The organism is Phycisphaerales bacterium (assembly GCA_040221175.1).
GTDB lineage: Bacteria > Planctomycetota > Phycisphaerae > Phycisphaerales > UBA1924 > JAHCJI01.
In genome coordinates, this window is sequence record JAVJVK010000001.1 from 229,815 (window position 1) to 345,157 (window position 115,343).

At 67.6% G+C, this 115,343-nt stretch carries 97 protein-coding genes (2 of these 97 cut by a window edge); 42 read left to right on the forward strand and 55 right to left on the reverse strand.

The genetic code is table 11. The annotated features are described in order from the left end of the window. A protein-coding gene (locus RIE32_00985) for an aminotransferase class I/II-fold pyridoxal phosphate-dependent enzyme (GenBank protein MEQ9094817.1) crosses the window boundary here: on the forward strand, positions 1-740 show its 3' portion. Its footprint begins 523 nt before the window's first position; the window shows 740 of its 1,263 coding nt (coding positions 524-1,263); its start codon lies off the left edge, out of view; it ends in the stop codon at positions 738-740. 1 nt (position 741) lies between these two features. Here RIE32_00985 and RIE32_00990 read toward each other — a convergent pair whose 3' ends face one another. Next, positions 742-1,683 (reverse strand): endonuclease/exonuclease/phosphatase family protein, encoded by a 942-nt coding sequence (locus RIE32_00990; protein MEQ9094818.1) that lies wholly within the window; start codon positions 1,681-1,683, stop codon positions 742-744. An 85-nt stretch (positions 1,684-1,768) separates the two neighbouring features. Here RIE32_00990 and RIE32_00995 point away from each other — a divergent pair, with 85 nt between their 5' ends. Beyond that, positions 1,769-4,207, forward strand: coding sequence for a GC-type dockerin domain-anchored protein (locus tag RIE32_00995; GenBank protein ID MEQ9094819.1), 2,439 nt, complete (start codon positions 1,769-1,771; stop codon positions 4,205-4,207). 8 nt (positions 4,208-4,215) lie between these two features. On the opposite strand, the gene RIE32_01000 is transcribed toward RIE32_00995, so the two are convergent. The 7 genes from RIE32_01000 to RIE32_01030 form a co-directional block, all read right to left on the reverse strand. Continuing rightward, positions 4,216-4,977, reverse strand: coding sequence for a hypothetical protein (locus RIE32_01000; GenBank protein ID MEQ9094820.1), 762 nt, complete (start codon positions 4,975-4,977; stop codon positions 4,216-4,218). A gap of 345 nt (positions 4,978-5,322) precedes the next feature. Then, a complete protein-coding gene (locus RIE32_01005) occupies positions 5,323-5,712 on the reverse strand; it encodes a hypothetical protein (protein MEQ9094821.1) in 390 nt (129 codons plus the stop codon). 15 nt (positions 5,713-5,727) lie between these two features. Further along, the gene (locus tag RIE32_01010; protein ID MEQ9094822.1) at positions 5,728-7,038 is read right to left on the reverse strand and encodes an FG-GAP-like repeat-containing protein; all 1,311 of its coding nucleotides are present in this window, start codon (positions 7,036-7,038) and stop codon (positions 5,728-5,730) included. A gap of 281 nt (positions 7,039-7,319) precedes the next feature. Next, on the reverse strand, positions 7,320-8,696 hold the full coding sequence (locus RIE32_01015) for a GC-type dockerin domain-anchored protein (GenBank protein ID MEQ9094823.1): 1,377 nt from the start codon (positions 8,694-8,696) through the stop codon (positions 7,320-7,322). A 77-nt stretch (positions 8,697-8,773) separates the two neighbouring features. Next, positions 8,774-10,084, reverse strand: coding sequence for an FG-GAP-like repeat-containing protein (locus tag RIE32_01020; protein MEQ9094824.1), 1,311 nt, complete (start codon positions 10,082-10,084; stop codon positions 8,774-8,776). Positions 10,085-10,129: 45 nt separating this feature from the next. Continuing rightward, entirely contained in the window at positions 10,130-11,434 is a 1,305-nt protein-coding gene (locus tag RIE32_01025) for a VCBS repeat-containing protein (protein ID MEQ9094825.1), read from the reverse strand. Positions 11,435-11,581: 147 nt separating this feature from the next. After that, positions 11,582-13,300, reverse strand: coding sequence for a GC-type dockerin domain-anchored protein (locus tag RIE32_01030; GenBank protein ID MEQ9094826.1), 1,719 nt, complete (start codon positions 13,298-13,300; stop codon positions 11,582-11,584). 20 nt (positions 13,301-13,320) lie between these two features. Here RIE32_01030 and RIE32_01035 point away from each other — a divergent pair, with 20 nt between their 5' ends. Both RIE32_01035 and RIE32_01040 read left to right on the forward strand, forming a co-directional pair. After that, positions 13,321-14,034: an ECF-type sigma factor gene (locus RIE32_01035; protein ID MEQ9094827.1), complete on the forward strand. Its 714-nt coding sequence runs from the start codon at positions 13,321-13,323 to the stop codon at positions 14,032-14,034. Continuing rightward, complete coding sequence (locus RIE32_01040; protein MEQ9094828.1) at positions 14,021-16,567, forward strand: serine/threonine-protein kinase; 2,547 nt, start codon at positions 14,021-14,023, stop codon at positions 16,565-16,567. Before RIE32_01035 ends, RIE32_01040 begins: the two co-directional genes overlap by 14 nt. 31 nt (positions 16,568-16,598) lie before the next feature. On the opposite strand, the gene RIE32_01045 is transcribed toward RIE32_01040, so the two are convergent. After that, positions 16,599-16,739 carry a hypothetical protein gene (locus RIE32_01045; protein ID MEQ9094829.1) on the reverse strand — a complete coding sequence of 47 codons (141 nt, stop codon included), beginning with the start codon at positions 16,737-16,739 and terminating at the stop codon, positions 16,599-16,601. Positions 16,740-17,157: 418 nt separating this feature from the next. Between RIE32_01045 and RIE32_01050 the strand changes: the two genes are divergently transcribed. From RIE32_01050 to RIE32_01070, 5 genes are read left to right on the forward strand one after another with little or no spacing between them, the layout of a single operon-like run. Then, the gene (locus tag RIE32_01050; protein MEQ9094830.1) at positions 17,158-17,568 is read left to right on the forward strand and encodes a hypothetical protein; all 411 of its coding nucleotides are present in this window, start codon (positions 17,158-17,160) and stop codon (positions 17,566-17,568) included. Positions 17,569-17,595: 27 nt separating this feature from the next. Then, positions 17,596-18,444 (forward strand): hypothetical protein, encoded by an 849-nt coding sequence (locus tag RIE32_01055; protein ID MEQ9094831.1) that lies wholly within the window; start codon positions 17,596-17,598, stop codon positions 18,442-18,444. 2 nt (positions 18,445-18,446) lie between these two features. Continuing rightward, a complete protein-coding gene (locus RIE32_01060; protein MEQ9094832.1) occupies positions 18,447-19,154 on the forward strand; it encodes a methyltransferase domain-containing protein in 708 nt (235 codons plus the stop codon). Next, positions 19,121-20,191, forward strand: a complete 1,071-nt coding sequence (locus RIE32_01065) for an FAD-dependent monooxygenase (GenBank protein MEQ9094833.1) — start codon at positions 19,121-19,123, stop codon at positions 20,189-20,191. Before RIE32_01060 ends, RIE32_01065 begins: the two co-directional genes overlap by 34 nt. Beyond that, on the forward strand, positions 20,188-21,240 hold the full coding sequence (locus RIE32_01070; protein MEQ9094834.1) for a type III polyketide synthase: 1,053 nt from the start codon (positions 20,188-20,190) through the stop codon (positions 21,238-21,240). The genes RIE32_01065 and RIE32_01070 overlap by 4 nt, the downstream gene beginning before the upstream one ends. On the opposite strand, the gene RIE32_01075 is transcribed toward RIE32_01070, so the two are convergent. From RIE32_01075 to RIE32_01145, 15 genes are all read right to left on the reverse strand, one after another. Further along, positions 21,241-22,527 (reverse strand): hypothetical protein, encoded by a 1,287-nt coding sequence (locus RIE32_01075; protein ID MEQ9094835.1) that lies wholly within the window; start codon positions 22,525-22,527, stop codon positions 21,241-21,243. It lies immediately after the preceding gene. Then, positions 22,508-25,018 carry a secretin N-terminal domain-containing protein gene (locus tag RIE32_01080; protein MEQ9094836.1) on the reverse strand — a complete coding sequence of 837 codons (2,511 nt, stop codon included), beginning with the start codon at positions 25,016-25,018 and terminating at the stop codon, positions 22,508-22,510. Before RIE32_01080 ends, RIE32_01075 begins: the two co-directional genes overlap by 20 nt. Positions 25,019-25,032: 14 nt before the next feature. Next, positions 25,033-25,563 (reverse strand): hypothetical protein, encoded by a 531-nt coding sequence (locus tag RIE32_01085; protein MEQ9094837.1) that lies wholly within the window; start codon positions 25,561-25,563, stop codon positions 25,033-25,035. After that, positions 25,560-26,195: a hypothetical protein gene (locus RIE32_01090; protein ID MEQ9094838.1), complete on the reverse strand. Its 636-nt coding sequence runs from the start codon at positions 26,193-26,195 to the stop codon at positions 25,560-25,562. Before RIE32_01090 ends, RIE32_01085 begins: the two co-directional genes overlap by 4 nt. Further along, the gene (locus tag RIE32_01095) at positions 26,192-27,964 is read right to left on the reverse strand and encodes a hypothetical protein (GenBank protein ID MEQ9094839.1); all 1,773 of its coding nucleotides are present in this window, start codon (positions 27,962-27,964) and stop codon (positions 26,192-26,194) included. Before RIE32_01095 ends, RIE32_01090 begins: the two co-directional genes overlap by 4 nt. A 22-nt stretch (positions 27,965-27,986) precedes the next feature. Beyond that, positions 27,987-29,312, reverse strand: a complete 1,326-nt coding sequence (locus RIE32_01100) for a type II secretion system protein GspK (GenBank protein ID MEQ9094840.1) — start codon at positions 29,310-29,312, stop codon at positions 27,987-27,989. After that, on the reverse strand, positions 29,309-30,004 hold the full coding sequence (locus RIE32_01105; GenBank protein ID MEQ9094841.1) for a type II secretion system protein: 696 nt from the start codon (positions 30,002-30,004) through the stop codon (positions 29,309-29,311). The genes RIE32_01100 and RIE32_01105 overlap by 4 nt, the downstream gene beginning before the upstream one ends. Beyond that, positions 30,001-30,438 carry a hypothetical protein gene (locus tag RIE32_01110; protein ID MEQ9094842.1) on the reverse strand — a complete coding sequence of 146 codons (438 nt, stop codon included), beginning with the start codon at positions 30,436-30,438 and terminating at the stop codon, positions 30,001-30,003. Before RIE32_01110 ends, RIE32_01105 begins: the two co-directional genes overlap by 4 nt. Further along, positions 30,432-30,968: a type II secretion system protein gene (locus tag RIE32_01115; GenBank protein ID MEQ9094843.1), complete on the reverse strand. Its 537-nt coding sequence runs from the start codon at positions 30,966-30,968 to the stop codon at positions 30,432-30,434. The genes RIE32_01110 and RIE32_01115 overlap by 7 nt, the downstream gene beginning before the upstream one ends. 35 nt (positions 30,969-31,003) lie before the next feature. Then, on the reverse strand, positions 31,004-31,435 hold the full coding sequence (gspG, locus tag RIE32_01120) for a type II secretion system major pseudopilin GspG (GenBank protein MEQ9094844.1): 432 nt from the start codon (positions 31,433-31,435) through the stop codon (positions 31,004-31,006). 36 nt (positions 31,436-31,471) lie between these two features. Continuing rightward, entirely contained in the window at positions 31,472-32,725 is a 1,254-nt protein-coding gene (locus RIE32_01125; protein ID MEQ9094845.1) for a type II secretion system F family protein, read from the reverse strand. Next, entirely contained in the window at positions 32,725-34,371 is a 1,647-nt protein-coding gene (locus RIE32_01130) for a GspE/PulE family protein (GenBank protein MEQ9094846.1), read from the reverse strand. The genes RIE32_01125 and RIE32_01130 overlap by 1 nt, the downstream gene beginning before the upstream one ends. 6 nt (positions 34,372-34,377) lie before the next feature. Beyond that, positions 34,378-35,547, reverse strand: coding sequence for a hypothetical protein (locus tag RIE32_01135; protein MEQ9094847.1), 1,170 nt, complete (start codon positions 35,545-35,547; stop codon positions 34,378-34,380). A gap of 213 nt (positions 35,548-35,760) precedes the next feature. Next, complete coding sequence (locus tag RIE32_01140; GenBank protein ID MEQ9094848.1) at positions 35,761-36,969, reverse strand: hypothetical protein; 1,209 nt, start codon at positions 36,967-36,969, stop codon at positions 35,761-35,763. 113 nt (positions 36,970-37,082) lie between these two features. Next, positions 37,083-38,306 carry a hypothetical protein gene (locus RIE32_01145; protein MEQ9094849.1) on the reverse strand — a complete coding sequence of 408 codons (1,224 nt, stop codon included), beginning with the start codon at positions 38,304-38,306 and terminating at the stop codon, positions 37,083-37,085. A gap of 130 nt (positions 38,307-38,436) precedes the next feature. Here RIE32_01145 and RIE32_01150 point away from each other — a divergent pair, with 130 nt between their 5' ends. Next, positions 38,437-38,805, forward strand: a complete 369-nt coding sequence (locus tag RIE32_01150; protein MEQ9094850.1) for an aspartate 1-decarboxylase — start codon at positions 38,437-38,439, stop codon at positions 38,803-38,805. Here RIE32_01150 and RIE32_01155 read toward each other — a convergent pair. The 4 genes from RIE32_01155 to RIE32_01170 all read right to left on the reverse strand — a co-directional run bounded on the left by RIE32_01155 (position 38,802) and on the right by RIE32_01170 (position 43,080). Continuing rightward, the gene (locus RIE32_01155; protein ID MEQ9094851.1) at positions 38,802-39,968 is read right to left on the reverse strand and encodes a glycosyltransferase family 1 protein; all 1,167 of its coding nucleotides are present in this window, start codon (positions 39,966-39,968) and stop codon (positions 38,802-38,804) included. The genes RIE32_01150 and RIE32_01155 overlap by 4 nt on opposite strands. Positions 39,969-40,002: 34 nt before the next feature. Next, complete coding sequence (gene icd, locus RIE32_01160; GenBank protein MEQ9094852.1) at positions 40,003-41,241, reverse strand: NADP-dependent isocitrate dehydrogenase; 1,239 nt, start codon at positions 41,239-41,241, stop codon at positions 40,003-40,005. 73 nt (positions 41,242-41,314) lie between these two features. After that, positions 41,315-42,757 (reverse strand): 3-phosphoshikimate 1-carboxyvinyltransferase, encoded by a 1,443-nt coding sequence (gene aroA / locus RIE32_01165; protein ID MEQ9094853.1) that lies wholly within the window; start codon positions 42,755-42,757, stop codon positions 41,315-41,317. A gap of 14 nt (positions 42,758-42,771) precedes the next feature. Then, complete coding sequence (locus tag RIE32_01170) at positions 42,772-43,080, reverse strand: co-chaperone GroES (protein ID MEQ9094854.1); 309 nt, start codon at positions 43,078-43,080, stop codon at positions 42,772-42,774. Between the two features lie 138 nt (positions 43,081-43,218). Between RIE32_01170 and RIE32_01175 the strand changes: the two genes are divergently transcribed. Beyond that, entirely contained in the window at positions 43,219-43,740 is a 522-nt protein-coding gene (locus RIE32_01175) for an adenine phosphoribosyltransferase (protein ID MEQ9094855.1), read from the forward strand. 110 nt (positions 43,741-43,850) lie between these two features. On the opposite strand, the gene RIE32_01180 is transcribed toward RIE32_01175, so the two are convergent. From RIE32_01180 to RIE32_01195, 4 genes are all read right to left on the reverse strand, one after another. Beyond that, a complete protein-coding gene (locus RIE32_01180; protein MEQ9094856.1) occupies positions 43,851-44,426 on the reverse strand; it encodes a PEP-CTERM sorting domain-containing protein in 576 nt (191 codons plus the stop codon). Positions 44,427-44,805: 379 nt separating this feature from the next. Beyond that, the gene (locus RIE32_01185; GenBank protein ID MEQ9094857.1) at positions 44,806-45,384 is read right to left on the reverse strand and encodes a PEP-CTERM sorting domain-containing protein; all 579 of its coding nucleotides are present in this window, start codon (positions 45,382-45,384) and stop codon (positions 44,806-44,808) included. Positions 45,385-45,612: 228 nt separating this feature from the next. Further along, the gene (locus RIE32_01190; GenBank protein ID MEQ9094858.1) at positions 45,613-48,690 is read right to left on the reverse strand and encodes a UvrD-helicase domain-containing protein; all 3,078 of its coding nucleotides are present in this window, start codon (positions 48,688-48,690) and stop codon (positions 45,613-45,615) included. After that, positions 48,687-51,407: a PD-(D/E)XK nuclease family protein gene (locus tag RIE32_01195; GenBank protein ID MEQ9094859.1), complete on the reverse strand. Its 2,721-nt coding sequence runs from the start codon at positions 51,405-51,407 to the stop codon at positions 48,687-48,689. The genes RIE32_01190 and RIE32_01195 overlap by 4 nt, the downstream gene beginning before the upstream one ends. Before the next feature lie 67 nt (positions 51,408-51,474). Between RIE32_01195 and RIE32_01200 the strand changes: the two genes are divergently transcribed. Next, positions 51,475-53,952 (forward strand): ligase-associated DNA damage response DEXH box helicase, encoded by a 2,478-nt coding sequence (locus RIE32_01200; GenBank protein MEQ9094860.1) that lies wholly within the window; start codon positions 51,475-51,477, stop codon positions 53,950-53,952. Then, positions 53,949-54,626: a ligase-associated DNA damage response endonuclease PdeM gene (gene pdeM, locus RIE32_01205; GenBank protein ID MEQ9094861.1), complete on the forward strand. Its 678-nt coding sequence runs from the start codon at positions 53,949-53,951 to the stop codon at positions 54,624-54,626. The genes RIE32_01200 and pdeM overlap by 4 nt, the downstream gene beginning before the upstream one ends. Here pdeM and RIE32_01210 read toward each other — a convergent pair. After that, positions 54,565-58,635: an amino acid adenylation domain-containing protein gene (locus tag RIE32_01210; GenBank protein MEQ9094862.1), complete on the reverse strand. Its 4,071-nt coding sequence runs from the start codon at positions 58,633-58,635 to the stop codon at positions 54,565-54,567. The two genes, pdeM and RIE32_01210, sit on opposite strands and share 62 nt — an antisense overlap. A gap of 106 nt (positions 58,636-58,741) precedes the next feature. Then, positions 58,742-59,920: a tRNA 2-thiouridine(34) synthase MnmA gene (gene mnmA, locus RIE32_01215; GenBank protein ID MEQ9094863.1), complete on the reverse strand. Its 1,179-nt coding sequence runs from the start codon at positions 59,918-59,920 to the stop codon at positions 58,742-58,744. 88 nt (positions 59,921-60,008) lie between these two features. Here mnmA and RIE32_01220 point away from each other — a divergent pair, with 88 nt between their 5' ends. Beyond that, on the forward strand, positions 60,009-61,235 hold the full coding sequence (locus RIE32_01220; GenBank protein ID MEQ9094864.1) for a 6-phosphofructokinase: 1,227 nt from the start codon (positions 60,009-60,011) through the stop codon (positions 61,233-61,235). A 196-nt stretch (positions 61,236-61,431) separates the two neighbouring features. Continuing rightward, positions 61,432-63,039 (forward strand): GC-type dockerin domain-anchored protein, encoded by a 1,608-nt coding sequence (locus tag RIE32_01225; protein ID MEQ9094865.1) that lies wholly within the window; start codon positions 61,432-61,434, stop codon positions 63,037-63,039. Between the two features lie 7 nt (positions 63,040-63,046). On the opposite strand, the gene RIE32_01230 is transcribed toward RIE32_01225, so the two are convergent. Genes RIE32_01230 through RIE32_01250 form a run of 5 tightly spaced genes read right to left on the reverse strand, consistent with a single transcriptional unit; the run spans position 63,047 to position 68,657 of the window. Then, positions 63,047-64,309: a PQQ-dependent sugar dehydrogenase gene (locus tag RIE32_01230; protein ID MEQ9094866.1), complete on the reverse strand. Its 1,263-nt coding sequence runs from the start codon at positions 64,307-64,309 to the stop codon at positions 63,047-63,049. A gap of 18 nt (positions 64,310-64,327) precedes the next feature. After that, on the reverse strand, positions 64,328-65,416 hold the full coding sequence (locus RIE32_01235) for a zinc ABC transporter substrate-binding protein (GenBank protein ID MEQ9094867.1): 1,089 nt from the start codon (positions 65,414-65,416) through the stop codon (positions 64,328-64,330). Positions 65,417-65,449: 33 nt separating this feature from the next. After that, complete coding sequence (locus RIE32_01240) at positions 65,450-66,622, reverse strand: hypothetical protein (GenBank protein MEQ9094868.1); 1,173 nt, start codon at positions 66,620-66,622, stop codon at positions 65,450-65,452. Continuing rightward, positions 66,619-67,305, reverse strand: coding sequence for an ABC transporter ATP-binding protein (locus tag RIE32_01245; protein ID MEQ9094869.1), 687 nt, complete (start codon positions 67,303-67,305; stop codon positions 66,619-66,621). Before RIE32_01245 ends, RIE32_01240 begins: the two co-directional genes overlap by 4 nt. A gap of 35 nt (positions 67,306-67,340) precedes the next feature. After that, entirely contained in the window at positions 67,341-68,657 is a 1,317-nt protein-coding gene (locus RIE32_01250) for a hypothetical protein (GenBank protein ID MEQ9094870.1), read from the reverse strand. A gap of 97 nt (positions 68,658-68,754) precedes the next feature. On the opposite strand from RIE32_01250, the gene RIE32_01255 reads away from it, so the two are divergent. From RIE32_01255 to RIE32_01265, 3 genes are all read left to right on the forward strand, one after another. Beyond that, positions 68,755-70,671 carry a M28 family peptidase gene (locus RIE32_01255; protein MEQ9094871.1) on the forward strand — a complete coding sequence of 639 codons (1,917 nt, stop codon included), beginning with the start codon at positions 68,755-68,757 and terminating at the stop codon, positions 70,669-70,671. A 162-nt stretch (positions 70,672-70,833) separates the two neighbouring features. Next, positions 70,834-71,355, forward strand: a complete 522-nt coding sequence (locus RIE32_01260; protein MEQ9094872.1) for a hypothetical protein — start codon at positions 70,834-70,836, stop codon at positions 71,353-71,355. Positions 71,356-71,559: 204 nt separating this feature from the next. Beyond that, positions 71,560-72,192, forward strand: coding sequence for a hypothetical protein (locus RIE32_01265; protein ID MEQ9094873.1), 633 nt, complete (start codon positions 71,560-71,562; stop codon positions 72,190-72,192). A 52-nt stretch (positions 72,193-72,244) separates the two neighbouring features. Here RIE32_01265 and prmC read toward each other — a convergent pair whose 3' ends face one another. From prmC to polA, 3 genes are read right to left on the reverse strand one after another with little or no spacing between them, the layout of a single operon-like run. Beyond that, entirely contained in the window at positions 72,245-73,126 is an 882-nt protein-coding gene (prmC, locus tag RIE32_01270; GenBank protein ID MEQ9094874.1) for a peptide chain release factor N(5)-glutamine methyltransferase, read from the reverse strand. Beyond that, positions 73,123-73,695: a GNAT family protein gene (locus RIE32_01275; protein ID MEQ9094875.1), complete on the reverse strand. Its 573-nt coding sequence runs from the start codon at positions 73,693-73,695 to the stop codon at positions 73,123-73,125. The genes prmC and RIE32_01275 overlap by 4 nt, the downstream gene beginning before the upstream one ends. Positions 73,696-73,736: 41 nt before the next feature. Then, a complete protein-coding gene (gene polA / locus RIE32_01280) occupies positions 73,737-76,691 on the reverse strand; it encodes a DNA polymerase I (protein ID MEQ9094876.1) in 2,955 nt (984 codons plus the stop codon). Positions 76,692-76,995: 304 nt separating this feature from the next. On the opposite strand from polA, the gene RIE32_01285 reads away from it, so the two are divergent. After that, positions 76,996-78,468, forward strand: a complete 1,473-nt coding sequence (locus tag RIE32_01285; GenBank protein MEQ9094877.1) for a DEAD/DEAH box helicase — start codon at positions 76,996-76,998, stop codon at positions 78,466-78,468. Here RIE32_01285 and RIE32_01290 read toward each other — a convergent pair. Beyond that, positions 78,465-79,223 carry a hypothetical protein gene (locus RIE32_01290; protein ID MEQ9094878.1) on the reverse strand — a complete coding sequence of 253 codons (759 nt, stop codon included), beginning with the start codon at positions 79,221-79,223 and terminating at the stop codon, positions 78,465-78,467. The two genes, RIE32_01285 and RIE32_01290, sit on opposite strands and share 4 nt — an antisense overlap. Before the next feature lie 223 nt (positions 79,224-79,446). On the opposite strand from RIE32_01290, the gene RIE32_01295 reads away from it, so the two are divergent. Both RIE32_01295 and RIE32_01300 read left to right on the forward strand, forming a co-directional pair. Then, complete coding sequence (locus RIE32_01295; protein ID MEQ9094879.1) at positions 79,447-80,121, forward strand: hypothetical protein; 675 nt, start codon at positions 79,447-79,449, stop codon at positions 80,119-80,121. A gap of 113 nt (positions 80,122-80,234) precedes the next feature. Beyond that, positions 80,235-80,810, forward strand: coding sequence for a hypothetical protein (locus RIE32_01300; GenBank protein ID MEQ9094880.1), 576 nt, complete (start codon positions 80,235-80,237; stop codon positions 80,808-80,810). Between the two features lie 24 nt (positions 80,811-80,834). On the opposite strand, the gene RIE32_01305 is transcribed toward RIE32_01300, so the two are convergent. Both RIE32_01305 and RIE32_01310 read right to left on the reverse strand, forming a co-directional pair. Then, a complete protein-coding gene (locus tag RIE32_01305; GenBank protein ID MEQ9094881.1) occupies positions 80,835-81,374 on the reverse strand; it encodes a GNAT family N-acetyltransferase in 540 nt (179 codons plus the stop codon). A 39-nt stretch (positions 81,375-81,413) separates the two neighbouring features. Beyond that, positions 81,414-82,310 (reverse strand): hypothetical protein, encoded by an 897-nt coding sequence (locus RIE32_01310; GenBank protein MEQ9094882.1) that lies wholly within the window; start codon positions 82,308-82,310, stop codon positions 81,414-81,416. Between the two features lie 102 nt (positions 82,311-82,412). Here RIE32_01310 and RIE32_01315 point away from each other — a divergent pair, with 102 nt between their 5' ends. Further along, a complete protein-coding gene (locus tag RIE32_01315) occupies positions 82,413-82,868 on the forward strand; it encodes a hypothetical protein (GenBank protein MEQ9094883.1) in 456 nt (151 codons plus the stop codon). Positions 82,869-82,878: 10 nt separating this feature from the next. Here RIE32_01315 and RIE32_01320 read toward each other — a convergent pair whose 3' ends face one another. Then, on the reverse strand, positions 82,879-83,832 hold the full coding sequence (locus tag RIE32_01320) for an NAD(P)-dependent oxidoreductase (protein MEQ9094884.1): 954 nt from the start codon (positions 83,830-83,832) through the stop codon (positions 82,879-82,881). Between the two features lie 196 nt (positions 83,833-84,028). On the opposite strand from RIE32_01320, the gene RIE32_01325 reads away from it, so the two are divergent. Then, on the forward strand, positions 84,029-84,364 hold the full coding sequence (locus RIE32_01325; protein MEQ9094885.1) for an HU family DNA-binding protein: 336 nt from the start codon (positions 84,029-84,031) through the stop codon (positions 84,362-84,364). 12 nt (positions 84,365-84,376) lie between these two features. On the opposite strand, the gene ispF is transcribed toward RIE32_01325, so the two are convergent. After that, a complete protein-coding gene (ispF, locus tag RIE32_01330) occupies positions 84,377-84,925 on the reverse strand; it encodes a 2-C-methyl-D-erythritol 2,4-cyclodiphosphate synthase (GenBank protein MEQ9094886.1) in 549 nt (182 codons plus the stop codon). 182 nt (positions 84,926-85,107) lie between these two features. Here ispF and RIE32_01335 point away from each other — a divergent pair, with 182 nt between their 5' ends. Then, positions 85,108-85,584 carry a hypothetical protein gene (locus RIE32_01335; GenBank protein MEQ9094887.1) on the forward strand — a complete coding sequence of 159 codons (477 nt, stop codon included), beginning with the start codon at positions 85,108-85,110 and terminating at the stop codon, positions 85,582-85,584. 63 nt (positions 85,585-85,647) lie between these two features. Here the strand turns inward: RIE32_01335 and thrS are convergent, their stop codons facing one another. The 3 genes from thrS to RIE32_01350 all read right to left on the reverse strand — a co-directional run bounded on the left by thrS (position 85,648) and on the right by RIE32_01350 (position 90,585). Then, positions 85,648-87,738, reverse strand: coding sequence for a threonine--tRNA ligase (thrS, locus tag RIE32_01340; GenBank protein MEQ9094888.1), 2,091 nt, complete (start codon positions 87,736-87,738; stop codon positions 85,648-85,650). Between the two features lie 286 nt (positions 87,739-88,024). After that, positions 88,025-88,756, reverse strand: coding sequence for a hypothetical protein (locus tag RIE32_01345; GenBank protein MEQ9094889.1), 732 nt, complete (start codon positions 88,754-88,756; stop codon positions 88,025-88,027). Between the two features lie 446 nt (positions 88,757-89,202). Then, a complete protein-coding gene (locus RIE32_01350; protein MEQ9094890.1) occupies positions 89,203-90,585 on the reverse strand; it encodes a GC-type dockerin domain-anchored protein in 1,383 nt (460 codons plus the stop codon). Between the two features lie 177 nt (positions 90,586-90,762). On the opposite strand from RIE32_01350, the gene RIE32_01355 reads away from it, so the two are divergent. Beyond that, positions 90,763-92,559, forward strand: coding sequence for a hypothetical protein (locus tag RIE32_01355; GenBank protein ID MEQ9094891.1), 1,797 nt, complete (start codon positions 90,763-90,765; stop codon positions 92,557-92,559). Positions 92,560-93,157: 598 nt separating this feature from the next. Here the strand turns inward: RIE32_01355 and RIE32_01360 are convergent. Then, complete coding sequence (locus RIE32_01360) at positions 93,158-94,096, reverse strand: MBL fold metallo-hydrolase (protein ID MEQ9094892.1); 939 nt, start codon at positions 94,094-94,096, stop codon at positions 93,158-93,160. Between the two features lie 173 nt (positions 94,097-94,269). On the opposite strand from RIE32_01360, the gene hppD reads away from it, so the two are divergent. From hppD to RIE32_01380, 4 genes are all read left to right on the forward strand, one after another. Then, on the forward strand, positions 94,270-95,466 hold the full coding sequence (gene hppD / locus RIE32_01365; protein MEQ9094893.1) for a 4-hydroxyphenylpyruvate dioxygenase: 1,197 nt from the start codon (positions 94,270-94,272) through the stop codon (positions 95,464-95,466). Positions 95,467-95,571: 105 nt separating this feature from the next. Further along, entirely contained in the window at positions 95,572-96,504 is a 933-nt protein-coding gene (locus RIE32_01370; GenBank protein MEQ9094894.1) for a methyltransferase domain-containing protein, read from the forward strand. 31 nt (positions 96,505-96,535) lie between these two features. Next, positions 96,536-96,733 (forward strand): hypothetical protein, encoded by a 198-nt coding sequence (locus RIE32_01375; GenBank protein MEQ9094895.1) that lies wholly within the window; start codon positions 96,536-96,538, stop codon positions 96,731-96,733. A gap of 36 nt (positions 96,734-96,769) precedes the next feature. After that, the gene (locus RIE32_01380; protein MEQ9094896.1) at positions 96,770-97,747 is read left to right on the forward strand and encodes a hypothetical protein; all 978 of its coding nucleotides are present in this window, start codon (positions 96,770-96,772) and stop codon (positions 97,745-97,747) included. A gap of 46 nt (positions 97,748-97,793) precedes the next feature. Here RIE32_01380 and RIE32_01385 read toward each other — a convergent pair whose 3' ends face one another. Beyond that, positions 97,794-98,552 carry a PhoU domain-containing protein gene (locus tag RIE32_01385; GenBank protein ID MEQ9094897.1) on the reverse strand — a complete coding sequence of 253 codons (759 nt, stop codon included), beginning with the start codon at positions 98,550-98,552 and terminating at the stop codon, positions 97,794-97,796. 142 nt (positions 98,553-98,694) lie between these two features. Between RIE32_01385 and eno the strand changes: the two genes are divergently transcribed. The 11 genes from eno to RIE32_01440 all read left to right on the forward strand — a co-directional run bounded on the left by eno (position 98,695) and on the right by RIE32_01440 (position 111,318). Next, on the forward strand, positions 98,695-99,999 hold the full coding sequence (gene eno / locus RIE32_01390) for a phosphopyruvate hydratase (protein ID MEQ9094898.1): 1,305 nt from the start codon (positions 98,695-98,697) through the stop codon (positions 99,997-99,999). Next, positions 100,000-100,575 (forward strand): NUDIX hydrolase, encoded by a 576-nt coding sequence (locus tag RIE32_01395; protein MEQ9094899.1) that lies wholly within the window; start codon positions 100,000-100,002, stop codon positions 100,573-100,575. Further along, positions 100,572-101,618 (forward strand): hypothetical protein, encoded by a 1,047-nt coding sequence (locus RIE32_01400; GenBank protein ID MEQ9094900.1) that lies wholly within the window; start codon positions 100,572-100,574, stop codon positions 101,616-101,618. Before RIE32_01395 ends, RIE32_01400 begins: the two co-directional genes overlap by 4 nt. A 156-nt stretch (positions 101,619-101,774) precedes the next feature. Continuing rightward, on the forward strand, positions 101,775-102,581 hold the full coding sequence (locus RIE32_01405) for a rhomboid family intramembrane serine protease (protein MEQ9094901.1): 807 nt from the start codon (positions 101,775-101,777) through the stop codon (positions 102,579-102,581). A gap of 3 nt (positions 102,582-102,584) precedes the next feature. Next, positions 102,585-103,850, forward strand: a complete 1,266-nt coding sequence (gene tgt, locus RIE32_01410) for a tRNA guanosine(34) transglycosylase Tgt (protein ID MEQ9094902.1) — start codon at positions 102,585-102,587, stop codon at positions 103,848-103,850. A gap of 79 nt (positions 103,851-103,929) precedes the next feature. Continuing rightward, a complete protein-coding gene (yajC, locus tag RIE32_01415) occupies positions 103,930-104,439 on the forward strand; it encodes a preprotein translocase subunit YajC (protein MEQ9094903.1) in 510 nt (169 codons plus the stop codon). A gap of 70 nt (positions 104,440-104,509) precedes the next feature. Next, positions 104,510-108,076: a protein translocase subunit SecD gene (secD, locus tag RIE32_01420; protein MEQ9094904.1), complete on the forward strand. Its 3,567-nt coding sequence runs from the start codon at positions 104,510-104,512 to the stop codon at positions 108,074-108,076. Positions 108,077-108,080: 4 nt separating this feature from the next. Continuing rightward, a complete protein-coding gene (locus RIE32_01425) occupies positions 108,081-108,821 on the forward strand; it encodes a LysM peptidoglycan-binding domain-containing protein (GenBank protein MEQ9094905.1) in 741 nt (246 codons plus the stop codon). Positions 108,822-108,848: 27 nt separating this feature from the next. Beyond that, positions 108,849-109,880 carry an NAD-dependent epimerase/dehydratase family protein gene (locus RIE32_01430; GenBank protein MEQ9094906.1) on the forward strand — a complete coding sequence of 344 codons (1,032 nt, stop codon included), beginning with the start codon at positions 108,849-108,851 and terminating at the stop codon, positions 109,878-109,880. After that, on the forward strand, positions 109,877-110,848 hold the full coding sequence (locus RIE32_01435; protein ID MEQ9094907.1) for an SDR family oxidoreductase: 972 nt from the start codon (positions 109,877-109,879) through the stop codon (positions 110,846-110,848). Before RIE32_01430 ends, RIE32_01435 begins: the two co-directional genes overlap by 4 nt. 11 nt (positions 110,849-110,859) lie before the next feature. Next, positions 110,860-111,318: a GNAT family N-acetyltransferase gene (locus RIE32_01440; protein MEQ9094908.1), complete on the forward strand. Its 459-nt coding sequence runs from the start codon at positions 110,860-110,862 to the stop codon at positions 111,316-111,318. On the opposite strand, the gene RIE32_01445 is transcribed toward RIE32_01440, so the two are convergent. Next, a complete protein-coding gene (locus RIE32_01445; protein MEQ9094909.1) occupies positions 111,315-112,079 on the reverse strand; it encodes an NAD-dependent deacylase in 765 nt (254 codons plus the stop codon). The genes RIE32_01440 and RIE32_01445 overlap by 4 nt on opposite strands. A 100-nt stretch (positions 112,080-112,179) precedes the next feature. After that, positions 112,180-112,986: a PEP-CTERM sorting domain-containing protein gene (locus tag RIE32_01450; GenBank protein ID MEQ9094910.1), complete on the reverse strand. Its 807-nt coding sequence runs from the start codon at positions 112,984-112,986 to the stop codon at positions 112,180-112,182. 176 nt (positions 112,987-113,162) lie between these two features. On the opposite strand from RIE32_01450, the gene RIE32_01455 reads away from it, so the two are divergent. Both RIE32_01455 and RIE32_01460 read left to right on the forward strand, forming a co-directional pair. Further along, positions 113,163-113,852 (forward strand): hypothetical protein, encoded by a 690-nt coding sequence (locus tag RIE32_01455; GenBank protein MEQ9094911.1) that lies wholly within the window; start codon positions 113,163-113,165, stop codon positions 113,850-113,852. A 36-nt stretch (positions 113,853-113,888) separates the two neighbouring features. Then, positions 113,889-114,851 (forward strand): hypothetical protein, encoded by a 963-nt coding sequence (locus RIE32_01460; GenBank protein MEQ9094912.1) that lies wholly within the window; start codon positions 113,889-113,891, stop codon positions 114,849-114,851. An 18-nt stretch (positions 114,852-114,869) separates the two neighbouring features. Here the strand turns inward: RIE32_01460 and RIE32_01465 are convergent, their stop codons facing one another. Continuing rightward, a protein-coding gene (locus RIE32_01465; protein ID MEQ9094913.1) for a cysteine dioxygenase family protein crosses the window boundary here: on the reverse strand, positions 114,870-115,343 show its 3' portion. It continues 66 nt past the right edge of the window; only the last 474 of its 540 coding nucleotides appear in the window; its start codon lies off the right edge, out of view; the stop codon is at positions 114,870-114,872.

The following is a 115,343-nucleotide window of genomic DNA, read 5'->3' on the forward strand; positions in this document are numbered from 1 at the left end:
ACCTGGACAGCCTGCGCGAGAAGCTCGAAGCGGCGCGGAGCAACCCCGACGTCACCGGCCAGATCTGGGTCGTCACCGACGGCGTGTTCAGCATGGAGGGCGACATCGCTGATCTGCCGGCGCTGCGGAAGCTCTGCGACGAGTTCGACGCGATGCTGGTGGTCGACGACAGCCACGCCCACGGCGTCATGGGCGCGACCGGCCGCGGCACCCACGAGCACTTCAACATGTGCCCCGGCGCGGATGGGCACGATGCGAGCCTGGGCGAGGTCGACTTCTTCACCGGCACGCTGGGCAAGGGCCTGGGCGGCGGCGCGGGCGGCTTCATCGCCGGCAGCAAGCGCGGCACGGAGCTCATCGTCCAGCGCGGCCGGCCGACGCTGTTCAGCAACGCCCTGCCCTGCACGATCGCGTGCAGCGCGAACAAGGCCATCGAGATCGTGCTGCGCGAGCCGGAGAGAGTGCAGGCCCTGCGCGACATCACCGCCTACGCGCGACAGCAGATCGGCGGCGCGGGCTTCGAGGTCATCGACTCGCCCACGGCCATCTGCCCGATCATCGTGGGCGAGACGAGCAAGGCCATCGCCATGAGCAAAAAGCTCCTGGAACTGGGCGTCTTCGTGATCGGCTTTGGCTACCCCGTCGTGCCCGAGGGCGCGGCCCGGCTGCGGCTGCAGTTGTCGGCGGCGCACACGAAGGGGCACGTGGACCAGGTCGTCGACGCGCTCAAGAAGCTCTAGCTCAGTTCTCCGGCCACCGCACCCGCGCCGTCACCGGGAAGTGGTCCGACGGCGCCCGACCGGTCTCCCCCGGCACCGAATCCCGCACGATCGTGGCTTCCAAAACCGTCGTGCCCGGCTCGACGAACACGTGGTCGATCTTCTCGCCGCCGGTCTTCGCCGGGTCGAAGCCGCAGAAGGTGCCCACGTCGGTCGCGTCGGGATTGGCCACGCGAAAGCTGTCGACCAGCGGCGCGGGCGTGCGCTCGCCCTGGACGTCCGCCTCGCCGCGCAGGTACGCGATGGCGGGGTTGCTCTCGCCGGCGTTGAAGTCGCCCATGAGCACGACCGGCTCGCCCGTGTTCGCGCGGCCGTCGATGCGCCGGGCGACCAGGGCCGCGCTGCGCTCGCGCGAGGGCTGGCTGCGGTGGTCGAAGTGCGTGTTGAAGATCCACACGGCCTTCGGCTCGCCGTCGTCCTTCTTCGGGCCGATCCGCTCGAAGCGGGCGTACGTGCAGATGCGGGTGATGCCGTTGCCCCAGTTCTTCGAGGCCACGACCCCGGGCGTGTCGCTCAGCCAGAACGTGCCGGCGTGCTCGGGGTCGGGCGTCCACGCGTTCGTGTCGTACAGGATCGCGCAGAACTCGCCCGCGTCCACCCCGTCATCGCGCCCCACACCCACGAACGCGTACCGCGGCACGCCCGAAACAACCTCGTCGATCTGGAACCGCAGCGCCTCCTGCAGCCCCACGAACTCCTCGCCCCGGCGATCGATCAGGTCGATCACCGCCTCGCGCCGATGGTCCCAGTGGTTGGGCCCGTCGCTGGCGGCGCCGTAGCGGATGTTGAAACTCATGACGCCAATGGCGGTAGGAACATCGGCGGTGCGAGGACTTCCGGGGTCTGCGACGCCATGGGCGTCCAGGGCCAGCAGCAGGGCGGCGAAGAGCGCGAGAAGTTTCATGAATCAGCCTATGCGATCTGCCCGTATCGCGTTATGCTGGGCACCGAGGGGAGGATCAATGTTCACCGAACGTTCACGCCGGGGGATGCCGATCCCATTCGCTCGATGGCTCGTGGTCGCGGCCTGTGCGATCCTGTCCTCGGCGGTCCGCGCGCCGGGCCAGGCGTGCGACCCGCAGTGGGCCGAGGGCGTCTTCGGGCTGCCGGGGGTGAATCGCGACGTCCATGCGGCAACAACGTGGGACGATGGTCGGGGCCAGGCCCTCTACATCTGTGGCAACTTCGATACGGTCGGCTCGATCGAGGCCAACAACATCGCGCGGTGGGACGGCCAGAATTGGGAATCCCTTGGCGCGGGGCCCGACCTTTTTGCCTATGCCATGTGCGCGTTCGATGACGGCACGGGCGAGAAGCTGTACGTTGGAGGCAACTTCTATCGCGCCGGCGGCCGTGACGTCAGGAACATCGCGCGATGGGACGGCGACGCATGGGAGCCGGTGGGTGCGGGCTTCTTCGGGGCGGTGGACTCGCTGGCGGTGTACGACGATGGCTCGGGTCCCGCGCTGTACGCCGGTGGCAACCTCAATCGCTCGACCGGCGGGGCATACTCGCTCAAGGGCGTCGCGAGGTGGGATGGATCCCGGTGGAACCCCGTCGGCGTCGGCCTGGGGCTCTACTTCGTTCAGGTGCACGCCATGGTGGCCTTCGATGATGGCACCGGCCCCGCCCTGTTCGCGGCCGGTGAATTCGGCATCCTGGGCGATGGCCGCGTGGCGAACCACATCGCCAAGTGGAACGGCGTGTCGTGGAAGCCGCTCGAAGGGCCCGGTGGCATCGGGCTTGACGACACCGCCTTCTCCCTGGCGGTGTATGACGACGGTAGCGGCCCGGCGCTGTTCGTGGGTGGGCGATTCCAGAACGCTGGCGGCGTCCCGGCGCGCGGCGTGGCGCGGTGGGATGGCTTCACCTGGTCGGGCCTGGAGGATGGCTTCGACGGCGTCGCCCTCGACATGCGGGTCTACGACGATGGCTCTGGCCCGGCGCTCTTCGTGGGCGGTCGACTGGCGTCCACCGGCGAACCCGTCGAGTCGGCAGCCAAGTGGGACGGCGAGCGCTGGATTACGCTTGACGCAAGGATGGACGAGCGCGTGGACGCCATGGAGGTCTACGACGATGGCTCGGGCGAGAAGCTCTTCGTGGGCGGTCGATTCGAGACCGCCGGCGACGCGTTCGTGGGCGCGCTGGCGACCTGGGACGGCGACGCCTGGGCGCCGGTGGCCGCCCCTGGACGGGGCGCGGGCATGGATAGCGAGGTGCGCGTATTGACCACCCACGACGACGGCGGGGGCCAAGCGCTCTACGCCGGCGGCTTCTTCGAGTTCGCCGGCGGCGTGCGGGCCAACCACGTGGCGCGGTGGGACGGCCTGCGCTGGTCGGCGCTCGGCCAGGGGCTGGACGCGGGCGCCCTCGCCCTGGCCAGCTTCGACGACGGCTCGGGCCCGGCGCTCTACGCGGGCGGCTACTTTGCCACGGCCGGCGGCCAGCCCGCCCGGGGCGTGGCGCGATGGGGCGGCGCGGCGTGGTCGGCGGTGGGCACGGGCGAGGGCTTCGACGGGCTGGTGAACGCCCTGGCGGTCTTCGACGACGGCTCGGGCCCGGCCCTCTACGCCGGCGGCGACTTCCTGCGCGTCGATGGCCGCACCGCCAAGCACGTCGCGCGCTGGGATGGATCAGCGTGGACGCCCGTGGGCAGCGGCGTTCCGGCGGAAGTCTTCTGCCTGCACGTCTTCGACGACGGTAAGGGCCCGGCGTTGTACGCGGGCGGGGACGACTTCACGCCTCCGGGCGTGCCCAACAACTGCGTGCTGAAGTGGGACGGGCGCGCGTGGTCGGACCTCTCGACGCCCTTGAACGGCGAGGCCCTCGACATGGCCACCTACGACGACGGCCGCGGGCCGGCGCTCTTCATCGTCGGCAGGCTGGGCGTGGTTGGCCGGCCAGAGACCAGCGGCGCGGTCCGCTGGGATGGTGCACGCTTCGAGCCGCTCGGCGGGGGACTCTCGAACGTCGCGTACGCCGCCCACGTGTTCGACGCGGGCGGAGGCAACGGCCCGGACCTGGTCGTCGGTGGTGGGTTCTCCAGCAGGTACGGCGGGCCGGGCAATTACGTGGCCCGGTGGGACGGCCGCACGTGGTGGCCGCTGGGCTCGGGCATGGATGGCTCGACGCCACGGGTCTACGCGCTGCACGCCCACGACGACGGCTCGGGCCCGGCCCTCTTTGCTGGTGGTCGCTTCAGCAGCGCCGGCGGCCACGCCTCCAGCCGCATCGCGCGCTACGGGTGCGTCCTCCCGCCGTGCGCCGCCGACCTGGACGGCGACGGCGAGCTGACGGCGATGGACTTCCTGGCGTTCCAGACGCTCTTCGATGCGGGCGATGCGCGGGCCGACTTCGATGGCGATGGGGCGCTGACGCTGTTCGACTTTCTCGTGTACCAGAACGCGTTCCAGGCGGGCTGCGGATAGCCGGGCCCTTACGCGCTTCGCGAAGTTCGTTCGCTGGGCGGCGCGGCCGCGCACCATTGCCCGCCGTGCAGGCGCGCGGTGGCGGCGAAGCCCTGGACCGTCCGGCCGTTCTTGGTCGCGCTGACCAGGTAGGTGACCTCGGCCGTGCCCGGGGGGATGGTCGTGTCGACGAAGCGGCGCTCGCTCACGGCGGCGATGAACGCCCAGCCCCGGTTCGGGCCCGCGCCGTGCGATGCGCCCGCGCCCGCGGCCGCTGGTCCCGCCGGTTCCGCCGCGCTCACCAGCCGGCGCCGGATCGAGTAGACCGTGCCCGGCCGCGTGCGCCCGCCCCAGGTCAGCACCATCTCGCTGGCGTCGACGTTGAAGCGCAGGCGCGGGTCGCGCGGGGCGACGGGCCCGCGCGGCGTGCGCCGCGAGCCGGTCTTGCGGGCGTCCAGCCGGGCCCGCTCGTACACGCCCGGGTCGCCGGTGCTGCTGGCGTAGGCGGTGATGGTGGCGATGTCGGCCCCCAGGGCCTTCTTGAACTCGGCGAAGGCCAGCCGCTTGGCCCGCGTGGCCGAGCGGGCCCGCACCATCGCCTCGCGCTGGCGCAGGTGGGCCTGGTAGGCCGCCTCGAAGAGTTCGGCCGCCCTGCTTGCCTGCTCGTCGCTCAGGCCGATGTCGGGCACGCCGGTCGAGCCGCCGCCGGGCTGCCAGCCGGTCCACACGCGGGTGATGACGCGGGCCCAAGCGAGGAAGCGGCCGTCGGCCTTGGGGTAGCGGGGGGGCATGGCGGGGGTCCTCTCGATGCGCGTGCCCGCGGGCCGGGCCGCTCGGTTCTGGTTGCTTCGTGGCGGTCCCGCCGCTCGCGGGGCGATGCCCCATCCATCGGCCGCCCGGCCCCGCCGCTCGAGCAAAAACCCGTCGCTGCACGCGATGCGCCCCCGGATCCGCGGTTCTTGCGCATCGGACCGCGGCCGCGCCCGGCCCAACCCGGCTCCGAGCGGCTGGGACCCTGGTTCCGGCCGCCCAAACCGCGGATCGAGCGGCCCGAGCGGTGGCCCGGGCCACGCGGTCCGTGGATCGGGCGGCTCGCGCCGTGTGGCGACGCGGGCCCGGCCGGCGGGCGGCCCCGCTCACCGCAGGTGGGGCGGCACGCGCCGCTCGAGCAGCTCGATGAGGGCCGGGTCCATCTCGCGGTAGCGGTCGGGGATGTTCAGGCAGACCACGCGCGTATTTGCGAGGTGGTCGCGGAAGCGCGCGGCGAGTTTGGTCTTGTGCACCGGCTCCATCACGAATATCAGGTCGGCCCACTGGACCAGCTCGACCGAGACGTGCGTGGGCGATTCGGGGCTCAGGCCGGCCGAGAGGCACTCGATGCCCGGGTGGTCGGGGTTGCCGGCGAAGACCTGCTCGGCGGTGGGGCTGCGCCACCTGTTCTTGCCGCACACGAAGAGGACGCGGGTGGTGGGGGTGGTGGGGGTGGTGGACGGGGTGGGCGGTGGCGGGGGGGAAGGAACTTCCATGTGGTGCGCGATGCGTCAGCAGCCCGCGTCGAAGCGGTTCTGGAAGGCCAGCAGGTCGAAGATGGTCAGGATGCTGTCGCCGTCGAAGTCGGCGATCATGTCGCCCGTGTCGAAGGCGTCCTGGAACGCCAGGAAGTCGAAGACGGTCAGCGCGCCGTCGCCGTCGAAGTCGGCCGGGCAGTCGCAGCGGTTGAGCAGCACGCCGACGCTGCGGCTCCGGACATTGGTCACGGCCAGATCGGGGTCGCCGTCGCCGTCCAGATCATCGACCGCGGCGGATCCGGTCCAGCCCCCCGCGTCGTAGGCCACGCCTCGATCGAAGACGCCGCCGCCGTCGTTCAGCAGCGCGGTGACGCCCGGCCCAAGGCTCAGATCGCTGTTCGTCACGAGCAGATCGTTGTCGCCGTCGCGGTCCAGATCGGCGATCGCCACGGACCGCGACTCCATGCGCGGGCCGTACGAGACGGCGGGCGCGAACGTGCCGTCGCCGTTGTTGAGCAGCACCATGGTGCCGTCCCCGGAGGTATTGGCCGCGGCAAGGTCGGCGTCACCGTCGCCATCGAGGTCGCCCATCGCCAGGCCAAGGGGCTCATGGCCCGCAAAATAGTTCACGGGGGACGCGAGGGTGCCGTCCCCCCGGTTCAGCAGCACGCTCACGCTGTCGAAGAGGCGGGTCCGGTTGGCCACCGCCACGTCGGCGTCGCCGTCGCCATCCAGGTCGCCGATGCAGACCGATACGGGGCCCTGTTCCACGATGTACCGCACCTCGGGCGCGAAGGTGGCGTCCCCGTTGTTCATCAGGATGCTGATGTCGTCCCTCCGCGCGTTCGTCACGACCAGGTCGCCGTCGCCATCGCCGTCCAGGTCGCCGATCGCGACGGAATAGGCCCATTCGCCCGCGTCGTAGAGCACGGCGTCCGCGAACGCGCCGTCGCCGTCGTTGAGCAGCACGGCCACGGCGCTCAGCCCCTGGTCGGCCACGGCCAGGTCATTGTCGCCGTCGCCGTCGAGGTCACCGATCGCCACGGACCGGGGCAGCCCGTGCGGGCCGTAGCGCACCTCGGTCGCGAAGCCGCCATCGCCGTCGTTGAGCAGCACGCTGACGTCCTGGCTCACGAAGTTGGCCACGGCCAGGTCGGCGAGGCCGTCGCCGTTGAGGTCGCCCGTCGCCACCGAGACCGGTTCGGATCCCACCCCGTACGCCGCCTGGGGCGTGAAGATCTGCGTGGGACCGCACGCCTGCCCGATCGCGACGGCGGGGACCAGTGTGGTCGCGGCAATGGCGAGCGTGGTGCGTGCGGCGGTGCTTGTGCGAAGCGACTGCATGGCATGGTCCTCCCCGGAATTCGGCGTGGGACACCGCGTCCCCGCATCAGCGTTGTAACGCCTCGGGAGCGGCCGGTTGCGGCAGGGGGCTCTCCTCTGGCTTCGGGCGGCTCTGGGCTTCTGCTGGCCGCCCGGTCTACCAAAAACGCGGGCGGACGGCCAACGCTTTCTTCCAGCGTCACCGGCGGGGCGTCGACCCCTGGCCGGTCCGCCCGCTTGAGATCAGCGTCGCGGCCGGCGGGGGTGCTGGCGCGGCACCCCTCCCCCGAACCGCCAGCGTCCTAGCACCCGGCGTCGAACGCGTTCTGGAAGGCCAGGAAGTCAAACAGGGTCAGGCTGCCGTCGCCGTCGAAGTCGGCGGCCGGGTCGCCCGCGTCGAAGAGGTTCTGGAAGGCAAGGAAATCAAAGATCGTCGGTTCGCCATCGCCGTCCAGGTCGGCGCGGCACGCGGCGGCGTAGAGGTACGCCGAGCCCGCGCGGTCGCCGGCGACCTCGGCCTGGGGGGCGCCGACGGCCAGGTCGCGGCCGGTGAGGTCCAGGCTCGTGCCGAAGCCGGCCGCGAAGCTTGGCGCATCGGCGGCGATGGCGCCCGTGGCCGCGCCCGTGGCGGCGTCGTAGACGTACACGATGCCGGAGTTGGGCGCGCCCCCGTCGTGGTTCGGTGCGCCCACGAGCACGGCGGCGCCATCGGTGGCGACCGACAGCCCGAAGTTGCCCAGCACGCCCGCGTCGGGCTCGCCCAGCACGGCGACCTCCTGCGGGTTGGCGGGATCGCTGATATCGAAGATGTACGCCGCGCCCGCGCCGCTGACCTCCGGCTGGTCGGCGTCGGGCGCGCCCACGACGGCGACCGTGCCGTGCAGCGCCACGGACTTTCCGAAGAAGTCGAACGGCTCGGCGTCGCTGGCGGTGAGCCTGGCGACCTGCGCGGGCCGCAGCGGGTCGGACACGTCGAAGAGGTAGGCCGCGCCGGCCGAGGGCGCCAGGGCGCTCTCGCGGGGGGCGCCCACGAGCGCGTACCCGCCGTGCAACGCGACGGCGAAGCCAAAGCCGGCCCCCTGCGAGCCGTCGACGGCGCCCAGCCGGCCGAGCTGCGCGACGGCCCGGGGCACGCCGACGTCCAGCAGGATGGCCGCCCCGGTCGCCGGGGACACGCCGTCGGCATTGGGTGCGCCTGCGATCGCCAGGTCGCCGTCGGTGTCCAGCGAGAAGCCGAACCGATCGCCGCTGCCCAGACCGACGGGGGCGTAGGCGTCAAGAAGATTGCCGGTGCCCGGGTCGTACAGGTAGATGGCCCCGCCGCCCGAGCCACCGCCCCACGCCGACACGATCGCCGCGGCGGGCCCCATCGCGCAGGCGTCGCCGTAGCGATCGCTGCCCACCAGGCCCGGCTCGCCCAGCGTGCGCACGAGCGTGCCGGTGGCGGCGTCGTAGAGGAACGCCAGCCCTGCCTCGGGCGCAATGTCGTCGTCGGCCGGCGCGGTGACGAGTACACGGTCGCCCCGCACCGCCACGCCCGACCCGAAGCCGTCGAATGGGGCCGGCTGCGGCGGCCTGATGCGCTCGACGGGCGTGAACTGGGCCCGAGCGGTGGTGCTGGCCAGCAGGGCCAGGCCGGCGGCTACGAGCAGCACGCGTGCAGGGGAATTCGGGGTCATCGATCCAGGCCCTCTTGTGTGCTGCGAGTATACATCATGCTCGCGGGCATGCAATACGGTTCCCGGACTCGGCCGCCTCAGCACCCCGCGTCGAAGGCGTTCTGGAAGGCCAGGAAGTCGAAGATCGTCAGCGAGCCGTCGCCGTCGAAGTCGGCGGCCGGGTCGCCGGCGTCGAACAGGTTCTGGAAGCTCAGGAAGTCGAAGATCGTCAGCTCGCCGTCGCCGTCCAGGTCGGCCTGGCAGGGCGGGGCGCACCGGTTCAGCAGCACGTTCACGGACTGATCGAAGCGGCTGGCGACGATCAGGTCGGGCCGGCCGTCGCCGTCCATGTCGCCCATCGCCAAGTCCGAGGGGCCCGCGCCCGCGCCGAAGCCCACGGGCGGCTCGTATACCAGCGGGTCGGCCGTTTGGCGCACGGCCATGCGGACCTCGCCCAGGTCGAAGAGGCCGGTGAAGAGCTCGGCCACGCCATCGCCGTTCGCGTCCGCGGCCAGCACCGATCGCAGGCTCGAGCCGTCGCCGGCGGTCCACCGCTCCCCGAACTGCACCAGCTCGCCCCCCTGCCATGCGAAGGTCCACAGCCGCGAGCGATCGCTGACGTCCGAGTAAGCGCCGATCACCACGTCGTCGCGTCCATCGCTATCGACGTCGGCGATGGTCACCGCGTGGGTCTCGTTCGCGAAGCGGCGCGGCGTGACCAAGTCGAACGTGCCGTCGCCGCGACCGAGGAGCAGCACGTCGTCCTTGCCCACCGGGCGGCGGACTTCCTTGGTCACGTAGACGTCGGTGTGGCCATCGTGGTTGATGTCGCCCACGGCCAGGTCGGTCCACGCGATGTCGGTGAAGCCGTCGAAGGTCTGCGAGGTGACCAGCCCGCCCGCGCCGTCGTTGAGCAGCACGGCGATCGTGTCGTCGCCCCTGCTCGCCGCCACCAGGTCGGGCGACCCATCGTGGTTGAAGTCGGCGATGCCCAGCGGGAGCGGGTCGACGCCGGTGGTGTAGATGACCGCGGGATCGAAGCGCAGCGCGCCGCGGTTGATGAGCACCGCCACGCCGAAGGTCGTGCCCGTCACGATGTCGGCCAGGCCGTCGCCGTTCATGTCGGCGATGGCCATGTCGGCGCCGCGCAGGCCGGGCTCGGGCTCGAAGGCGGGGCCCAGCGTGCCGTCGCCGTTGCCCGGCAGGATGACCAGGTGCGAGAAGTACCCCCCGGCCACGACGTCGAGCGCGCCGTCGCCGTCGAGGTCGCCCACGCTTACGTGCCACGGAATCACCACGGGGTGCTCGATGGGCTCGCCGAAGAGATCTGGCCCCAGGCAGTCCTGGGCGAGGGCGCCGCTCGCCAGCGCGAGCACGATGGATGCGGGGAGCAGTTGCTTGGTGTTCATTGCGGAGTCTCCTTTGGGTCTGGTCCGAAGTTCGTTTTCTTGTGCTTAGCAGCCGGCGTCGAATGCGTTCTGGAACGCCAGGAAGTCGAAGATGGTCAGTGCGCCTTCGCCGTCGAAGTCGGCGGCGGGATCGCCGGCGTCGAACAGGTTCTGGTAGCTCAGGAAGTCGAAGATCGTGAGTTCGCCGTCGCCGTCCAGGTCGGCTTGGCAGGGCGGGGCGCACCGATTCAGCAGCACGCCGACGCCGCCGGGAAACCAGTTGGCAACGACCAGGTCGGGCCGGCCGTCGCCGTTCAGGTCGCCCGAGCCCACGTCCGAGGTGGCCGGGCCTGTGTCCAGCACGATGGGCGCTGCGAACACCAGCGGTGCGGCGCGCAGGCCGGGCAAGACCTGGACCTGGTTCCTGCCCGGCAGGGCGGCGAACACGTCCACGAGCCCATCGCCGTCGAAATCCGCCGCCGAGGGCGAGCGGGCCGACGCGCCCAGGCCGAGGTTCTGCGCGGCGAGCAGGCTGCGGAACGACGTGCCATCCCAGGTGTAGAACGCCATGAGCGCCCGGGTCACCGTCGAGTCCTGGACGCGGACGGCCAGCAGCAGGTCGTTGCGGCCGTCGCCATTCAGGTCGGTGATGCGCACACCATCGGTGAGGCTCCACTCGCCCGGGATGTCCACGGCGTCGAACTGGCCATCGCCCCGGCCGGTGTAGAACACGTCCTCGAAGGCCATCGGGTCGATCTGCGTCGCGTAGATGTCGGCGTTGCCGTCGTGGTCCAGATCGCCGACGGCGACATCCGAGAGGGCGATGTCCGTCTCCAGGACGGTCGCCGTGGCGAGCGCCCCGCCGCCATCGTTCAGGAAGACCGTGATGCGTCCGGAAAAGCCGATGGACACCACGTCGGGCGCGCCGTCGTTGTTGACGTCGGCGATGTCCAGGGCCACTGGGCTGATTCCCGCGTCGTACAGGGCCGCCGGCTCGAATTGCAGGCCGCCGCGGTTGAGCAGCACTGCGACCGCGTCGCGCGTGAGCGAGACGATGTCGGGCATGCCATCGCCGTTCATGTCGAAGATCGTCGCGTCGCCGCCGCCCAGGCGCGGCTGGGGCTCGATGGACGCGCCGAGCGTGCCGTCGCCGTTGCCGGGCAGGATCCACAGGCCCGTGCCGCTGCTGCCCACAACAGCATCGAGCGCGCCGTCACCGTCGAGGTCGCCCAGATCCAACTCGCGGGCGCCGCCGCCGGCGGCGTAGGCCTCCGGGGCGGCGAACAGGTCGGGGCCGGTGCAGTCTTGCGCTGCGCCAGCGCAGGCCAGGATCAAGATGGGTGACGAGGTCAGAAGCAATCTGGCGTTCATTTCCAAGGTCTCCGTGCGATCAGGTTCGTCGGTAAGGGCCCCTGCCCACGAGCGGCGACACACGAGCCACCCGTCCCGGAACGCGACGACCGCCGCCGGAACCGGCAACGGTCGTCGAAAAAAGGGGAGTCCGGCAAGGCTTCGGGTTCAGCAGCCGGCGTCGAAGGCGTTCTGGAAGGCCAGGAAGTCAAACAAGGTCAGGCTGCCATCGCCGTCGAAGTCGGCGGCCGGGTCGCCCGTGTCGAAGAGGTTCTGGAATTCCAGGAAATCGAAGATGGTCAGGCTGCCGTCGCCGTCGAGGTCGGCACGGCACTGGCACTCGTCAGGGATGTTGTCGAAGTTCAGATCGAGGCTGTCGCCATTCGCGATGTCCACCAGGTCGTGCACGCCGTTGGCGTTGCAGTCGATGGGGATGACGCCGGTGGACTCGATCGGGCCGCGCGTTTGCAGCTGCGTGCCCGCCGATCCGCCGGGTGCTCCGCCGCTGCCGGGATCGCCGAGGTCGTAGCTCGCGTCGACGAGGTCGACGGCCGGCCCGGTGACCCAGATCCCGATGCTCGGCCCACCCGCGCCGCCACCGCCTCGACCGCCGTTGCCGCCTCGACCGCCATTGCCGCCCATGCCGCCGTTGGAGCCGTCGTCCTGCTGGCTGTCGCCGCCGTAGAAGTTGCCCGCCGTGCATGTGGGCAGGGCACGACCGCCGAGGCCGCCGTCCCCGCCCTGCCCGCCGTTGCCGCCGTTGCCGCCATTCCCGCCGCCGCCGGTGGCGAAACTCGCACCGTTGATGGCGACGTTCGCCGACGCCGCGACGACCAGGCCGATCGAAGCGCCACCGCCGAGCCCGCCCTGTCCGCCGCGGCCACCGCCGCCGCCCGAGCCACCGCCCGCGCCGCCGGCGCCGAAGCTGTTGCAGCTCGCGGTGCCACCGCCGCCACCGCCACCGCCACCCCCGCCAGCGCCGCCCTGGCCGTCGGCGCCCTGCCCGCTGCGCTGCGGCACGTAGAGGCCATCTGCAGCGAGCGAGCCCTCGCCGCCGGCCGGCCCGTTTACGCCGTTGGATCCGGGAAAGCCGTCGCCGCCGATGGAGTCTCGCCCGCCGAAGAAGAAGGGGCACCAGTTGCCAAGGCCGGGGAAGGTCCCTTCGCCGCCGCGCCCGCCGCCGGGGCCCTCACCCGCTTCGCCGGGCCTGCCGAAGTCGCCATCGCGTCCCGGTCGCCCTCCGACGCCGCCGGGAAAACCGCCGCCGGTGCCCGCGACGCCGCCGAGTGGCCACAGGCCACGCGTGCAGAGCGGGATGCTGGTGCCCGGGATGGTCTGATCATCGCTTTCAATGCCTGGCATGCCGAGCCCGCCGTTGCCGCCGCGGGCGCCGTTCGCGCCGGTCGCCCCGTTCGCGCCGCCCATGGCCGCCTCGGCCACGAACTCGCAGTTGCTGGCAAAGAATTCTTCGACACCATCCAGCACGAGCCCGTATCGGCTGGCGTCCGAGGAACTCGTCATGGTGAAGCGCACGCCGTCTGCGACGATGCCGGTGGTTGCCCGCGTGGGCTCGCTTGTCCGCACGATGGTCGTGTTCGAGGCGGCGTCGCGGGTCCACCCGCTCGAAGCATCGAAGCCGCCCATGATGGCCCAGCCGCCGAAGAGGGTCGTATCGCTGTACTCGCCCGCATCGAGATAGATCACACCCGAGTCGCCCAGCGCTCGCGCCGCGGCCAGCGTGGCGACGGGCATGTCGGCGGTGCCCGGGTTGGCGTCGTCGCCAAGGGTGGCCGAGACGTAGATGGGAGCTTGGGCGAGTGCATTGGTCGCCGCGAATGCCGTGAGAATGCAGGCAACGGTCCGGGAAGTCTTGATGGTCGGGCGCATGGTCGTGCTCCTGGGGTACGATGTTCGAGATTCGCTCGGTCGGCAGGGCATCCACGCGTGCGCTGCCCAGCCGAAACGCGACGACGGCGGCACAGACCGGCAACGAAAATCTGAGGAAACTCGACATCGAGCCCAACGCCGACCAACCAGGCCCGGAACGCGAGCCCACGATGCTGCTGCTGGCCGCGGCGGACGGCGATTCTCGCGCAGCCGAGCAACTTGCGCCCATGGTCTACGACAAACTGCGTCGCCTCGCCGCCGCTCGGCTGGGCGGCGCGGGCCAGGCCGACTGGACCTGCCAGCCGACCGCCATCGTGCACGAGGCGTACATGCGCATGGCCGATCAGCACAAGGTCGACTGGCAGGGACGCACGCACTTCTTTGCGATTGGGGCCGAGATGGTCCGTCGCGTGATCGCCGACGAGGCCAAGCGTCGCGGCCGACGGAAGCGCGGCGGCGGCTGGGGCCGGGTGACGCTCGACGGCGCGGCGCTCGATGCCAGTTCGGCGGCCATCGACCCGCTCGACCTCGACGACGCCCTTACGAAACTGGCCGACGTCGACGAGCGCGCCGCCCGCGTGGTGTCGCTGCGTTTCTTTGGCGGGCTGACCGAGCCGGAGATTGCCGCGGTGCTGGACGTCAGCGAACGAACGGTCCGCGGAGACTGGCGCAGCGCGAAGGCGTTCCTGCGTCGCACGCTGGCCGAAGCGGGTGATGACGATGACGAACGCTGATCTCTACCAACGCGCGAAAGATGCGTTCTTGCGCGTCTGCGATGCGGAGCCCGCCGATCGCGTGGCGCTGTTGGAAGAGATCTGCGCTGGTGATGAAGCCCTTCGGGCCGAGGTGCTGAGCCTGCTCAGCCACGACCTGGACGACGGAGCCTTTGGCGATCACCTGCCGCCGGGCTCGAAGCTCGGTGACTTCGAGATCGTCCGCGTTCTGGGCGAGGGCGCCATGGGCGTGGTGTACGAGGCTCGGCAGGCCAACCCGGAGCGATCGGTGGCGCTGAAGGTGGTCCGTGGTGGGGCTGCGTCCGCGTCGTTGCGGCGTCGCTTCGAGCACGAATCAGCGGCCCTGGCGCGACTGCAGCACCCCGGCATCGCCGCGGTCTACGAGGCCGGCTTCGATCGTGCGACCGGAGCGCCGTTCTTCGCCATGGAGCTCGTACAAGGCGAGCCGCTGGCGACGCATGCCGAGCGACTGACCATTGCCCAACGCGTCGAGTTGCTCGCACAGATCGCCGAGGCTGTCCACCACGCCCACCAGCGCGGCGTCGTGCACCGTGACCTCAAGCCGGGAAACATCCTCGTCGATGCTGATGGCAGGCCTCGGGTGCTCGACTTTGGCATCGCACGGCTGACCGCCGAAGACGGCACCGCCGCGACGATTCGCACCCTGCCGGGCCAGATCGTCGGCACGCTCGCGTACATGAGCCCCGAGCAGGCCGCGGGCAATCGTTCCGCCATCGATGCACGCACGGATATCTACTCGCTCGGAGCGCTCGGGTATCAGATGCTCAGCGGCCACTTGCCGCTGGATGTTCGCGAGAAGCCGCTGGCCGCGGCGATCCTTGCCATACAGCAGGAAGAGCCGCGTCGGCTTGGTGCACTCGATCGGCGGCTCCGCGGCGACCTGGAAACCATCATCGCACGGGCGATGGAGAAAGAGCCCGAACGCCGATATGCGTCCGCTGCCGCATTGGCCGATGATCTCCGACGCACGCGCCGCGATGAACCGATTGCCGCTCGTCCTGCGACGACGCTCTACCAACTCCGCAAGTTCGCCCGGCGTCGCAAGGGACCGGTGATCGCGACGGCCGTGATCGCCGTCGCCCTGGTGCTGGCAAGCGTGATCAGCGTCGCATTCGGGCTGCACGCCCAGCGACAGCGCGCACTGGCAGAGCAACGCCTGACCGATGTCAGGAGCCTTGCCAATACCATGTTGTTCGACCTGCACGACCTGATCGAGCCGCTCCCCGGCGCGATCGAGGCTCGGCGGCAACTCGTGCGAACGGGGCTGGAGTACCTCGATCGACTCGCGCAAGACGCGGACGACAACCCGGAATTGCTCGAAGAACTGGCCGAGGCCTACTTTCGCATCGGCGACATCCAGGGCAATCCGAGACGCGCGAATCTGGGTGACGCCGAGCGGGCCCTGGAGAGCTACCAGCGGAGCATCGATCTTCGCGAGCGACTGGCGGTGGTCGCGCCATCCGAGAGCTCGAAGATCGCGCTGGCGCGCACGCAGCTGGCTATCGCCGAGACGCTGACGAGTACGCCCCGAGCGGAGGAATCTTCCGACTTGGCCGCTCGTTCGCTCGCTACGCTCGATGGTTTGGAGACCAGCCAGGCGGACGAGGTGCGTGTCATGGCCGAGCAGCGCCTGGGCTCTGCGATGCTCAACCGGGGGAAGCCCGAAGTTGCACTCGAGCACTTTGGCCGTGCCCTGGAAGCTTCAGAGCGATTGGCCGCGGAAGGCGACCCGGTACTTGTGCGTCGGCTGACGATCGGCCTGAACGAGATGGGTTTAACGCTCGCTCGCCTGGGGCGGCCCGAAGACGCATTGCCGTATCTGGATCGATCGATGCAGATTCGACGGCGAACTGCGGAGCAGCAGCCCGGCAACATTCGTGCCCAGCGAGACCTGGCGCTGGTACGCCACCGGCTGGGAGACGTTCGCGGAGACCTTGGCGACAAGGGTGAAGCGGTCGATCTCTACGCGCTGGCGCGCGACACGCTGGCTGCGATCGCGAAAGCCGACGCGAGCGACGCGAGAGCACACTTCGATTGGTCAGTTGCCGAGGAGAAACTCGCCAATGCGCTGCTCGAAGTCGATCGCGTGTCCGAGGCTCGGGAGGGCTTCCGTGCCGCCGGCGACCTGCGTCGTCAGCTCGCAATCGAGAACCCGGCCAACCAGTTGTACCGTATGGCTTCGGCCATCGCCGTCGAGCGTGTCGCCCACTGCTCGCGGCTGCTGGGCGAACATGAGCGGGCCCGGGATGGATACGCCAGCGCCATGGCCGTCGCACAGGAAGGACTGGCCGAAGACGCGACCGACGTTCGGCTCTGGACGGTGCTCGGGACGTGCCAGCGCGGCATGGGCGAGAGCTACCTCGATGACGATCCCGCCGATCTAGGAGAAGCGCGGCGATGGCTGGAGGCCGCCAACGACACGCTTGCGACGATGGCCGAGAAAGGCATCACGCCCACTCGATCGACGCTGAACGAAGAGGCGATCGAGGCGCTGCTGGCGCGCTGCCGGTAGGCGCTTACGGGTAGCCGGCGGCGAAGGCGATCTAGAAGCAGAAGAAGTCGAAAAGCGCGTGGGCATCAATGGTCGCGCGATACCAGTCGAGATGCTCGCCGTGGTCGGCCACCCCCAAGACCGAGATCTTGCGCGTCGGCAGCCTGAAGCTGGACAGGAAGGGGATGTTCACGCCACGACCGGAACTGCGCCTGCGTATCCCGCTCGAACACGAACTGACTGCCGACGCCTTCGTCCGCGGCGGACTGGCCGGCGTAGGTGGTCAGCATGGCGATCGCCGTGCTGGTAGCGAACAGCGAATTGGGCACGCGATGGGGCGGGAGCACTGCCGAGCGAGCTATTTTCATCTTCCGTTCGGGCCCGGGGCGTGTCGTGAGTCTTTCCTATTTGGAGCGCAAACTGCATTCGCAGCCCGTTTCCGGTGCGCTGGCACCGGTGCTTGCCGCGGAACTTGGTCGCGCCCTCGCGCCACGGCCTTCGCCGTAGAATCAGTCATGCCGGCCCGACGCCGACGAGAGCGACCGTCCGAGAAGCGGCCATCCGTCCCGCAGCGGGAACAGCGTTCCGACCGGGGTGGTTCGCCGCAAGCCATGCCGGACCGTTCTCTGGACATCGTGGACTCGGACGACTGGTGGTCTCCCCAGGATGCCGACCTTGCTGTGGGCAGGACCCACGACATCGATGATGAAGAGGGACGACCCATCCCGGGCCGCCGCCTCCTTATCGCCGGGGTGCTCATCTTCGCCCTGACCACGATCACCGTGGTCTTCCTGCCCGACATCGTCGCCGTGCTCACGCCCATGGGCGCCATGGTCGCGTTCGGCGCCATCGTCGCATCGGCCGTCGTCACGGCGGCGCCCAAGCGCGAGCCGCAGAGATCGCGCGAGGTCGATGGCAAGGCCGTGACGTGCGGCGGTCCGAGGCCCGTTGGAGAGTTGTCCCGCCGGATGGCAGGGAAGAACCGTAACGATGGCGGCTGCGGTCCTTCGTGTGGCTGCTGAATCCACGCCGGCGCGCTATGACTGGCGATGGAGAACGCATTTGATGTGGTCATAGCTTGCGACTGGTCGGCGGCCAAGGGTCGAAAGCCCGAGCCGGGCGAAGACCGTTGCTGGCTGGCATGGCGCACGCTCGACGATCCAACGCCCGATCCCGAGTACATGCCAACCCGCCTGGAGGCCGAGGAGCGCATCCGTGCGCTGTTGATTGACAACCCAACGGCGCGCGTGCTCGTCGGCTTCGACTTCGCCATCGGCTATCCGGTTTCCGACCAGGGCGAGCCGGTGCTGCCCGTGGGACGCGACCTCTGTGCGCTGCTCGCTCGGCACGTGACCGACGATCCATCGGGCGTGAACAATCGATTCGAGGTGGCCCAGGAGCTGAACGCCCTCATCACGCAGCAGACCGGTGCGCCGCACGGGCCGTTCTGGGGCAGGCCGAAGGAACTCAAGCACCTGACTGGCCTCCCCATGGGGCGGGAAAAGCCGACGGGCGTGCCCCAGTTCCGCGCCGCCGAGGAAGCGGCGCGCGGCGGCGGCGGGGCGCGTCCGCAGTCTCCATGGAAGCTGGCAGGCAACGGAAGCGTGGGCTCGCAGAGCCTGATGGGCCTGCCGGTCATCCATCGCCTGCTGACCGATCCATCGCTTGCCGGCCGGACGCACCTTTGGCCGTTCGAACCCGTGCCCGAACATCAAGGCGCCATCAGCATCGCCGAGATCTATCCCAGCCTGTTTCCGCAGCGAGCCCCGAAGCACTGGTATCGCGACGCTCGACAGGTCGTGGATGCACGCGACGCCATGTGGGCCCTGCCGGGTCTGGCTCAACCCAGCCACGAGCGAGCGGCCCTCGAGGGATGGATCCTCGGCGTGGAGAGTTGATCATGCCCCGCAGGCTCGTGGGTGAATTGATGGATGATCCCTCCCTCGATGCGGCGCAGCACGCGCATGCATTGGCGGGACTCGCGCGGCTCAATGCCCTCAGCGGGGTGTCGAGGCAGTTCTACCGCATCCTCGCCCGCGAAGCTAGCCTCGTTGACCGATCCCTCACCATCGTTGACGTCGCCACCGGAAGCGCCGACTTGCCCGTGGCAATCCTGCGGCAGGCTCGGCGCGACGGCGTGAGCCTTCGGTTCACGGCATGCGATATCAGTTCGGTCGCACTCGCGCAGGCTCGTGAGCGAGCCGCGAAGGCAGGCGTCGAGTTGGAGACACGCCAACTGGACATCCTGCATGAGGCGCCACCCCCCGCCGACGTCGCCATGTGCTCGCTCTTCCTGCACCATCTCCAGGACGAGTACATCCGGTCGGTGCTCGGCAAGATGGCTTCCGCCGGCAGGCAGGTCGTCATCAGCGATCTCTGCCGCGGGCCCTGGGGCTTGGCCCTGGCGGCCATCATCCCCAGGCTGGTCACGCGGTCCAGGGTCGTGCACGTCGATGCCGTTCGCTCGGTACGGGCGGCTTTGACGATCGGGGAGGCCCGCTCGATCACACGGGGAATCGCCGACGAGTCGGCGTGGCAGATCGATCGGGCCTTTCCCGCGCGTATGCTCATCCGATGGCCGGCAAGCGCCAGTACGACGCGATCGTGATCGGAGCTGGTCCGGCGGGTGCACTCGCCGCCGGTACGCTCGCCGCCCGGGATGTTCGAACGCTCATGGTCGACAAATCGGTCCAGGGGCGTTGGAAAGTATGCGGTTGTTGCCTGGGCGAACTGGGCCAGCGCGTGCTGTCCGATCTTGGTCTTTCCGATCGTGTGCTCAGGGCCGCAGAACCGCTTCGGCGAATCATGCTCGCCGCTGGCGGCAAGCAGGTCGACCTTGGGTTGCCCGGCTTCGTGTCAATCTCACGAGAGTCGCTCGATGCGGCGCTCGTCGCGGTTGCGCAAGAGCGAGGCGTGGAAACTCGATGGAACACGACCGCCACCATCCACGCGGATGGACGCGTCCAAGCCGGCGGCGAAGAACTGCTCGCCGGCGTCGTGATCGATGCCTCGGGGCTGAGGTCTCACGCACGCCGGGTCGCCAAGTCCGGGCGCATCGGCCTGGGCATGACGGCCGAGGTTGCAGGCGGCATCTCCGACGTGCTGACGATGGCCGTGGCGCGTGGCGGCTATGTGGGGCGTGTCGAATTGCCCGATGGTCGCACGGACTTCGCCATGGCTGCAACGCCGGCCTTCGTTCGGCAAGCCGGCTCACCGACCGAGGCCGCCCGGTCCATCTATCGGCATGCCGGACTCGATCCCGCAGAGGTACCCGATGGTCGCTGGCATGGCACGCCCGTGCTCACCCGCCAAGCCCGAGCCCAGGAGGGACGCATCCTGCGTGTGGGTGACGCGGCCGGATACGTCGAACCGTTCACGGGTGAAGGCATGTCGTGGGCGCTGCTCGGCGGCTCACGCATTGCCGACGACGCGATGGCATGCGCAGAACACGGCCCGGACGCATCGAATTGGCCAGCAAAGCTCCATTCGCTGCTCGCGGCACGACAGGCCCGGTGTCGAGCGGTGTCGATCGCCGTCCGCTCGCCGGGTCTCCTGCGCACCGCGATCGGGTTAGCGTCGATGTCGCCCGGCATCGGTACGGCAGGGGCAGGCATGCTCAGCGGTTCGCGTCGGAGCGTCGCATGACGGCCCGCCTGCTCGGCATCGGCACCGCCACACCCAGCGGCAGGCTCGATCAGGCCGCGGCCGCACAGATGGTCGCCACGATCGCGGATGCATCGCCCGGCCGGGCCCGCGCCATGGCCCACCTGTACGAACAGTCTGGGATCGAGCATCGTGCCATGGCCATCCTGGACGGCACGCGGCAGACGTATTACAACGGCATCATCCCCGATACCGCCCACCGGATGCGCACGTTCCACGAACTTGCGCCTCCCCTGGCTCACCAGGCCAGCAAACGAGCCATCGAGGCTGCCGGCGTAGATGCTCGGAACATCACGCACCTGGTCACCGCGAGTTGCACGGGGCTCGCATCGCCCGGGGTCGACATTGCGCTGATTGGTTCGCTCGGGCTCGAGGCCTCGGTGCAGCGCGTGAATATCGGTTTCATGGGTTGCCATGCGGCCCTGAACGCCATTCGGACGGCACGCGCTCTGGCCATGGCAGAGCCGTCCTCGTGTGTGCTGGTCTGCTGCGCCGAGTTGTGCTCGCTGCACATCCAGGCGTCGCAAGCCGACGGGTGCGCAGTAGCCGACGCACTCTTTGCCGATGGAGCGGCGGCATGCGTGATCGATGCCGACTCCGCGGCAGGTGCCCCGATCCTGCGTCGATCGGCCTCGATCCTGCTCCCCCAGAGCCTGGAAGCCATGGGCTGGCACATCGGCGAAGCCGGCTTCAGGATGTCGCTCTCGCCCAACGTCCCAGATATCCTGGCGCGATCGGTTCGACCGTGGATCGAAGACGTTCTCCGACGAGAACGGCTGGCCATCGAGGACGTGGCGGCGTGGGCGATCCATCCTGGCGGCCCACGCGTGCTGGCGTCCGTCGCGGGCGCTCTGTCGCTGGATGCCGCAGCGACGCGAGCGTCGGGCGACGTCTTGCGAACCCACGGCAACATGAGCAGCGCCACGATCCTGTTCATCCTCGAGAAACTACTTCAGCAGCAACACGCTGGTCCGCTCGTCGCGTTGGCGTTCGGACCGGGATTGACCGGCGAAGCGTTGCTTCTGGCCTGACTAGGGTGCCGACGCTGGGGCCATGCCAAAGACCATCAGGTCGGTCGCGGATCGACGCATCGGGGCGAACAGCACGAACGGACGCGCCACGCTCGCGGTCCGGCGGGGCAGATAGTCCTCGCTGAGCACGCGCGTGGCGGTTCCGCGGCCGGCTTGCGGGCCGGGCGTCCACAGTACCAGGCCATCGGGCGTTGAGCACAGCGCCCGGCCATCGCCCGCATCGACCGCCGCAACACTCTTGGGAGCCATCGCCACGAGCGAACGCCGGGACGTATCGACCGCGGCACAGCGATCCATGGCCGGATGGAAGAATATCGGCCCCAGCGATGCTTCGGTTGGCGCGACGGCGGAATCATCGAGCGCATCGCTCGCAGACAGGCCCTGCACGGCCGATTGCGACGCGGCCACGATCTGAGCCGCGCCGGGAATTCCTCCGCTGGCGGCCAACTCCCATCGCCGCACGACGCGTCCGACGTCGCCGCCCGATCGTGTCGTCAGGTCGATGAGCAGGATATCGATGGCGCCCCCGTCTCGAACGGCCAGGCACGTGGCATACCGCTGATCGGGTGCGAGCAAGGGGAACACCAAGTCCGCATCCGGCAGCGAGAGCCTGCGCCGCTCGCCATCGCGACCCCGCCATACGAGGGAGAATCGCTGCTCGCCCGCCCCACGCCGGCAATAGAGCAATGCGCCATTGCCCGCGAAGACTGCATGCGCCGACACCGAGTCGTCACGAACCAGCCAACGGACGCCCGCCGCGTCTTCGCTCCATCGCGCGATGCCGATCCAGCGCGTGCCATCGGGCCTGGGCGACTCCACGAGCACGCCCTCCACATCGGTGTCACGACCCAGCAGGATCGGCGTTTCGAGATCGAATACCTCGACGCTGGTGCGAAAACCGCCAACCCCCGGCTTCAGTGGAGCGATGGACACGGTGGCATGCTCACCGCGCGACAGGCTGACGCCGCTCGTCGCAAGCCGTTGGTCACGCGGGGGCGCTGGTGAGTCCTGCGTCGCCAGAAACTGCCCATCGGGGCTGACCATCGGAACACTCAGCCCGTCGTAGGCGATAGTGCCAAGCGACTCGACCGAGACCGACACGCGCGATGCCGTCGTGCCGCTGATCACGGGGCGGGCGATGGGATCGGCAGGCAGCGTCGGCGGTGCATTGTCGCGCTCTTCGCGCAACGCCTCGGTGCGCTGCTCGTCGACCACGCAACCAGCTGTTGACGCGGCCAGCAATGAAAGCAGGATGGCCCTGACTCGATTACCCCGGCTCGCTGGCATCCACGCCCTCCTCGTCGGGCACGAGTGGCTCGCCCTCCAGCGGTTCTTCGATGCCCATCTGCTCGCGCTGCATCCGCAGGCGCAGTCGGTAGGCCTCGTTGATGGCGTCCGCCTCTTCGGCGTTCTCGACGATCACGGGCGTGATGAAGATGAGCTGCTCGGTACTGCTCACCCCGGTCTCGCGAGAGCGGAACAGCCACCCCAGGATCGGGATGTCGCCCAGCAGCGGCACCTTCCGCACGACCTGCGAGTCCTCGTTTCGCAAGATGCCGGATATGACCAGGGTTTGTCCGCTACGGACGATGAGCTGCGTCGTCGTCTCGCGACGATCGACCACGACTTGACCGCTGGCGTTGGATTGTCCGGGCGCCACCGAGCTGAGCTCGATGTTTACCCGGAGGTCCACGTCCTTGTTGGGCGTCAGGCGAGGCCGCACGCGCAGCTGGATGCCGACCGCGCGATACTCGAAGCCCTGGGTGGTTCCGCCGCTGTCGGTCGTCTGGGCATTGGTGATGAACGGAATGTCCTGCCCGTCGAAGAACTCCGCTTCCTGATTGTCGCTGGTGAAGATGATCGGCCGGCTCAGGATGCTCACGTCCGTACGCTCGTTGAGCGCCTGGAGCACGGCGTTCAGATCGACGCCGACGTTCAGCACGCTGGTATCGAACAGGTTGCCGAACACGCCGCTCTCACTCGCCGTCGTGCTCGAGACGAACGAGATGGAGTTGTCCGTTCGGCTGAGGTTGATCGGAGAACTCGACCACCGGAGGCCCAGGGCCTCGGCATCATCGCGGCTCACTTCGGCGATGACGGCCTGGATAAGCACCTGCCGGCCCGGTTGATCAAGCTGCTGGATGAGATCGACCACCGCGGCTCGATACTCGGGCGGACTGAGCACCATGATCGCGTTCTGCCGCCACACGGGCACGATGCGGAGCTTGCCAATCAGGTTGCTCGCGCCGCTGTTGTCGGTTTGCTCGCGGGCGGTCTGCCACCAGAAGGTGATGCTTCCCGGATCATTCTGGGTTTCGGTCGTCGCCGTATCTTCGGCGTCGCTGGCAAAGGGACTCGAACCGGCGCCAGCGCCGCTCGTCAGCCCGCTCTCGCTCCGCGGGATGCTCGCAAGCGTGCCATCGAGGGCCAGCAGCGCGTTGAGTTGCTCGGCAACTTCCTCGGCCGACACGTGCTTGAGCGAGACGATCGCGGGCAGCCCCACGCTCTTGGGCTGATCCAGGTCCTTGATGATCTGATCGATGACTGCCAGGTTGTCCGGGCTCTTTGCAACCACGGCGATCTGGCCTGCCGAGGGAATCGCCTCGAATGCGAACTGTCCCGCCAGACGGCCCACGCCCTGCGACGAGCCCGAACTGCCCTGATTGGCCTGGTTGCCCTGCCCGCCACCGCCGCCGGCCGCCGCAGCGCTCGGCTCGCCAAACAAGCCAACAAGCAGATCTCGGACGGCGATCGGATCGCTGTTCTCCAGCGTGTAGATCCGCGGCGTCACGGTTTCTTCGGGAAGGGGCAGATCCCATTCGGTCTCGATCAAGTCGGCGATCTGATCCATGACGCCCTGCTCGGCAGCGACCGTCACGCCATTCTGCTGGGTGTTGGCGGTCACGCGCAGTTCGGCTGTCGAAGCGCCACCGCTGCTCTCTTCCTCGCCGCCGCCGCGACCGAAGAAGCGGTTGAAGTTGCGGCCACCCTGCTGCTGATTCTGCGTCGTCGAACTGCTTTCGCCAAACAATTCGGTGATGTTCTCCGCGATGAGTTCGGCATCGGCGTATCGAAGCCGGAACGTCCGCGTCACCAGTGCCCGAGAGCCCGGCTGGTCCATACCCGCCAGCAGGCCCTCGATTCGCCGGAGCAGACCGATGTTGCCCAGTACGGCGATGTGGTTGCTTGCCTCATCCACCGTGATCTTCGCGTACTCGGGCACGACGTCGCCGAGGGCCTCGGCCAGTTCCGATGCTTCCGAGTTGCTGATGCGATAGATCTTCTCGGCCATCGACCCGAGGTCGGTGCGGTCCATCACGCTTTCGCTGGGGCCGATGACGGGCACGTCCTGCCGTATGACTTCGTTGATGTCTCGGAGGATGATGATGTCTTTGGTCTCGACGATGGCCACGCCGTCCTGCTGAAGCGCCAGGATGACCAGATCCAGCGCCTGCTGCCGCGGAATGGGCTGATCGCTGACCAGCGTGATACGCGCTGGAAGCCGCATCTCGGGAACGATCACGACCTTCCCGGTTGCCTCGACGATGAACGGGATCAGGTCTTCAATCGATGCGTCGCGGAACGACAGCGTCGTCGGTGGGCCGTTCAGCACGCGGCGCCCGTCGGGGCCACGCTCCACGGCCGGCGCTTCCTGGCCGTCGTCTGCCTGCGGCTCAGCGTCCTGTGAGCCGAAGGCGGGAACCGCAAGCCCCGCTGCACACACCAGGGCGAGCATCGCCGATCGGGTCGTCCGGCTGCAACGAATATCCGCATTCATGAAGTAACCTCGCTTCAGCCATCCGCCGACGAGCGATCGTCGCGATTCGGAATTACCACTCGATCCCGGCCCATGAGGGGCACGTCAAACTCGATTCCCCGCCACATCACTCGGATCGACCAGGGGGCCGACGCTTCGAGCACGCGAAGGTTGTCGTCGTTTCCCTCACCGACCGCCAGGATCGTCTTGTCGTCAAACAGCACCTGCCCGTTCACGAAGGCCACGACCTTCGGTCCCCCGTACGTACTCGGCGCAGGCGGTGGCGATGGCGGTGGTGGTGGGGGAGCAGGCGGCGGTGGTGGTGGCGGTGGCGGCAGAGGGGGAGGCGGCGCACCGGGAACGAAGAACGGCGATCGACCATCGAGCTGCGCCCGATACCGCGCCGTAACATCGCCCAGTTCGTTGGTCGCGCCGACACCGGCATCCGCCTCGGGCAGCGAGAGCGTCGCCGAGCGAGCGATGCCGCCCAGCCCGACGATCAGTGCCACGCTCGCCGCAACGCCGGCGGCGCCGACGAGCACCCATGCCGAGGTTGGTGCACTCATGACGCGCTTCCCCCCGTCCGCCGGGCCGTCGTGCCGAGCGCCCAGGCCTCGACCGTAAGCGTCGCCGAAACCTGGCGGGAACCATCATCGGCACGCCGCACGATCACGCGCGTGACGGCAGCAACGTCGGCGTTCGCCTCCAACGCGCCGAGCACCTCGCTGAACGCCTCGGGCGAGGCGTCGAAGCTCACCGTGCTGACCAGCTTCACGAGCGAGCCGCGGCCCCCGTAGTACTGCGTCGCCGGCCCATCAGCCAGATTCTGCTCGGTCGTTTGCGTCCGAGCTCCGGTCACGCCGGCCTGCCGCAACGCAGTATCCACGGCACGGTTCAAGGCCGTTGCCCGCTCGCTCCGTGGCCCGGGCAACTCGATGGGGCCGTGCATGCGCGAGCCCAACGCGATGCGCTGCTGGTCGTCCTGCGCCTTCTCGCCCATGGCGCGAACCGCCCGGATGCGCGCCGCCATCGCGTCGGCGCGTCCAGATGCATCCACCGTTACGTCGACGACGGGTTCAACCAGCAGGAAATATCCGGCCAGGCCCGCGACAGCCCAGACCAGCCAACGCCCAGCCCGGGGCAGCCGGCCATACCACGCGAAGCGATCGGCGCCAGTCTTGGCTTTCGAGTGACTCATCCGCCGCTCCCAACTTCACGGTACCGAGCGATCAACTTGTCGGCCTCTTCCTTGAGCCTTGCACGGGTCTCCGCGTCATTCTTCTCATCGCGCGAGGCGCTGTTGCGGATGCGCCACTGATTCAGCAACTCACCACGATCCAGGGCCGCAATGTCAGCGTCCGAGATCGGTGTCGGTACCCCATCGACGGAGGCCGGACCGCGCTCGCTCGTGGGCCTGCGATCGCCCGACGCGTCTCGGCCGCCCTCGATCGCACCGTCACGCGACGCCCGTTCTTCCGTGCTGCGAGCCGACGAGGGCCCCGAAGGCCTTCCGCGACTCGTTGACGTGCTCGCCGCGGCAACGATGGGCGTGGCCGTGTTGCTGGCGCCCTCGCCATACAAGACCTCGGCCAAGGGCATGTCGGCAAAGTCCATCGGCAGGTTGCCCCGAGCCGTGGCGTTGCGGACGCGCGCGGTCACCTGAAACTCGACCGAATCGCCAACGATCTCACGGCGAACGACCGTGACCGATCCCAGCGTCCCGAGTTCATTCAACGCGGACTCATACCTCGTAAGCAGCGTTTCGGGTGGGTTCTCCAGCGTCGGCCCCCCCGGCGCCACTTGGACGAAGCCTTCGATGTCGATCTGAGCGTTGCTGTCCATGCGGACACTCTCGAGCACCACGTGCACCGGAGCGGCGGCGCTCACCTCGGCAAGCATCTTGCTCATGGGCCATACGCGCTCGTTGAGCTGTCCGTAGATCGCCGACAGCCGCGCGTCGGCTTCGTATCGTTCACGCAACGCCTCGGCTCGACCAACCTTCGAAGTCAAAAGCATCTCACGGGCCTTCGCGCTCAACAGCGGAGCGAATAACAGAACGAGCAGGCACACGATGCAGGCCAGCACGACGTGGCGTCTCGAAGACAGCCACGAATTCACGCGATCGCCGACCCCCTTGCGCTCGGCGGGTTGGTCGCGTCGCAAGCTGGCAAGGGCGCGAACGGTGCCGTCCGGATGCACCGCCAGCATGCCGGCGCAGACCGCGACGAACGTGCGCGAAGCTTGCGAATCTGTCTCCGACCAGCCTCGAACCAGACGCGACAGCGACGCTCCGATTTCCGGTGACCACCCAACGCGGCGGCCTTCCCAGGGCGATGCAGCCGAGCGAAGCGTTGAGCGCACCTCGTCCTCATGCAACCCCACGGCCGTAGCGGCCTCACGCAACCGCTGCTCGACGTGGGCATCCGTCGCGACGACGTCAGGCGACTCTCGAAGCGAGCGCACGATCATGCCCTCGGGGCCGCGGGCTGCGACGATCAGCACGCCCGACTGGGCATCGCTGCCAAACACGCACCCCTCGGCCAGCGAGACGGCCAGACCAAGGGCTGCCGGTGCCGTCGAGTACATGGAGCCATCGTCGACGCCGCCCGACTCATCCGCTGTTGGCATCCAGGCCGTCAACAGCGCGGTTCGGCCTTGACCCTCGACCGGAACGGCACCACACCCCCGGCGATGAGCCGGGACTCGCTCGGGCAACTCACCATCACCGAGGATCTGGAGCACGCTGGCAAGTTCTTCAACAGGAAGATCATCGACGCCTCGGCAACGAACCAGGGAACGCTCCCAGGGCGCCACCCGGACGAGCGGCACCCCATCGAAGTCGCCGGTCGTCGACAGCTGATAGCCGTCGCCGCGTCGCTCGAGCATGACGCGAACGTCGTCGCCGTCGTTCTGACGGTCAAGCGCGACCACGCGCTGGCTGGGCTGTGTCTCGCGTTGCCTGGCCAAGAGATCCCCTTCCGCCGGTCGCCTATCGGAATATCACGTCTCGGATCACGACGGGAAGCCGCGACCGATCCACGGTAGCAATCATCTCGACGCGCGTCCCGGACGCTTCATCGATACCCACGCTGCGAATCACAAAGACCGAACTACGAAAGCCAAAGACCTGCATCAGTTCCTGCACCCTGCCGCGCGTCAGGCCGGGTACTTCCAGCAGGTCTGTTGCGGTGCGAAAGCCCAGGGGCCGCCCCGCACGCTCGCGGATGATCGTATCGGCGATCGAACTGGTGACCCCCGGTGCATACGCGAGCGTGTCTTCGGAGACGGTGTTGATGTTGATGCGCCCGGGAATCAGTGGTCCGGAGGCGTCGAGCCAGGTGCCGTCGATGGCTGCTTCTTCCAGCAACAGCCCGATCTGTTCATCGTTCAGCGGCTGGGCGCGTGCGTCGATCGGCTGACCGGTCAGGCCCGGAAGGGACCGCAGCGGAGTGGTAATCAGCGTCTCGAGCGCCGCGGCGTTCGTGCCCGCGTACTGAGCGATCACGTCGGCCTGTTCGGCCGTGATACCCACGCGACCCACCAGTTCCCCGCCGCCGAGCCCAAGGCCCAGCCGGACGCGAGGCTGGCCCGAAAGCCCATAAGTACTCTCGCTGCTCACCACCGTCAGGATGCCCGACCAGCCAGCTTCCAGCACGCCGTCTCCGTTGTCCGGCGGCCAGGTTTCATCACCGTCGTTCTCGTTCGGGTCGAGCACGTTGTTGAGGTTCCAATCCTCCTCGCGCGCGTCAATGGGCAGAATGCCCAGAATGAGCTCGAGTTCTTCGATCGACTGCATCGGGCCGTTTCGTGGCTCGTATGCGTGCTCCTGAGACAAGTACGAGCCCACCTCGGCCCCCAGCGGGCTCACCTCATCGTCCGCATCGGTCCAATCGATGATCCGCGAGATCAGGTCCTCGGTCATGTTGGGCAGCCAGAAGAGGTCGTCGGCCGTCATTCGCGCAATGTTGATCCGGGCGCTCGCGTCGGCGGGGCCGTCGAACCGTTCTCCGCCCTCCCAATGCTCGATGCGATACGAGCCGCTCGTCCCGATCGTCCCCCGGGAGGCCTCGGCCATCCGGTCGTAGACGTCGTATGCGTCGGTCGGATGCGGATCTTCGGTGTCGTCGGCCAGGATCGCAACCATCTGTTCTACGCCCGAAACCGCGGCCCAGCGAGCGCGAACTTCCGCGAGGCTATCACGTGCACCAAAAGCCTGGCCCAGCCCCGCTGACTGCACGCCCAGCACGAGCACCGCCGCGAGCCCGATGACCCACAGCGCCAGTACGGTGGCAAAGCTCTTGCGCGACCGCCTCACGGTTCGTCCCCCTCGCTCGCGGCTTCAATCTCTGCCAGCGTGGGCTGCGCAAACACTCGCGGCAGTGCCGCCACGCGCCGAGCCACGGCCGTGCCACGGCCATCAGGCGTCGCGGTTCGCACCTCGATGACGACCATGTGGGGCAGTCCATTCTGGTCCGAATCCCAAGCCGCCCACACGCCATCGGCGTCCGCCGCCGTCACGGAGAAGCTCACAACGTCGCGAGCGATTTCGCTGGTCACGCCGCCCGCGTCCTGATACTCGTCAAAGGCCATGTCCACCCGGCGCCATAGCGAGGATCCCTCCGCCCCGCCGCGGATCCTGAACCCAACCTCGAACTCGCCTCCCTCACTTTCGAGCGCCGCGTTGTCCACGGGCCGTACGGATTCGAGGCCGCGTGCAATCAGGTAGATCGAGTCTTGCGAGATCTCACCTCGGCCACCATCGCGAATGACCAGCCGTGTCTGCGACAGGTCCTGCCGCCGGACGGTCTGAAGCACCGCTCGCTGCACCATCTGGGCGGCCTGATCCGCGCTCGCCCAGGCGCGCGCGTTGGCGCGGGACGCCTGCCGGGCTGAGGCTAGACGCGTGACCGACGTCGCCACAAGCCCCGTGATCAACGCAATCACGCCCGCCGCCGCCAGCGTTTCGATCAGCGTGAAGCCACGGAAGCGTGGGCGGGCAGGCGTCATCGGTCGATAGCCTCGGGCGGCTGGCGGTTCGGGTCGGGCTCGTCGCCCAGCCTCGGCGCAATGAGTGCGTCGAGTTCGAAAGAACGCGGCTGACCCGTCGCAGATTGCCATGTCACGCGAACTTTTACTTCATCGGCCTGGCCCGCCCCTCCCGAATCGATGTCGACGCGATACTCGAACCGCTCAAAGGGCTCGCTGGCCCGGCCGCGGGACCGCAGCACGCGGGTGTATTCCTCCGTGCCATAGGCATAGATCGTCGACATCACCTCGTCGGCAACCATCCCTGCCTGGCGCAGGGACGCAGCCTCTCGCTGCATGGCCAGGGCCCGCGTCGAGACCACGAGGATGCCCCCCAGCGCCACGCCGAGCAATACCGTGCCGACGATCACGTCGACGAGCAGGAAGCCCCCAGATCGGCGATGCCGCGCTACCAAGGCGTGCTCTCCATGCCAGTGGCATCAAGGTCCACCCGTCCAGGCGGCTCGATCAGCCGATCACCCTCGACGACCACCGCACGCAGCGCCCCTGGCATGAGCGCCACGCTCACTGGGCCGCTGCCGCCAGCAAGCCCGATCTCGACGCTCGAACCAGCACCGAGTTCAACGATCCACGGCGAACCCCGCTGGGCCATGCCATTCACGTAGACCGACTGCACCGTGGCACGGTTCAGGACCGCCGGCGGCATGAACGGGTCGCGCTCCCAGACCCAAGACTCGAGTCGACCCTGTTCGACCAACGCTCGGCGCTCGATTGCCACGCTCTTGGCGTCCGCTCGCACGCGCAGCGGCTGCGATCCGACGGCCGATCGACCCGCGGCATTGGAGAGCAGGCCCGCGATCGCGTCCGCCTCGGCCGTCACGCCGCGCCCCGCCAGGGTGGCTACGCGCGGCACCGTCAGGCCCAGGATCAGGCCCACGATCACCAGCGTGACCACCAGTTCGACCAGCGTGAAGCCGCGGTGCATCGATCCTCCAGATCCATCACCCCCGATCCGAGTGATCAGGGCTTGATGATGTCGGCATCCTCGCCCTCGCCGCCCGGCTGCCCATCGGCGCCATAGCTCACGATGTCGAAGTCCGTGTTCTTTTCGCCCGGCGCCACGATGATGTACGGATTGCCCCACGGATCGATCAGCATCTCGTCGTTGCTGATGTACGGCCCGTTCCACGTACCGCTCATCCCGCTGGGTTCCTTGCGAAGAAACTCCAGCGTCCCCGTGTCGGGCAGCTTGCCCATATCAATCAGGAACACCTGGACCTGCCCGGCGATGCTCGCGGCGTTGCTCTCGGCGGTCGCCTGGCGGCTCTGGCCGATGCGGCTGAACAGTCGCGGCACGACCACGGCCGCGATGATCCCCATGATCGTGATGATCACCAGCACTTCGATGATCGTGAATCCCCGCCGGCGACGGCGCGTTTCGTTCTTCTTCATGTCCGCTCCATGCTCATGCCTGCTCGTATACATCCATCACATCGCGTTTCCAGCGACGTCCTGCAACTCAAGCATCGGAAGCAGGATCGCCAGCACGATGAAACCCACCACGCCCGCCATCGTGACGACCAGCAGCGGAGGAAGCAGCGTCGTCACCAGCTTCAGCGTGGCCTCGGTTCGCTCTTCCATGGCCCGGGCCGCATGGCCCAGAAGTTCTTCCAGCCGCCCGCTTCGTTCGCCCATGGCCACGATCTGGACCAGCATGGGCGGAAAGTAGCCGCTCTGCTCCATGGGCGTCGCCAGGGTCTTGCCCTGGCTCACCTGGCTGACCACGTCGTCGATGACGTTCTCGAGCGCACGATTGCCCAGCGTTGCCCGCGTGATACGCAGCGCCTGGAGCAAGCTGATGCCAGAACCCGTCAGCGTGCCCAGCGTCCGGGTGAACCGACTCACCGCCACGTCGCGAGCCAGCAAGCCGATCAACGGCGTGGCCAGCAACGCCCGATCCATGCTCAGCCGTCCCTCGTCGCTGCGCCGCATCGCAACAAAACCGGCTACCAGAAAGCCCAGCAACGCCAGGATCAACCACCACCAGCCCAGCACGAGATTCGCAAAGCCCTGCACGACCAACGTGGGCCATGGCAGGTCGTCGATCGCCCCTGCGGCCTCTTCGAGGATCTTGGGCGCAATCACGGTCGATACCAGCACGATCGACGCAAGGCACAGCACCAGCAGCAACCCAGGATACGTCGTTGCGCCCACGAGCGCGCGCTTCAGCCGCACGTCGCGCTCCAGAAGGTCGGCAAGCTGGCCAAGCACCTCGGCAAGCTTGCCAGATGCCTCGCCCGCACGCACCATGTTCACGCTCAGGTCGTTCGCAAGCTCGGGCGAGGCCTCCAGCGCGTCGGCAAGGCCCCGACCATGCTCGACCTTCTCGATCACCCGCTCCATCACCGCACGCTGCGCCTTGCTCTTGCGCTGCCGGGCGATCAAGCGGAGTGCTTGCACCAGCGGCAAGCCAGCATCCAGGCCAGTCGACAGCTCTCGAATGACCGCGGCCCGCTGCGTACCGCTGAAACGGCCACTCAAGAGCGAGAAGCCCGCCGAGGACGCCGGCTCGTCGGAAGCCGCCGAACCAACCTTGGTCGAAGCCGAGAACGCATCCATTGGCTCGACGACCAATGGCGTCAGTCCACGACGAGACACTTCGCGGATTGCCGCGGCGCGCGTGGGCGCGTCGATGATCGGAGCGTCGCCACCGCCGGCGCACTGCACGCGAAAGCTCGGCATCAGTCGGCATCCTCGAGCAGCATGTCCGTGCCGCTGTCCTGCGTTGCGCGAAGGACCTCACCCACGGTCGTCAGTCCCTGCGATGCCTTGATGAGGCCGTCACGCCGCATGGTCTGGTGCGTCGGGTGCGCCGTCTCCAGGAGCTTTTGTGCGTTGACACGATCGCCAATAGCCGCACGCATGGCGCGCGTGACCGTGAGCACCTCGTAGAAGCCGATTCGTCCCTTAAAGATCGATTGGCCGGCATCGTGCGAGTCGATCGCCTCGCCGGTCGCTTCCGCGAACAACTCACGTTCTTCGGGCGTCAGCCGAAGCATCTCGGCATCGGTCGGGCGATGCGCGAACGCATATGGCTTGGCCAGCCGCCGTCCCAACCGCTGAGCGATGACCGCCTCGAGTACGCTGGCAAGCAGGAACGGCTCGATGCCCATGTCCAGCATTCGGCCCACGGCGCTTGCCGCATCGTTGGTGTGCAGCGTGGACAGGATCAGGTGGCCCGTCATCGCCGCACGCACCGAGATCTCCGCCGTCTCGCCATCGCGAATCTCGCCCACCATCACCACGTCGGGGTCCTGACGCAGGATCGATCGCAATCCCGATGCAAAGCTCAATCCACGCTTTGGATTGACCGGAATCTGGTTCACGCCCTCGAGCTCGTACTCCACCGGATCTTCGATCGTGATGATCTTTTTCCGCGGGTCGTACAGCTTGCTGAGCGCGGCGTAGAGCGTGGTGGTCTTGCCCGAGCCCGTCGGACCGGTGACCAATACCATCCCGTGCGGAATCGCGATCAGGCGATCGATCTCGCGCCGGTCCGTCTCACGCATCCCCAGCGTCGTCAGGTCCAGTTGCAGGCTCTGCTTGTCCAGAACGCGCATCACGATCGATTCGCCGTAGATCGTCGGGGCCGTCGAGACACGGATATCGATCTTGCGGCCGTCGAACCGGAGCGTGATATGGCCATCCTGCGGCGCATACCGCTCAGCAATGTTCATCCCCGCCATGATCTTGATGCGGCTGGTGATGGCCGGCTGCAAGCGCTTGGGCGGCGGCTGCTGCTCGACCAGCACGCCGTCGATGCGGTACTTGACCTTCAAGTCACGCTCGAATGGCTCGACGTGCACGTCGCTGGCGCCAAGACGGATCGCTTCCAGGATCAGCAGGTTGACCAGGTTGATCAGCGATGGCTGCTCGGCCATCCGGTGCAGGTCTTCGGCCTCGATCGATTCGAGGTTGGCCAGCACCTCTTCGTCGCCGCCGCCCATGCCCAGGTTGGCGGCCATTGCGGCGGCCGTGGTGCCATACTCACGCTGGACGAGCGCCCGAAATGCCGGCTCGGCAATCGCGACCGGCGTGACCGGCCGACCGACGATGAGCGAGGCCTCGTCCGCCGAGGCCCAGTCCGACGGATCCAGCATCGCAAGCGCGATGCGGCCCTCGCGCTCGCCGATGGGCGCGGCATGCAACCGAGCCACATCGTCGCCACCCATCAGGCGCGAGATCGCACGCTCCACCGACGGCGCCTCGGTCAGCAATGCCGGCCCCGCTTCGACAGCATCATGGCCACCGCCCGACGGGGGGTGGTCGACGTGCCCATTGCTCGAGCCTTCGCGCGTATCACGGCCTGTCAGCGTCGTCCGGTCCAAGGTTGCTCAGCCTCCCCCGAACTCGCGGAGCACTTCGTCGGCATCGAAGCCCGACTCGCCCACCTCGGGCATGTTCTCGATCTGCTGGGGCGTCAAAAGGCCCCGCACACGCTCCACGAATCGCTCATCCAGATCCTGGCGAGCCTGTTCGGCTTCATCAACCTCGGTCGAATCCTGCCCCCAGCCCCACCAGTTCATCTGGTCGCCGGACTGTTGCTCGTCGATCGCCTTGGCCCAGCGATCGTTGATGGGCGATGCCTCGCGCTCGTAGCTTTGCCGAATGGCCTCCAGGCTCTCACGCTGCTCGGCCGTCAGATCATCGAGCTTGCCTGCCGCCTCGATCTGGCGCTCGGCCTTGCTCTGTCGGTACACGGTGGGCCACGTGCGGCGCTTAACCTCCCGGTCCCACGCGCCCTGACGGTCGGCAGGCAGGACCTGCATGATCTGGCGTGCGTAGCGGGCGTTGATCGCCTTGCCCTGCGCTCCCAGTTCACGCATCTCGGTCATCGCTTCCTGCATCTTCGTCATCGCGTCCTGATCAAAGCCCATCGACTCGTCGTCGTCGGCCATGTTCTTCATGCGCTCCATCTGCTCGCGCATGAACCCGTACGAACGGTCGATCAACCGCTTGTAGACCGGATCGATCTCGGCCTCATACGCGAGCAACGCCTCACGAGCGGGTTCATTGCCCAGGACCTCGACCTCACGGGCAATTTCACGCAGGTCGATCGTTCCGCCGTTGACCACGCTCATCTGGCCGGCAGTCTCGACCTTCTCGCGCCTGCGGGCCCGCTCGACCCTGACAAAAGCCTCCTGCTGGCCCGGCTCGATGGCGATCATCCGAAGGTCCTCGAAGAACGTCTCTTCGAGGGCCTCCACGCGTTCAAAGAAGCCCAACATGATTTTGCCCATGGGCTTCATCATCTTCTGCCAGTCGCCCGTCTTGCCCGCTTCCTCCTGGAGCCTCCGCATGGCATCCATCAGGGTGTCGTTGGCCTGCTTGAACTTGTCCAGATAGTCCCGGTGCAGCATCTCGGCGGTTTCCTGCTGCACCTCGTCGAAACCGAGCAACTCCGAGTACCGGTCGACGGCCGTTCGCCCGATCGCCATCTGCATGGCGTCGTTGCCCATGCCCATGCCGAACTGAGCACGAGCAGGGCTGGCGCTCAGGAACACGGCCAGGAGCATACCGATCACAACCCATACGGATGTCCGTGATGCGCCGCCACACATTGCCATCTTCATGTCGCTTCCCCTACGTCAACCACCGCGTCGCCCGCGAGCGGGGCGTATCGAGCCGGCAGCCAGATCCCACTTCCTTCTTTGGGATGATCGCCAAGGGGTTGCACCCCGAAGCGAGCATTCCATGCCCTCCGCTGATCCTACGGCTTACCGGGGAGATCGGATCGTCCGACTCTCGCTCGATCCGGGCGTGAACTCGAATCGCAGCTCCGACTCGGCCTTGGGCAGTTCGGCCAGTTGCTCGGCTCGAAGGATCGACGTGAGCTTCGATTCCAGCCGCTCGTCGAGCTGCAACACGGCCGCTTCGGCCTCATCGCTCGGCGAAGGGTCCTGTCCGTGCACCACCAGCACGACGCCCGGTGGCAGCCGATCCTCCGCTTCACGCTCCCGCTCGGCGACCACCCACCGATCTCGCGCGGCGGCAACGTCCCGCTCGTGCTGATCGGCGGCGGCTTGCAGTTGATCCCGTTGCGCCTCGTCGAGGGTCGCCAGGCCCATGGCGGCTTCGAGTCGACGCTCCCCGCTGGTCTTCTTGTACACACGCGAATACGCCTGCCGAAGCCAGGCCGACTCGACCCGATCATGCTCGAGCACGCCCGCCAGCGTTCGGACCGCCTGCTGACCTGCCGTTGCGATCCTGGCGTCCAACGTCCGAAGAGGTTCGTACGGATCCTCCTCGCCATCAAAAATGAACACGCCACCATTGAAGCCGGGGCCGCCGCCGATATCTTCGGCCTTGCGCATCCGTTCGACCAGCAGACCATCTACGTGGACCGCCCAGCGTTCCAGCACCTCGGTAACGGCGGGTTGCCCATACGCGTCGGCAAACTCGGTTCGCACCAGATCATCCAGATCGACCCGCGCCTCGGATCGCGTCAGCGAGCCCAGGTTCTTCGCCCGACGGTGGATGCGTTCGGCTTGCTCCCACAACACGTCCTGCTCGGGGGACAACATCGCCCGCATATCGCGAAACAGCGTCTGCTCGAGTTCCGCAACCGCCGACTGGTGAGCGCCATTGACTTCCTTCATGCGGGCCATCATGGCCCCGAAGTCGCCGTCGGTCACCTCTTTCCGGGCGGCTTCCAGGTCCTGTCGCAACCTGTCGTTCAACTGCTGGCGTTGGTCGGCAAATTCCTTGAACATCTCGAACGCGACGTCGAGTTGGATCTCGTCGAGCCCCAGCACTTCGCCCATCCGCTGCATGGTCTCTCGAGACAACGCCCGGCCACCCCGATGCACCCCGCCGGGCGCACTCGTGGACGTAATCATGACAGTGTCTCCCTGCTGACCGAGTGCCGGCGTGCCAACTGCCAGACCCAGGCCCACGATCGCCACGCCCCCGAGCTTCAGTCGCATACCGATGCCTCCTTCAGATAGACCAGGACGACGCGCCGCACCACTCCCAACAGGTGGATGCGCCGCGTCGTGATTGCCGTCAGCGAGGCCCTGGTCTGCTGGCCAGCCGACGATCAGAACTCCCGCTGTCGAGACCGCTGCTGCTGGCGATCACCACCGCGGCCCGCCGGACGGGCTCGATCACCCCGCCCTTCTCCCTCATCGTCGGCGCCGATGGCCGCCTCGAGCTTCCCGGCCTGCTCCTCGGTCAGCACCGCCCTGATCTGCTGTACCGTCTGGTCGACCACGTCACGCTTCTCACGGAACAGCTCCCGCGTGCCGTCCTCGTTTCCCCGGCGCCCACCACGCATCATGTCCCGAAGGCTCATGTTGACTTCGTTGCTCTCGATCGTGTCGGCAAGCTTGCGGTTCACCTGATCCATCCGGCGGCTCGTCGAGAGCGCAATCGCCTCGATCTGCTCGCGCTGGTCGCCGCTCAGGTCTTCCAGGCCCCTGGCCGCCTCGATCGCCCGGTCGGCCCGGTTTTCGCGATACACCGTCGGGAAGCTCGCTCGACGCACGGCCGATTCAAGCTCCGGGAGCTTCTCCCGCGGCATGATGGCCTCCAGCCTCCGGGCAAACGTGCGGTGCGTATCCCGGACGCGCACGCTCGCCTCGCGAGCGCTCTCGAAGTGGCTCTGCAAGGCCTCGAAATCGCGCTGGCGGAACATCTCGATGCCTTCCTCGAACTTGTCGTTCCGGGCCATTAAAGCTCGATCCAAGGCAAGCTCGTAGTCCGCCAGGACGGTTTGAGCCTCAGCGGCCGGCTCGCCCTCGAGTTGCAGGCCTTCCACGATCTCGAACAGGTTCACTCGCTCGCCGCTCATCAGCCCCCGCGGCAGCGTCGTCGCCCTGCGATGGGCCATCTCCACCTTGGGCCAGGCCTCGGCCTGTTCGGGCGTCAGCATGGTTTGCAAGTCCGCCATCAACTGCGATTCGAGCGTCTCGACACGCTCGCGGGTCTGCTCGCCCAGTTCGCGCAGGCTCTCGAATGCCGAGCGGTCGCGCGTCTCCTCAAACTCCTGGCGAGCCTTCTGGGCCGCGTCGCGCATGGTGTCCATCGTCGACTGCACGCCGTCGATGTATTCCTCGAGCATCATCTGGGCGATCTCTCGCTGATCGGCGTCCAGCCCCAGGATGTCGGCGTAGTCCTCGAGTTGCTCGCGGTTCACCTGCGGGCCCTGAGCCCCGCCGAAGCCGCCGCCCCCGCCGCCAAACTGGGCCAGGGTCGGCCGCGTCATCGCCAGCATCGCCACGCACGCACACCCGATCAGAATCCGATTCAATAGCCTGCTCATCGTTGCCAGCCTCCAGATAAGGGGACGCACCGCGCCCACTCGGCCCAACGCCCGTGTACACCCGCTTATTGCCCGCATCCTCGACCGTCCACCCGGCCGGCCGGTTTCCCAACCCATACCATGGCTCCCCATGCTCCGAAAGGTCCTCCACAGCAAGATCCACATGGCCGCTGTCACCGCGGCCCGTCCCGACTACGTCGGCTCTATCACCATCGACCGCCGACTCCTGCGGGCCGTTGGCCTGCGGGCCAGCGACGCGGTCGAGGTCGCGAACGTCGCCAATGGCGAGCGATTCGAGACCTACGTCTTCCTGGGCGACGATGGCGTCATCGAGGTCAACGGTGCCGCCGCCCTGCTGGTCAATCCGGGCGACAAACTCATCATCATGCACTATGCCTACATGGACGAAGCCGAGTACGTGGCCCACCAGCCCAAGGTCGCGCTCGTTGCCGATGGCAATGCCCTCGACCGGGTCGTGGCCTACGACCCCTGGCCCTAGGCGGTTTGCATTTGAGGCGCCTCGATCAGCGCCTCGTGCGCCGACCAGAACTTCTCAAAGCTCGCCGAGATCGAGAAGTCTTGCGCCCAAGGCACGCCCGCCGCCCCCATGGCCTTCCGCTTGTCGTGGTCGATCGCCAAATCGCTCACCGCGTCCACCCACGCCGGTGTCTTATGTCCGGGCAGCACCAGGCCCGTTCGGCCGTCGTCCACGACTTCCTTGGGCCCGCCCTGATCCGCCACGATCACCGGGATGCCGCTTGCCTGGCTCTCGAGCACCACCTGCCCCAGCGTGTCGGTCAGCGACGGAAACACGAACATGTCCGCCGACGCATACAGCGTGGCCAACTCGGTTCCATGCTTGAACCCCGGGAACACCGTCCCGTGCCCGCCGAGCGCCGACTTCATCTCGTCCAGGTACGGCCCGCCACCCACGATCACGAGATGCGCATCCACGCCCGCCGCCTTCGTCCGCTCGCGCACCTGCGTCCAGATCGCCGTCAGCATCGGCAGGTTCTTCTCGGTGCTGATGCGGCCGACATACAACACTTTCACTGAGTCGCGTGGCAGGCCGTACTCGTCCCACACGCCCTCGTCCTTGTGTTTCGCGTCGAAGTCGTCCAGCTTGATGCCCGGTTCGAGCTTGGCCATGCGATCCCGCGAGAAGCCGAGCTTCTCCAGCGACTCCATGTACTGCTCGCTGCGCGACAGGATCAGCTTGAACGGCTTGTAGAAGTACTTCATGTACTGGGCCGTCACCGTGCCGTACATCTCATCGTGGAACAGGTGCTCCAGGTACGCGGGGAAATCGGTGTGGTACACCCCTGCGATCGGGATGCCGCGCTTCTTGGCATAGTCGCGGCCAACCTTGCCCACCGAGCCCGGCGTCGAAACATGCACCACGTCGGGCCTGAACTCGTCGGCACGCCTCACGAGGTCCCGCTTCTGCGGAATCACCATGTCCAGTTCGGCGTACTTGGGCATCTTCATCGCGAACCGAGGCTTCACGTTGTAGAAGCAGGGGTCATCGGGCACCTCGAAGCGCGTCGACGTGGCGATCAGCATCTCCCGCCCGGCCGCCATCGATTCGTGCCCCATGTTGCGAATGAAACGGCTCACGCCATTCACATCGCCAAGCGTGTCGGTGAACAGCATGAGCCGCATGGTTCGCGCCCTCGTCTTTCCAGGATGTTGAGCGTTAGCCCATCTTCTCGACAACGGCCTCGCCAAACTCGCTGCACTTCAGCAACGTCGCCCCGTCCATCAAACGCTCGAAGTCGTACGTCACCGTCTTCGCGGCGATCGCGCCTTCCATGCCCTTGATGATCAGGTCGGCAGCCTCGGTCCAGCCCATGTGCCGGAGCATCAGTTCGCCCGAGAGGATCACGCTGCCGGGGTTCACCTTGTCCTGGCCGGCGTACTTCGGAGCCGTGCCGTGTGTCGCTTCGAAGACCGCGTGGCCCGTGTCGTAGTTGATGTTCGCCCCAGGCGCGATGCCGATGCCGCCCACACACGCCGCCAGGGCGTCGCTCACGTAATCGCCGTTCAAGTTCATCGTCGCGATCACGTCGTACTCGGCCGGCCGCGTCAGGATCTGTTGCAGGAAGGCGTCGGCGATGACGTCCTTGATCACGATCTTCTTGCCGTTGGGCGCGGTGAACTCGTGCCACGGTCCGCCATCGAGCGGGGTCGCGCCGAAGTGCTTGGCCGCCACCTCGTAGCCCCACTTCATGAAGGCGCCCTCGGTGAACTTCATGATGTTGCCCTTGTGCACCAGTGTCACCGAAGGACGATCGTTGTCGATCGCGTATTGGATCGCCGCCCGCACCAGCCGCTCGGTGCCCTCTTGCGACACGGGCTTGATGCCGATGCCACACGAATCAGGGAAGCGGACCTTCTTCCAGCGATCGGGGAACGTCTGGCTGAAGCCTTCCTTGAACTTCTTGAGGTCCTCGCTGCCGGCCTCGAATTCGATGCCCGCGTAGATGTCCTCGGTGTTCTCGCGGAAGATCACCATGTCGGTCTTGCTGGGGTCCTTCAGCGGGCTGGGCACGCCCTCGAACCACCGCACGGGCCGCAGGCAGGTATACAAATCGAGCTGCTGCCTGAGCGCAACATTAATCGAGCGGATGCCGCCACCGGTTGGGGTGGTCAGCGGGCCCTTGATGCCCACCAGATATTCGCGGAACGCGTCCAGCGTCGCATCGGGCAGCCAATCGCCGGTCTGGTTGTGGGCCTTCTCGCCCGCCAGCACCTCGTGCCAGTGGATCTTCCGCTCGCCGCCGTAGGCCTTCTCAACGGCCGCATCGAATACCCGCACGGAAGCCGCCCAGATGTCCGGCCCCGTTCCATCGCCCTCGATAAACGGGATGATGACCTGATTGGGCACGTTCAGGCGGCCATTGCTGGTGGTAATCGGCTCTGCGGTCGCGGGCATGGGTGGTTTCTCCGGAGTCGGTGGGGGAGTTCCAAACACCCAGCATAGGTCGACAATTCCGCGGTTTTGTCCGCTATTCGTAGAGTTTGGACAGCTCCGTCCAGAATCCCGGATACGTCTTCCGCACGCACCCCGGGTCGGCGATGCTCACGTTGGGCCGATGCAGCGCAATCAGCGACAACGCCATCGCCATCCGGTGGTCGTCATACGTGTCGAACACCACCGGCGTCGCCGATGATGAGCGATCGAGCCCTCTGGCCGGAGGCTCGACGCGGACCGCCCCGTCCTCGCCGTGGACGTCGAGCTCAACCTCCACCCCGACCTTGGCCAATTCGGTTTTCAAAGCCTCCAGCCGGTCGGTTTCCTTCACTCGCAGCGTGTGCAGCCCCCGGATCATCGACCCGCCGCTGGCCAGCGACGCGAGCACGACCAATGCCATCGCCGCGTCGGGCATGTCGCGCATGTCGGCCATGACCGGATTGATGGAAGACCCACCACGAACCGTCAGCCGCGGCCCCCCGGGTCCATCGTCCGCCCCGATCGATGTCATGGTGGCACCCATCCGCGCCAGCACCGAAGGAAATGCGACGTCGCCCTGCAGGCCGGATTCGTCCACGCCGTCCATCGTCACACGGGCGCCTGGCGTCGCGGCCGCCGCGGCCCAGAAGACCGAGGCCCCGCTCGCGTCCGGCTCGATGTCCAGTTCGAATCCATCGATGCCTCCGCCGTGGCTCGCGACACGCAAGACCCGCATGTCCGCCGAAGCGCGCACGTTCACGCCCAGCAGGTCGAGCAGCCCCATCGTCATGCGGATGTACGACGCACTGGTGGCCTCGCCGTCGATCTCCACCGACAATCCACCGGGCAGGAACGCCCCGAGCATCAATACCGCCGAAACGAACTGACTCGACGGCAACTCTTCGAAGAACACCTGCCCCCGCTCGGGTGGGCTCGCGGGCGGCGTGATCCGAAGGGGTGGACATCCAGGCGACTCGAGGCTCTCAACACGAGCGCCAAGATCGCCAAGTACGCCAGCCAGAGCTCCGATCGGTCGCGCACGCATCCGCTGATTTCCGGTGATCACGATCGGCACCGGCGACAAAACGCTGGCCGCAGCGAGAAAGCGCGTAGCCGTGCCCGCGTTCTCCAGGTCCAGCGTGATCTCCGAAGCACCCTTTGGCGCCCATCGGCCCCCGACGCCAGACACGCGCATCGTGGTGCCATCGATCTCGATCCCAACGCCAAGGGTCTGCAAGGCCGCCAGCATTACCTTCGTATCAACCGCATCGGCCAGGGCGCCCCGCAACTCGCTCGTGCCCCGGGCCAAAGCCGCCAACAGCAGTGCCCGGTTGGTCAGGCTCTTGCTGCCCGGCGGCCGGAGGGTAACGTCAAAGGCAGCCTCGCCCAGGACCGAACGCAGCGTCGGCACGGGCAGCGGGTCTGCGAGTGTGTCCAGGGGCGCCGCCAGATGCGACGCCATCTCCTGGGGGCCGGCGTGTGGGGCGAATTCTGGCATGGCGTCGATGGCTCCTACACCCCGCCAGCAGCGTCCGTGTCATCTCCGGCCGCCCGAAACACCGCAACGACGTCGGTGATCGGCACCACGAATAACCGGTTATCACCCTCGAAATCGACGGGAATCGCCTTCCCGGGGTGAAACAGCACGCGCTGATACTGCCGCACCGGATAGTCCTCGTCGTGCTCCACCTGGCTCGAAATCGCCACGATCCGACCCGTGAGGGTGGGAATTTCCATCTTGTCGGGCAGGTGCAGGCCGGCCTTGGTCTGCTTCTTGTCCTCGTCCTTGCGAATCAGAACCCGCGCGCCGATGGGTTCCACCGTCTCAATTCGTTTGGTCGAACCCGTCCGAGCCATCCACCAACCTCCAGACCGTTCGGTCCGCAAGACCGCCGCTGCCGGCCGCTATCCTAGCTCCGCGCTCAGCCAGGCCCTTTGATACTTTTTCAGGACCAATCCATGCACGACCAACTCCTCCGCCTCATCAAGGACGTTCCAGATTTCCCAAAGCCCGGAATCGTCTTCAAGGACTTCACCCCGCTCCTGGCAGATCCCGGTGCGCTCGCTTTGGCCGTCGAACTCATGGTCAACCCCTTCCGAGGAAAGCGCGTCGACCTGGTGCTTGGGGCCGAATCCCGCGGCTTCATCTTCGGTACGGCCATCGCCCAGGCGCTCTCGGCGGGGTTCGTGCCGATCCGAAAGGCAGGCAAGCTGCCACGTGCCGTGCATCACGTCGAATACCAACTGGAATACGGGGTCGATCGACTCGAGATCCACGCAGACGACATCAACGCCGGCAGCCGGGTGCTCATCGTCGATGATCTGCTGGCCACCGGAGGCACGCTCGACGCCTCCGCTCAGCTTGCCCGAATGGCGGGCGCTTCGATTATCGGGGCCACCGTGCTCATCGAGTTAGAGTCGCTCCGCGGCCGCGAGAAACTGGCGGGTCTCGAGCCGCTGCATTGCGTGTTGAAGTTCTAGTCGAGCACGAATACTCGACCGTATCCTGGTGCGCTATCGACAAAAGAACACGGGCCCGACTCTCGTCGGGCCCGTGCAGAATCAGAATCTAGCCTGTCGCAGAAGCCGGATTAGCGGCGACGACGGGCGGCGGCCAGGCCGCCGAGGCCCAGCAGGGCCAGGCTGGCGGGAGCGGGAACCACGTTGATGGCGCCCGAACCCTCGCGCAGGTCGGCCAGACGGCTCTCGCTGAGAGCCTGGTCACGGGCGACGTACACGTCGAAGCGGCTGGTGCGGGTGCTCAGGTCGACGGTGAACGCGTCGGCAACCACGGCCGGAGCGGTGTAGGTGGCGGTCCAGAAGGCGATGGGGTTGCTGTCGTCGGCGTAGATGCCGGCGAGCGGGAAGTTCAGCTGGCCGGCAATGATGCCGTCAACGCCCGTGCCCGAAGCAGCGCCGGGGGTGGTGCCGGGGCCGTTCATGGGGGCGACCAGAGCGAGGTCGCTCCAGCCGTCCGAGCCAACCGAGCTGATGAAGTTGGTACCAACGCCAGCGATGGCGTAGTCGGTGCCGCCGTAGCCGGCGGACAGGGTGACCGTGGTGCTCTCACCCGGGTTCAGGGTGGGGTTGGCAACGTCGATCGTGATGGACTGGGCAGCAGCGGCAGCGGCAACACCAGCAACGGCAAGAATCGCAGCAGTCTTCATCTTGGTCTCTCCTCTTGAGCTCAAGAAACCTTGTTTCTTCATGGATTCACACAACAACAGTTCTGTCGATCCCGAACTTGCTGACCCGCGGATCGACGAGTCGAGTGTAACCGAATTGAGAGAGGCCGACAAGAGCATTTGCGTGTTCAGATCGCGGTTTTGCGCCAAATTTGACGATTCAACGTCCTATAAAACGTATCACGTCGGCATGTTGTACGAAGAATGTTCGGATTTGCACGTCGGTTAATCCAGGTAAACCCCTGATAACACGCCAGTTACTTCCTGAAAGCGCACGACAAACCGGGGGCGCACAAAAACGCGGTCCCGACTTTCGTCAGGACCGCGTGAATTCAGCGTTTCACTGAACCCGGACGCCGGATTAGCGGCGACGGCGGGCAGCGGCCAGGCCGCCGAGGCCCAGCAGCGCGAGGCTGGCGGGGGCGGGGACCACGTTGATGGCGCCCGAGCCCTCGGTCAGGTCGGCCAGACGGCTCTGGCTGGTGGCCGAGTCACGAGCGATGTACACGTCGAACTTGCTCGTGTCGGTGCTCAGGTCGACGGTGAACGCGTCGGCAACCACGGCCGGAGCGGTGTAGGTGGCGCTCCAGAACGCGATGGGGTTGCTGTCGTCGGCGTAGATGCCGGCGAGCGGGAAGTTCAGCTGACCGGCGATGATGCCGTCAACACCCGTGCCCGAAGCGGCGCCGGCGCTGGTGCCGGGGCCGTTCATGGGGGCGACCAGAGCCAGGTCGCTCCAGCCGTCCGAGCCAACCGAGCTGATGAAGTCGGTGGCGATACCGGCGACGGCGTAGTCGGTGCCGCCGTAGCCAGCGCTCAGCGTGACCATGGTGCTCTCACCGGGAGCCAGGGTCGGGTTGGCGACATCGATGGTGATGGACTGGGCGGTGGCGGCAGCGGCAACACCGGCAACGGCGACGAGGGCGAAAGCCTTCTTCATATCTACATCTCCTCACGCGACCGGGGCCGTTTGCCCCGAAAGCCTTGGTTCAACAGTCGTCTGCTTGCGACCTATCACCCACAACCTACCACCGATCCGAATCCACGCCAGAAATCAGAACGCTTTTTTTCGCGAACACTGGCCCGAATCCGCTCGTACGAGCCCCCAAGGCCGGTTTTCACTTCCGATAATGAAGGGAAGACCCCTCGCCGGGCGTGCGGGCACACTTCAGACCTCTACCAACTCGGCGTCCACCTCATCGACCGCCACGCCCAAGACCTCAGCCAGGGCCAGCCGGTAGAGCTCGATCTGGTCCCGTCCCTCGTCCGTCGCACCGCCCGTCTTGAAGTCCACGATCAGGCACCGCACGGGTCGTCCCCGGTCTCGGCCCAGGATCAACCGATCAATCCGGCCCCGGACCAACGTCGGCCGCCCCCGCACCTCCACGATTGCCGAGATCGGTCGCTCTCGCTCGACCGACAGATCCAACCCCTCGCCCATTCGACGGGAAACACCAGTTCGAGAGAGGACACCCGGCAGGGCATCCCCGGCAAGCGCTCGGCGGATGCGATCCGCCGCCTCGGCCGTACGCGGTCCTGATTCGTCCACCCAGTCGGCCGGGTCGCTCAAAGTTTCTTCCAACCAGGCGACGCCCTCCAGCAGCCGGTGTACCTCCGCCCCCAGGTCTGCCGCCCGAGCATCGATCGAAAGCAACCGCGACACCTCGTGCTCCGGCTGGAGATCGGAGGGGCGCAATGCCGCGATGCGCCAGGGCTCGTCCGGACCGCTCCAGCCCTTCGGCATCGCCTCAGGCCTGGCCCATGATGGGGGGGCGGGCTGGTGAACCGCCGGCGCGTCGGCTGGTTCATCGGCCCAGCCCGGGCTGCCTTCCACGTGCTCGGCGCCAGTCGCGCCCAGACCGTGCCACGCCACCGTGCCAAGTCCCTTCTTGCTCGATCGCACGAAGAGCTCGAGGTGGGCCTTGGCCCGCGTCATGCCCACGTAGAGCAGGCACAACTCTTCGTAGGCCGCCCGCTCACGCCAACGCTCGTACATCTCGTGGAGGCGTGGGCAATGAGCACGCAACTCCTTCGTACCCGAGAGGCTCATCCGCGTCGGCGCCGCCGTCGGATCGTCGACCTCGGCCCCGCCCGCATCGGCCAGAAAGGCTGGCCCGCGCGTTGCCAACTGGCCGTCGATATCGGTCAGGAAGACGGCGTCAAACTGCAGTCCCTTGGCCGCATGCAGCGTCAGCACGCGTACAAGTCCGCTGCTGCGCGGTCGCACGCGGCTCGTGCGAACGTAGCCGATGAAGTCGTCGATGCCGCTGGCTTCGGAAAGCTCCTTCTCGTACGCCTCGGCGAGCGATACCAAATCGCCAAGTCGAGCCCGCCCGCGCTGGTTGGCCGACCGGCCGGCCAGGCCCGCCAGCCACTCGACCGTGCGTGCCAGCCCGTGCTCGAAGATCCGCATGGCAAGATCTCGCGACACGCGGCGTGCGTCGTCTCGGTCTTCCCACCGCTCGAGACCGAGCGCAGCGCCCAAGGGTCCCGTTGCAATGGCGAACCGGCTCGGCCCATCGCCCGGATGGGCCGCCAGATGCAGCGCCGAGAGCACCGCTTCGACAACCGGATGGTCGCACGGGCTGGCCGACGCGCTCGACACCGCCGGCACGTCGCGAGCGGCAAGTGCAGCCACGATCTTGCCGATCAGCTTCTGCCGACGAACGAGCACCGCAACTTCGGCGCCGGGCCGACGCTGGTGCACGGCCGCCACCGCGTCGGCGACCGCAGCCACGGCTGCGTCCTCATCGTCGGGATCGTCCAGCGTCGCCGAGAGGTCCACGATGCGAACCTGGCCCTCGCCCGGCACGGCCGAGACGTGCGGCATGAATTGATCGGCAAAGCGATCCCGGGCAGCGTCGTGCCCCTCCAGGCTCGGATTCGAGTCCAGACCGCCGAACACTCGATTGACCGCCTCCACGATCGTGCCCCGGCATCGATACGTCTCGTTCAGCGGGCGTGTGTGCATCTGAGGCCATCGATGCGCCACGTAGGGCAGCAAGGCCGCCTGCGCGTTGCGCCAGCCATACAGCGACTGCTTCACGTCTCCGACGATGAACACCGATCGATCGCGGTCGCCGCCCGCAACGGCCTCATCGATGAGCGGAGCAAGCACGCGCCATTGATCGATCGACGTGTCCTGAAACTCATCGAGCAGGATGTGATCGAACTGCGCATCCATCCGATAGGCCACCTGCTGGCTATCGAGGTCGCACTCGGCCAACGCACGCCATAAATCGCCCAGCGAATAGGCGCGGTGCTCGCGTCGCACCACGTCCTCGATCTGCACCGCTTGCCGAAGCAACTCACCGGCGACAAGGTTGCGCTCGTGCAATAAGCCGAGTTCCGCACGGACGACACCGCGCAGGATCGTTCGCAGTTCGGCGAGCCATTCCGGCGGTACGTCGATGCGGTGGTATGTCGGCGCCGCCTGCTCGCAGCAGGCCACCAGGGTTTTCTTGAGCAGGCCGGCGTGATCTCCAGCTTCCAATGCGTCCAGCACCGCAGCACGAGCATTGACGAATTGCTTGTTGGGCGTCTTGCCATCCTTGTTCGTCGGCCCGGCGATGTCGCGCAAGCGGGCCGCCGATGCTCGCACGTCGTCCATGGTGGGGCCGTGCGACGACTCGTCGGCCAGGCAATTCCAGGCGTCCTGAGCCGCACGTCGAAGCTGGGCGCCAGAATCGGCCAGGAGCTCGGCCAACCGCTCGTCGCCCGAAGCGCTGCCCTCCTGCCCGGCAAGCAATCGGATTGCCGCTCGCTCTTCTGCCGTTGCCCGTTCTTGAAGGAGCCGCTCGACCACTTCCGAACGCAACTGCTCTTCCGCGTGTTCGAATGCCTGCCGCCAGGGCGCGATGAGGCCAAGCTGAGGCGCCAGCGAGCGGGCCAGGGACTGGGCCGTACTGTCCAGCGTTCCCATACGAACGCGATGAATGCTGCGACCGAGCCGGCCCAGAACGTTCAGCCAGCCGCTCGTATCCAGCGAGACCCCGGCATGCTCGGAAAGGTCAGCCGCGGCCGCTTCATCCTCCGCGGCGCTGGCAATGCGCGTGAGCAGCCGTTCGCGGATCTCGCCGGCTGCCTGACGGGTAAACGTGGCCGCCAGGACGCGTTCGGGCGCGACGCCACGGGCCAGCAGTCCGGCGAGCTTGTTCGTCAGGGTAAACGTCTTGCCGGTGCCCGCCGAAGCCATCACGACCTCGAACGGGTGGTTGGACTTGGTCCTGTTCAAGGCTGCGGTCATGGCCGAACCCCATCGATGCGATCCAGGTGCTCTTCATCGAGCAGCATCCCGATGCCGGCCAGCCTCGCGTGCGGCCCGTCGTATCTGGGGCTGCCAATGTCCGCCATGGCCTCGAGCCCCGAGCGCACGCGTGTTGCGATGTCGACCGCACACGCGTGCGCCTCGGCCAGGTCTTCCTCGGTCCAGCCGGTCTCCTGCACCTTCACTTCGGACCCTGCCAGCGAGATATACCCAAGCACTGGGATCTGCTCGGCATCCACTGCCGCGGCGAGCGGTCGCGCAAGCACTTCGTACAAGGGCAACTGCAGGTCTCGCCAACCGCCATCGCGTTTGCGGTGCGATGACCGAGGGTTGTGGGCGGTGTTCGACGTCTTGTAGTCATACAGCGCGATGGCGCCGCTCTTTGCGTGATGGTCGATGCGATCGATCGTGCCGCGAAGCACGACGCCGGACTGGGCCAGCATGGGCAGAGACTCGGGCGACCACTCGACCTCAAGCGTGCGCCACCCGGCGGCCCGTCTCTGGGCCTCCACGCGCGCCAACTCTTCCAGTCGTCGCTCGGCCGCATCGATCTGCGCCAGCGTCATCGCCGAACGAACCGGCCCGGTGAGTTGCTCGGCGGCCTCCCACAGCCCGGCGTGCATTAGCCGGCGAATCTCTGCTTCGTCGCTTACGTCCCGTGCACCAACATCCGCACCGAATCGACGCAGCGCCTCGTGCAGCAACGTGCCGAACCCGCTGGCGTCCAGCCGGGCCACGGCCGGCATTGCCGAGGCCTCGCGAAGGCCCAGGACGTGTCGCAGGTAGAACTGATACGGGCTCTCGAGGAACGTACGGAAACTGGTGACCGACATGCTCGCGATCGGCTCGGTCTCGCGCATGACCCCTACGCGGTAGCCGCACGCGGGCGGAGCCTCTTCCGCCGGCGGCGTCGCAAAACCCTCGCGCACCCGCGCCAGCATGCGGGCCGGGCCGTCGCCCGAGCCACGCAAGAGCAGCGTGCTCGGCAGCAGCGACTCACCAGCGGCGTCGACTGAGCCCAGCACGAACCGAACGTGCCGGCCGCCACCGAGCAACGAGACCATGTTTGCGGCGTCGCGTGCCAGTGTCCGATGCTCGCCCGGCAGGCCCAGGGCCCGTCGCAGACCCTCGGTCATGAGCGAGCCCGGAGCCCGTGCGACGGGCAGCGACGAATGGTGCGCACCCAGAACGACCATCGACGGCGAGGGATCCAGCGGTAGTTCGAGCCACCCCAGCACGTCCAGGTCTTCGCCTCCCGGTTCGGCCGGGCTGCTGCTTGTCTCGAGCTGGGCGAGCACCAGATCGATCGCCGCATGCGCGGGCGCCGGTTCGGGCTCGAGCACGTCGGGCAGCATGGAAAGCGTCCGCAACTGCTCACCGATGACGCCTACGGCCTCGAGCGACGTTGTGCCCAGATGGTCTTGCGATGGTTCAAGCAGCGCGACGAGGGTGCGCTCGATCGCTTCCGCCCAGGCGTGCAGCGGTCGTGGCTTTTCGCGAAGCGGCCGCAACATGGCAGCGAGCCTCCGCCGCGCTCGTTCGACGATCTCGCGCGGCCGGGCAGCGTGATCGTTGCCAGCCGGCAGCGTTGCGAACGCTCGCGTGGGTAACGCCGCCTGCAGGTAGTGGTCCATGGCCCGCGGCAGTTGCCCAAAACGCAGATCTGCCGCCGCAAGCGTCGTCACGACAATCGGCGACCGCAGCACGCGTGCGAGCGCCTCGAAGCTGCGCTCGCGCAGCAGCACGGCAATATCACCGAGCAGGCGAGCCGGACCCGACGTCCCGATCGGCTTACCCCAGGCCACGTGTACGCTCAGCCCGTGCGTCGCTGCTGCCCGCCGCACCGGGCCAGCCAGCCCCTCATCCGCCGTCCCGATGGCGGAAGTATCCAGATCGACGGCGGCGCGGATGGCCAGTGTTCCCTGTGCCTCGGCATCGCCGGTTACGAACACGGCATCGGGATCAACATCAATGCTCGCATCGCGCCAGTACGACTCGTCCACGACGCCGTCGGGGTGCAGTCCCCGATTCAGCATCGCCAGCACGTGCACCGGACATGCCGCGACGCGCAGCATGCGCCGAGCCAGCCCGGGTAGGTCCATGCAGCCCAGCAGGACGATCGCGTCCAAGCCGGCAGCGACGTCGTTGCCCGCGTCGATCGCGTGCAGCCCCGAGTCGACGAGCCCGGCGCGATCGAGCAATGCCTCGTAACCGTCCTGCAATTTGGCAAGGGCCTGCCAGCGCTCGGGGTCCTCAAGCGGGGGTAACTCGGCCCGCGCGACGTCCGCCGCCCGCAAGCCCGCGCGAGCAAGTTCGTCGATGGTGCCGCCGATTTCCTGGGCCCATGCTGCCGGATCGACCACGTCGGGCAAGACACGCCAGAGCACGTCGGCCTCCGCAGCCCGCAAGACCGATTGCCAGGCCAGACGCGTGTGCAGTGGCCCGGCCCCCCGAGCCGTGGGCGTCAGAGATTCGGCCAATCGCCCGGCGGTGGTGGTCTGAGGCGGAAAGAGGACCAGCCCGCGATCCTGGCATGCGCGTGCCAGCAGCGTTCCCAGCACGCGCCCCGCCCGGGCCCCCGGCGTCGCAACGAGCGTGCTCGATAGGTCCAGCACCCCGTCAGCGGCCCGGCCAAGGAACCAGTTGATCGCCGAAGCCATGGGGGGCTGCGAGTCGTTCAGCCGGTGGGTCTGCATGAACACCCCCTCCATGGGTCCGCGCCCGCCGACCGGGCCGTGCTGCGGGCATAGTGTAGTCAAAGGAATGTCCAAAACCCAAACAAAACAAGGGCCGACCCTCGATCGCCTCCGCGGCTGGTTTGCCGACCGCGGCTGGCGACCCCATGGTTTCCAGGAAGAAGCCTGGGCCCGACACGCCGCCGGAGACAGCGGCCTGATCCTCGTGCCAACCGGCTCGGGCAAGACCTATGCGGCCTACCTGGGGGCGTTGGCCGAGCTGGCCGACGCCGGCGGCTCCCGCCGCGGCCTGTCCATCCTTTATATAAGCCCGCTCCGTGCCCTCTCTCGGGACATTGAGCAGGCTCTGCAGGCGCCGATCGACGCCCTCGACCTGCCGTTTACGGTGGAGAGCCGCACGGGTGACACCTCCAGCACCGTCCGCAGCCGCCAACGCCGAAGTTTGCCCAGCATCTTGGTCACGACGCCCGAATCACTTTGCCTCCTTCTGACGCAGACCGACGCCGAACATCGGTTCTCGGACCTTCGCACGGTTATCGTCGACGAATGGCACGAATTGCTGAGTAGCAAGCGGGGCAGCCAAGTCGAACTGGGCCTGGCCCGCCTGCGCCGGTTCGCGCCCGAGGTCCGCACCTGGGGCCTGAGCGCCACCATCGCCAACGCTGATGATGCCGCAGCCGCCCTGGTTGGTACGAGTGCCTCGCCGGCCATCGTTCGGGCGCCCATCGACCGTCCCGTCCGCGTCGAATCCCTGCGACCGAGCAACATCCGTCGCTTTCCCTGGGCCGGGCACATGGGCCTTGCCATGCTCGACGACGTGCTGGACTACCTCGATCCCGACGTACCCACGCTCGTTTTCACCAACACGCGGTCGCAGGCCGAGCGTTGGTTCCATGCCATCTCCATCAAGCGGCCGCAGTGGGAGGGCTGCGTCGCGCTCCACCATGGGTCGATCGATCGAGACGAGCGGGAGCGCGTCGAGGCGGGCGTCAAGGCCGGTGACATCGGCATCGTCGTGTGCACGAGTTCGCTCGACCTTGGCGTCGACTTCGCGCCCGTCGAACGCGTCGTGCAGATCGGCTCGCCCAAGGGCGTCGCTCGGCTCATGCAACGCGCCGGGCGGGCACGGCATCGGCCCGGTGAATCCTGCGAGATCACGTGCGTCCCGACCAACGCGCTCGAACTGCTGGAGATCGCCGCCGTGCGAGAAGCGATCGACGCAAACGCCGTCGAGCCGCGCGACCCCGTCAACCAGCCGCTCGACGTGCTCGCCCAGCACATGGTCACCGTGGCGCTCGGGGGCGGCTTCGAAGCCGACGAACTCTTCGATGAAGTGCGATCGGCCTGGTCGTTCCGGCACCTGACCCGCGAAGCATTCGACTGGACGCTGCTGCTGGTCACCCAGGGCGGCACGACGCTGCGGGCCTACGAACGCTTCCATAAAGTCGAACTGGTCGATGGCTCGTACCGCGTTCCCAGCAAACGCGTCGCACAGATGCACCGGCTCAACGTGGGCACCATCACCGGACCGAGCACCATCGAGATGCGATTCGTCAGCGGCCGAAGCCTCGGCCACATCGAAGACAGCTTCGTCGGACGCCTGCGCGAAGGGCAGCACTTCAATTTTGCCGGACAGACGCTGCGATTCGTGGGTGTGCGGAACGAGGTCGCCCTCGTGCGAAAGGGCACCAGGCATACCAACCTCACGCCGATCTGGGGCGGCACGCGTTTGCCCATCAGCGAGAGCCTGTCGATAGCAGTGCGAGCCTCTCTGGAGCGGTCCGCGAGGGCCGTCGAGACCGGCGATGCCGACGGCCTGCCCGCCGAGTTGGAAGCGTTCCTGCCAGTGGTCGCCGTTCAATCTCACCGCTCGGTGGTTCCCGACGCGGACGAGGTCCTCTTCGAGTTGCTCGAGAGCCGCGATGGGTTCCGCCTGTTCGCTTATCCGTTCGAGGGCCGGCTGGTGCACAGCGGCCTGAGTGCGCTGCTGTCGCTTCGGCTCGGCCGAATCGCGCCGGCGACGTTCACGACCACGTTCAACGACTACGGCTTCGAGTTGCTCTGCCCCGAGGCCTTCCCATACGCCGACCACCTGGCGCCGGAGCTCTTCTCACGCGAGAACCTCGTGGACGACGCCCTCGAGAGCGTCAATAGCGCCGAACTGGCACGGCTTCAGTTTCGCGAGATTGCGCGCGTCGCCGGCCTGGTCTTCCAGGGCTATCCCAGCGCCAGGACGCGGGCTGCTGGCAAGCACCTCCAGGCGTCCAGCGGCCTCATCTTCGACGTACTCAACGAGTTCGACCCCGACCACCTGCTGCTGGCCCAAGCCCGGCGCGAGGTCCTCGAAAACCAGTTCGAGCAGGGGCGACTCGCCGCCGCCCTCGACCGCATCGCCTCGAGCAAGATCAAGATCGTGCGGACGGAGAAACCAAGCCCGCTCGCGCTTCCGCTCATCATCGAACGCATCGGCACCCAGACGATGTCGAGCGAAGACCTCGAGTCCCGCGTCGCACGCATGCAGGCGGAGATGCAGGCCGAGCTATGACGACCACCGCTGGCGATGCGACCATGACCTTGGAAGGCCAGGAATTCCTGCTCATGGCAGAACGGGCCGTGTACTGGGCGAAGAAACGCTGGTTGTTGGTTGCCGATACGCACTGGGGCAAGTGCCAGGCCTTCCGAGATGTGGGCGCCGCCTTGCCCGTGGGACCGCTCGAAAGAGACCTCAAACGCTTGCGTCTGGCCGCCGAGCGCGTCGACGCCCAGCGAATCATCGTTCTGGGAGACCTCGTGCACGGCCCTGCCTCGTTCGCGCCGGGCATGGACGAGCTCATCCGGGCATGGCGTCCGACGCTTCCCTGCGAGCTCGCGATCGTGCCGGGCAATCACGATCGTGCGCTGGTCTCGCCCCGTGGCCGGGAGATTCTCGAGGGCTGGCAGGTCGAGGTCCTGCCGACGCGATATGAGGTCGAGGGGTTCGCGCTGGCCCACGAGCCCCCGATCGTGGCGCGCCACTACACTCTGTGCGGCCACGTGCATCCGGCCGTACGACTGCGCGGCCGAGGCGAGCGCATCAAGCTGCCGTGCTTCTGGCTCGACCGGGAGTATCGGGCCCTGGTGCTCCCCGCCTTTTCCACGTTCATCGATGGAGCCGTCGTTACGGTTGGCCAGGATGACGAACGATGGGCGACGGCCGGTGCGCGGGTGTGGCGGGTGTGATCGGTTCGGTCGCACCTAGAACATCGCGGATTTCTTCGGCAATCCGGTCGGCCCCGGTAGTCAGCATCGCAAGGTGCTCGACGTCCGTCACGCGAACGTCGACGGGGCCGCGCAGCGCAGGGCCCAGCCCATTCGTCGCAGCATGCCAGACCGGACGCACGTGCCGCCAGGCCGGTCGCGAACGAACAAGCACGGTCTCGGTGCAGAGCGTGGGCGGCGTCCAGTCCGCCAGCGTGCGATGGATCCCTCGCCACGTGGCACGGCTGGCCTCGGCGGCATGGGCATCGCCGCTCTCGTGCGATCGCGGTGCCAGCGTGTAGGTGTTGCCAGGTCTGCCGATCGCGCGTATCCGGGCATTAGCCTTGGCCAGGAACCACCAAAGCGTGCGGCTCAGGTATGGTGATGCGTACGCGTCCAGCAGCACGACCCGCCGAACATCATGGCCCAACTCGACCAGCCTGTGGGCCATGTCGATGGCAACGAGCCCACCGAGCGAGTATCCAAGAACGGTAATGGGTCCATTGCGATGGCCGGCCATCGCATACGCGTGCGTAAGCGCGGTAAATCGCGAGAAGAACCGGGCCGGATCAAACGTGTCAGATTCGCCCGTAGCAATGGTTGCCAGGTCGAAGGCAAGCATATCCGGAGCCGGGGCATCGCCCTTGCCCAATTCGTGCCACAACCGATACAAGTCGATGGCTCGACCGGCCGAGCCGGGAATGCCGATGAACCATGCCGCCTCGCTGTGATCGTCGTCGGGCCCGGCAACGGAAAACTCGGCGTAGGGATGTTCGGCGTCGTCTCGAATGCTCGCGGCAAGACCATCGAGGGTGGGCCGACGCAGGAATTGGTTGAGCATCAGGCGACGCCCCAGCCGCTTGTGGATCGCCCCGGCCAGCCGCATCGCCAGCAGGCTCGTACCCCCGTCCTGGAAGAAATCGCGCTCCGGCCTTGGCTCGGATCCGAGGAACTCGGTCCATAGCTCCGCAAGGACGCTGCGCTCCGCGAGCGAGGCTGTGTGGTCTTCCTCGGCTTGGAAACGCTCGATCCGAGCCGATCTGGCGGGCGACGCCGAACCGCGCAGCATCAAGTCCATGATTTGTCGCCCGACTTCCACGAGTTGATCGTCGGTGAAGCTATCGGCGGACGCTTCCAGCCACAGGCGCAGTTCGTTGGTCCGCCGCTCCACGTGGAGGCACAGGCCAAAGCGTGCGGCAGGCTGGGGGATCTCCACCGGCGTTGCCATCGATGCACCCATTGGGCGCGGCCGATCGTCGATGTAGCGATACGTCAGGCCGAATCGTGTCGCATCGCCCGCGCGGTCCGGTGCGGTTTGGCGTACGCGATCGATGAGGGCCTCCAGCGGTAGCGTCCGGTCTTCCTGGGCATCGAGCATCTGCCGGTGGAGGTGCCCTGCGGCTTCTTCCAATGACCCAGCCGTGCACTCTAGCGGCCGCATGTCCAGGCAACATCCGACCACGCGTTGCAGCTCCTCGCTCGGTCGGCGGGCGAAGGGCGTCAGCAGCCATCGGCCGGGCTGGCCGTACATGGATTGCAGCGTCAATCCCAGTGCGGCTGCCGCCAGGGCAGCGGGCGCGACGCCCAGGCCTGCCGCCCGAGCGTCGACGTTGGCCAAGGTCAGTTCTGGATCCCGCAACTCGAGGTTGCGTCCGGCCTGTGGTCCCGCAGGAGGAAGCACGGTGGTGGGGGGCTGGCCGGTGGCGATGCGTTGTGCCAGGTCCGAGGCCAACTCGTCATCGCGCATGGCCGCTTCGGCGCGCACGAACGAGCCGTAGGGCGCGGGACTCGAAAGCGATCGGCCGGCAAGCAAGGCATCGAGTTCATCGGCGAGGATCTGGAGCGACCACTCGTCGATGGCGGCATGGTGGAAGACCAACAGCAGCAGCTGGGAGCCGTCGTCGATGTTCCAGGCGTGCAGGCGGGCTGGTGGATCTCCAGCACCGATGGACGCTTCACAGGCTGCACGCACCCGTGGATCGCTGGGGTCGGGCGCACGCAGGCGGCCATGTTCGGCGTGGAACACCGCGGCGGCATGGGGATCGTGTTCGACGAGTCGGGGCCCGGCGTCGGTGAACACCACGCTCGTGCGCAATGCTTCGTGCCGCTCGAGCAGCATGCGCCAGGCGGCATCGAGGCGGTCGAGGTCGTGGGCCGGGTCAACGTGCCACGCCTGGTGCACGAGCATCGCCATCGCGGTGCCATCGCGGGCGTGTTCGATGCTGGCGCGTCGTCGGATGTCGCCGATGGGATCGTCGGCCTCGTTCGTGTGCTCCACGGTCTCCGCCGCGAGCGTCGGGATGATCCGCGACATCTCGGCGATCGTGTTGCGGCGAAGGATCTCGGCGGCGGGCAGGGCAATGCCCATCTCTCGGCGGATGTCGACGCTGAGCCGCATGGCAAGCAGCGAATGACCCCCTCGCTCGCGGAAACCATCGTCCGGGCCGATCTTGACGCCCAGCCGACGTTCGAAGAGTTCGACGAGCCGTGCTTCGGTGGGGCTGGCTTCACGGCCAGCCGTTGGCTCGCGGGGCTTGTCGGCCGCGGCCAGGAGGGCGTTGCGATCGGCCTTGCCCGTCGTGCCGATGGGCATGGACGCCACGGCGATGAATCGCTCGGGCATGTGCGTTGGCGGAATGCGCTCGGCCAGTTCGGCGCGCACCGTTGCGTCGTCGGCGTCCGCTCGTGGTACGTAGAAGGCAATCAGGCGCCGGGTTTCGGCGGTGTCGCCCGCAACCGCGACGACGCCCTGGTCGACGCTGGGGCAAGACGCCAGTTCGTGCTCGATGCCGTCCGGTTCGACGCGATGGCCTCGGATCTTGACCTGCCGATCGACGCGACCGATGAAGACGACGGCGCCATCCTCGCGCAGTCTGACGAGGTCTCCGGTGCGATACCAACGCTCGCCCGCTGCGTCGGTTACGAACTTCTGGGCGCTCCGCTGCTGGTCGTTCAGGTAGCCCAATGCAAGCCCGAGGCCGCCCACGAGCAGTTCGCCCTCAGGCAGCGGTTGCTTCGGTGCGTCGGCCGAGGCGCCAGGTTCGACGATCCGCATGGTGCTGCCATGAATGGCGGTTCCGATGGGGATGCGATCCTGCCGCGCGTCCTCGTCGGAGATCGTGTGGCAGAGGCTGAACGTCGTGTTCTCAGTAGGGCCGTATCCGTGGATCAGCGTGACGCCGGGACAGGCGCGTTTCATGCGGCGCACGTGCGGCATGCTCTCGCGCTCGCCGCCGGTGAGCAGTTGGCCCATGCCGGCCATGGCGCCGGGGTGCTCGTCGACCATCGCGTTGAAGAGCGAGGCCGTGAGCCAGGCGTCCGTCACGCGACCCTTGGTCAGATAGTCGGCAAGATCGTCCAGGCTGGGGACCGGCATCGCCTGCACCACGCAGCAGCCACCGTGCAGCAAGGCGCCCCAGATCTCCAGCGTCGAAGCATCGAATGCCACGGCGCTCATCACGCCCCAGCGGTGATCAGGACCAAAGTGCGCAAAGTCCGCGTCGATGACCAGCCGAATCACCGCGCGGTGGGGCACGATGACGCCCTTGGGCTGGCCGGTCGTACCACTGGTATGCATGACGTACGCGGCATCGTCGGGCGCGACGGTGACGTCGGGGGCCGCTCCCTGCTCGTCGATGCGGCTGGGGTCGAGCATGCCCGCCTCCTGCCCGATGACCACCGGCGAGCCCAGCGATTCGAGCATGTGGCGACGCCTGGGATCGGCCGGATCGATGGGGGCGTAGGCGGCGCCGCAGCGAAGCACCGCGACGACGGCGACCAAGTAGTCGGGCGATCGGGGCATGACGAGCGGCACCATCGAGCCGGGACGGACGCCCTGCCGCCACAGCGAGGCCGCGAGTGAAGCGCTGGCCTGATCGAGCTGGGCGTACGTGAGCGCGCGTCCGTCGGGCCATTCCTCGATGGCGACCCGATCGGCGTGGCGATCGAACGAGGCATGCAGGGCTTGGATGAGCGAGCCGCCGGGGGGCATGGGTCCTCTATCGACATGGCCGCACGTGTCGGCATTGACTCCCGATTCTTCGGCTAGAACGGGGGCCAACCTTGGTCAATCCGGTGTCGGGCCGGCTCAAACGGGTTCAAGCCGGCTCAGCGGCTTCGATCCAACCCCCACCCAGCACCAGGTCGGGTTCGGCCGAGCTGAACAACACGGCGGCCTGGCCGGGGGCGATGGCACGCTGGGGCTCGTCGAAGGCCAGAGCGAACCGGCCGCGACGGCCCGACGGCGTGGGGCGGTCCCCGTCGGCCAGGTGGGCGATCGTGGCCAGGCATTCGCTGCCGTGGGCCCTGTAGCGGACGAGCACGCGCTCGCCGTCTTGGGGGGGCGGGGCCAGCCAGTTGGCCTCGCCGACGTCAACCGAACCGCAGTGCAACGCTTCGGCGCCGCCGACGGTAACGGTGTTGCTCTTTGGATCCTTCGAGACCACGTACAACGGTTCGGCGGCGGCGATGCCCAGGCCGCGGCGCTGGCCCACGGTATAGCGGTGCTGCCCGCCGTGCTGGCCCAGTGGCTTGCCGTCGATGGTGAGCACCGAGCCCGCGCCCACCAGCTCGGGCCGCCGCCGCTCGACCAGCCCGGCGTAGTCGTCGTCAGGCACGAAGCAGATCTCCTGGCTGTCGGGCTTGCTGGCGACGTTGAGGCCAAGGGCGCTGGCGGCGTCGCGGACTTCCTGCTTGTCCTCGAATTCGCCGATTGGCAGGACCATCTCGGCCAGCCGCTCGCGGGGCGCGCCGAAGAGCACGTAGCTCTGGTCCTTGGCGTGGTCTCGCCCACGCATGAAGCGGGGTTCGGGTCCCGTCCGGTGGATGCGGGCGTAATGGCCGCTGACGACGACCGAGGCGCCCACGCTCCTGGCGTACGAGTGCAGCTTGCCGAACTTCAACCAGTCATTGCAACGCACGCACGGGTTCGGCGTGCGGCCCTTGGCGTAGGCGTCGACGAAGTAGTCGATGATGCGCCCGAAGTCGTCCTTGAAGTTGCAGACGTAGAGCGGGATGCCCAGGTCGGCGGCGACCAAGCGAGCGTCCTGGGCGTCGTTGATCGAACAGCAGCCGCGGTGGCCGATCTTCGTGTCGCCGCCGAGCGCTTCGTCGGGCGAACCCAGCCGCATGAAGCAGCCCACCACGTCCCATCCTGCCCGCACCATGGCCGCGGCGGCGACGGACGAATCAACGCCCCCCGACATCGCCACCAGGGCCTTGCGGCCGGCGGCGGGGGGAATGGCGTTCAGGACGTGATCGGGAATCTCGATGGGCACGGATCATTGTAGAAGCCGCCCCGGCGCGACCCCGGGCCAACAATCCGCCTCTTTCGGGCCCTTTTCGAGCAGCAGCAGGAGGCGGGGTATGTCGGATCTTCCCAAGGGAACCGCGGTCATCGGGCAATCGGGCGGGCCGACGGCGGTCATCAACCAGAGCCTCGTCGGCGTCGCCCTGGGCCTGCGGCAGGGCCTGCACAAGAGCGGCCACGTCACGAAGGTCCTGGGCATGCGCAACGGCGTCCGCGGGCTGACCGAGGGCCGCCTGACCGACATGACCGACCTCTCGGCCGACATGCTCGATCGCGTCGCCCACACCCCCAGCGCGGCCCTGGGCAGCACGCGCGACAAGCCCGACGCCGCCTACTGCCAGCGGATCTTCGAGAGCTGCCGGGAGATCGACGCCCGCTACTTCTTCTACATCGGCGGCAACGACAGCAGCGACACCTGCCGCATCGTCAGCGAGGCCGCCAAGGCCGCCGACTACGACCTGCGCTGCATCCACGTGCCCAAGACGGTCGACAACGACCTGGTGGGCAACGACCACACGCCCGGCTACGCCAGCGCCGCGAGATTCGTCGCGCTCGCGCACATGGCCGACGGCATGGACAACGCCGCGCTGCCGGGCATCAAGATCAACATCGTCATGGGCCGCCACGCGGGCTTCCTGACCGCCGCCGCCGCCGCCGCCCGGCAAGAGGAGCACGCCGGCCCGCACCTGGTCTACGTGCCCGAGGTCCCATTCATCACCGACCGCTTCGTGCAGGACGTCGCGAGTGTCTACGACAAGCTGGGCCGCTGCCACATCGCCGTCAGCGAGGGCATCCAGGACAAGGACGGCGTGGCCATCGGGGCGCTCTTGATGGGCGAAGAGAAGGACGCCCACGGCAACGTCCAACTCTCCGGCTCGGGCGCGCTGGGCGACCAACTCTCCAGCCTGCTCAAGGCCAAGCTCGCCCCCGAGGGCGGCAAGCCCCCGCGCGTGCGGGCCGACACGCTGGGCTACCTCCAGCGCTGCTACCCCGACGCCAGCCCGGTCGACGCCCGCGAGGCCCGCATGGTCGGTGTCGCCGCGGCCGAGCTGGCCGCGCAAGGCCACGCGGGCATCTCGATCACCCTGGAGCGCACCAGCCGGGTCGGCCCCAACGAGGCCTACCAGTGCCGCACGGGCGTGCAGAAGCTCGAAGACGTGGCCGCCAAGACGCGGCACCTACCCGAGGCGTACATCCGGGGCCACAACGACGTGAGCGAGTCGTTCCTGCACTACGTGCGGCCGCTGCTGGGGGCGTTGCCGCCGTTTGAGTTGTTGGAGTGATCGGACGGAGGTTGGCGATAATCGAGATGAAGTGCTGAACGCAACCTCCCTCCGATCGCGATGGTGCCTGCTTGCGTCGCCGTTTGTCTATTTGGTACCGGGATCGATCGCGCAAGAAGATCCGCTTGTGTCTCCGTTTCCGGGCACGATCGCCGTTGGTGATGTGCCCTCCGCTGGCGGTTTCGTCGTACAGTGCATGACGTCGTTCGGCGTGCCGCCGAGGAGGCTGACGGGCATCGGAGACCTCAACGGCGATGGTTTTGACGACTTCGCCATGGGCCTGCCTCGCGCGTACGTCGGAGGCATGCCCCAAGTCGGGCGCGTCGTCGTTGTCTTCGGTCGGGCCCGCGACCGGTTGTTTCCAGCCGAGTTCGATCTCATAGACAGGTTGCCCGGAGAAGCCCTGTTTCTCGATGGCATCGATCAGGGCGACTACACCGGCCGGCGCGTTGAAGGGGTCGGAGACATCAACGGCGACGGCCTTGATGATCTGGCCATCTCGGCGCGCTCGGCAGATCCGGACGGCCTGGCGGGCGCCGGATCCGTGTACGTCGTGTTCGGACGGTCCGGTTCGATGGGGCACCCCTTCCCCGAGCGGTTTTCGCTGGACGGGCTCGACGGTTCTACCGGCTTCAGGCTCGACGGCGATCTTGCGTTTGCCAAGCTCGGCCTGGACATCGCCCGGGCGGGAGATCCCAACATCGACGGTGTCGACGACGTCCTGGTGACAAGCTACGGCGAGGACGTCGCGGGCCGGACCTATCTCATCTTTGGCCGCACAACGGATGACCCGGATCCGTTTCCGGCGATCCTCTCGGTGGCAGACCTCGGGCCCGGGCAGGGGTGTCGGTTCGATGGCATCCCCAGGGAGATCGCGGGCCTGTCGGTCGCGGGGGTCGGCGACGCCAACGGGGATGGCCTCGACGACTTCGTGATCGGGGCTCCGCAGCGCAATGTCGATCTGCTCCCCCAGGTCGGTGTGGCGACGCTCGTCTTCGGTCGCGAGCACTGGCCCCACGCCATCCCGCTGGCAGAACTCGATTCGGTCGTCACCTTTCGCGGAGAGGGCGCCGAGCATCGATGTGGGTACGCGGTGTCGGGCATCGGAGACTTCAACGGCGACGGCATGAGCGACTTCGCCATCTCGGCGACCGAGGCGGGCTATGGGGCCTTCCGTCAGTCCGGCGAGACCTACGTCATCTACGGTCGGCCCGCCGACGATCCGTTCCCGCCGACGCTGGCGCCCGATCAGCTCGATGGACGCAACGGGTTTCGCATCCACGGCGTCCAGCGTCGCGACTTCAGCGGTATCGGCCTGGACGGAGGCGGCGACCTGAACGGCGACGGGCTCTCCGATATCCTGGTGGGCGCTCCGTTCGCCACCCGGGCATGGAATGACTCCGGTGAGGTCTCGGTCATCTTCGGTGGCGATGGCGTCCGCAGGCCCCTGGCGCCGGCAGTCTTGAACATCGCGGATCTCGACGGCCAGAACGGGCTGCGGATCCTCGGAGGACTCAACGGCGGCTTTGCCGGATTCTCGGTGTCATTCGTCGGCGACGTCAACGGCGACGGGCGCGGCGACATGGCGTTCGTCGAGCTCGCAAGCCAGCAGGCGTACGTGCTGTTCGGCCGGTCGTGCCCCATCGATCTCAACGGCGATGGCGTACTCGACGTGCATGACTTCCTGGAGTTCCAGAGCCTGTACGAGCTGGGCGATGCGCGTGCAGACATCGATCGCGATGGCGTGTTGACGCTGTACGACTTTCTCGCATTCCAGAACGCTTTCAATACGGGTTGTCCGTAGGGCGCCCCTACTCCGGTACGATCCGGATCAGCTTGCCATCGCGCTCGTCGGTGAGGACGTAGAGGGAGCCGTCGGGGCCCTGGCGGACGTCGCGGATGCGGGCGTCGAAGGGGAGGGTCTGGTTGCCCTCGACCTCGACGGCCTCGCCCTCGCCATCGAGCATCACGCGGCGGACCTGGCGGCTGACCAGGCCGCCGGCGAAGAGGTCGCCCTGCCAATCCGGGAACTTGTCGCCCGTATAGAACGCCAGCCCGCACGCGGCCAGCACGGGCGTCCAGACGCAGACCGGGTCGGCCATGCCCTCCCTGGTCACGTGCTCGCTGATCTGGTTGCCGTTGTAGTGGATGCTGTAGGTCGCCTCGGGCCAGCCGTAGTTGGCGCCGGGGGTGATGCGGTTGAGCTCGTCGCCGCCCAGGGCGCCGTGCTCGGTGGCCCAGACGGTGCCGGTGGCCGGGTCGAGCACCATGCCCTGGATGTTGCGGTGGCCGTAGGTGTAGATGAACCTGCCGACGTCCTCACGATCACTGAAGGGATTGTCGTCGGGCGCGGTGCCGTCGTCGTTGAGGCGGAGCACCTTGCCCCACGCGTTGTCGAGGAACTGCGGGTTGTCGCGGGCGAGCCTGCCGCCGACGCGTGTTGGCGGGTTGCCGCCGTCGCCGACGGACATCAGCAGCGTGCCGTCGGGCAGCCAGACCAGGCGCGAGCCGAAGTGCTGGCCGCCGGGCTTGTCGGGCGTGACGCGGAAGAGCTCTTCGACGTTCTCCAATCGCGCAGACTTCAAGAGCTGGGTTCCCGGGACGTCGTCCTCGTCGCCGGTCTCGATGACGAGCGTGCCGCGCGAGAGCACCGTGCGGTTCGCGCGGCCGTCGCCGGTCGCGTGGGTGAAGTAGACGAGGCCGTTGGTCTCGAAGTCCGGGTGGAGCGAGACGTCCATCATGCCGCCCTGGCCCAGCCGCCTCGACTCGGGCGCACCCTCGACTTCTTCAGGCGTGACGACGAACGGGCTGTCCTCGGCGAACTGCGCCGCGTCGACGAACACGACGCGGCCACCGCGCTCGGTGATGAGCATCGAGCCATCGGGCAGCCAGGCCATGGCCCAGGGTCGGTTCAGCCCCTCGATGACCGTCTCGGTGCGGTAGCCGGCGGCCTGCGGGCTGTCTTCCTCGCTGTCCGAATAGATCGGCGCGGGCCCCGAGGTCGGCAGCTCGGCGCGCTGGCCGCACGCGGGGAGGGCCAGGGCGACGACGACGAGCGTGGCGGTTCGCAGCATGCGGGACGATACGGGGGGCTAGCCCCCCAGCGCCTCGCGAAGGGCATCCAGATTGGCCCGCATCACGTCCATGTAGTCCCCATCGGTCGTGGGGTCGGGCTGGCCCTCGGCGGGGCTGAAGAGGACGCTGGTGACGCCCAGCTCGTCGCTGAGCGCGGCACGGATGGCCTCGGTCGGCTCGCCCTCCCACAGCAGGATCACGGGCTTGTCGCCGTGCGAGTGCTCGTGGTCATGGTCATGTTCGCCTTCGCCCTCGTCGTGCGCATGGTCGTGGCCGTGGTCCTCACCATGCTCGTGATCGTGCGAGTGGTCCTCGTGGTGGTGCAACGCGTCGTGCACGGCGTCAACGACGGTCTGCACGTCCTCGCTCTCGGGGTCGAGGTCGAGGTTGGTGACGTCCCAGCCCAGATCGCGGGCGAGGTAGTTGTACGCGGGGTGGCTGGCGAGCAGGCGATGCTCGCCAACGAGGGGCGTGAGGTCGTTCAGCGAGACGCGGAGCATCTCGAGGTCTTCGACGAGCGACGCGAGGTTGGTCTCGAACGCCTCGGCGTGCTCGGGCCACGCGGTCTTCATGGCGTCGGCGATGTTCCTTGCCTGCACGATGGCGATGTCGGGGCTCACCCAGGTGTGCCCGTCGAGTCCCTCGTGGGTGTGCTCGCCCGCGGGGCCGTGGCTGTGGCTGGTGGTTTCCATGGTGATGGGCCCGCCGGTGGTTTCGAGGTCTTCGTCGCTCAGGCTCGCGACGGTGCGGGCGCGGGGCAGCGGGGCACGGGCGACCCACTTCTCGAACTCGGCGCCGTTGGTGATGACCAGCCGGGCATTCTGGAACTGCACCATCTCATCGGCCCCCGGCTGCCAGAAGATCGGGTCTTCGTCGGCCGGCAGCGGGCTGCGGACGGTGACGAGCCCGCCGGCGATGCGGCCTGCGAAGTAGGCGGTGGGGTAGAAGGTGGTCAGCACCTCGCTGTTGGTCGCCGGGCTCGATTGGCCGGTGCCCGCCGCGGGTTGTTCCTTGCAGCCTGGCATGGCCAAGCCGGCGATGGCGACCAGCAGCGCGGCGGTCAGCGTGGTGGGCAAGGTGGCGGGCATTGCGATGCGCGTGCGCATGGGGAGGCTCTCCTTCTCGTGCCGGTTCGCGGATCATACGAACGCCGATGCGCGGCTTGCGAAGAGTATCGTCGGCCACGCGACGGCGATGGCCAGTGCGACGCCCAGGAGCACCAGGCACAGCAACTCCCCGCCCACCAGCACGGCGGCGGCAGACCTGGAAGCGCCCATGTCGGCCAGCGTGCGGAGCTCGTCGGCCCGCAGTCGGTACCCCAGCATGGCGATGAGCGCGATGAGGGCGGCGGTGCTGGCCGCCAGCACGACCGAGATGGCGTCGAAGACCAGCCGCAGGCGCACGACGAAGGCGATGAGGTCATCGACCACCGCGCTGGGCTCGATGGCCTGCGCGTCGTCGCGGGCGTTGAGTCGCGCGGTGAGGATGGTCGCGGCACGGGCGTCTCTGGGGTACAACAGAACGGCGGTCAGCGGGAAGTCGTCGCGCGAGCCATGGATGTGGAAGCTGGGCGCATTGGCTTCGGTCACTTCCTGGTATGTCCGTAGCGCCTCGCTGAGCGCGACCTGGCCGTCCCTTCTGGCAATGACCAGATCGGGGCGCTCGACCTGCTGCGCATCGTCGTGGCCGTGGGCGAAGCCCTCGAGCAGCCAGGCGGTCTCCAGGTCAACGAAGAGTGCTTCATCGTCGCTGGTGCCCGTGGGGGCCAGCACGCCGACGACGTCGAGCTTGAGCGAGGGCGGCTTGGTGATGTCGTATGTCTCGGTCACGTCGCTGAAGATGGATGCGCCGGGCGTCAGGCCGTGGCGGGCAGCGACGGCCGAGCCGACGACGGCCTCGCCCATGCGCGCAAAGAGCCGGCCCTCGGACAGCGGCAATGGCACGGCCGAACGCTGGAAGTAGCCGATGTCGGTGGCGACGATCGGGTCGCCCGACGCGGTGAAGCGCGCGTGGATCGGTACGGCGGTCGCGAGCGGATCATCGGCCAGCCGCTCGAACATGCTGAACGGCACGGGGTCGAGCGGGGCCGGGCGGAAGTAGAGCGACGCGAGGACCAGATCGAAGCGGCCGCCCTTGGCGCCGACGACCAAAGGCGCCATCGCGGCCCGCTCGCGCTGGGCGCTCTCGAAGCGAGCCGCGAGCGATCGGCTGAGCAGCGGCACGAGCAAGGCGATCGCGACGCACCCGACGAGCAGGAAAGACCGCCCACGGTGCCGCCAGGCGTGCCACCATATGAGCGGCAGCAGCTTCATGCGGTGGCGGCCTCTATGGCCAGCGTGCCCATGTCGAGCACGTGCTCGAATCGGGGCAGCAGCGCGTGGTCGTGGGTGACGAGCAACACGGTGGCCCCGGTGTGCTCGGCTTGCTCCAAGATCAGGTCCATGATCGACGCGGCGCGGGCGGGGTCGAGGTTTCCCGTCGGCTCGTCGCAGGCGATCAGCTTCGGGCTCGTGATGAGCGCCCGGCAGATGGCGACGCGCTGTTGTTCGCCCTGGCTGAGGCGATCGGGCCGTCGCCTGAGCGTGTGCGCAATGCCGGCGCGCGTCGCAAGTTCATGGGCGCGGTCGCGGGCCTCGGCATCGAGCGTGACCGACCCGTGCAGGCGCAGGGGGAGCAGGATGTTCTCCATCGCCGTGCAATAGTCGAGCAGGGCGAACCGCTGGAAAACGAAGCCGACGGTGGCGATGCGAACCGCGCGCCGACGGGGTTCGGCCAGTTCGTCGAGGCGGTGGCCGTCGAGTTCGATCGTGCCGGCGGTGGGGGTCAGGATGCCGGTGAGCAGGCGCAACAGCGTGGTCTTGCCGCAGCCGCTGGGGCCGACAACGGCGGTATGATGGCGCGGGTAGACAGTGAACTCGGGCAATTCGAATAGCGGGCCTTCGGATTGGTCGAAGGCGTGCTGCAGGTTCGTTGCTTTCAGCAGAACGTCGGCCACTGGTTCTGGGGCACTCCTTCAGTGGTGCGTCACCGTCAGAACGATTGACGATCGGGCGATTCCGGCAGCCCGTCATCATCCACCCGACGCTGCTCGAGCATCTTCTGCCCCACGATGCGCCAGCCCTGTTCGAGCCCGGCGAGCGTGTAGATGGCCTCGTATTCGTGGACGCGTGTGTGGCTATGGCCCCAGTGGTAGACCGTGCCCTCAACGTTCCAGCGGTGCATCACGTCGATGCGGGCCCGGCCTTGTTCGTCGGTGGCAATGGACTGGACCTCGAGGTTGATGGGCTCGACGCCGGTCACGATGCCCAGCATGCCGCCCTGCTCGGCCTGGACGAGCGAGTTGTAGACCTGCGTGTACAGTGACTTGAGCAGGGGGCCGCTGATCGAGCGTTCCAGCGCGTCGTAGATCTCGCCCTCGTTGCCGTAGTCGAAGGCCTTATAGAGGTTCTCGTGCAACGGCTCGAAGATGGCCGCGGCCTGGTCGTTGCCCGGCAGGGGCAGTCGACCACCCGTGCCGGGAACGGGAACGGCAAGCAAAGGCAAGAGCACGGCGGCGGCGGCGCCCGAGCCGATGGCGGCCAGCAGCGTGGCGGTTGCCGGGAGCACGCCGTGCTTCTTGTGCACCACGATGGCGGCGCGAAGGCCCAGCAGCAGCAGCACGACGCCCAGCAGAGAAAGCCGAAGCGGCTCGCTTGGCGTCGGCACGGGGGGCACGCTGGCGTAGCGCGAGTCGCCCGATTCGTCGGCGTGCCACTCGATGGTGGGCTTCGCCCGGCTGAAGGGCTTGATGTCGACGGTGCCGTCAGAGGTCTGAACGAGGGATTCGAGCACCATGAACGGCGCCCCGCCATCGGGCCCGGTGAGGCCCTCGAGTTCGGCGGCGACCCGATCGCGCGGGTACGTGGGCCAGGTCACCTTGACGATCTGGGGATCGTCGGCGGCGTAGCGGACGGTCATGGCGCAGCGGATGAGGGCCCGGGCTCCATACTTCGGGAACACGCCGATCATCCAGGGCTCGGGTTTGTCGTAGAAGTGGTATTGCTGGACGTCGGGCTCGATGATGACGCCGTCGATCTCGATGACGACCTGGGTGGCCACGTAATCACGCATGGCCTGCTCGAGGGCCTGTGCCTCGATGGCGGCGATCTGGTCGAGGGCCTCGCGCTGGATGGGGACGGCCTCGTCCATAAAAGCGAGATTCAGGCCGATCTGGAAGGTCACCCCCTGCCCATCGATGGCCAGTCGCAGGTCGGCGTGGGGACCATCTTGGGGATGCGCATGAGCCCCGCCGGCCAAAACGAGGCAGCAGAGCAGGGTCAACAGGGCATGGGTTGGGGATGTCCGCACGCAACGATGGTACGGCAGGACATCTATATTGCATCCGTCGAGCCCTGACGTGGCGGGAACCCCCGCGCATCTCCCTGGGGCGAAAGGAACCCGATCCATGCAGACCAAGCACCTCCGCACGCCCGCCGTCCTCCTTGCCCTGGCCGCCGCCTGCTCGGCGTGGGGACTGACCGACCGCAACGACGAAAACAGCGTCCAGAGCGTTCAGGGTTCGCCCATCGCCGACGTGCTCTCGAAGATGCCCGAAGACGTTCGCACCTTCGACGTGCACATCTCGACGCTCGCGAGTCCCTACATGCAGGGCCGCGTCCCCGGCTCGGAGGGCGCCGAGCGGGCCAAGGATTACATCGAGCACTACTTCCGCGAGGCGGGGCTGACGCCGGCTTTCGAGGACGAGGACGGCAACGGGTTTGCCAGCTACCGCCAGCCGTTCCCGCTTTCGGGTACGTGGACGGTGGAGCGGGAGTCGATGTCGGCCTCGATGGGTGACAAGCGCATTGAGTTGGAAGCCGAGAATGACTTCATGCTCACCGGCATGGGCCAGAACGGCACCGTGTCGGGCGAGGCCGTGTTCGTGGGCTACGGCATGGACGACGGGCCCGATGGCTACAACAACTTCGAAGGCGTCGAATCGCTCGAGGGCAAGATCGCGGTGTTGTTCCGCTTCGAGCCCATGGACGAGGACGGCAACAGCAAGTGGAACGAGGGCCGTCGCGGCTGGAGCGGCCGGGCGGGCTTTCGCAACAAGATCGGCAACGTGGCCGAGCGCAACCCGGCTGGCATCGTGATCATCAACCCGCCCGGCGCGTCGGACAACCGGGCCGAGCGTCTGGCTCGCTTCCAGGGCGCCGCCCAGGCCAGCGTTCCGGTAATGATGCTCTCGCACGACGCGGGCGATCGGATGCTCAAGGCCATGGGCAGCGACATGACCATGCTCGAACTCCGCCGCCACGCCGACAACGACGCCTCTTCGAAGGCGCTGGGCTTCGAACTCGAGCTTGATGGCCTGGCCGAACGCAAGAGCCTGATGGCCGAGAACGTGGGCGGCGTGATCAAGGGCGTGGGCGACCTGGCCGACGAGTGGATCGTCGTGGGCGCCCACCTCGACCACCTGGGCATGGGCTACTTCGGCTCGCGCTCGGGGCCGGGCGAACTGCACCCGGGTGCCGACGACAACGCGTCGGGTACGGCGGGTCTGCTGCTTCTGGCCGACCGGCTCGGCCGCCGGCTGGAGGGCGATGATCGCCCGCGTCGCTCGATCCTCATCGTGGGCTTCGACGCCGAGGAGAGCGGCCTGAACGGGTCGGCGTATTACACGCGTAACCCGATCGCTCCGGTCGAGGACCACATGCTGATGTGCAACTGGGACATGATCGGTCGTGTCAGCAACGAGCGTCTGCTGATGGCCGGCGGGTTCACGGGCGAAGGGCTGAGCGAGTTCATCGAGCCGTACTTTGCCGACAGCGGGCTGGAGATCGTGGTGCCCGAGACCATGAGCGGGGCCAGCGACCATACGCCGTTCTATCGGGCGGGCATCCCGGTGTTGTTCTCGATCATCGCCGACTTCCACGCCGACTACCACACCCCGGCGGACACGGTCTGGAAGATCAACCGCGTGGGCGCCGTGAAGACGGTGCACCTGTACGAGAACATCGTGGCCGACGCGGCGGTTCGCCCCGAGCGGTTCCGCTTCGTGAGCCCCGAAGAGCAGCGCCGCCAGCGCGAGCAGGCCGAGGCCAACCAGCCCGCGGTCAGCGTGTACGTGGGCGTCGTGGTCGACAGCGACGCCGAGGGCGATGGCGTGGTGCTGGCCGAGATCGCCGACGATTCGCCCGCTTCGGCCGCGGGCCTTCGTGCCGGTGATCGGCTCGTTCGGTGGGATGGTCAGAAGCTGACCGACGCCGACGCGTGGCGCCGGCTGCTGGCTCGGCACAGCGCCGACGACACCGTGAACATTGGCGTAAAGCGGGGTGAAGAAGAGATCACCTTGGAGGTCACGCTGGCGGGCCGTTGACGCGGTTTGCATGAAACGCTTCTCACGTTGAAACCCGCGCGTTCTAGCGATTTTCCCGAGACATGGTGAAACCCCACTCATCCGGACAGTTCCTGTCCGGATTTGTTGTATGGTGAGCGCATCTCGCGTTCCGTTTGTACAAAGCAAGAGGGAGTTTCAACGATGCAGAAAAACGCCATGACGCTTGGTGTTCTTGCCGCGGCGACCCTTTGGGCTCCATTGGCGATGGCCGATCCCGTGGCGCTGCCCGATCAGGACAGTCGCTTCGGGGACGTGTCGCTCAACTGGTTCCACGACTTCATCGCCAACGTGGCCGGTCCTTCGCCCGTGGCGCCGCCGATGCGTGAATCTCGCACGGTGATGTCGCATGGGAGCGTGGAGGGGCTGCAGTTCCTAGCGTTCGCCGGGCCGAGCCACATCGCGTCGCGCGGCCCGGGCCTGACCATTCACGCGGGCGGCTTCGGCGATGGGCCGGACGATGCGCCGGGCGCGTTCACGCCGGTGGACCGCCTCGGCAGCCTGCAGCCCTACCTGGTCTCCGACCTGCGCATCGGGCCCGCGGCCGGCGCGCCGAAGGTCCAGCCATCAGAGGGATCGTTCCAGGTGGCGGTGCCCCTGCCCGGAGCGGGGGCGTTGGCCGCCGGTGGGTTGGCCTTCGTGGCGATTCGCCGCCGCCGGCGTTGAGCCTCGCGGGGTTGCGCCAGCGACGTCCGCTTCGTGCTTTCAAGGCCCGGTAACCATACCAAGATCCCCATAACCACGTCGACCGAGGGGCTGTTTGCCGTTCGGTCGATTTTCATGTGCATCCGATGCGTGCTTCTTGAACGAATCGGTGTACGCTTCTAGGGACTTCCGCACAACGTGAGAGTGAGAGAGGGAGAGATCGCGATGTTGAAGAGAGAGGTATTCGCTGTGGCCGTGGTCGGCCTCGGTGCAGCCGTTGCATCGGCGGATTCGGTTGCTATCCAGGGCGTCGTGTCGGCCAGCACCGAACAGACGGGCGCGACCTATTCGGGCTCGCTCGAGTACAACTTCATCAGCGGTACGACGGGCGAACTCAAGGTCTCGTTGACCAACGACACGCCCGCGTCCGTCGGCGGCTTCCTGACGGGTTTCCTGTTCCGGGCCGACGCCCTCACGGGAACGGGCCTCAACTCGGCCAACCCGTCTACGTTCCTGAGCACCGGGGCCGAGTCGGGCGCGCCGTTCGGCATGTTCGACGGGGGCGCTGCACTGGCTGGGAGCTTCCTCGGCGGCGGCAATCCGAGCGGCGGTCTGGCCGTGGGCGAGAGCGGCATGTTCGTGTTCAGCATCACCTCGGCGACGGCCGCGACGATCTCGGCCGCCGACTTCCTCGGCTCGCTGGATAACCCGGGCTTCGTTGCCCGCTTCCGCGGCCTGGCCGATGGCGGCTCGGACAAGGTGCCCGGCGGGGGCTTCCTGGTCGCGGTGCCGCTGCCTGGCGCCGGTGCGCTCGCGGGCGCTGGCCTCCTGGTGGTCGGCCTTCGCCGTCGTCGCTGATCGATCGGCTTGATTCGAGGAAACTGCGAGGCCCGCGAGAGCGGGCTTCTTTTCATGCGCGAATAGCGGCGATCACGCGTTGCCTGCCGGCGAAGTCGCGCACGATCCGGGGCTGGTCGTATCGCGCGTCTGCGCTCACCAGTTCCATCGCTTCGGCGGCCCTGGCGCTTGCCACTTCGATCGCCAGCAGGCCACCCGGTTGGAGGCGGTTGGCCGCAGTCTCAATCAGGCGTCGCACGACGTCGAGCCCGTCCATCCCTCCGCGCAGGGCGTGGGTCGGCTCGTGGTCCTTGACGTTTGGCGCGACGGCCTCCCATTCGTCGTCTGGGATGTAGGGGGGGTTGGCGACGATCACGTCGTATTGCTGCCCTTCGGGCAGGGCGGCAAGGAGATCGCCTTCGAAGGTCGTAATGCGATCGGCGAGCTTGGTTCGTTCGATATTCTCCCTGGCCAGTGCGAGGGCGTCGGTATCGATGTCGGTGGCGTGAACGTCTGCGTTGCCGGCCTGGCTGGCGATCGCGATGGCGATGCAGCCGCTGCCGGTGCAGACGTCGGCGACGAGCGGCGATCGGCCTTCGATGTCCTTGATGCCGGCGACGGCCTGATCGACGAGGGTCTGGGACTCGGGCCTTGGGATGAGGGCCCGCTTGTCGGTCTTGAGGGTGATGCCGTAGAAGGACCACTCGCCCACGAGGTACTGCACGGGCTCGTGGTTGAGGGCTCGCTTGGCCAGGTCGCGGAGCCTGGTGAGCTCGTCGGGCGTGGCGGGGCGGTCGGCTTCCATGTAGAGCCGCAGACGCTCGCAGCCGATGACGTGGGCGACGAGCAGCTCGGCGCACAGGCGTGCGTCGTCGACGCCCTTGTCTTTCAGGGCGCCGCGTAGCCACTCGAGCAGCTTGCGCGTGGTCCAGGCTTCCTTGGCGGCGGTTGTCATGGAGCGGTCCAGGTGTCGGCGGTCGTGGCGTAAATCAGGGTATCGCTCCAGCCGATCCCCTTCACCCATCGGTGCGATTTCAGGGTCGCCTCGTGGTCGTAGCCGGCCTTTCGGGCTACGCCGGCTGACGCGGGATTGTCGGCCGAGCAGACAATCTCAAGGCGGCGAATGCCAAAGCCGCCCCGACTCTGCGGCCGAAGTGCGATCTCGGTGAGCGCGACGACGGCCTCGGTGCACACGCCCGAGCGGCGCCGGCTTGGAAGAACCCAATAGCCGATCTCGGCCTGGTGCGTGTTGGGTTGAAAGTTGTGCACGCCAGTGCCGCCGATGGGCGATCCGTCGGCCCGGTCGCAGATGAGGATCGTCAGGTCGCCGGGCAATTCCTGGCGGGCCTCGCGGATGAACCGCTCGATTGTGTAGTAGGTCTGGGCAAGGGTGAGGTTCTCACGCTCGGCCCACTCCATCCACGGCAGCAGTTGCGCGCGGTTGGCGTCGATAGCCTCGAAGATGGCTGGCACGTCGTCGTGCGTGGAATGGCGCAGCACCAGCCGCTCTGTCTCGATCGGCAATGGCCACTGTTCCGGCCGCTTCCATGGTGGTGGCGCTTCCATCACTTTCCCTCGTACCAGTTGCTCGCCACGCTGGCCTCAACCACCAGTGGCACGCGCAGGTCCATGGCGCTCTGCATGCGTTCGACGATGAGTTTCCTGGCTTCGCTGCTGTTCTTCTTGTCGGCCTCGAAGACCAACTCGTCGTGGATCTGCAGCAGCATCAGCACGCCGTCGATCTCGGGCTTCTTACCGCCGCGCAGGTGGGAAGCGTGGGGGCTCAGGCGCGCGTGCAGATCGACCATCGCCAGCTTGATCAGGTCGGCCGCCGAGCCCTGCACGACCGAGTTGATGGCCATGCGTTCGGCCAGCGATCGGCGGGAGGGGTTCTTCGCGTCGATCTCGGTGATGGGGCGGCGGCGCTTGAGCATGGTCTCGACGTAGCCCTTGCTGCGGGCCTGCTCGATGCATTCTTCGAGGAACGTCGTAATGCCCGCGAACTTCTTCTTATATCCCTCGATGATCTCGCTGGCCTCGGTGTTGCCGATGCCCAGGCGGCGGCCCAAGCCGTAGGCGGTGACGCCGTAGATGATGCCGAAGTTGACCATCTTGGCGCCGTCGCGTTGCTCGCGGCTGACGTCCTTCGGCTTGACGCCGTGGATCTGGGCGGCGACGGCGCGGTGGATATCCTCGCCGGCCTCGAAGGCGGCGATGAGGGCGGGGTCTTGCGAGAGGTGCGCGAGGATGCGCAGCTCGATCTGCGAGTAGTCGCCCGCGATGAGCACGCGGCCCTTGGGGGCGACGAAGGCCTTGCGGATCTCGCGGCCGACCTCGCTGCGGATGGGGATGTTCTGGAGGTTGGGGTCGCTCGAGCTGAGCCGGCCCGTGGCGGCGACGGTCTGGTTGAAGCTCGCATGGATGCGCTTGGTGTCGGGGTTGATCTCCTCGCGAAGGCTGACGAGGTAGGTGTTCACGAGCTTGGTGAGCTGGCGGTACTCGAGGATCAATTGCGGCAGCGGGCTCTCGATGGTCACGTCCTGGGCCAGCTTCTCGAGCACCTCGGCGTCGGTCGAGGGGCCGGTCTTGCCGCGCTTGAGCGGCTTGATGCCCAGGCCCGCGTCGGCGGCGTCGGGCTTGTTGAAGAGGATGCCGGCGAGCTGCTTGGGCGAGTCGGGCTCGAACGTGCGCCCGCAGGTGGCCATCGCTTCGTCCTGGATCTGGTCCTTGAGTTCCTGGATTCGACCGCTGAGGCGTTGCTCCTGATTCTCCAGTTCCTCTGGATCGACCTGGATGCCGTTCCATTCCAGCTCGGCGAGCACGCTGATGAGCGGCACCTCGACCTGGTCGTTGAGGTCCTGCAGGCCCATGCTCTTGATCTGCGGGGCCATGAGCTCGTGCAGGCGCAGCGAGACGTCGGCGTCTTCGCTGGCGTAGGGGCCGGCCAGTTCGAGGGGGACCTCGTCGAAGCACTTCTGGTTCTTGCCGCTGCCGATGAGGCTCTTGATGGGGATGTTCTCGCGTTCGAGCAGGGCGAGCGAGAGCGCATCCATGCTGTGGGCCGAGCGCGAGGCGTCGATGAGATAGCTGCCCACCATGGTGTCGAAGCCGATGCCGGCCAGCTCGACGCCCGCGCGGCGAAGCACGAGCAGGTCGTACTTGAGGTTGTGCCCGGTCTTCTTGATCTTCGCGTCTTCGAGGATGGGCTTGAGGGCCTCCAGCGCGGCGGCCTCGTCCAGGTGGCTTCCGCAGTCGGGCGAGCGCACGGGGACGTACCAGGCGGTGCCGGAATCCACCGAGAAGCTCAGGCCGCAGAGGTTGGCGCGCATGGGACGCAGCGAGGTGGTCTCGGTGTCCAGTGCGATAAGCTTTGCTTTCTTCAGGGCGGTGCAGAGCTTCTTGAGCTCCGCCTTGGTCGTGACGATCGTGTACTCGCCGTCAAGGCCGGCATGGGCCTGCTGCGGCTCATCGCTCCGCGCGTCGAAGAGGCCGCCCTGCGCCTGGCCGCGCTCGGCCGTCTTGGCGGTGGGGGGCTTGGGCTCGATCTCGGCGGCGGCCTCGGGATCTTCGCCCAGGAGTTGCTTGAGCTCGTCCTGGTAGCGGTTGAAGCCCAGCTCCTTGAGGATGGGCATGAGGGCCTCGGGTTTGAGGCGGTCGAAGGCGGCGCGTTCGAGGTCGAAGTCGATCTTGACGTCGTCGATGAGCGAGACGAGCTGCTTGCTGCGGTGCAGCACGTCGCCGGCGGCGCGGATCTTCTCGCCCCGCTTGCCCTTGATCTGGTCGGCGTTCTCGAGCAGGTTGTCGAGCGTGCCCCACTCGGCGATGAGCTTGGCGGCGGTCTTGACGCCCACGCCCTCGACGCCGGGGATGTTGTCGACCGTGTCGCCCGCGAGGGCGAGGACGTCGCGCCACTGCTGGGGGGTGACGGCGAACTCGTCCATGAGGCCCTGGGCGGTGATGAGCTCGTCGTTGTGGACGTCGTAGAGCTCGAAGGCGGCGCGCTTGCCGTCGTTGGCGGGCCCAGTTCCAGGAGAATGCAGGAGCTGCTTGAGGTCCTTGTCCTTGCTGACCACGCGGACGTTGACCTCGGATTCCAGTTGCCTGGCCAGCGTCGCGATCACGTCGTCGGCCTCGTACCGCTCGGCCCCCAGCACGGGCACGCCCACGGCCTCGAGGATCGAGATGCACCGCTGGACCTGCTCAGGAAGATCCTCGGGCGGCGGGGGCCGGTTGGCCTTGTACTTGGGGTCGATCTCGCTGCGGACGGTTTCCAGGTCTCCCGAGACGTCGATGGCGACGGCCAGGTAGTCCGGCCGCTCGCCCACGAGCTTCGCCCCGCCGGCCGCCCCGCGCAGGAGCTTGAGCAGCATGCCCACGAAGCCGAAGGTGAGGTTGGTGGGTTCCTTGGTGACCGGGCTGGTCATGGGCGTGCGGATGGCGTGGTAGGCCCGGAAGAACTGGGCGTAGCCGTCCACGAGATAGAGCGTCTTGAAGCCGTCCTGCTTTGTTGGTTTGGCCATGGCGGGCGATGCTATCGGCCCGCCATCGCGGGCGGGAATGCTCGGGCGGGCCTGTCGGTTGGCCCCCCGCACGCCTATACTCTCGCCTCAGCGGACGCTTCCGACGCAACGGACCGACGACCGCACCCGAAGCCCTGGGCCGGCCCCAAAGCCGCGATCCATCTTCGGTACGAGTCAGTTGGCCTTCTTTTTTGCGTCGCACCCGCGATGGGGCCATTGATCCTCCGAGTTTCCCAGGCCGGCGATGCACGTCGGCCGCGATGCCCGTATTGGGCCGAAAGCAGCGCACTTGTCCAACAGTTCCGTGATCGACTCCCCCGCCTCCTCCGACCTCCAGACCGAAACCAGCACCACCCCCGGCTTCGACGCCCTGGGCCTGGCCGACCCCATCGCCCGGGTGCTTGCCAAGCGCGGCTACGAGACCCCCAGCCCCATCCAGGCGCTGGCCATCCCCGCCGTGCTCGAGGGCCGCGACGTCTTCGGCACCGCCCAGACGGGCACGGGCAAGACGGCGGCCTTCGCGCTGCCCATCCTGCACGACCTCTTCGAGGCGGGCCATCGCGGCGGCAAGGGCCGCGGCAAGTTCGGCCGCGCCCCGCGTGCGCTCGTGCTGTGCCCCACGCGTGAGCTGGCCGTGCAGATCTTCGACTCGTTCGTGGCCTACGGCCGCAACGTCCCGCTGCGCCACGCGGCGGTGTACGGCGGGGTCAGCCAGTTCCGCCAGGAGAAGGCACTCAAGACGGGCGTGGACGTGCTCATCGCCACGCCCGGCCGCCTGATGGACCTGCACCAGCAGGGCCTGATCGATCTTGGCTCGATCGAGGTGCTGGTGCTCGACGAGGCCGATCGGATGCTGGACATGGGCTTCCTGCCCGACATGAAGCGCATCGCGGCCCTGACGCCCGAGGCCCGCCAGACGCTGCTGTTCAGCGCGACGGCCAGCAAGGCCATCAAGGCCCTGGCCAATGGCCTGCTGAAGGACCCGGTGCACCTGGAGACGACCCCCGAGTCGACCACCGTCGAGCGCATCGCCCAGCAGGCGTACGTGGTCGAGAAGGCCAACAAGGGCAACCTGCTCCGCGCGCTGCTCGAGGATGGTGGCGTGGGCCGGGCCCTGGTCTTCACCAAGACCAAGCACGGCGCCGACCGGCTGGTCAAGCAGCTCGACCGCGTGGGCGTCCGGGCGGGGGCCATCCACGGCAACAAGACCCAGAACGCGCGCACGCGCGCGCTGGACGCCTTCAAGCGCGACCCCCAGGGCGTGCTGATCGCCACCGACGTGGCCAGCCGCGGCATCGACGTCAGCGGCATCACCCACGTGATCAACTTTGACATGCCCGCCGATGCGGAGACCTACGTGCACCGCGTGGGCCGGACGGCACGAGCCGGGGCGTCGGGCGTGGCGATCACCTTTTGCGAGCCGGCCGAGGTCCGCGACCTGGCCGGCATCGAGCACCGCACCAAGGCCGTGATCGAGCCCGGCCGGGCCGGCGGCGAGTTGGCCAGCGGCTACGTCAAGCCCGAGCGTCCCGCCTACAGCGGTGGGGGTGGCGGTGGCGGTGGCGGGGGTCGTGGGGGTCGTGGCGGCGGTGGTGGTGGTGGGGGTCGTGGGGGTCCGCGTGGGGGCGGCTATCGCGGCCAGCGAACTGGTGGGAGTGGTGGTGGCGGTGGTGGCGGGGGCAGGCCCGGGGGCTATCGCGGCCGCGGCAAGCCGGGCGGCAAGCCCGGCGGTCGCTCCGGCGGCCGGCGCTCGAGCAACGCCGGCGCCCGCGGCTAGCCGGCGGCCTTCTTCGGTGTCGGCTTCGGTGTCGGCGTCGCGGCCTCGCCCGCGATCGATGGCGCCACGGGCGGCGCGGAGCCAAGCTGCATCCGCGTGACCGGGCCGGCAACAGCGTGCGGGCCGTGCTTGGCGACGATCTGGTAGAGCGCCACGGGCGTGCCGATGGGCAGCGTCCGGTCGACGAACCGCTTCTCGTGCGTGTCGCCCACCAGCGTCCAGCCGGTTTCGTGCTCCAGCTTCCGCCGCACGGTGTACCGCGTGCCGGCCGGGCCGCGGCCGGTCCACGCGAGCACGATGGCCCCCCCGTTCTGAAGGTTGGTCGTCGGCAGGCCGGGGGTCTCGGGCGGCGGCGCCGCGCTGGGCTTGCCCGGGAAGCTCAGCCACGCCTTGGTATAGATCGCCCGCTCGGCCGCCTCGCCACCCCCACCGCCCCCACCAGGCGTGCGCGCTGCGAGCGCGGCGGTCGTCTTGATGAGCGACACCGACGCGGAGACCTCGGCCTTCATGGCGTCGGCCAGGCGGTGCCAGGCTTCGGTGGCCGCGCGGGCCCGGGCCCTGGCCACCTCGGCCTCGACCAGCGCCGCCCGGGCGGCCTGTGCGGCGTCGCGCATCGATTGCACGCGGGGGCCATCCAGGCCGATCTCGCCGGCGACCTGATCCCAGCGGTCCAGGTGCGAGAGGGTCCACTCGAGCGCGTCGGTGCGGTTGTACGGCAGGTTGCGTCCCATGCCCACGGTCTTCGGCACGATCATGGGGCGGCTTGAGTGGCGTCTTTCGGGCCCCAGGGCCGCGCCCGGGGACCGTGTGGCCGCGCGACCGGGCCGTCTGGCCGCGCCGGGGGCCTCGCCGCCCGCGCCACCGGCCCGATGGACCGCGCAACTGCCCCAGTTGCGCGCGCAACCGTGCCGGTGGCGCGGTCCGCTGGAGCGATGGCGCCGCCGGCGGCCCCCGCGGCGCGGCCATACCGTCGGCGTGATGGCCGTCGGGGCGACCAAGGCGAGGCGGCACCGGATCGTGACGGCCCGGATGGTGGTGGTGAGTGTCGCCGTGGGCGTGGTGCTGGCGGTGGCCAGCGTGCCGGTGGGCGTGCTGATCGGGCAGGCCCGGCAGACGCCGCCCTTTCCCGCCCCGGTGATCCGAGTCACGCTCGACCGGGGCGACTATGGGGTGCGGATCGATCGGCACGACAGCTTCGGCTATGAGATCTGGAACGCGTGGAACGTGCGCTTCAGGCCGAACAGGCAGTTCCCATCGCACTCCAACATGACCAGCCACGACCCGCGACCCGAGTACGCGGCCATTGCGAGCGATGATCCCGACCTTTGGGTCATGTGCATCCGTGCCGGCTGGCCGCTGCACGGCGCGCAGGGGAGGTCGTGGTCGACGACGACCAGCAACAACGAGCAATTCCTGCCCGAGCCCGTGCTGTTCGGGAGGGACTGGACGCTGCCCGTTGGACCAATCTGGCTCGGCCTGCTCGGCAACACGATCTTCTACGCCGCGCTCACGCTCGCATTGCTGGTCGGCCTGCGCCTCATCCGCACCCGTCGCCGCCGCACTCGCGGCCGGTGCGTGGCGTGCAACTACGAACTCGGCGAGGGCATCGGCGTGTGCCCTGAGTGCGGATTGGCTCGCACGTCCACGGACTGACCAATGTGTCCAGTCGATGCCGTCCAGCCGAACTCCAGGGCCGTGTGGACCGCCCCCCCTAAACTTTCTGGTGCGTCCGAGCGTCCGCCGGGCGACCGTCGCGAGGCCTTGCCATGATCGAGAGCATGCTCCAGTCGTTCCAGGACCCGCACAGCCGCCACGCCGTGCTGGTGCACTTTCCCATCGTGCTGGGGGCGTTGGGGCTCATCCCCGTGGCCGCGCTGGCGGTCCTGCGGTTTCGATCGCGCGTGGCGAGCGCGGTGTGCATCGCGTGGTTCGTGCTGGCGATGGCCGGGCTGGGCCTGGCCTCGGGCGCGGGCGAGGAGGCGTACGAACGCGTCGAAGAGGCCCAGCCGCCGCTGACCCAGGCCGAGCACGACGCGCTCGAAGAGCACGAGTCGCTGGGCGAGGGGGCGTGGCTGTGGGCCCTGCCGGTGGTCGTACTGGCGGCGGCCACCCTCGTACCCCGCGCGCCGGTGCGCATCGCAGCGGGCGTGCTGCTGGTGGCCGCGGCGGGCACGCTCAGCGGCTTCGTGGCCGTCACGGGGCACACCGGCGGCAAGCTGGTCTACGAGCACGGCTTGGGCGTACCGCAGCGCGCGAGCGGCGCCGCGACGACGGCCGGCGCAGGTCGCGCATCGGGTTCCGAATCGCGCGAGGGTGAGTGGCACGACGACGACGACCATTGAGCCCGGGCCGAGTCGCCCGTACGCCTACACCCCATCCCCATACAGCGGATCGCCCTCGAACGCCTCGGCGGCGTCGCCCGTCGGCTGGGGCGGGGCCTGGAGCACCATCTTGCGGTGGCCGATGCCCGCTTCCTCGAAGGGCTCGCCCTCGGGCGTCCAGCCGAGCTTCTCGTAGAAGCCGATGGCGCGGTCCTGGGCGTGGCAGTAGAGGCGGCTCAGGCCAAGCTCGCCGAAGGCCCTCGCCTCGGCGGCGACAACCAGGCGGCGGCCCAGCCCCTCGCCCTGGCGCTGGGGGTCGACGGCCATCTGCATCACTTTCGCCTGCGTCTGGCCGCCCTCGCTGGGCTTCTCGTCGGTCAGCAGCAGCAGGCAGCCAACGACTCTCGGGCCGGTCGGATGGTCCATGACGGCCACGAAGTGCTCGGCACGCTCGTCGACCCTGGGATACTCGGTGGTGAACTTCTCGTGCGTGTAGCCGATGGGCTCGAGCAGCACGCTCTCGCGCAGGGCGACCGAGCTCGAGTAGAGCGGGCTCGTGGGCGTGATGCGCTCGATCCTGATCACGGGGGCAGGATAGGCGGGAATGCGGGGGCGGCGCTGGGCCTAGCGCACGCCCCGGCCGCCGGTGATCGCGTGGAACGCCTCGCCCCACAGCCGCTGCTCGACGCTCTGGCGGGGCGTCGCCAGGCGGGCCGAGCCGTCGAGCATGATCATGGCGGCCGCCCCGCCGGAATGGGCGCGGCCCATGGCGTTGATCTCGGTCGCGCCGCGGCTGGTCAGGGCCTCGCCGAAGCGGGCGTTGTCGGTGAAGACGTCATCCACCTCGGGGTAGGCGAAGGGAGCGTCGCCCGCGCCCGTACCCGCGCCCGAGGTCGGCTCGCGCTCCGGGCTGCGGCCGGCGGTGACGCCCACGAAGGGAACGATGGGCCGGTGGCTCATGATGGTCGGGCCCTGGGCGAGCGCCGCGTAGCCGTCGCTCACGAGCCACTCGGTGACCAGCAGCGTCCGGGCGGGGTCGATCGCGTCGCCACGTCGCACGAGCCGCGATCCCGACTGCAGCGACGCTGCCGCGTGGCGGACGAGGCGGTAGTGGCGGTCGGTGCCCGAGTACGCCAGCGGCTCGGGCGGCATGATGGCGCCGTTGACGGTGAACGCGGTGCGGTCGACCTGGGCGACGTGGTCTCCGGCCGCGGGCGCGCCCCCATCGGGCGCCAGCGGGCTGGTGAAGTCGGCCGCCGCCGCGTAGCCACCGGCGACGAGCACGGCCGAGTGGTGCGTGATGGACCCATCGAGCGCGGTGCGGAAGGCCGGCGCGTACACGCCCGCGTCGAAGGCCATGGCCTCGATGCCCAGCGCCACCGAGCGGGCCTGCAAGAGGGCGGCGTGGCTGGCGGTGTTCGACCGCGTGAAGCCCAGCATCGGCAGGGCGATCGCCACGGCGACGGCGAGCGTTCCCGTGGCGGCCAGGGCGTTCGCGAGCGTTCGGGCCGGGGTGGGCATGCGTTGGGCTCCTTTCGACGCGCGTACGGCGGTCCCGGGGATTTGTGCTCGCCGGGCGGATAGGGTTCGCACGAGGGGGGACGAAGCGGACAGGAGGTTCGCATGTCCCAGCAGATGCACGACTCGGATCAGGCGCACGGTAGCAGCGGCGGCGCGGGCTCGGCCGGCGATCGCGTGGCCGAACTGGAAGCCCGCATCGCGGCGCTCGAGGCCCAGGTCGCCCAGGCCATCCAGACGCAATCGCTGCGATTGGTGGACTCGACCGGGGTCGAGCGCGCCCTCGTTCGGGCCGACCCCGATGGGCCGTCCCTGGTCTTCCTGGACGACGCCGGCGCGGTGCGGCTGAAGGTGGCGCTCTCGGCCTCGGGCCCGGGGCTCACCCTGGCCGACGACATGGGCCACACGCGCGCGTGGCTCGGGTTCACCAAGGAAGCCCTGCGCATCGGCTTTGCCGACGAGAACGGCAACAGCCGGGCGTTCTTCGGCGTGATGCGCTCGGGCCAACCCGTGGCGAAGTTCTACGACGAGGCGGGCAACGTGGTGTGGAGCGCCGAGTAACGCGTCGGCGTCAACCCGGCGCCGGATGCTCGGGCTTGCGGCCCTCCAGCACCGCCACCACGTCTCGCACCACCCAGCTCATGTTCAGCCGCGCGGGCGCGGTGGCGGCGGCGATGTGGGGGGTCAGGTGGGCATTGGGCAGGCCCAGCAGCGGGTAGTCCGCGTCCAGCGGCTCGTGGGGGTCGTGCACGTCGAGCAGGGCCCGGGCCTTGGGATTGGCCTTCAGCCAGCCGGCGAGCGCGTGCGGATCGATCACCAGGCCCCGGCTGGTGTTGACGACGATGCACCCCGGCCGCAACCGATCCAGGAAGCCGGCATTGACCAGGTGATGGTTGCCGGCGGCCCAGTCCACGTGGATCGTGAGAACATCCACGCTCTCCTGTAATTCAGAAAGCGACACCGGGGTGCAGCCGTGGTGCTGGCCGTTCGGTATGTCCTTGATGTCGTGGAAGAGCACCGTGCAACCCAGCGCCGTCAGGGCCCTGCCCACGCGGCTGCCGATGCGGCCGAAGCCCAGGACGCCAATGGTCAGGTCGGCAAGGTGGACCTCACCCTGCAGATCGTTTCGGGCGTCGTGCCAGGCCCGGCCCTCGAGCGGTCCTTCGAGGAAGACGCGTGGCCTCAGGGCGTCCAGGAGCAGGCACAGGACGAACTCGACGACGGCCTGGGTATTGGCGGCTGGCGTGTGGACGACCTCGATGCCGCGGGCCCGGCAGGCTTGGATGTCGATGTTCTCGAGCGCCACGCCCGCTCGACCGACGACCTTGAGACGCGGCGCTCGTGCCAGCAGCGCATCGTCGACGCGGGTGTAAGTTCGGACGACCAGGCCTTCGGCTCGTGGCAGCAGATCGACGAACTCCGGGCTCTCGTGAGGGCAGACCCGAAGGTCGGCGTGCTCGCGCAACCAGGCCTGTGCGGTGGGGTCGAGCGTTTCGGTCTGGATGACCATGGGGCGGTCTGGCATGGTAAGTTTCATCATACCTCGGACGCCGTGCCAGACGCGGTGGCCTCCGCGGGCTCGTCGGCGCCAATGCGGGAAAGCGTCAGAATAGTTTCACCTTACGGGATTGTGGCACCGATATCCGATCCCAGGAATGCAAGACAGTAATGCAGCGATGACCTGTGTGTTCCCCGGGCAGCGCCGAAGCGGAGCCTGCTTTATGAACAAGAGCCACCTCGTCGATCATGTCGCCGCAAGCCTGGGCGTGACCCGAAGCGACGCCACCGTATACGTCGATGCGGTGCTGGAAGGAATCACCCGCGGCCTGGTCGAAGACGGAAGAGTCAAGATTACTGGTTTCGGCGCGTTTACCCGTCGGCATCGCGAGCCACGTCGCGGCACCAATCCGCTGACGGGCGAGCCCATCCGCATTCCCGCCAGCGAGACGTGTCGCTTCAAGGCCTCGCCCGCTTTGCGGGATCGCCTCCAGCCCGATCGGCCGGCCGGCCAGATCGAGCACAAGCACCGAAGCCCGCAGCGTACGCCCGGACGTTAAGCCGCGCGGCGATCATGTGCCGCGGCTGAGCAGCACGACAGCGTGCGCTTCGATGGCCCGGCCCTCTCCCACCGGCCCCACGTGTTCGCCCGTTTTTCCCTTGAGATTGACCCGATCGGGCGGCAGGCCCAGCAGTCGTGCCAGGCGATCGCGGATCGCCGCCTTGTGCGGTCCGAGTTTCGGGCGTTGCAGCAGCACCGTCAGATCGACGTTGGCCACCTCCCAGCCGCCGCTGCGCACGAGGCGAACCGCTTCGGCGAGGAAATCCGAGGAGTCGCGTCCCTCGTTGGCAGGATCGTCGTTCGGGAAGAGCTGGCCGATGTCCGGCAGGCCCGCGGCCCCCAGCAGCGCGTCGGTCAGCGCGTGCAGCAGGGCGTCGCCGTCGGAGTGTGCCACCGGGCCGCGGGGCTCCTCGTCGTCCCAGGGCAGGACCACGCCCGCGATGATCAGCGGCTTGCCCGCCCCCCGGGGGGCGACGGGCTCCAGGCGGTGGAGGTCGTAGCCGTGGCCGATGCGAAAGGGCAGATCGTCGGATGCAAAGCCGGGTATTGTTTGGGTCATGTGGGGCCTTCTTGATGATTCTTGGGCCCGTTGGTATGAGTTCGGCGGGCTGTCCTGACGATAGAGGAGAGATACGGTTGGGGGCCAGTGGGACTCCTCGAACCTATGGCAATGCCCGTCGTACTTCGATCGGGTTGTGGAGCCGGATTTGTGTACCCCCGCCCTTCCTTGCGGAGCCTTCGATGAAGACAAGCCCCAGTTGCTCGCGTATCGCCCTCGTTGCCGCCCTGTCGCTCGCCAGCGGCGCCGTGTTGCTCGGTGGCTGCTTTGGCAACTCGAAGGACAGGCATCCCTACGTCAGCCGGACGTTCAGTCCCAAGACCCTCGTGCTGGTCGACACACGCACGGGCGATGAGCTGTGGCGATACGAGCTAGGCGTGGGCAACTCAATGAAGATCACCTTCCACGATGGCGACAAGGGCAACATCGTCATGCCCGACGAAATGCGCTGGGAGGTCAAGTCGGGCCAGAGCGGCGAGATCATCGAACAGGATGCGATGCCGTGCCCGCCCGAGGGCGTGCGCCGCATCGATTGGTTCGAGCGCAAGACGCCCGAGTATCCACGGCCCGACGCCCCGCGCGGCGAGCCGGCGCCGCTTCCCGACCCCGTGGATTCCGGCGAGAGCGCGTCGCCCGACGATGATGACGACGAGGGCTGACCGCGAACGACATGACTTCGAGACCATGGACCCGGAGCAATCCGGGTTTCTTGTTTCTCTGGCTCAAGCGGTGGCTGGCTCTGCAAATCGGTTTCGGACCGATTCGGTCCCCTTGCTCTCGCGTTCCTCGGTCAGCGCCTGGATGAACTCGTCCAGCCGCAGCGCGCCCAGGTCCTTCTGCACGCCTCGAGCGCGGATGGAGACCTGGTTGTTCTCTGCGTCGCGCGGACCAACGACCGCCAGGTAGGGGATGCGCATCTCGGCGGCGTGCTTGATCTTGGCCTGGATGCGACCGTCCGAATCGTCCACGGTGGCGCGGATGCCCGCGGTCTTGAGGGCGGTCAGCACGTTGTGGGCGTACTCGCTGCTCTTCTCGCTGATGGGCAGCACGCGGACTTGTTCAGGACTCAGCCACAGGGGAAAAGCACCGCCGAAGTGCTCGATCAGGACGCCGATGAAGCGTTCCATCGATCCGAAGGGCGCGCGGTGGATCATCACGGGGCGATGCGGCTGGTTGTCGGGGCCGATGTAGGTCAGGTCGAAGCGCTCGGGCAGGTTGTAATCGACCTGGACGGTGCCGAGCTGCCACTCGCGGCCGATCACGTCGCGCACGACGAAGTCGATCTTGGGCCCATAGAACGCGGCCTCGCCGGGCTCCTCGGTGAAGGGCACGCCGAGCGACTTCGCGGCCTGGCGGCAGGCCTCCTCGGCCTTGTCCCAGTTGGCCGCGTCGCCGGTGTACTTGCCGCTGTCGGGGTCGCGCAGGCCGACGCGCACGCGGTAGTCCTCCATGCCCAGCGCGCCGAAGATGATCTTGACCAGCTCGAGGCAGCCCTGGACTTCCTGGCCGACCTGTTCTGGGGTGCAGAACAAGTGGGCGTCGTCCTGGGTGAAGCCGCGCACGCGGGTCATGCCGTTGAGCTCGCCCGATTGCTCCCAGCGGTACACGGTGCCGAACTCGGCGAGCCGCAGCGGCAGGTCGCGGTAGCTGTGCGGCTGGCTGTCGTAGATCTTGATGTGGTGCGGGCAGTTCATGGGCTTTAGCATGAAGCCCTCGATCTGGCCGACCTTGAGATTGTTGCTCAGCTGTGCGCAGGTGCAGCCCTCCTCGCTGAGCTTGTGCATGTGCTCGCGATCGACCAGCGGCGGGAACTGGCTGTCGGCGTAGTACGGGAAGTGCCCGCTGGTGCGGTAGAGGTCGAGCTTGCCGATGTGCGGGGTGAAGACCTCGTGGTAGCCCTGTCGAGTCAGTTCGGCGCCGATGAAGCGCTGCAGTTCCTGGCGGATGGTTGCGCCCGCGGGGGTCCAGAGGACGAGCCCCTGGCCGACGGTCTCGTCGATGTGGAAGAGCCCCAGCTTCTTGCCCAGCACGCGGTGGTCGCGCTGCTTGGCCTGTTCCAACCGATCGAGGTATTCGTCCAGGTCCTTCTTGCTGAAGAAGCTGGTGCCGTAGACGCGGGTCAGGCGGTCGCTGTTCTCGTCGCCGTGCCAGTAGCTGCTGGCGAGCGACATGACCTTGAACGCGCCGATGCGGCCGGTGCTGGGCACGTGCGGGCCGCGGCACAGGTCCTCCCAGTCCTTGCCCGGCTCGCCGGTGGCGTAGAACGAGAGCTTGAGGCTGCCGGCCTCGTGGGCGCGGTGGGCGTTGTCGAGCTTGTACTTGCTGCCCTCTTTCTTGAGCTTCTCGAGGCCCTCGCTGTACTCCAGCTCGTACCGGGTGAAGGGCCGGTCTTCCTTGACGATCCTGGCCATCTCGGCCTCGATGGCCTCGAAGTCGCCCTCGCGCAGGGGGCGGTCCTCGGGGAAGGCGATGTCGTAGTAGAAGCCGGTCTCCAGCGGCGGGCCATAGACCAGCATCGCCCCGGGCACGATGCGCTGGATCGCCTCGGCCATGACGTGGGCGGTGGAGTGCCGCAGCAGGTACATCGCGCCCTCGTCGGGCTTGCCGCCCTTGGTCTTTTCGGTGAGGATGGCGAGCTTGCAGCTCGCGACGATGGGGGTGTTCAGGTCGGCCAGCTCGCCGTTGATGCGGGCGCCCACGGCGGCCTTCGCGAGCCGATCGCCGATGCTCCGGGCAACTTCCAGGGGCGTCACGGGGGCGTCGAAGTGCTTGTGGGAGCCGTCGGGGAGGGTGATGGTGACTTGATGGCTCATATTGGTGCTTCCGTGGGGGCTGGTTCGGCGGGACAGGGTCAAGGGTAGGGGATGGCCAAACAAAAACCCGGCCGTGCGGCCGGGCTCGGGAATCGTGTGTGGGCACGCCGAGGCTAGCCGCGGGGGCGGTTCGCGGGGGTGGTCGTCGTGGTCGTAGTCAAGAGAACCGGGCGTGCCATGGCGAGAGTATATCGGCTCGCATCGACCCGGGCTGAATGCAACGCGGCGGACGGTCCCATGCCCATCCGCCGCATCGCAATCGCACGATCGCTCGTTCCTGATCGGTTCAGCCGGCCTGGCCCTTGCCCTTGGCGGTCTGGGCGTCCTTAAGGGCCTGTGCGTCCTCGATGGTGACGCCGCCATCGGGCTTCGCGCCCGTCGTGGCCCGGGCGGTGGCGCCCGAACCGCCGCCAGTCCCCAGATAGAAGGGCACCGGGAAGCTCCACGGGCTGAGCACGCCGTTGGTGGTCTGGGCACGCACGCGGTAGTTGAGTTGGCGGATGCCGGTGGGCACATTCTCGTCGAGGAACTGCTTGTCGCTCAGCGTGGCCAGGTCGGCCCAGTCGCCGATGGTCCCGCCCTCGCCGACGACCTGGCGCTGCAGCAGGAAGACCGTGCCCGGGCCCTTGTTGGCCTCGAAGGTCACCAGCACCGAGCCGTCGGTCTGGCTCTGGGTCGCAAGGTCGCTGGGCGTGTCGGCCTCGCTGCGGGGCGTCTTGGGCGCCGGCTCGGGGATCTGGGCCTTGGCGTACACGCTCTGGTCCTTGGTGGCCTTGGCGAAGCCGTCGACCTGGGTGACCAGGCCGCCGAGTGTGCCGCGGAGCGCGTCGACCTTCTGGTCCTTGTCCTGGGTTTTTGCCAGGCTCTGCGCCCTGATAGTTTCCGCGGCCTGGAGCGCCGCGGATGCCTGGTCCAGCTCGAGCTGCGCGGCCGCCACCTGTTCGGGTGTCATGCCGATGGTCGGGGCCACGCCCTGCCCGGCCCACAGGGCCAGGTGGTAGGCGGCCCAGCTGATCATCCCGGCCTCGTCGTTCGGAATCCGTGGCATTGGTATGCCCTTTCGTTGCGGCGACGCGCCCGGTGGCCCGCCCCCATGTCCGTGCTCGGTCGGCCGCTCGATTCGTTCGAGCGAATGCCGCCGGGCTCGAAAGGGTCATCGCCGCGATCCGCGATCCACTCCAGCCGTCGGCCACGAAATCGCGACACTTTCTGGCGGTGAGCGTCCGATCACGCCGCGGGTGCGGCCTGGGAGACCGTCAGGGCCGTTTCGTGATGGGACCCGCTCCGCGGGGGGCCACGCCATGGCGGGGCTACTCCGTAGAGGATCCCGGCCGAGCCGCGCTGCGTGAGCACGCGGGCGATGCTGCGCAGGCAATGGGGACGAGGCAATGGGCAATGGGTCCCAGAACGGACGCACGCCCCCGCTCCGACCCCATTGCCCATTGCCCGGCGGCTATTGCCCTCTTACGCGCACCCCGCGTCGAAGGCCGTCTGGAAGGCCAGGAAGTCGAAGATGGTCAGCTCGCCGTCGCCGTCGAAGTCGGCCTGGGCGTCGCCGTCGTCGAAGAGGTTGAAGAAGAGCAGGAAGTCGAAGACGGTGAGCGCGCCGTCGGCGTCGAGGTCGGGGGGGCAGAGGTAGCAGGTGAGATCAAAGACGTGGGCCGCACCCAACGGAGAACCTTCAACCCCCTCGTTTTCCGCGCCGGCCACGATCCGGCGACCATTGGTCGCGACGGCAACGCCGAAGGGCGAGGAGAGCGTTTCAGGGATCAGTCGGGCTCGCTGTGACCATTGGCCGTCGACGCCGCGCTCGAAGACGTAGACCACGCCGAACGTCGTGGGCGTGCGCTTCAGGTGGGCGCTGACGGCCAGTGTGTCGCCGTGTAGTGAGATTGCGCTGCCGAAGTAGTCGCCCCGGTCCGGATGATCATCATGAGTGATCTCCTGGCGCAACACCCACAGCCCATCGACCAGTTCAAAGTGAAAGACTGCGCCCTCCGCCTCGAAAGCGCCATCGGCGGTCGGACCACCAATGAACAGGTCGTTGCCTTCGGTCGCGATGGACGAGCCGAACCGCGGGGTCCGGCCCGGATCGGGCGCATCGATCTTCTGGTGGAAGACGAAGTCGGTCGGCCCGTCGCGCCGGAAGACGTACACCGAGCCCACGTTCACGGCGATGCTGTCGTCAAATGGCGTCCCCACGAATAGCCAGTCGTCGGTCAGGGCGTTCGAGTGTCCGCCGAAGTAGCCGCCCTCGCCATCGGGCGACACCAACTCGTCCCTGAGAACCCACTGGCCCGTTATCTGCTCTTGGTATACATACAGCGTCCCTCCCTGCTGCACGAGGGCGACACCGCCCTCGATGACGACCTGGCGGCCAAACCCGGCGAACGCCCGGGGCCTGGGCGACGGTATCCGTCCGGTCTCGACCCACTGCGCGCCGTCGAAGTCGTAGATATATGCCCCGCCGGTCTCCGGGCCGGCCAAATCAGCTCTCGAAGAACCGACGATGAGCCTGTCGTCGCGAAGGTCCATGGACGATCCATAGAAGTCCCCGGCCTGGACGTCGTCCGGCAAGATGCGCTGCACGCGCTCCCACTGACCAGCGACGAGTTGGAAGAAATACACCGCCCCGGTTCCGCATCCAAAAACAACCGGACACAAGGTCGCCGCCGAACGGTCGGCGATGAGTATGCTCTCGCCATGAAAGGCTACTCGGTTTCCAAAGTCCCCACCGTTGGGCCCCACCGGCGGCGTCAGCCGCTCGATATCGCACTGGGCGAAAGCCGAACCCGAAATGAGCACAAGGCAGGCGATGGAGGGCAGGATGGCGATAGGTCGTCCCATGCCCACAGTATGACCGAAACGCCGGGTCAATGCAAGGCAACTTGCAGGTATTGCATTGTGTCGATCTTGCGACATCATGCCTAGCCACCCCAAAATGGCCTTGTGCCGTGGCGGGGGTCTCGGGTACATTGTCTCGTCGATGACCATCCACCCTGGCAAGGAAACGGAGAACGACAAATGCGAACATGCACGACCCTTGGCCCCGCCGCGATCGGCCTGCTGGCCGCCCTGGCCACGCCGCTGCACGCCCAGGTGCACCAGACCGCCTTCACCACCGACGACGATGAGACGGAGGGCTGGCGGGCCACCGACGCGGGCATCGGTGTCAACGCCGACGCGGTGGTGGTCACCAGCAACATGAGTGTCTCACTGTTCGCGCGCACGGGCGGCTCGCCCCTGGCGACCTTCCAGGTGGGCGACACCTCGAACTTCCCGTTCAAGAAGTTCGATGCCACCTACGGCCGCCTCTTCGATCCGCAGGTCGATTACGACCCGATCGACAACCGCCTGTGGATGATCTACAGCGAGGACAACACACGAGACCCATCCAGCGCAGGCGGAGGGAGCATGGCCCGCATCCACATGGCGGTCTCGAGGCTCGAAAACGGCACGATCGACGACTTCAGCAGCGACCACTGGTTCTACTTCACCGGCAACGCGTCGGCGTCGCCGCCGACCGTGCGCGATGGCGAGCCATTCGACTTGCGTTCAACGGCCTTGCTTCCGTATCAGGGCGAACCCGGGCACACCGGCTACATCAGGCTCGCCGATCGTCCCACCCTCGCGTTCGACGAGCGTGCGGTGATCATCGCGTCCTGGGGAGCGTTCGGCTTTCCAGACAACGCGAATACGCTCACCATCATCCCCAGGACGCACGACGGAGCCACCAAATCCATCCTCGCGGGCGATCGCCCGGACGAGTCGGACATCACGTTCGTGCGGTTCGACGGAGACGAGCTGGAAGAAGATCGGTCGACGTACTACATGTCCGTGCAGGAACCCTTCGAGCAGTTCGAGAACAAGACCTTCTTCATCAACGACCCCGACGACATCTCAGGAGTGAGCACGGGCATCCGCCTCTGCGGGCTGTATTGGGACGAGGAACTGGAGCCCGACCCGGACTGGCAGGTCCGCCAGAAGACCGTCGGGGCCAGTCTGGACATCCTCCTCGGCGACGCAGCAGACCACTACCATATTTCCGGCCCTAACCCGCGCACGCCGGACAGCGGCTGGAGCCCACCGGTCCCCGAGGGCCACATCCATACCGCCGTGCTGGTGCGAGACGCCAACAACGACCCGCGCATTTTCGCCGCCCACGCGGTCAACCCCGATGATGACGGCACGCCCGTCGACCAACTCGTCGTGCAGTGGTACGTCATCGATCCGGACTTGACCAACTTCGAGACCACGAGCTGGAACCCCACCTTCGACGCCGTCGGTCGCATCGACCACGGCGACACCACCGGCGACCATTACCACCCGGTCATCGGCGTGACCGAGCAGGGCGTGGCCTACATCGAGTACACCTATTCCGACGCCAACACCTGGCCGCAGGTGCGGCGCGTTACTCTCAACAGCACCTACGACGGCATCGTGCCCAACAGCGAGGTGATCGTGAAGACGGGCCCGTCCTACGCCTACACGGGCTCGGCCAACGCGTGGGCCGACTTCGCCGAGATGCAGGCCGATCCGGTCACGGGCTGTTCGTTCTGGTCGGTACACACGCTGGTCCACGACGTCGCCGACGGCCCGACCGTGCTCGATCGGCGCGACGTGTGGCTCTTCCAGAGCGTGTTCAACTGCGGCAACTCGAACCTCAACTTCGATGAGGGCACCGACCTCTACGACATGGCCATGTTTAACGACCTGTTCAACGCCGGCGCCCGCCGCGTGGACATGAACACCGACGGCACGACCGACGCGACCGACGCCATCTTGTACCATGACGCCTACGACGCAGCGACGGGGCCGTAACGGCTGGGGCCATCATCCTCTCAGGAGCGGCCCGCACGTGCGGGCCGCTTGCGTCATGGCCGTGCCGTGGGCGCAGCAGCGGATGCGCGCACCGGGGCGTGGCGTGGCGGCACGACATGCGCCCCTCATCGGCCCCAACCCCACCCGCGCCGGGCTTTCCCGCACCCCGATCGGCCCCGGCGGGGGCTTGATCGGCCTTCCCGGCACCAGCATCCGCCTCGGACCCTGCTGCATCCACCCCGGACCCACCAGCATCCGCCCTGGCCCCTGCTGCATCCGCGTTCCTGGCAGCCGCATCCGCCCTGGACCCTGCTGCATCGGCCTTCCGGGCACCTGCATCCGTCCTGGAAGCACCAGCATCCGCCCTGGGAGCACCTGCATCGGCCCTGGATCCTGGTGCATCCGCCTCCGACGCTGGTGCTTCCGGGACCGATGATGGACGGTGGTACGGCTGCGGTTCGACGTTGGGTAGGTCGATGTTCATATGCGGGCTAGCCCGTGGGTGGGCAATGGGCAATAGGCGATGGGCAATGGGTTGGCAGGGGCCAAGCTCCACGTATCCGGACCCATTGCCTGGTGCCCGGTCCCCATTGCTCTCTTACTCCAGGTGCACCTCGCCCACGCCCTCGCAGATCGTCTCGCGCGGCGACCAGATCTTCTTGAGCCGCTCCAGCGGCTGGCCCACCGGCTCCACGGCGTCATGAAACGTGCTGTGGTGGATGGGCATGAGGCGGGCGGCGCCCATGCGCTGGGCCATGGCGGCGGCCTGCTCAGGAGTTGCGTGCACCGCGTCCCAGGGCTCGTAGCTGTTGCCGATGCCCAGGATGGCGGTGTCGATGGGGTTCGATTCGTCCGCGAGTGAATCGAACGCGTCGGTATCCGCGGTGTCGCCGGCGAAGAGGAGCTTGCGGGTGTCGTCCTCGATGACGTACGCGTTGTAGCCGCGGAAGCGGTCGATCAGGTACCGCGCGCCCCAGTGCTTGCAGGGCCAGGCGGTGACGCTGAAGCCGTTCAAATCTTCCGTCTCCTGCCAGCGCAGCTCGATGACGTGCCTGAAGCCGCGGCCGCGATCGGGCAGCAGCTTGCGGGTGTGCTTGGGGACGACGACGGTGGTGGTGGGGCGGACCAGTTGGCGGAGGGTCGGGGTGTGCCAGTGGTCCATGTGGGCGTGGGTGAGGACTAGAACGTCAATCGGCGGCAGGTCGTCGACGGTCGCGGGCAGGGCGATCGAGCGGCGGCGGCCCGTCGGCTTGCCGCGCAGGCCGACGCCGGCGTGCTCGGCGAAGTGGGGGTCGGTCAGGATCGTCTGGTTGCCGACCCGCAGCATGGACGTCGCCTGGCCGAACCAGAAGGCGCCGAACGTCGCCGCCTCCCATTGATCACGGTCGGGCAGCGAGCCCGCGGGGGCCATGGGCTCGCTGGGGGCGCCCAGGCCCGTCCGCTCGCGGACGCGCTCGGCGACGATGGGCGTCCACTGGCGGGCCAGGGCCCGGGCCGAGCGCCAGAAACCGCGGCGGGGCGTGTCGTCGGATGCCATCACACAAGCCTAACGCCCGCGGGGCGGGGATTCATCCGATTCCGGCCCGTTCGCGTATAATGCCCCGACGCGGCCTCCCGCATCGGCCGGCCTTCGCGTAGACCCGGGCAATCGATCCGGCGAGCGTGGCCGGCCCACCGGGCGCGGGGTGAGCCGATCACGGAGACTTTCCCATGACCTCCGCCGCCACCAGCACCAGCTCGAGCAAGGTCGTCGACCCGCTCGACCTGATCGACATCGACCACGTCCGCTTCTACGTCGGCAACGCCAAGCAGGCGGCCGTCTTCTACGCCCAGCTCTTCGGCTTCCAGGTGCAGCAGGTCTCGGACCTGACCACCGGCAGCCGGCGCACGGCCGACTACCTGCTGACCCAGGGCAACATCCGTCTCCTTCTCACCACCCCGTTGACGCCCGATGACCCCATCAACGACGAGCTGCGGGCCTATGGCGACGGCGTGAAGGACGTGGCCCTCACCGTCGCCGACGCGACCGCCGCCTACGAGCAGGTGCTGCGCAACGGCGGCGAGAGCGCCTACGAGCCGGTGACCTACAGCGACGAGAACGGCTCGGTCACCATGGCGGGCATCAAGACCTACGGCCGCTCGGTGCACAGCTTCGTCAGCCGCGAGGGGGCGTACGCGCTCGACAAGATCAAGAGCGGCGGCGAGTTCGCCCCGGGCTTCCGCACGTACGTCAACTTCGCGCTCAACGACTACAACAAGCAGCATCCCTGCGGCTTGCGCTTCGTCGACCACTGCGTGGGCAACGTCGAAGAGGGCAAGATGAACCACTGGGTGGAGTGGTACGAGAAGGTGATGGGCTTCGCGATGTTCAAGCACTTCGACGACGCCGACATCTCGACCGAGTACAGCGCGCTCATGTCGAAGGTCATGGCCAGCGGCAACAACCTCATCAAGATGCCCATCAACGAGCCCGCCCCGGGCAAGAAGAAGAGCCAGATCCTCGAGTACCTGGAGTGGCACAGCATGACGCCGGGCGTGCAGCACCTGGCCCTGCGCACTGACGACGAGCTTCACTCGGTCGCCGAGCTTCGCCGCCGCGGCGTGGACTTCCTGAGCCTGCCGGACACCTACTACGAGCTGGTCTGGGACCGCGTGAACACCATGCTCACCGAGAACGGCCACGAGGCGGTGAAGGAAGACCACGAGAAGATCAAGGACCTGGGCATCCTGGTGGACGCCGACGACGAGGGGTACCTGCTGCAGCTGTTCACCAAGCCGCTCCAGGACCGCCCGACCCTGTTCTTCGAGATCATCAGCCGCAGGGGTTCGCAGAGCTTCGGCAAGGGCAACTTCAAGGCGCTGTTCGAGGCGTTGGAGCTGGAGCAGGAGAAGCGGGGGAATCTGTAGGGACCGCTCCTGGACGGACGCTTTCGCGCCCCGCCCATGCGGGGCATCTTTTTGCCCATCCCATCGGTCTGAGTTTTTGTTCACGGCACGCGCATGGATGCACGCATGAAAACCACCTCCGCGAAGAAGTCCATCTCCAAGCTCGCCTTCCTTCACTGGCCGCTGATGGACTACCGCACCAGCGTCGACCTCACCGAGCCCAACGAGGGCCTCACCGAGCACATCGGAAGCGCGCGGTACAGCCTGCGGCTGCAGCGCTACTGGTGGGCGGCCCGGGCCATCCAGGACGGCGCCCGCGAGGCCGCCAGGCAGGGGCGCGAGTACGTCGTGGTCGACCTGGGCTGCGAGCGCGGGTGGATGAAGCGGTTCACCGAGGGTGAAGACGGCGCACCGACGAACATCCGCTGGATCGGCCTGGACGGCAACCTCGACCACCCCTCGCTGGTGGCCTCCAAGTACGACCAGACCCACGCGTGCGACTTCCTCAAGGCGCTGCCCGTTGACGACAACACCGCCGACGCGGTCGTGTGCCTGCACGTGTTCGAGCACCTCAAGGACGTCGAGGGCCCGGCCAGGGAAGTCGCGCGCATCCTGAAGCCCGGCGGTGTGTTTCTGGCGGGGACGCCCGTCGGCCCCACGCCCATCGCGAAGGTGCGCACGAAGCAACTCATCGAGCGCGACCGCCGGGGCCGCAACCGCCACTGGGGCCACGTGCGCAAGTTCTGCCCCGCCGCCTGGCGCACGCTGTGCCAGCACGCGGGGCTCGAGATCGAGATGATGACCGGCTCGCATGCGATCCGGCAGACCAGGAGCCCGCTGGAGAACCACGGCTGGTGGATCCGCCTGAACCAGCTCTGGGGCGCACTCTTTCCCAGCCTCGGGCAAGAGGTCTACCTGGCGGCGCGCAAGCCGGCCGCGGGCGAGCGGGTCCACAACCCCGGCCCCCTGGCGCGGTTCTGGGGCTACGCCGACTGGGCCCTGCCCCTGGCTGCGGTGATCGTGCTGATGGTGCTGCCGCTGTTGATCGTGCTGGACTGACGCCCGCGGATCGAGTCGCATAGCGTCCCTCATGGGCCTCGTCCTCATCATCGGCGGCTTGGTCGCGGCGGCTCTGGGGATCTTCGCGTGGCCCGCGATGGAGAAGTTGCCCACCCATCGGGTGCGGTCGGCGCTGTTCGGCAGCAAGGCGGCTCGGGCCTTGTTGGTCGGCGGCGGCCTCGTTGCCGCGGGTGCGGGGGTGCTCGTGTTGTTCGTTTCCGACGGCTGAGCCGGTCCGGCGCGTCCTTGTTCGCGGAGGCCCGCCATGCCAGCCGCATCCGCTGCGATCATCCTGAGCGTCCTTCGCCTGCTGCCGCTGTCGGCCGCTCCCCACCCCGGCTCGGGGCTCGAGGTCGCCGCCGATGGCGCCGTGTACCTGGCCGACGTGGGCAGCGAGACCATCTGGCGGATCGCGGCGGACGGCTCGATCGGCCCGGCCGTGCTTGACTCATGGACGCACGAGTTCCAGCTCGAATCCGACGGCACGCTGGTCTACGAGCGCGAGCACACCGGCTCCGAGCAGGCGCCCCAGTCGCTCCGCACGCTGGCGCCCGACGGCGAGCGGCGCGTCCTCATCCCCGCCCCGCCCGATCGTGGACGCTTCGGATCCAGCGCGTTCGCCCGCATGGCCGACGGCTCGGTCGTCTTCGCCCACACCGTGCGCGGCGAGGACGGCCGGTGGCGCGCCATCATCCGCCGGCGCGATGCCGACGACCACGATGGCTCGCGCGTCCGCACCATCGCCGGGGCGCTCGCGGGCGAGCTGTACCTCGACGGCCCGGGCAACGAAGCCACCTTCCGCATGATCGTCAACATGCGGCCCATGCCCGACGGCTCGGTGCTATTGCTCGACCGCGACCGCGTGCGTCGGATCGCCTTCGATGGCGACGGCGCGTGCACGGTGACCACGCGGGGCCCGAGCCTCATCGACGCCGACCCCGCCGACCCGCCCTTCCGCTCGGGCCCCGAGACGACGTGGAACCGCCTCTACGGCCTGGCGACCGACGGGGATGGCAACGTGCTGGTGACCTACTTCGCCGGGCGACGCGTCATGCGCATCGCGCCCGAGGGTGCGGTCGAAACCATCTACGCCAGCGACCGCGGCTGGTCGCCCATCGGCGTGGCGATCGGCCCCAGGGGCTGCGTCCACGTCAGCGAGATCAGCGACCGCGGCGGGCGCTTGCGGGTGCTGGTGCTCGAAGGAGATGGCGCGAGCGTGCTGGCGGCGATCCCGGCCGAGTAGCGCGATCGAAGTTGAATTCCACGCCTAGGCCTCAGTAGATACCTCTTCACTTCGTTTCTTCGTCTCTTCGTCTCTGCATTGCTTCTCCCCCAACCTCAACCTCCTGCCACCGGCCCTCCACGTGACGCACGATCGTGCCGGTGTAGAGGTAGAGCAGTTGCTCGGCGATGTTGGCCGCGTGCTCGGCGATGGCGTGGGTCGTGGTTGCGATCTCGAGAAGGAGGAACGCGGCGGTGGCGTCCAGGTCGCCCCCGCGCAGCTTGGCCTCGCACTCGCGCATGAGGGCGGCCTTGAAGGCCTCGACCGCCTCGTCGCTCTGCAGCACGACCCTGGCCAGCCGCGCATCGCGCGAGCCCATCGCCCGCATCGCGTCGCGCACGATGCCCACCACGCTGTTGGTCAGCACGCGGAAGGTCGTGGGGGGTGAAGAACCGGCGTCGGCCAATCGCTGGCCCAGCGTGGCGCAGGCGAGCGCCGCGTCGGCGATGCGCTCCAGCTCGTTGTTGACCTTCACGATGGTCAGCAGCCGGCGAAGGTCGGCGTCGGGCAGGCGATCGACCCCGCCGCGGGCGGCTGGCCCCTCGACCACGTCGGTCGCGTCGCCCAGCAGCGTGACGGCGGCCTTCTCGATGCCCACGTCGGCCGCGTCGACCGCATCCTCGGCGGCCTTGAGGGCGTCCAGCCCGTCCTGGCCGGGGGCGAAGAGGTGGTCGAAGCCTCCCTCGACCATCTGCAGCACGAGCTCGCCCTGATCGATGATGCGGGCGGCCAGGGCGTCCAGGCGATCGGCGAAGCTATTGGGCATGGAACGACTCCCAGGTTCGTGACGACGGCATCGGAGCAAGCGGCGGGGCCGGGGGACCGATAGCAAGAGGATACCGTCCAGGAAGGGCCTAGCCTGTCCCCAAGGCCCGATTTCGACCCCGGCCAGAGGAGTCCCCGCGCCCATGAACGAGTTCTGCGTCGACAGCCTGAGCGCCCGTTGGGTGCTCGATTCGCGTGGCAACCCCACCGTCCGCGTCGCCGTCGAGCTGGCCGGCGGGGCGGTTGGGGTGGCGATGGTCCCCAGCGGGGCCAGCACGGGCGAGCACGAGGCCGTGGAACTCCGCGACGGCGACCGGAGCGTCTTCGGGGGCAAGGGCGTCAGCGCCGCGGTCCGCAACGTGGGGGAGAAGCTCGCCCCGGCGATCATCGGCCTGGACGCCCGCGACCAGGCGTCGCTGGACCACGCCATGCTCGCCGCCGACGGCACGGCCAACAAGGGCTCGGTGGGGGCCAACGCCATCCTGGGCGTCTCGCTGGCGGCGGCCCACGCCGTGGCGGCCGAGGCGGGGCTTCCCCTGTACCGCTCGGTGGGCGGGGCGGGCGGGCGCACGCTGCCTGTGCCCATGCTCAACGTCATCAACGGCGGCAAGCACGCCGACAACAACCTGGACTTCCAGGAGTTCATGGTCCAGCCCTGGGGCTTTGACGACTTCGAGACGGCGCTCCGCGCGGGCGTGGAGATCTACCACGCGCTCAGGGGGCTCTTGCACGAGGCCGGCCTGAGCACGGCGGTGGGCGATGAGGGCGGCTTCGCGCCCGACTTCAAGAGCGCCGAGGAGGCGCTGCAGTACCTCGAGAAGGCCACCAAGAAGGCCGGGTATTCGTGGGGCCAGCAAATCTTCATCGCCCTGGACCCCGCCGCCAGCGAACTGGCAAACGAGGCGAAGAAGGACAAGAAGGAAGGCTACAAGCGGTTCAAGAGCGACCAGGCGATCATCACCAGCGACGAACTCATCGACACCTGGGCAACCTGGTGCGACAACTACCCGGTGCGGAGCATCGAGGACGGCCTGGACGAGAACGACTGGGCCGGCTGGAAGAAGCTGACCGAGCGGCTGGGTAGCAAGGTCCAACTCGTGGGCGACGACCTGTTTGTCACGAACATCAAGTTCCTCCAGCGCGGATTGAACGAGGGCTGCGCCAACGCGATACTGGTCAAGCCCAACCAGATCGGCACGCTCAGCGAGACCCTCGAGGCAGTCGATCTGGCGAGGCGCAACGGCTACGGGGCCGTGATGAGCCACCGATCGGGCGAGACCGAGGACAGCACCATCGCCGACCTGGCCGTGGCCACCAACTGCGGGCAGATTAAGACCGGCGCCCCCTGCCGTAGCGATCGCAACGCCAAGTACAACCGGCTGCTGGTGATCGCGCAGGAGCTGGGAAGCAGCGCGCTCTTCGCCGGACAGCCCGCCGGGAAAGCATAAGTGGGCGGGTCCGACACAACGCCGCAGCCCATCGACACCCGGGTCATCTACGAGGGCAAGAAGTTCAACGTCGAGTTGTTGACGCTGCCCGGCGATGGCGATGCCACGCGCGAGATGGCGGTCGTCCGCCACGGCGGGGCCTGCGCCATCCTGCCGATCCTCACCGAGGCGACCGAGCACGATTGCGCCACGCTGATCATGATCCGCAACCAGCGGCCGGCCGTGGGCGGCACGCTCTGGGAGATCCCCGCTGGCACGATCGACCCCGGCGAGGAGCCAATGGCCTGCGCCGGGCGCGAATTGATCGAAGAAACCGGATACGAGGCTGCAACATTGGAGCCCGCCGGCCGGTTCTACACCACGCCGGGCATGACCGACGAGGTGATGCACGTGTTCATCGCCCGGGGCCTGACCCACGTGGGCCAGGACCTGGACGAGGGCGAGCACATCGAGGTCCATGAAGTGAAGGCCGACGAGGCGCTGCGGATGATCGAGGACGGCCGATTGCAGGACGCCAAGAGCGTGATCCCCATCGTACGGGCCCATGCGGCGGGCCTGCTGGGGGGGCGCGAGTGAGCGAGCACTGGCGGGGAAACGGCCCGCGCAGCTGGCTGGCCCGCGTCTTCGGCGAGGGCGACAACCCCATGCGCTGGGCCGTGCCGCTCTATCGGTTGTGGGGCATTACCGTTAAGCTCCACGTCATCTTCATCATCTTCGTGCTCATCTGGCTCATCCGCTCGCTCTCGCCAGACTCGATTGGCTTCGCTCCCACGCTGATCATGCTCACCAGCGTCTTCGGTCTGGTGCTGCTGCACGAGTACGGCCACTGCTTTGCCTGCCGATGGGTCGAGGGCGAGGCCGACGAGATCATGCTCTGGCCGCTGGGTGGGCTGGCGTTCTGCCGGCCGCCGCATCAATGGAAGGCCGAACTGATCACCGTGCTGGGTGGGCCGGGCGTCAACGCCGTGCTGCTGCCCATATTGGGGCTCGCGGTGCTGGCGATCACCGGCGACTGGCGCAACGTGGTGTTCAACCCCTTCGTGCCCAACTGGCCCACCAGCAGCAGGCTGCTGTTCGACGTCGCCGGCATCCCCGTAGGAGCCTACCTGACGTGGACGGTCTTCTGGCTGCACTACATCAACGCCGTGCTGCTTGCTTTTAACATGCTGGTGCCCATGTACCCCATGGACGCCGGCCGGGTGGTGCAGAGCCTGCTGTGGCGAAAGCTGGGCTACGAGAAGAGCCTGTGGATCACCTGCAACATTGGTATCGCGGCGGCCGTGGTGCTTACGATCGTGGCCTTTGCCTTCAGCGAGATGCTGTTGTTCGGTATTGCCCTGTTTGGCGGATTCAGCTGCTGGCAGCAAAAGCAGGGACTGAAGATGATGGGCTTCGAGCCCCAGTACGCGGCCGCCTATCCATCCGAAGATGAGCGACCGCAGCGAAAGCGCCCGACGCGGTCGCAGATGGCCGCGATCCGCAAGCGACAGCAGGAAGAGGCCCGGGTCGAGACGTTGCTGGCCAAGATCGCCGAAGAGGGTATGGGCTCGCTCACCCCGCGCGAACGGAAGTTCCTCGACCGCGTATCCCAGAAGAAGCGACAGGATCGAGCCGGGTAGGCCATAGGATGGCCCTACGAACTGGTCGATTCGTTTCAGTGGACAGCATCAAGGACGGACCAACGCACGATGGGCCTGCACGATCGAACGTACATGCGAGGCGACCGGGCGCCGCCGGGCCTTCGGCCGGGTCGGACGGGGGGACTGCCCTTCTCGATGTGCACGCTCGTCATCGCGGTGAACGTGATCATCGAACTGGTGAAGTACGTCGCCCCCGGCGTGTGGCAGGCGTTCTTCATCTGGGGCCACTTCTCGACGACCGAGGCCATCTTCCACCTGGGCTTCTGGCGGTTCCTGACGTTCCAGTTCCTCCACGGCAGCCTGCTCCACCTGGCCTTCAACATGCTGGGCATCTGGTTCCTCGGCCGGCTCGTGGAAGACCAACTCGGGCCCAAGAAGTTCCTGGCCTTCTATCTGGTGTGCGGCATCTTCGGCGGGCTGATGTACCTGCTGCTGAACCTGCTCGGGGGGGTGCTGGGGCTCCGCGTGCCCGGCCTGCTCATGAACGACCCGGCCACCCCGCTCATCGGCGCTTCGGCCGGCGTCTTCGGCGTGGTCATGGCCTGTGCATACATCGCGCCCAATGCCACTGTGCAGTTGCTGTTCCCGCCCATCCCGATGAAGATGAAGACGTTTGCCTATGGCTTCGTGGCCCTGGCATTGCTCATGCTGCTGCTGGGCAGCAACAACGCCGGGGGCGAGGCGGCCCACCTGGGCGGCGCCATCGCAGGCTTCTACTTCATCCGCAACACGCATCACCTCATCGACTTCTTCGATGTGCTGGGCGATTCGCGCAAGCCCAAGACACCCAAGCGGGGCCGCACGCCCAGGGGCGGTGGCGGTGCGAGCCAGGCCGAGGTCGATCGCGTGCTCGAGAAGGTCCAGGCTTCGGGCCTGGGCAGCCTGACCGACGCAGAGCGGGCCACGCTCCGCCAGGCGACCGACCGGCAGCGCCACGGCTAGCCGATGGCCATCACCTTCGACATCTCGCAGCGCAGCCGCGTGACGGCCGGCCGGGTGGGGACGGTCACCACGCCCCACGGCACGTTCGACACGCCTGCGTTCATGACCGTCGGCACGCGCGCCACCGTGCGCGGCGTGACAAACGAGCAACTGCGTCAGGTGGGGGCGCAGGTCGTGCTGAACAACGCCTACCACCTCTGGCTGCGGCCCGGTCCCGAACTCATCGACCGCATGGGCGGTACACACCGCTTCATGGGCTGGGACGGTCCGATCCTGACCGACTCGGGCGGCTACCAGGCGTATTCGATGGCCGACACCAACGCCATCGACGAGGACGGCGTGACCTTCCGGTCGATCATCGATGGGCGCAAGCTGCGGATGACGCCCGAGGTGTCGATGGAGATCCAGAACAAGATCGGCGCCGACATCATCATGGCCTTCGATGATTGCCCCCCGGCGGTCGATCTTGGGGAGGGCCCGGTTTCGCAGACACGCCTGAAGCTCCAGGCCGCCCACGAGCGCGACCGCATCAAGGGTAACTACGACCATGCCCAGCGGCTTAAGACCGCCAACGAGCGGACCATTCGCTGGCTCGAGCGTTGCAAGCAGGCCCACGCCAGGTCTGACGCCCAGGCCCTCTTCGGCATCGTCCAGGGCGGCACCGACGAGGACGCCCGCCGCTGGTCGGCAGAGCGCGTGACGGGCGTGGACCTGCCCGGCTACGCCATCGGCGGGGTCAGCGTAGGGGAAACCAGCGAAGACATCGCCCGCATCGTGCGCTTCACTGCGCCGCTGCTGCCCGAGGCCAAGCCTCGATACCTCATGGGCGTGGGCTACCCCCGGGACATCGTCGCCGCCGTGTGCGCGGGCGTGGACATGTTCGATTGCGTGCTGCCGGGCAGGAATGGGCGCAACGCCAATGCATTCGTGCCCGAGGGCCAGATCCGGCTGCGGAACGCAAAGTTTGCCGAGGATCCCGAGCCCCTGGAGCCCGGCTGCGATTGCCCCGCCTGCCAGCCCACCGCCGGGCGGCCCGCGAGCCGGGCATATATCAGGCATTTGTTCATGTCTCAGGAGATGCTCGGGCCGATCCTGGTGTCGCTGCACAACCTGAGGTTCTTCCAGCGGCTGATGGGCGAGCTGCGAAAGACCATCGCCAGCGACGATTGGGCCGCCTTCGCGGTTCGCTGGCCCGGTGCGGCGTCGGGCATCCCGCAGGCCGCTTACCATGCCCCCCGCGTCGGCCCGTCCGGCGTTGGTGAGGAATGATCCGTCCGGCACTCGCCGGGCCCAGAAACGAACAGGACCGCGCTCCGTGGAAGGCTTGCTCCCGCCGAATTCTCTTTCCGTGACCGACCTGACGGGCTTCTCGTTGGGCCTGGCGTATCAGGAGGCTTCTCCGCTGAGCGGCGAGGCGCCCGCGGGCGCAACCGGCCAGGGCGCCACGGGCCAGGGCACGACCGGCGCGCCGGGGACCGGTACGCAGCCCGCCCAGCCTGCACGACCGGGCGGGTTCGATCCCATCATGATCCTCATGCTGGGCATGGGCGTGTTCCTGGTGATGATGATTTTCACCAGCGGTCGCCGCCAGAAGAAGGAAAAGCGCGAGCGTGACGAAATGCTCAATGCCCTGAAGCGCGGGGACAAGGTCCAGACCATCGGCGGCATCATCGGCACCGTTGCCGAAGTACGCACCGACGAGGTTGTGCTGAAGGTCGACGACGCGGGCCAGAACCGCGTCCGCTTCGCCCGCAGCGCCATTCAGCAGGTGCTTTCTTCGCGCGGCGGCTCGTCCGACGCCCAGCCGGCCGAGACCGAGACCGAGACCGAGACCGAGCCGGCGCCTTCCAACCCCTGAACTGATAGAGAGATCGGCACGCGCCCGGATCGCCGGGCGAGCGAGCACGCTCGACGAGGAATCGCGACACATGATGCGTAACCGACTGGGATGGGGCCTGCTGGCGATGGCGATGCTCGCCTTCGCGATCTGGGGCTTCATGCCCCCCAAAGAAAAGCTGCGTCTGGGCAAGGATCTTGCAGGTGGCGTCACGCTCACCTATGCCGTGCAGATCGAGCCTGGCCAGAATGCCCAGGAGATCCTTAACCAACTGGCGACCGTGCTGGGTGAGCGCATCGATCCGGGCAACCAGATGGACATCAGCATCGTGCCGGTGGGGCGTGACCGCCTCGAAATCACGATGCCGCTGCCCACCGAGACCGTCAAGCAGCTTCGGCGAGACTTCGAGGCCGAGCTCGAGCGGATCGAGCAGTACACCATCGATCCGGTGCGCTTCGAGCGGTTGATGGGCGAAGAGCCCGACGCCCGCGCGGCGGCGATCGAGCGCATCCGCGAGAACAGTCTCGAATTGGCCGATCGCCTGCAGAATGCCGCTCGAGCCTACGACCGCTTGGTCGCAGCCGAGCAGGCGTATCGCAACCTCCTCAGCCAGGAATCGCCCGATGAGTCGGCGCTCGACGACGCGGAGACCGAAGCCGCGTTGGCGTCATTGGATTATGACGATGCCCGTAGCGAGGCGCTGAAGCTCTCGATCACGCCCGCCGAGGTGCGCCGCGTGCTGGAGTTCAGCCGCACGCCCACGCGCAAGATCGACTCGGAGCTCAAGGAAGTCGTCGAGCTTCCCAGCCCCTTCGAGCGGGCGTGGACGTCGCTCATGGAGCGGGCCGCTCCGGCCGACGGCCAAGGCCAAAGCTCGTTGCAGGCCGAGCTGGAACGTGTGCTGGCCGCCTACACCACGTACACCGAAGAGCGCCGCTCGCTGGACGATCCGCAGGACCTCAAGCGTCTGCTGCGAGGCTCGGGCGAGCTTGACTTCCGCATCACGGTCGAGGCGAACAGCCGGGCGGACGAAACCGCCCTTCGCGAAGAACTCCGAGAGGTCGGTCCGCGCAATGCCAACCCCGAGGGTGCGGTGTGGCTGCGGTTGGCCAAGGTCGAGTCGTGGTTCGACACGCTCGCGCAGGCCGAGGCCCTCGAGGCCGACCCCGTCTCGTTCTTCGCATCGCGGGGCTTCGTGGTCGAGCCCTACGACGGCATGTACTGGATGCTGGTGTGGGACCAGATCGGCAACCGCCTGACCAGTGCCGAGGGCGAGTGGCAGGTCTCGAGGGCCTACATGGGCCGCGACGAGATCGGTCGGAACAACATCGTCTTCAACATGGACACGCTGGGCGGCCAGCGGCTTGGCGAGCTGACCGGCGAGCACGTGGGCGACAACATGGCGGTCATCCTCGATGATCGCATCATCACCGCCCCCACGCTGCGGGGCCGCATCTCGACCAGCGGCAGCATCTCGGGCGATTTCTCGCTGGAAGAGCTCCGCGACATCATCCAGATCTTGAACGCAGGCGCCCTGCAGGCACGGTTGAGCCCCGAGCCCATCAGCGAGAACACCATCGGCCCGAGCCTGGGCCAGGACAACCTGGAGAGCGGGCTGCGTGCGGGCGTCTATGCGCTGATCGCCGTCAGCATCTTCATGATGCTCTACTACTTTGCGTACGGCGCCGTGGCGGTCATCGCCCTGGGCTGCAACGCGGCTCTGATCCTCGGGGCCATGGCGCTCAACCAGTCGGCGTTCACCATGCCCGGCATCGCCGGCGTGGTTCTGACCTTCGGCATGGCGGTCGACGCCAACGTGCTCATCTTCGAGCGCATCCGCGAAGAGCTTCGCAACGGACTCGACCTGGCCCAGTCGGCCAAGCTGGGCTACCAGCGCGCCTTGTCGGCCATCGTCGATGGCAACGTGACCAATCTCATCGTCTGCGTCGTGCTCGTGGGCGTGGGCACGCAGGAAGTGAAGGGCTTTGCGATCACCCTGGGCGTGGGCGTGGTGTGCACCATGATCTCCGCCCTGATCATCAGCCGGCTGCTGCTTTCGGTGCTGGTGGACGACGCCAACATCAAGGCGTTGGGCAAGCCCAGGACGGCCATGCTGGCAACGGCGCTGCCGATCATCGACCGCGTGCTTGAACCTAACTTCGACTGGATCAAGGCCCGCTACGTGTGCTGGGCGATTTCGCTGTTCGCCGTGCTCGCGAGTGTGGCGCTCATCGTCAATCAGCGCGACCGCATGCTCGACACCGAGTTCGTGGGCGGTACACAGGTGGTGCTGCGCTTCGGCGAGAACGAAGCGGGCGAGCCCAAGATGCTCACCCGCCAGGACGTCCTTGATCGGGTCATGGGCGTCGCCGAGGAAGCGCCCGACGGAAGCCAGCTCAAGCTCCTGGAACAGGCCGACATCGTGCCGCTGGACCCCGAAGACGATGGGGTCACCAGCGATACGTTCCAGATCAAGACCCTGGCGACCAATTCGGATGAAGTCCAGGACGAACTGGCCCGTGCCTTTGAAGACGTGCTGGACGTCCAGGCCGCCGTTACCTTTGACCAGGCGGATGTCGCCGATGCCCGCCGCGGCCCGGTCTATCCCATCACCGGTCCGGCGCCGCTTGGCTCGCACATCGGTCGGCCGCAGTACCGCGACGAGATTGACGGCTACGTTGGCGGTGCGGCCGTCGTGCTGGAAAACATCACGCAAGGCCAGACGCTCACGCAGATCGAGCAGCGCATCGACCTGTTGCGCGGGCAGGCCGACTTCTCATCGACGCTCGGACGCCCGCGTGAGCTGCGCGTACTGGAGCGGTACGAGGATGACAGCGTTCGCTCGGCCGTGCTCCTCACGATCGACCCGATGACTAGTTACTTCAGCGATCGCGATCGCTGGTGGCAGGACGTGGGGCAGCTCGAGTGGGACCTGGTGCGCGGTGCGCTGACGACTTCGACGACGCTGGCGAGCGTCAGCAACTTCAGCCCGGCCATTGCCGAGGAATTCCGCGGCCGCGCCGTCTTCGCGGTGGTGATCAGCTTCGTCCTGATCACGATCTACATCTGGGTGCGATTCGGCTCGGTCCGCTACTCGCTGGTGGCGCTCACGGCGCTGGCGCACGACGTGATCCTGGCCCTTGGCATGATCGCCATGGCCGAGCTAATCTATGAGTTCCCCACGGGTGCTCGGGTGGCCAGCTTCTTCAACGTGCTTCCGTTCCGCATCGATCTGAACACCGTTGCCGCGTTGCTGACGATCATCGGCTACTCGCTGAACGACACGATCATCATCATGGACCGCATCCGCGAGAATCGCGGCAAGCTGCCGTACGCCAACCGGCGCGTGGTGAACCTGTCGGTGAATCAGACGCTCAGCCGAACGGTCATTACCTCGGGCACCACGCTGTTCGCCGTCATCGTGCTCTACTTTGCCGGCGGCGAGGGCCTGCGCCCGTTTGCCTACGTGCTGCTGGTGGGCATGGTGGTCGGTACGTACTCGTCGGTGGCCGTGGCAGCTCCGCTGGTGTGGTCGCGGAAGGCCGATCCCTCGGCAAGGGGTACCGATCGTGGCGGTGCTTCGGATGGAGACAACCCGTTCTCGGGCCCCCAGCCGGGTTCCACGACAGCCAAGGACCCGGACCAGCCGATGAGGTAGGAGCATGTCCGACGCGCCCAAGGCCAACCAGGGCTCCCTGCGGCAGACCGCGATTGGGCTGCTCGCCCTGGCTGGCTTATGGAACGCGGTCTACTGGCTTTGGCCCGTGCATCGCGAGGCGCCGGTGGTGATGGCCAGCACGAACGAGCCGCCCACGCAGGATGCCGGTGAAGCCACGGACGATGTGTCCGCGATCGCGGCGTTGCCGCCTTCCGATCCCGTGGAATACGCGGAGGCCTTGGATCCCGAACCGCCGGCCGATGAACCTCCCGCCATCGTCGACCCGATCGTTCACGATTCGGGCGTGCTCGGCGTGCTTCCGCCGCGGTTCCATCTGCATACGACGACGGCCAGCGATCGGAATCTCGGCGATGTCGCCAGTCGGTACTACGGGGACAAATCGCTGGCGCCCATCATCGCCCAGGCGAATCCCTACAAGGATCCTCGTCGCCTGACTCCGGGGCAGGTCTGGCGCGTTCCAGTCGACCCGGACAACGTGCAGGGGTTGCTCGTCGACGCCGATGGCAATCCTACTACGGCGCCGCCCGCCGACCCGCCCGAGGCTGAGTACACCGAGTACGTGGTGCGGAATGGCGACACCCTTGGCGGCATTTCCCAGCGGTACTACGACACCACCCGTCACGCCGAGTTCATCTATGCCTACAACCGCGAGCGACTGGGCCTCAAGTCGATCCGTGGCATCCGGGCTGGGCAGGTGCTCCATATTCCCGCGGAGCCGAAATAGCTGGCTTTACGACCTACCCTTGGCTCCATGAGCGAGCCATCCACCTACATCGTCACCGGCGGGGCCGGCTTCGTGGGTTCCAACTGCTGCGCGGCGCTCTCGCGTGCCCGGCCCGACGCCCAGGTCATCTGCATCGACGACTTCCGTGTCGGTTCGTTCCGAAATCTCATCGAGGCCTACGAGCGGCATGACCTGGGCCCGGTCTCGTGCGAGGTCATCGCCCAGGATTGGTCGTTCCTCCACACGCTTCTGGGACCTCGGCCGGTGGGCATCGTGCACATGGCGGCCATTACGGACACCACCGTCGAGGACGAGGCCCAGATGCTCGACGAGAACGCAGGCCCGGCATGGGACGGACTGCTCGAGTCGGCGAGCGAAACCGGCCATCGGCTCGTATACGCCAGCAGCGCGGCCACGTATGGCACGCCGCCGCAGGCAGCCCAGCGCGTCGCGTTCTCCCTCGACGCCGCGGGCACGCCCGACAACATCTACGGCTTCAGCAAGTGGGTCATGGAAAACAGCCATCGGCGCGTGCAGGCACGCGATCCGGCCGCGCACATCGTGGGCCTGCGCTTCTTCAACGTCTTCGGTCCGGGCGAATCGAACAAGGGGCCGATGGCGTCGATGGCCTACAAGCTCGCCCAACAGATGCTCGAAGGAAAGGCGCCGCGGCTGTTCACACCCGGTGATCAGGCGCGAGACCAGGTGTACGTGGACGACGTGGTCGACTGCGTGCTTGCAGGCCTTGGCCTGGGCGACTTTAGGAAGCCCACGCCCGGCGTGTACAACCTCGGCAGTGGCAAACCCACGACCTTCAACGAATTGGCCGACGCCGTGCGTCGCGGGCTGGGGTTGGGCGAGGCCGAACTGGCCACCGAGTACTTCGAGATGCCCGAGAGCGTGCGACGCTTCTACCAGGACTTCACGCTGGCCAATATGAGCGAGACGGCTCGGGGGTTGGGGTTCACGGCACAGCACGACCCGGTGCGAACGATCGAGGCCTACGCCGCGTACCTCAAGCAACGCCACACGACCACGCCCGCGGGAGCCACGCCTTGAGCATTCGACGCATCCTCGTTACCGGCGGCGCCGGCTTCGTCGGCTCGCACCTGTGCGAACGCCTGGTGAACGACGGCCAGGACGTCATCTGCGTCGACAACTTCTTCACCAGCCAGAAGAGCACCATCGCCCACCTGCTCGACAGGCCCAACTTCGAGCTCATCCGCCACGACGTCACGCACCCGCTGTGGCTCGAGGTCGACGAGGTCTACAACCTTGCCTGCCCCGCCGCCCCGGGCCACTACCAGTACAACCCTATCAAGACTATGAAGACCAGCGTGCTTGGCGCCATCCACTTACTGGGCATGGCCAAGCGGTGCAACGCCACCATCCTCCAGGCTTCGACCAGCGAGGTCTACGGTGATCCCGAGGTCCACCCCCAGCCCGAGAGCTACCGCGGCGCGGTCAACACCATCGGTCCGCGCGCCTGCTACGACGAGGGCAAACGCGCCGCCGAGACGCTCTTCTTCGACTACCACCGACATAACGGCGTCAAGATCAAGGTCGTCCGCATCTTCAACACCTACGGCCCGCGGATGCACCCGCACGACGGCCGCGTGGTCTCCAACTTCATCCGCCAAGCCCTGGCCGGCGAGGACCTCACCATCTACGGCGACGGCAGCCAGACCCGCAGCTTCCAGTACGTCGACGACCTGGTCGAGGGGATCTACCGCATGATGCACGGCCCCGACGACTTCCCCGGCCCGGTCAACATCGGCAATCCCGGCGAGTTCACCATCCTGCAACTGGCCGAGATGGTCATCGAACTCAGCGGCTCAAAGTCAACGATCGTGCATCGAGACGCCGCGATCGACGATCCCAAGCAGCGCCAGCCCGATATCACCCTCGCCAAGCAGAAGCTCGACTGGCAGCCGACGGTTGCGTTGCGTGAAGGCCTCCAAGCGACCATCGAGTACTTTCGCACGATCGACATCGACAGCTTCCGGGCGCCGACGCCCAACTACTAGGAATCGCCGCGATGGCCATCGCCATCAAGCCCGCTACACGCACGGACGCGCCGCACTGGCTTGCGATGCGGAAGGCCCTTGGCCCCGACTGGATCACGCCCCACGCCGAACGCATGGTCGCCGAGTACTTCGACTCGGGCACCATTGATCACCTTCCTCACGTTGTGCTGATTGCATGGCGGGGCGAAAAGCGCGTTGGCATGACCGAGGTTTCCCTCCGCCAGTTCGCCGAGGGCTGCGAGACTTCGCCTGTGGGCTACCTAGAAGGTTGGTTCGTCGACGACAATTGCCGCGGCGGGGGCGTGGGTAAGGCGCTCGTCGAGGCGGCCAAGCACTGGTCGCGATCGCAGGGCTGCACCGAATTCGCCTCCGACGCCGAGATGGACAACCTCGCCAGCCAGGCCGCTCATGAGGCCCTCGGCTTCGAGCCCGTCTGCGACATCCGCTGCTATCGCATCGCTCTCGGCTAGCCTCGCACGCGCCGCAGCAACTCGGGCAGCACCACCCCGCTCGGCCCGCGCAGCGCGTGCGTCACCGAGCCCGTCATGGGCGTTGCGTCGGGGTTGATCTCCACAGTTGGCACGCCGCGCGAGATCGCCAGGTCGATGTACCCCGCCGCCGGGTACACCACCGCGCTCGTGCCGATGGTCAGGAACACGTCGCACGACATCACCGCCCGCTCAGCGGCCTCGAGTGCATCTATCGGCAGCATCTCGCCAAACAGCACGATGTCGGGCCGCAGCACGCCGCCGGCCTCGGAATTGGGGGGGAAGTCGGAGAAATCGACTTCCTGGATCGGGCGCATGTCGCCGGTCTTCTGGCAACGCCAGCGCAGGATCGAGCCGTGCAGTTCCACGACGTCCTGCGCTCCGCCGGCCTGGTGCAAACCATCGATGTTCTGGGTGAGAACGTCCACATCGCCGCCAGCAGCACGCTTGATGCTCTGCAACTCGGCGAGCGCTCGATGGCCTTCATTGGGTTCGGCCCGGGCGCAGCTTGAAAAGCGCCAGTGGTACCACTGCGTGACCATCTTCGGGTCACGCTGAAGGGCTTGAATGCTCGCCAGTTCCATCGGGTCGTATCGGGCCCAGAGCCCGGTCTGGGGCTGGCGGAAGGTGTCAATCCCGCTCTCGGCCGAGACGCCGGCGCCGGTAAGCACGGCCACGCGTTCGGCTTGCTTCAGCAGATCGGCAACGGCCTGAAGGTCCGAGCATTGGTGGTTGGCAGGCATCGCAGAGAGAGTAGAAGAAAGCCCCGTTCTGGACGAATCCAGCCCGGGACTTTTGGTGGGTCTTGATGAGCCCCCCGAGAAGAGGGGTGCCGGCTCGCAATTAGCGACGGCGACGGGCAGCGGCGAAGCCACCCAGGCCCAGCAGGGCCAGCGAAGCCGGTGCGGGCACCGGAGCGACGCTGATGGTCAGGTCGTCGCTGATGTCGATCCAACGGCCCTCGGTGAAGCCAACGCCCGAGACTCCACGGCCGGAGATGACCAGCGAGTCGCCATCGGCAAGCGTCACGTCGGACAGGTTCACCATCGAGCTGGCCGTATCACCAACGCTCACGCCAGCGGTGGGCTTGCTCAGCACGTCGCTGAAGATGACGTCGAATTCACCCGAAGCGCTCTCTCGAGCGATGACGAGCTCGACGTCGATGTCAGTGCCACGAAATTCGTTTCCGGTCCACAGCACATCGAACTGGCCGTTGATGTCGACCATCAGTTCGGGCGTGCCGCTAGGCAGCATCCAGCGAACGATGGGCGCCTCGTTGTAGTCCGAGCCCACGAGGTTGTGGGTCATCTTGCCCTGGCGGATGGGGGGGTTCACGTCGTTGCCCTGGCTCCAAGCGCCAAAGCCGTGGCCCCACCAGTTGTTGTCCCAACTGAGCATCGTGGTTTCCTGGGTATACCAGGGGCTGTCGCTTCCGAGGCCGTCGCCGCCCTCGGCATACTCGTACTGCCACACGCCCACGCCGTCAAAGCCGGGGCCGGGGTTAAACACGGTGCCGCCGGGCACCACGCCGGGCACCCAATCGCTGGCGCGATGCCAACTGTCGCCAGTGTCGTACTGAGCCATGGCAGCCTGGGAGGCCGAAAGGGCCACGCCCGCCGCAAGCATCAGGAACATGTTCGGTGTCTTCATAGTCAATCTCCCGCTCTCTTCTCTTGATAGAGACTCACCTTCAACATGCCCCGGAACTGCGGGATCGCCAGCAAATTCACAAAAAATACTGAAGTCCGGACGTGCATTGGCTCCGAACGGATGCTCGCCGGATTCCTGCGGCAGCCAGCACGCCCCGGTCTGCCGATAATCAGCCCATGGCACCAGTCCACACTTCAAAGAAAACCCTCGTCCTGTGTGATGGCGACCTGCCGGGCATGGTCGCCCTGAGCCTGATCCAGGATGCACAGCGGTCTGCCGACGCGATCGGCGTGCTCGCGGCCCCGGTCGCCGCCGACCACGCCGAGGCGATCGCCGCCCGGATTCGCCTGCTGGCCGAGTCCCAGGCCGTCGAATGCCTGGACTTTCCGGCCGTGGCGCCCGCCACGCTCTCGAGCGGGCACCGCCGCACCAGGTATCTCACCGAGGCGGTGCATCAGGCTCTGTCAAACGGCTACGCGGCGCTGGTGTGTCCCTGGCAGGCCGGTACTTTCGATCTGGAGAAGCCCGCAGGCATCGACGACGTGCCCGGCGTAGAAAGCCTGGCACGAGAACTCGACCGCGCGTTGCTGGTCTCCCGGCTGGTGACCCTCGATGCGGTCGAGCACGGCGTAAGCGTGTTCGAGATACAGACGCCGCTGATGGACCTGAGCGATGTACAGGTGGCCGAGATGGCGCTGGATCTGGACGTACCGATCTGGCGTGCGTGGTGGTGGGAGGCCGCGGCTGGAAAGCGGGCCAGGGACCCGGGCGTGGCCGACCGGGCCAACGCCTGCCGCGAACGGTGGTGTGCGGCGCTCGAGTCGCTTGGTTGGTCGGTCGATGCCGAGTTGGCCGCCGCCAGATGATCGTTGTTCGCTGCCAGCCCCTCCAATGATCGAAACGTGCCTTCGCCCAAGCTCATCGTGCAGAAGTTCGGCGGCACGTCCGTGGCCGACGCGGCTCGAATTCGCTTGTGCGCCCAGCGTGCCGTCGACGCGTCCCGCGCGGGTCACCAGGTCGTGGTGGTGGTATCAGCGATGGGGCGCACGACCGATGCGCTGCTGCGTACGGCCATGGAGATCGACGCACACCCGCCGGCTCGTGAACTCGACCAACTGCTCGCGGCCGGAGAGCAGGTCTCCGTCGCCCTTACAGCCATTGCCATCGATACGCTGGGGGGAGCCGCGGTCGGGCTCGACGCACGGCAGGCGGGCATCTCGGCCGATGGTCCGCACGGACGCAGCCGTATCGGACGCATCGACACCAGCCGGGTGCGGGCGGTGCTGGACAGCGGCCGCATCGCCGTCATAGCGGGTTTCCAGGGCGAACTGGAGAGCGGCGACCGCGCCACGATCGGACGTGGCGGATCGGATACCACGGCCGTCGCGATGGCCATCACGCTGGGCGCCGAACTCTGCGAGATCTACACCGATGCCATGGGCGTGATGACCGCCGACCCGGCCCTGGTGCCCGAGGCTCGGTGCATTGCGGAACTGGGCTGGCCTGCCATGTCGGCGTTGTCAAGGCACGGGGCTCGCGTGCTCTCGATCGATGCGGCCGAGATGGCCCAGGGCGCCCGCTTGCCCGTTCGCGTTCGGCATGCCGCATTGGCTGGTGAGGGCACGCTGGTGGCTTCGGATGCCTGGCCCGCCGGACCGGTCGCCTGCGCCACGACACGCAACGACAAGGGCTCGACCATCGCGCTCGTCGGGCTCGATATGCCCGCGACCGTTCGAGCCGAGGCGCACGAGACGCTCGGGCCGGGCGCGAACGATGAGGCAGACGCCATCGTGCTCCACAGCGTGCCCCACGAACGGACAGCGAGCCTTCTGCGTGAATTGCACGCCGCGGTTGGTCTGGCCTGAGAGTGGCCCAAGGGTTCGTCAGGAAGTCTCGGGGCTCGCTTCGGCGCGCTCGCCCGACGCAAAGTCGTAGGTGCCCATCTGCTTGATGGGCGGTGAATAGATGTGCAGGGTGATGAGGTCGATGCCCTTGGCCTGCATGTTGGCGACCTGGTGGATGTCGTTGTCCTCGGCGGCGCACACCATGCCCGGCTCGAGCATCCGGCGGCCCGTCGGGCACACCATGCCACAAGCCGTGGGTTCGTAGCGGATCTCCGTGCCCCGGCCCTCGATGACCTTGAACGCGCAGCTCGAACCCTCATGGTCGTGGATGGGCGTGCAATCGCCGCTTCGCCAGCACAGTGCCAGCAGTTCGAACCAGCGCCCGCTGGCGATGGTGTTGCGCCGATACCCACGCGAACCGAACACGCAGGCCGGTGCGATGTCGTGCCGGGTAATGTCGACGGCTTCGAGCAGCCGCGCGAGCTCATTGAGATCGGCACGGCCATCCAGCGA

Excerpts from the sequence above, each read along its gene's own strand:
- RIE32_00990 (MEQ9094818.1), bottom strand. The coding sequence starts at position 1,683 with ATGAAACTTCTCGCGCTCTTCGCCGCCCTGCTGCTGGCCCTGGACGCC.
- RIE32_00995 (MEQ9094819.1), top strand. The coding sequence starts at position 1,769 with ATGCCGATCCCATTCGCTCGATGGCTCGTGGTCGCGGCCTGTGCGATC.
- RIE32_01000 (MEQ9094820.1), bottom strand. The coding sequence starts at position 4,977 with ATGCCCCCCCGCTACCCCAAGGCCGACGGCCGCTTCCTCGCTTGGGCC.
- RIE32_01005 (MEQ9094821.1), bottom strand. The coding sequence starts at position 5,712 with ATGGAAGTTCCTTCCCCCCCGCCACCGCCCACCCCGTCCACCACCCCC.
- RIE32_01010 (MEQ9094822.1), bottom strand. The coding sequence starts at position 7,038 with ATGCAGTCGCTTCGCACAAGCACCGCCGCACGCACCACGCTCGCCATT.
- RIE32_01015 (MEQ9094823.1), bottom strand. The coding sequence starts at position 8,696 with ATGACCCCGAATTCCCCTGCACGCGTGCTGCTCGTAGCCGCCGGCCTG.
- RIE32_01020 (MEQ9094824.1), bottom strand. The coding sequence starts at position 10,084 with ATGAACACCAAGCAACTGCTCCCCGCATCCATCGTGCTCGCGCTGGCG.
- RIE32_01025 (MEQ9094825.1), bottom strand. The coding sequence starts at position 11,434 with ATGAACGCCAGATTGCTTCTGACCTCGTCACCCATCTTGATCCTGGCC.
- RIE32_01030 (MEQ9094826.1), bottom strand. The coding sequence starts at position 13,300 with ATGCGCCCGACCATCAAGACTTCCCGGACCGTTGCCTGCATTCTCACG.
- RIE32_01035 (MEQ9094827.1), top strand. The coding sequence starts at position 13,321 with ATGTTCGAGATTCGCTCGGTCGGCAGGGCATCCACGCGTGCGCTGCCC.
- RIE32_01040 (MEQ9094828.1), top strand. The coding sequence starts at position 14,021 with ATGACGAACGCTGATCTCTACCAACGCGCGAAAGATGCGTTCTTGCGC.
- RIE32_01050 (MEQ9094830.1), top strand. The coding sequence starts at position 17,158 with ATGCCGGACCGTTCTCTGGACATCGTGGACTCGGACGACTGGTGGTCT.
- RIE32_01055 (MEQ9094831.1), top strand. The coding sequence starts at position 17,596 with ATGGAGAACGCATTTGATGTGGTCATAGCTTGCGACTGGTCGGCGGCC.
- RIE32_01060 (MEQ9094832.1), top strand. The coding sequence starts at position 18,447 with ATGCCCCGCAGGCTCGTGGGTGAATTGATGGATGATCCCTCCCTCGAT.
- RIE32_01065 (MEQ9094833.1), top strand. The coding sequence starts at position 19,121 with ATGGCCGGCAAGCGCCAGTACGACGCGATCGTGATCGGAGCTGGTCCG.
- RIE32_01070 (MEQ9094834.1), top strand. The coding sequence starts at position 20,188 with ATGACGGCCCGCCTGCTCGGCATCGGCACCGCCACACCCAGCGGCAGG.
- RIE32_01075 (MEQ9094835.1), bottom strand. The coding sequence starts at position 22,527 with ATGCCAGCGAGCCGGGGTAATCGAGTCAGGGCCATCCTGCTTTCATTG.
- RIE32_01080 (MEQ9094836.1), bottom strand. The coding sequence starts at position 25,018 with ATGAATGCGGATATTCGTTGCAGCCGGACGACCCGATCGGCGATGCTC.
- RIE32_01085 (MEQ9094837.1), bottom strand. The coding sequence starts at position 25,563 with ATGAGTGCACCAACCTCGGCATGGGTGCTCGTCGGCGCCGCCGGCGTT.
- RIE32_01090 (MEQ9094838.1), bottom strand. The coding sequence starts at position 26,195 with ATGAGTCACTCGAAAGCCAAGACTGGCGCCGATCGCTTCGCGTGGTAT.
- RIE32_01105 (MEQ9094841.1), bottom strand. The coding sequence starts at position 30,004 with ATGACGCCTGCCCGCCCACGCTTCCGTGGCTTCACGCTGATCGAAACG.
- RIE32_01115 (MEQ9094843.1), bottom strand. The coding sequence starts at position 30,968 with ATGCACCGCGGCTTCACGCTGGTCGAACTGGTGGTCACGCTGGTGATC.
- gspG (MEQ9094844.1), bottom strand. The coding sequence starts at position 31,435 with ATGAAGAAGAACGAAACGCGCCGTCGCCGGCGGGGATTCACGATCATC.
- RIE32_01125 (MEQ9094845.1), bottom strand. The coding sequence starts at position 32,725 with ATGCCGAGCTTTCGCGTGCAGTGCGCCGGCGGTGGCGACGCTCCGATC.
- RIE32_01140 (MEQ9094848.1), bottom strand. The coding sequence starts at position 36,969 with ATGCGACTGAAGCTCGGGGGCGTGGCGATCGTGGGCCTGGGTCTGGCA.
- RIE32_01145 (MEQ9094849.1), bottom strand. The coding sequence starts at position 38,306 with ATGAGCAGGCTATTGAATCGGATTCTGATCGGGTGTGCGTGCGTGGCG.
- RIE32_01150 (MEQ9094850.1), top strand. The coding sequence starts at position 38,437 with ATGCTCCGAAAGGTCCTCCACAGCAAGATCCACATGGCCGCTGTCACC.
- RIE32_01155 (MEQ9094851.1), bottom strand. The coding sequence starts at position 39,968 with ATGCGGCTCATGCTGTTCACCGACACGCTTGGCGATGTGAATGGCGTG.
- icd (MEQ9094852.1), bottom strand. The coding sequence starts at position 41,241 with ATGCCCGCGACCGCAGAGCCGATTACCACCAGCAATGGCCGCCTGAAC.
- aroA (MEQ9094853.1), bottom strand. The coding sequence starts at position 42,757 with ATGCCAGAATTCGCCCCACACGCCGGCCCCCAGGAGATGGCGTCGCAT.
- RIE32_01175 (MEQ9094855.1), top strand. The coding sequence starts at position 43,219 with ATGCACGACCAACTCCTCCGCCTCATCAAGGACGTTCCAGATTTCCCA.
- RIE32_01180 (MEQ9094856.1), bottom strand. The coding sequence starts at position 44,426 with ATGAAGACTGCTGCGATTCTTGCCGTTGCTGGTGTTGCCGCTGCCGCT.
- RIE32_01185 (MEQ9094857.1), bottom strand. The coding sequence starts at position 45,384 with ATGAAGAAGGCTTTCGCCCTCGTCGCCGTTGCCGGTGTTGCCGCTGCC.
- RIE32_01190 (MEQ9094858.1), bottom strand. The coding sequence starts at position 48,690 with ATGACCGCAGCCTTGAACAGGACCAAGTCCAACCACCCGTTCGAGGTC.
- RIE32_01195 (MEQ9094859.1), bottom strand. The coding sequence starts at position 51,407 with ATGCAGACCCACCGGCTGAACGACTCGCAGCCCCCCATGGCTTCGGCG.
- RIE32_01200 (MEQ9094860.1), top strand. The coding sequence starts at position 51,475 with ATGTCCAAAACCCAAACAAAACAAGGGCCGACCCTCGATCGCCTCCGC.
- pdeM (MEQ9094861.1), top strand. The coding sequence starts at position 53,949 with ATGACGACCACCGCTGGCGATGCGACCATGACCTTGGAAGGCCAGGAA.
- RIE32_01210 (MEQ9094862.1), bottom strand. The coding sequence starts at position 58,635 with ATGCCCCCCGGCGGCTCGCTCATCCAAGCCCTGCATGCCTCGTTCGAT.
- RIE32_01220 (MEQ9094864.1), top strand. The coding sequence starts at position 60,009 with ATGTCGGATCTTCCCAAGGGAACCGCGGTCATCGGGCAATCGGGCGGG.
- RIE32_01225 (MEQ9094865.1), top strand. The coding sequence starts at position 61,432 with ATGACGTCGTTCGGCGTGCCGCCGAGGAGGCTGACGGGCATCGGAGAC.
- RIE32_01230 (MEQ9094866.1), bottom strand. The coding sequence starts at position 64,309 with ATGCTGCGAACCGCCACGCTCGTCGTCGTCGCCCTGGCCCTCCCCGCG.
- RIE32_01235 (MEQ9094867.1), bottom strand. The coding sequence starts at position 65,416 with ATGCGCACGCGCATCGCAATGCCCGCCACCTTGCCCACCACGCTGACC.
- RIE32_01240 (MEQ9094868.1), bottom strand. The coding sequence starts at position 66,622 with ATGAAGCTGCTGCCGCTCATATGGTGGCACGCCTGGCGGCACCGTGGG.
- RIE32_01255 (MEQ9094871.1), top strand. The coding sequence starts at position 68,755 with ATGCAGACCAAGCACCTCCGCACGCCCGCCGTCCTCCTTGCCCTGGCC.
- RIE32_01260 (MEQ9094872.1), top strand. The coding sequence starts at position 70,834 with ATGCAGAAAAACGCCATGACGCTTGGTGTTCTTGCCGCGGCGACCCTT.
- RIE32_01265 (MEQ9094873.1), top strand. The coding sequence starts at position 71,560 with ATGTTGAAGAGAGAGGTATTCGCTGTGGCCGTGGTCGGCCTCGGTGCA.
- prmC (MEQ9094874.1), bottom strand. The coding sequence starts at position 73,126 with ATGACAACCGCCGCCAAGGAAGCCTGGACCACGCGCAAGCTGCTCGAG.
- polA (MEQ9094876.1), bottom strand. The coding sequence starts at position 76,691 with ATGGCCAAACCAACAAAGCAGGACGGCTTCAAGACGCTCTATCTCGTG.
- RIE32_01290 (MEQ9094878.1), bottom strand. The coding sequence starts at position 79,223 with ATGATCGTGCCGAAGACCGTGGGCATGGGACGCAACCTGCCGTACAAC.
- RIE32_01295 (MEQ9094879.1), top strand. The coding sequence starts at position 79,447 with ATGGCCGTCGGGGCGACCAAGGCGAGGCGGCACCGGATCGTGACGGCC.
- RIE32_01300 (MEQ9094880.1), top strand. The coding sequence starts at position 80,235 with ATGATCGAGAGCATGCTCCAGTCGTTCCAGGACCCGCACAGCCGCCAC.
- RIE32_01310 (MEQ9094882.1), bottom strand. The coding sequence starts at position 82,310 with ATGCCCACCCCGGCCCGAACGCTCGCGAACGCCCTGGCCGCCACGGGA.
- RIE32_01315 (MEQ9094883.1), top strand. The coding sequence starts at position 82,413 with ATGTCCCAGCAGATGCACGACTCGGATCAGGCGCACGGTAGCAGCGGC.
- RIE32_01320 (MEQ9094884.1), bottom strand. The coding sequence starts at position 83,832 with ATGCCAGACCGCCCCATGGTCATCCAGACCGAAACGCTCGACCCCACC.
- RIE32_01325 (MEQ9094885.1), top strand. The coding sequence starts at position 84,029 with ATGAACAAGAGCCACCTCGTCGATCATGTCGCCGCAAGCCTGGGCGTG.
- ispF (MEQ9094886.1), bottom strand. The coding sequence starts at position 84,925 with ATGACCCAAACAATACCCGGCTTTGCATCCGACGATCTGCCCTTTCGC.
- RIE32_01335 (MEQ9094887.1), top strand. The coding sequence starts at position 85,108 with ATGAAGACAAGCCCCAGTTGCTCGCGTATCGCCCTCGTTGCCGCCCTG.
- thrS (MEQ9094888.1), bottom strand. The coding sequence starts at position 87,738 with ATGAGCCATCAAGTCACCATCACCCTCCCCGACGGCTCCCACAAGCAC.
- RIE32_01345 (MEQ9094889.1), bottom strand. The coding sequence starts at position 88,756 with ATGATCAGCTGGGCCGCCTACCACCTGGCCCTGTGGGCCGGGCAGGGC.
- RIE32_01350 (MEQ9094890.1), bottom strand. The coding sequence starts at position 90,585 with ATGGGACGACCTATCGCCATCCTGCCCTCCATCGCCTGCCTTGTGCTC.
- RIE32_01355 (MEQ9094891.1), top strand. The coding sequence starts at position 90,763 with ATGCGAACATGCACGACCCTTGGCCCCGCCGCGATCGGCCTGCTGGCC.
- RIE32_01360 (MEQ9094892.1), bottom strand. The coding sequence starts at position 94,096 with ATGGCATCCGACGACACGCCCCGCCGCGGTTTCTGGCGCTCGGCCCGG.
- hppD (MEQ9094893.1), top strand. The coding sequence starts at position 94,270 with ATGACCTCCGCCGCCACCAGCACCAGCTCGAGCAAGGTCGTCGACCCG.
- RIE32_01370 (MEQ9094894.1), top strand. The coding sequence starts at position 95,572 with ATGAAAACCACCTCCGCGAAGAAGTCCATCTCCAAGCTCGCCTTCCTT.
- RIE32_01375 (MEQ9094895.1), top strand. The coding sequence starts at position 96,536 with ATGGGCCTCGTCCTCATCATCGGCGGCTTGGTCGCGGCGGCTCTGGGG.
- RIE32_01380 (MEQ9094896.1), top strand. The coding sequence starts at position 96,770 with ATGCCAGCCGCATCCGCTGCGATCATCCTGAGCGTCCTTCGCCTGCTG.
- RIE32_01385 (MEQ9094897.1), bottom strand. The coding sequence starts at position 98,552 with ATGCCCAATAGCTTCGCCGATCGCCTGGACGCCCTGGCCGCCCGCATC.
- eno (MEQ9094898.1), top strand. The coding sequence starts at position 98,695 with ATGAACGAGTTCTGCGTCGACAGCCTGAGCGCCCGTTGGGTGCTCGAT.
- RIE32_01405 (MEQ9094901.1), top strand. The coding sequence starts at position 101,775 with ATGTGCACGCTCGTCATCGCGGTGAACGTGATCATCGAACTGGTGAAG.
- tgt (MEQ9094902.1), top strand. The coding sequence starts at position 102,585 with ATGGCCATCACCTTCGACATCTCGCAGCGCAGCCGCGTGACGGCCGGC.
- secD (MEQ9094904.1), top strand. The coding sequence starts at position 104,510 with ATGATGCGTAACCGACTGGGATGGGGCCTGCTGGCGATGGCGATGCTC.
- RIE32_01425 (MEQ9094905.1), top strand. The coding sequence starts at position 108,081 with ATGTCCGACGCGCCCAAGGCCAACCAGGGCTCCCTGCGGCAGACCGCG.
- RIE32_01430 (MEQ9094906.1), top strand. The coding sequence starts at position 108,849 with ATGAGCGAGCCATCCACCTACATCGTCACCGGCGGGGCCGGCTTCGTG.
- RIE32_01440 (MEQ9094908.1), top strand. The coding sequence starts at position 110,860 with ATGGCCATCGCCATCAAGCCCGCTACACGCACGGACGCGCCGCACTGG.
- RIE32_01445 (MEQ9094909.1), bottom strand. The coding sequence starts at position 112,079 with ATGCCTGCCAACCACCAATGCTCGGACCTTCAGGCCGTTGCCGATCTG.
- RIE32_01450 (MEQ9094910.1), bottom strand. The coding sequence starts at position 112,986 with ATGAAGACACCGAACATGTTCCTGATGCTTGCGGCGGGCGTGGCCCTT.
- RIE32_01455 (MEQ9094911.1), top strand. The coding sequence starts at position 113,163 with ATGGCACCAGTCCACACTTCAAAGAAAACCCTCGTCCTGTGTGATGGC.